We start from the raw sequence: 115,343 nt of genomic DNA, 5'->3' as shown, positions 1-115,343 counted from the left end.
CGCCGTATGTGTCGGTCAACGTCTCGGTTCGCCAGCTGGACGATCCGGCGCTGGCCGAGGTGTTCGCGGACATCCTGCGCGACACCGGCGCCGATCCGGACCGCCTGCTGCTGGAAATCACCGAGAGCATGCTGATGGTCGACATCGACGCCAAGCTTCGCGTGCTGGACCGGCTGGCCGGCATGGGCCTGCGCATGGCGATGGACGATTTCGGCACCGGCTATTCGTCGCTGGCGCAGCTGGCGCGGCTGCCGGTGGACGTGCTGAAGATCGACCGTTCCTTCATCCAGGACATCGCCGAAAGCGGCGAGAGCCGCGCGGTGGTGGAGGCCGTGGTCGGCCTCGGCCGCGCGCTGGGCCTGAAGCTGGTGGCGGAAGGCGTTGAAACCGCTGCTCAGCAGCTGGAACTGTGCGGCTACGGCTGCGACCTGATCCAGGGCTATTATTTTTACCGCCCGATGCCGGCCGACCAGATGGTCGAGGCGGTGGAGCGGCAAACCGCGCTGGTGGAGCCGTCCAAGGCTACCGGCCTGTATTTCCTGCTGTACGTCAGCGAGGCGGTGGCGCCGCTGTCGCCGCAACAGCTGGACCAGCTGCTGCACCGCACTCGCGTCAACAACGCGAAGGCCGGCATCACCGGCTGCCTGCTGCACGAAAACGGCCGCTTCATGCAGATGCTGGAAGGCGAACGCAACGCGGTGCTGGAAACTTTCGAGCGCATTCGCAGCAACCACATGCACACCGGCGTACGCGTGGTGATGAAGGCGCCGGCCCGGCGTCGCATCTTCACCCACTGGAGCATGCTGCTGCCCGACGACACGGCCGCCCGCCGCGATGGCCCGGACTTCCAGGGCTGGCAGGCGCAGCCGATGGAATTCGATGTGCTGGCGGAAGACGCACGCGTCTGCTACGCCTTCATCACCGCCTGCGTGCCGGACGTGAAGCACTAGGCGGGGCAGCGTACATACCTGAGCACGCCGATCGGGCATGCTGCTACCATTGCCCTTTTTATGGATCGCTTCCCATGGCTGCTGACTTCGACGGCTACGTCCGCGTGCGCGGCGCGCGCGAACACAATCTGAAAAACGTGGATGTTGACATCCCGCGCAATGCGCTAGTGGTGTTCACCGGCGTGTCCGGCTCGGGCAAGTCGTCGCTGGCGTTCGGCACGCTGTATGCGGAGGCGCAGCGGCGTTACCTGGAATCGGTGTCGCCGTATGCGCGGCGGTTGTTTCACCAGATGCCGGTGCCGGAGGTCGATGCGGTGGATGGCCTGCCGCCGGCGGTGGCCTTGCAGCAGCAGCGCGGCACGCCGACCACCCGCTCGTCGGTCGGCAGCGTCAGCACCTTGTCGAATTCGCTGCGGATGCTGTATTCACGGGCCGGCGATTATCCGGCCGGGCAGGAGCTGTTGTATGCGGAATCGTTTTCACCCAACACGCCGCAGGGCGCCTGTCCGCAATGCCATGGCCTGGGCCGCGTCTACGAAGCCACCGAACGCTCGATGGTGCCGGACGACAGCCTGACCATCCGCGAACGCGCTGTCGCCGCCTGGCCGACCGCCTGGCACGGCCAGAACCTGCGCGATATCCTGGTCACGTTGGGCTACGATGTCGATACGCCGTGGCGCGACTTGCCGAAGAAAACCCGCGACTGGATCCTGTTCACCGACGAGCAGCCGACGGTGCCGGTCTACGCCGGCCTGACGCCGGCCGAAACCAAGCGCGCGCTCAAGCGCAAGGAGACGCCGAGCTATCACGGCACCTTCACCGGCGCCCGCAAGTACGTGCTGCAAACCTTCGCCGGCACCGAGAGCGCGCTGATGAAAAAGCGGGTGGCGCAATATCTGGTCAGCATGGCGTGTCCGCTGTGCGAGGGCAAGCGGCTGCGCAAGGAGGCGCTGTCCATCACTTTTGCCGGCCACGATATTACGGAGATCAGCCGGCTGTCGCTGCGCCAGTTGGCGCAGTTGCTGCAGCCGTATGCGATCCTCAAGGCGAGCAAGCGTCATCCCGAGAAAGCCGTGGTCACCCAGCGCATCGCCGCCGATCTGCTGGCGCGGCTGGAGGTGATGCTGGATCTGGGACTGGGCTATCTGAACCTGGAGCGCGGCACGCCGACCTTGTCGCCGGGGGAGTTGCAGCGTTTGCGGCTGGCGACGCAGGTGCGCTCCAGTCTGTTCGGCGTGGTGTATGTGCTGGACGAACCGTCGGCAGGCCTGCATCCGGCCGATACCGAAGCCTTGCTGCGCGCGCTGGACCGGCTGAAGGCGGCCGGCAATTCGCTGTTCGTGGTCGAGCATGCGCTGGACGTGATACGGCATGCCGACTGGATTGTCGATGTCGGCCCCAAGGCGGGCCAGCATGGCGGGCAGGTGCTGTACAGCGGCAAGCCGGCAGGCCTCAAGGCGGTGAAGGAGTCGCGCACCGCGCACTATCTGTTTGGCGAGGCGCAGGCGGCGGCCCGCGCGCCGCGCGCGCCGTCGGCTTGGCTCAAGCTGCGCGGCGTGGTGCGCAATAATCTGCAAGGGCTGGACGCCGATATTCCGCTGGGCGTGCTGGCCGGCGTCAGCGGCGTGTCCGGCTCGGGCAAGTCCAGCCTGGTCAGCCAGGCCTTGATTCAGCTGGTGCAGGCACAACTGGGCCAGCCGGTCGCCGCCGAGCCGGCCGAATCCACCGAGGATTTGCTGGATTCCGCCGACGCCGGCGAACTGCAAGGCCAGATCGTGGCCGGCATGGAATCGCTGCGGCGGCTGGTGCAGGTGGACCAGAAGCCGATCGGCCGCACGCCGCGTTCCAACCTGGCGACCTACACCGGTTTGTTCGACCACGTGCGCAAACTGTTTGCCGCGACCAGGGCGGCGCGCGCCAAGCATTTCGATGCGGGGCGCTTTTCGTTCAACGTCGCCAAGGGGCGCTGTCCGCACTGTTCCGGCGAAGGCTTTGTCATGGTCGAGTTGCTGTTCCTGCCGAGCGTGTACACGCCGTGCCCGGAATGTGAAGGCGCGCGCTACAACCCGCAAACGCTGGCGGTGCGCTACCGCGATCACAACATCGCCGAAGTGCTGGCCATGACGGTGGACGCGGCCTGGGAGTTTTTCGAAGATGTGCCGCCGTTGCGCCACGCGCTCGATGTGTTGCGTGCCGTCGGCCTCGGCTATCTGCGGCTGGGGCAGCCGGCCACCGAACTGTCCGGCGGCGAGGCGCAGCGCATCAAGCTGGCGACCGAATTGCAGCGCGCCAGCCGCGGCGACACCCTGTACGTGCTGGACGAACCGACCACCGGCCTGCATCCGTCCGACATCGACCTGCTGCTGCAACAGCTGCACGGCCTGGTCGACGCCGGCAACAGCGTGGTGGTGGTCGAGCATAACGTGCAGGTGCTGGCAGATTGCGACTGGCTGCTCGATGTCGGTCCCGGCGCCGGCGAGGAGGGCGGCCAGATCGTCGCCAGCGGCACGCCATCGGCCGTGGCGAAGAACAAGGCCAGCCGCACCGCGCCTTATTTGCGCCGGGCCTTGGGTTGAACGGCCTCGGGAAACAGATGCGTGTGCAGGAAATCGATAAACACGCGGAACTTGGGCGCCAGGTGTTTGCCTGAAGGCCACATGATGTGGAATGGTCCCGGCGTTTCGGCACACTGCGGCAGGATGCGGATCAGCCGCCCTTCGCGCAGGTGCGCGGCGATGGCGAAATCAGGCAGGTAGGCGATACCCACGCCGGCGAGCGCAAAGTGGATGCGGGCTTCCAGGTTGTTGCACACCACCGACGGGCGCAACTGGAAGTCCGGCGCGATTTCCCCGGCACGTAGCGGCCACATCTGCATCTTGCCGGTGTTCGGGTAACGGAACTGGATGCAGTCGTGCTGCGCCAGATCGGCGCTGGTCTGTGGCACGCCACGCCGCTCGAAATAGTCCGGTGCACCCACCAGCAGCATGTGGTAAGCGCCCAGGTAACGGGCGGTCAGGCGCGAGTCCGGCGCCTCGCCGCTGCGGATGACGGCGTCGAATCCTTCCTCGATGACGTCAACCTGGCGGTCATTGAAATCCAGATCCAGATCGACTTCGGGATAAGCCAGCTTGAACTTTGCCAGCGCCGACAGAAACGGTTCGGCGATCAGCGGCAGGCTGACCCGCAGGCGCCCGCGCGGGCTTTGGTGCGCTTGCGACAGTTCGTTCTGCGCCGCTTCGATTTCCGCCAGGATGCGCCGGCTGCGTTCAAGGAAGAGCGCGCCTTCGGAGGTCAAGGTAATGCTGCGCGTGCTGCGGTGGAACAGGCGCGCGCCCAGTTCCGCTTCCAGCGCGCCGATCCGCTTGCCGATGGCGGAGGCCGACACGCCGAGCAGGCGGCCGGCGGCAACCAGGCTGCGGGTTTCCGCCACCTGCACAAAGACGTTGATCGCGCTGATGCTTTCCATTTGTTTATCCCATTGCGGAGAATTGGCTCCGTAAATAATGGAACTATAACCCACTTACTCCGGATTGCGCGGAGCCATACGATGGCGCTTCCTATCAAGAATCGCATAAGGACGCATCGTGAACACATATCAACGTTGGGAAATTCCTGCGCTGGGCCTCGATCAGCTGGTGCTGCGCGGGCAGCCGCTGCTGACGCCGCAGTCTGGCGAAATCCTGGTCCAAACCGAGGCCGTCTCGCTCAACTATCGCGACGCCGAGATCGCCGATCGCGGCATGGGCTACGCGCTGACGTTCCCTCACGTGCCAGGTTCGGATCTGGCCGGCAAGGTGGTGGCGGTAGGCTCCGGCGTCAGCCGCTTTGCGGTGGGCGACCGGGTATTGTCCGCCTTCATGCCCGGCTGGGTCGACGGCACGCCCTTGTCCTGGGCCCAGGCGCCGAGCCGTGGTGCGCCGCTGCCCGGCATGCTGACGCAGTACGTGGCGGGGGATGCGGAAGGCTTTGTCCACGCGCCGGCCTCGTTGAGCGCGGCGGAAGCCAGCACGCTGCCGGTGGCGGCGCTGACCGCCTGGATGGCGCTGGTCGAGCAGGGCCAGCTGCATGCCGGGCAGACGGTGGTGGTGCAGGGCACCGGCGGCGTGTCGTTGTTCGCGATCCAGCTGGCGGTGGCGCATGGCGCGCGCGTGATCGTCATCAGCGGCGACGATGACAAGCTGGCGCGTGTCGCCGCCCTGGGTGCGCGCGATGGTATCAACCGTCATCGCACACCGGCATGGCACGAGCAGGTGCTGGCGCTGACCGGCGGGCGCGGCGCCGAGCACATTCTGGAAATGGCCGGAGGCGACAACGTCGCGCGTTCGCTCAAGGCCGTGGCGCAGGGCGGCCGCATTTCCTTCATCGGCTTGCTGGAGGCGGACAGTTTTACCCTGCCGGTCATGCCGCTGCTCGGCAGCCGCGCCGTCATCGCCGGCATTGCCGTCGGCCCGCGCCGGGCATTGGAGGATCTGGTACGTGCCGTGGACCTGCTGGGCTTGCGCCCGGTGATCGACGCCGTCTATCCGTTTTCCGAGGCGCCGGCCGCCTTCAGCCATGTGCAGCGCGGCGCGTTCGGCAAGGTGGTGATTGAGGCCGGCAAGTAGGCGCTGTCAGCGTTCCGCGTAATACCGGGCCAGTTCGGTGATTTCAGCGTCGGTCAGCTGGCGCGCCATGTTGCGCATCTGCTGATTGAGGTCGTTGTGCCGGCTGCCGTCGCGGAAGGCGTGCAGCTGGTTGCGGATATACAGCTCCGGCTCGCCTTCCAGCACCGGCGCCGCGCTTTGCTGCGCCAGCCCGCCGTGACAGCTGGCGCAGGCGCCGATATTGCGCATCGGCGCGCCGTTGGTCACCAGTTGCGGCGCGATGCGCGGATTATCCTGCGGCGCCCGTTCATGCGGCAGATAGGCATAGTAGGCCGCCAGATCGCGCATGTCCTGGTCGTTCAGGTTGACCGTCATCGGCTGCATGATGGCGCTCAGCCGGTGGCCCGACTGGTAATCGCGCAGCTGCTTGTAAATGGCGGCCTCGATCTGTCCCGCCAGGTTCGGCGAGTTGGCCTCGCTGACGCCGCGTATGCCGTGGCACATGGTGCAGCGCATGGCCAGCGTGGCGCCACGACCGATCGATTCGGCGTTCGCCGGCCGCATCATGCTGGCGCTGACGATCACATCGCTGGGCCGCGCGGCGGCATCTTCGCTCAATGAGCGCGAGCGGCTGGCGCCCGGCACGCCGGCGGCGCTGCAGATCGCATCCCACAGCGAGCCGGCCGCCGCGCCGTTGTTGGCGATCGGCACCCACAGGAAGCCGACCGCCGCCGCCAGCACGGCCATCAGCAGCACGGCGCCGACGCTGTAGCGCGTCCAGCGGTTTTTCAGGGAAAGGACGGAAGGTTCTTGCATGGCATCACCTGATCGGAACGGCCGGCACGGCGGTATTCGGAGTGTTGATCAGCTGCGCGATGGGGAAGCCGTAGTTGATGACGCTCAGGCCGATCATCAACGCCAGCCACAACCCAAAGCCGTTCAGCGCCGCCGGGATGCGCGCGCCCGCATGCACCGGCGCGCTGAAGCGGAACGCCGGCAGCGGCACCGTCGCGCCGCGATGGCCGGAAGCCAGTATCCACAGGAACAGCGCGCCGGACGCCAGCAACAGCAGACCGCCGCTGAAGGTGATGATGACCGACAGCGACATCGGCGCCAGGTCGGTGGCTGTGTAGTCGTAGTAGGCCATGCGGCGCGGCATGCCAAGGATGCCGACCCAGTGCCACGGCATGGTCAGCACCATCATGCCGACAAACCACAGCCACAGCTGTACGCGCATCAGCTTCCAGGCGTTGAGTGCGCGGCCGGTCAGGTGCGGCCACAAATCGTAGGCCAGCGCAAAGTACATGATGACGATGGCGCCGCCGAAGATCAGGTGGAAGTGACCGGTAATCCATTGCGTGTTGTGGATGGCGAAATCCAGCTGGTAGCTCATGTTGATCAGGCCACCGGCGCCGCCGAAGCCCAGCATGATGAAGGACAGCGCCAGGGCCAGCATCATCGGATTCTTCCACGGCAGCCTGGCGATCCAGGCAAAGCTGCCGGCGCCGCCGCGCAGCCGGCCGGCAATCTCGACCGAGGCGCAGATGGTGAAGATGGTCAGCAGCGTCGGCACGGACACCATGGCGGTGAACACCGCATGCAGGAACTTGACGCCGGTGCCAACCTGCGGATCCTGGAACAGGTGGTGTATCCCGATCGGCATCGAAAACACCAGGAACAGGATGAAGGAGATGCGCGCCATGGCGTCGCTGTACAGCCGGCCGCCAATCGCGCGCGGCACCAGCGTGTAGAAGGCGATATAGGCCGGCATCAGCCAGAAGTAGACGATGGCGTGCAGCGTCCACGAGAAGAACACGCGCGCCAGGCCGGCGTCGATGGTGGTCTTGAAGCCCAGCGCCACCGGCAGGATCAGGAACAGGATTTCGATGGCGGCGCCGACCGAGGTCCAGGCCCACAGGTAGGCGCCGGCGTTGTTGGCGAACATTGCCAGCGGCACCGTGGCGCCTGGATTGGCGCGGCGCCAGGCGCGCAGGTTGACCGCCATCAGCGCCACCCAAATCCACGAGCCGACTACCACCAGCACCACGCCGATGTAATAAAACGGATTGCCGATCAGCGGCGGGTAAAAGGTGTACAGCACCGACGCCTTGCCCAGCGCCACCGGCACCATGGCCACCACGGTGCCGACCACCACCAGGCCGAAGCCGGCCCAGGCCCAGCGCAGGCCGACCAGCGCCTGCTTCAACGCCAGTTCCACGATTGCGTAGCCGAAACCCATCGCCACCAAGGTCGGGAACACATAGCCCATGGCCGAGCCGTGCGCGGTGACGGAGCGGTAATACAGTTCGGGATTGCCCAGCCAGGTATGCAGCGGGCTGCGGATGTACATCTGCCACTCGCCGAGGATCAGCGCCAGGAAGAAAGCCAGGAACGCCAGCCAGAAGTGCGCCAGCACCAGCCGCCGGTTAGGAATGTTCAGCACAGCTCAGCCTCCCTTGCTTTTGCGCCAGCCGCGCGTAGGTGTCCTTGTCCACCACCTTGACGTGGGCCCACATGGCGGCATGGCCGATGCCGCAGAATTCATGGCAGGGCATGGTGTGGTCGCCGGTCTTCTGGAAGTGGGCGTGGAAGGTGGAGACGTAGCCCGGCACCAGGTTGACGTTGACGTTGGTGCCGGTAACGCTGAAACCGTGCACCACGTCGGCGCTGGTGGCGCGGATGACGATCGGCGTGTCGGCCGGCACCACCACGCACTGCGGCGTGAACGAGTACTGGCTGCCGACCAGCCGCACGGTGATGCTGCCGTCGGCCTCGGTGGCGCTGCCCAGGTTGGCCTCGACAAATTCGCCGGCCAGGTGCAAGGTGCCGGGATTGACGGTTTCCATGCGTTGCGGCGGCATGGTGATCCAGTGCAGGCTCATGTACGCCATCATGCCGAGCAGCAGGGCGATGATGGCGGCGACGATCCATACCCAGCGCGTTTCGGCCTGTTCGGCGGCGTGGGCGGCGCTATGCTGGTCGCTCATCTAGGCACCTCCGCGCGCGACGAAGACCAAAAAGTAAAACGCGAACCAGATGAGCACCACCACGGCGGTCGCCACGCCGGCCAGCGCGAAGGCGCCGCCGGGACCGCGCGCGACGATGTCGTCCACGCGCTGCTGGTTGGCGGCTTCGGATTCCGTGGGCGTATCGTTTTCCACGATCATGGCGTTCCTCCTATTCAAGCAGCGCGCTGCGCAGCTGGTTGACCTGCTGCGGCGTGACCGGCGTGGCGGCGTTGCCCCAGGCGTTGCGGATGTAGGTCGCCACGGCGGCGACTTCGGCGTCGTTCAGCTCCTGCGCGAACGGCGGCATGCCGTACGGTGTCGGATTCTTGCGGGTGCCGGGCGGGTAGCCGCCGTTGAGGATCATGCGCACCGGATTGACGGAGGAACTCATCAGGATCGACTGGTTGGCGGCCAGCGGCGGGAAGTGCGGCGGCATGCCGCGTCCGTCCACCGCATGGCAGGTGGCGCAGCGGGCGTCGTAGATGCGCTGGCCTTCGGCGAACATCTGCGACACTTCGTTGGTCAGCGGTGCGGCCGGTGCGGCCGGCGGATCGTCGCCCGGCAGTCCTTTCAGGTAGACCGCCATGGCGCGTACGTCGGCGTCGTTCAGGTATTGCAGGCTGTTGAAGGTGACTTCGGCCATCGGCCCGTAGACGGTGCCGCGATGCGAAACGCCGGTTTGTAGCAGGTCCATGATGTCCTGCAGCGCCCAGTTGCCCAGGCCGGCCTCGCGGTTGGAGGTCAGCGACGGCGCGTACCAGTTCTGCATCGGGATCAGGCCGCCCTGGAAGGCTTTCGCTTCGGCCGAGCCGCCCAGCGCGTTGATCGGCGAGTGGCACATGGCGCAGTGGCCCAGGCCCTGCACCAGGTAGGCGCCGCGGTTCCATTCCACCGACTGTTGCGGATCGGGCTTGTATTCGCCTTCCTGAAAGTACAGCGTGCGCCAGCCGATCAGCAGGCTGCGGTTGTTGTAGGGGAAGCGCAGCTCGTGCTCGCGGTTGGCGTGCTTTACCGGCGGCACCGACATCAGGTAGGCGAAGATGGCGTCCGAGTCGTCGCGCGTGACCTTGGTGTAGGAGGCGAACGGCATGGCCGGGTACAGCAGCTTGCCGTCCGGCGAGCGGCCGGTGTGCAGCATGTTGTAGAAGTCGGCCGGCGTCCACTTGCCGATGCCGGTTTCCTTGTCCGGCGTGATGTTGGGTGCGTACAGGTTGCCGAACGGCGTGGGCATGGCGCGGTTGCCGGAGAAGATGGCCTGGCCGGGGATCGTGTGGCAGGCGATACAGTCGCCGGCCTGCGCCAGGTATTTGCCGCGTTCGATCTGTGCGCTGCTGACGGTGGTGGCGGGCGCGGACGAGCCGCGGTTCATCAGCCACCAGGCGCCGCCGGCCAGCAGGATCAGGATCAGCAGGAGGATGAGCAGGAAGCGCTTCATGGCTTGGCCTCCGCCGCGTGCGGGTTCTGGCTGCCGCAGGCCATCGGCAGTTGCGTGGTGTCGGCGGCGACCGGTTTGTCCTGCTGCGGCACCGGCAGCGTGGCGAGGTAGGCGGAGACGGCGGCCACTTCAGGTTCGGACAGCGTCGAGGCGACGATCTGCATGCAGTCCGGCGCCAGCGCGGTGCGGGTGCCGTAGCGCTAGGCGCCGAGCTGCGCGCTGACGTAATCGGTGCGCAGGCCGAGCAAGCCGGGGATGCCGGGCTCGCGGCCGGTCAGCGCCGTGCCGTGGCAGGCGGTGCAGGCCGGGATTTTCTTGTCCGGCAGGCCCTTGCTGACGATCTGCTGGCCTTGGGCGATGGTGGCTGGCGGTGCGGCTGGCGCGGTGACTGCCAGCGGGTCCGGGCTTTGGGCTGCGAAGTAGTCGGCCATCTGCTTCAGGTAGGCCGGCGGCAGATAGGCCAGCAGATAGTTCATCGGCGCGTAGCGGCGGCGGCCCTCCTGGAAGGCAATCAGCTGGTTGTACAGGTAGCCGGCCGGTTTGCCGGCCAGGCGCGGGAAGTAGAAATTGGCGACGCCACGGCCCTTGTCGCCGTGGCAGCCGACACAGGCAAGCGTGCGCGCCTCCATGGTATCGGGCGCGCGCTGCGGAGGCACGGTTTGTTCCGGCTGGGCATACGCGTAACCGGCGATTGTGCTGAGAACCAGAAAAGCTGATAAACACCGGGATGGGACCATGCCGTCTCCTCAGGGCTGCAACTAGTGGCTTTCTAACCAATATTTATTCTACAACTGCTTCCCCGCTTGTTATAAACCTTTCAAATAATTTGTTGCGTATTGGTCACATTTACTCGCTTTGCCAGCCGCCGCCCAGGGCCTGGAACAGGGCGACGGTGTCGGTGTAGCGGGCGGCTTGGGCCTGGATCAGCGTGATGGTGGCTTGGCGCCAGGCCTGGCCGGCTTGCAGGACTGGCGGGTAGCCGGTCTGGCCCAGCTGCCATTGGCGTTGGGCGATGGTCCAGCTTTTGTGGGCGGCTTGTTCGGCGTTGGCGGCGGCACGCAGGGATTGCGCATCGGCGTCAATGGCGTGCAGGGCGTCGGCGACGTTCTGGAAGGCGGTCAGCACGGTGCTGCGGTATTGGGCTGCGGCCTGATCGTAGTTGGCTTCGGCGGCGCGTTGCTGGTGCAGCAGGCCGCCGCCGCGGAACAGCGGTTGCGCCAGGTCGGCGCCGATGCTCCAGAAGCCGGCCCCGGATTTGAACAGGGTGCCGGCGTCCAGCGCCGAGCTGCCCAGCGCGGCGGTCAGCGCGATGTTGGGCAGGCGCGCGGCTTTGGCGATGCCGATCTGCGCGGAGGCGGCTTGCAGTTGCGCTTCGGCGGCGCGGATGTCGGGACGCTGTTCGACCAGTTGTGCCGGCAGGCTGAGTGGCAGTTCGGTGGCCAGCGTCAGGTGGCTGAAGTCGAGGCGCTGGGCGACGCCTTCGCTGGGATAACGGCCGGCCAGCACCGCCAGCAGGTCGTGCTGCTGGGCGAGTTGTTTTTGTAGTGGCGGCAGGTTGGCTTCCGCTTGCGCCAGTGCGGCTTCCTGCGCGGCGACGTCGGCCGCACCGAGTTGGCCGGCTTGCTGCTGCTTGCGCACGGCGTCCAGTTGCTGGCGGGCCATGGCGGTCAGTTGCTGCATGGCGTCCAGCTGGGCGCGCAGGGCGGCTTCGTTGATGGCGGCGTTGACGATGTTGCTGATCAATGTCAGGCGCGCGGCTTCGCGCTGGAAGCGGGCGACGTCGGTCTGGGCGTCGATGGCTTCGACCTGGCGGCGGGTGGCGCCGAAGACGTCCGGCGTGTAGCCGATGTTTAGCTGGGCGGTGTGCAGGCTGTACAGGTTGGTGCCGGAGGCGGTGGGGCTGGACAGGGTGTCGGCCACACGCTGGCGGGTCGGTTGCAGGTGCAGGTCGACGGTCGGCAAGTAAGCGCCGCGCTGGGCGGCGGCGGTTTCGCGGGCGGCGCGCAGCGCGGCGTCGGCGGCTTGCAGGTCGGGATTGGCTTGCAGGGCGGCGGCGATCAGCTGATTCAGGTCGTCGGAGCCGAAGACGGTCCACCATTGCGCGGAGACGTCCTTGCCTTCGGCGAAATGCTGCGAGGCGCCATCGGCAAGCGGCGATGCTGCGGTGTTGGCGGCCAGTGGCTCGGCGGTGTAGCGCGTGGCGGTTGGCGCGGCCGGGCGCACGTAGTCGGGACCGGCGGCGCAGCCGGTGGCCAGCAATGCGACCAGCAGGGACAGGGTTTTCATCATGCTTGTTCTCCTTCGGGCGCCGGCGCCGGGTGGCGGGCGAAGCGCTCTTCGATCAGGTAATACAGGGCGGGCAGCAGCACCAGCGTCAGCACGGTGGCCGTGACCAGGCCGCCGACTACCACGGTGGCGAGCGGACGCTGGACGTCGCTGCCCAGGCCGTGCGCCAGCGCCGCCGGCACCAGGCCCAGCGCGGCGACGGTGGCGGTGGTGAGCACCGGCCGCACGCGCTCGCGGGCGCCGTTGATGACTGCCGTGCGCAGATCGTCCGGCAGCAGCGCGCGCCAGCGGTTCAGGTTGGCCAGCATCACCACCGCGTTCAGCACCGACACGCCAAACAGCGCGATGAAGCCCACCGCCGACGACACGTTGAGCGTCATGCCGCGCATCTGCAAGGCCACCAGTCCGCCCAGCAGCGACAGCGGCACCGCCAGCAGTATCAGTCCCGGCTGACGCAGATTGCCGAACTCCGAGAACAGCATCACAAACATCAGCGCCAGCACCGCCGGCACGATCACCGCCAGACGCGCCTGCGCGCGCTGCTGGTTCTCGAACTGGCCGCCCCAGGTGATCTGGTAGCGCGCATGGTCATACGGAATCTCGCGCTGGATGCGGCCCTGCGCCTCGGCCAGGAAGGACGACAGATCGCGGCCGCGCAGATTGGTGCGCACCGTCAGGTGACGCCGGTTCATCTCGCGCGTGATGGTGGTTTCGCCCTCCGCCAGGCGGATGTGCGCCACCTGCGCCAGCGCCACGTGGGCGCCGTTGGCGGCGTTCAGCACCAGATCGCCGATCGCCTGCGGATCGTTGCGCGTCGGGCCGCTGAAGCGCGCCGCCACGTCGTAGCTGCGGTCATCCACGTAGACTTGCGCGACCGGGCTGCCGCCGATGCCGGTCTGGATCAGCGCCATCACGTCGGAGACATTGATGCCGAGGCGGGCCGCCGCGGCGCGGTCAACGTCGATGCGCACCTGCGGCAGCGGCGGTTCCTGGTCGATGATCACATCTTCCGCGCCAGGCACGCTGCGCAGCAGTTTTTCGACTGAACTGGCCAGCTTGCGGGTGGCGTGGAAATCGTCGCCATACACTTTGACCACCAGATCGCTGTGCGCGCCGGCCAGCTTGTCCAGTACGCCGTCGATCATCGGCTGCGAGAAGCCGACGTCGGTGCGCGGCAACTGCTTGTAGCGCGCCGCCAGCTTGTCGATCAAGTCCTGCTTGCTCATGCCGGACGGCCATTTGTCGTAGGGCTGCAAAGTCACCGCGCATTCGATGTGCGACGGCGTGAACGGATCGGTGCCTTCGTCATTGCGGCCCAACTGCGTGACCACGTGAGCCACCTGCGGTTCCTGCAAGGTGGCGTCGCGCAGCGCGTCCGCCATCTGCGTTGCCTTGGTCAGCGAAATGCCGGGTGGGAGCGTGACCTGCAACCAGATCGAGCCTTCGTCCAGCGTCGGCAAAAAGTCGCGGCCGATGGCGCCGCCGACCACGATCACCGCCACCAGCGTGGCGCCAGCCACGGCCAGCACCAGCTTCGACTTGCCGACCAGCCGTTGCAGCAGCGCTTCGTAGCGCGGCATCAGCCATCCCAGCACCGGATTGTGGAAGATCTTGCGCGGCTTGCGGAAGGCCCAGTAGGCCAAGCCGGGGATCAGCATCATGGTCATCAGCAGCGCACCGAGCAGCGCGAAGCCGACCGCAAACGCCATCGGCGAGAACAGCTTGTATTCGATGCGCTGGAAGGCAAACAACGGCAGGTAGGCGATCATGATGACCAGCATGCCGAAGCAGGTCGGGCGCATCACTTGCAGCGTGGCCTTCATGGCGTCTTTGGCCGACAGCAGGCCGTCCGGCTGTTTCTCGCGCTGAAGCAGAATGGCTTCCAGCACGAAGATGGCGCCATCGACGATGATGCCGAAGTCAATCGCTCCCAGCGACAGCAGGTTGGCCGGAATTTTAAAGTGGTGCATCAGGATGAAGGCCGCCATCAGCGACACGGGAATCGCCGACGCCGCGATCAGCGCCGCGCGCGGGCTGCCGAGGAACAGCACCATCACCAGCGTCACCAGCACCACGCCTTCGATCAGCGTCTTGCCGACCGTGTGCACGGTGGCGTCCACCAGTGTGCTGCGGTCCATATAGGGCACGACCTTGACGTCTTTCGGCAGCAGGTGGTCGTTGAGGTCCTGCACTGCCTCGTGCACGCCGGCGATCACGCGCGACGGATTCTCGTTCTTCAGCAGCAGCACGATGCCGGAAACGGTGTCCGACACCTTGTCCTTGCCCAGAACCCCATGGCGTTCCTGGTTGCCGAGCGTGACGTTGCCGAGGTCTTTGACCAGCACCGGCACGCCGTTCTTCTGCGTGACCACCACGTTGCCCAGATCATCCAGGCTGTGAATCAGGCCGACGCCGCGCACCACCAGCCCTTGCTGGCCGCGCGTCAGGATGCTGCCGCCGGCGTTGGCGTTATTGGCCGCAATCGCCTGCGTGATCTGCGCCAGCGACAGGTTGTACTTGGACAGCTTGGCCGGATCGAACTCCAGCAGGAACTGCGTGGTCAGGCCGCCGAAATTGCCGACATCGACCACGCCGCTGGCCTGCTTCAGGCGCGGGATCACGACCCAGCGCTGCAATTCGGATAGCGCGCGCAGATCCTGGCTCTTCGATTCCAGCGTGTAGCGGTAGATTTCGCCGATGGGCGAGGTCAGCGCGTCAAGCGACGGTTGCGCGCCATACGGCAGCGACACGCCGGCAATGCGCTCCTGCAGGCGCTGGCGCGACCAGTAGTCTTCCGCGCCGTCCTGGAACACCACGGTGATCAGCGACAGGCCGAAGGTGGACTTCGAACGCATTACATGCATGCCAGGCGTGCCCATGATCTCGCGTTCCAGCGGAATGGTGATCTGCTGTTCGACTTCCTCGGCGGCCAGGCCGTTGACCTGCGTGACCACTTGCGAGGTGACGTCGGCGATATCGGGATAGGCTTCCAGCGGCAGCTGGCTCCAGCAGTAGCCGCCATACAGCGCCACCAGCAGGAAAATCAGCGAGACGATGCCGCGCCGGTTAAAGCACAGGGTAACCAGACGTTCAATCATTGAGCAGCACTCCATCCTTGGTGACGATGCGCTCGCCGGCTTTCAGGCCGGACAGCACTTCCACTTGTTCGCCGATCTGCGCCCCCAGCTTCAGTTCGCGCGGTTCGAATTGCCATGGCTTGACTTCGACAAAGGCGCGGCTGGCGAAGCCGTTCTGGATCACGGCTGTCATCGGCACCAGCATGCCGTTGTGCGGACGCGCCAGTAGCGTGGCTTCGGCGAACATGCCGGGTTTCAGATGGCCGTCATGGTTGTCGAAGGGCAGGCGGACCTTGATGGTGCGGGTGTCGGCGTCCAGCATTTCGCCGATGTAGCGCACCTGGCCGGTCACCGGCGCCGGCCAGGCGTCCAGCTTGACGCTGGCCTGCTGGCCGACGTACAGCTGCGCCAGGTCTTTCTCCTGCGCGTTGGCGCTGATGAAGACCTTGGACAGGTCGGCGATGGTCATCAGGGAAGCGGTGGCGTCGTTCCAGTAGGCGCCGGCGGCGGCCGACAGTTCGACCACGCGGCCGGCAATCGGCGAGCGCACGGCGATGCGGCCGGCGCCGGCATTGCCGCCGCCGTGCGCGCCCAGTTGCGCCAGCCGGGCGGCTGCGCGGGCGGCTTCAGCGGCTGCGCTGTCGAAATCGCCCTGGGCCTGCTCGACGTCGCGCTTGGCGGCGATATCGCCTTGTGCCAGCTCGTGCTGGCGCGCCAGATTGCGCTGCGCCAGCGACAGCGCCGATTGTGCCTTGGCGTTGTCGGCGCCAGCCTGCGCCATGTCCGGCGCATCGATGGTGAACAGCACTTCGCCAGCCTTGACCTCGTCGCCCAGCTGCTTGTTCAGGCTGACGATGCGGCCGGCCAGCGGCGGCGTGACTTTCACCAGGCGAGCCGGATCCGCTTCCACCAGCGCCGGTAGCGTGATAGGCGCGGCGATGCTTTGCTCGGCGATGGCGGCGATCACCAGCGAGCGTCTCAACGGTGATTTTTCCGGAATGCGCAGCAGGTCGCCTTCATGCACCAGCGATGGCACATCCTCGGCGGCCGGCGCCTGCTTGGCGTTCGAGCCGTAGAGGCGCAGCGCGGCCAGGCCCAGCAGGCCGAGCAAAATCAGTTTGGTCAGGGTGGCTAGTTTCATGATGATTCTCCGGAACGCCGGGCAAAGCGCGGCCTGCCTCCCTCGGTGGGGATGCGGTCATGGTTGGAAAGGCTGGAAAGTGACGCCATGGTACGGAAATTTGCTGCACTGCATCCTGAATTCTTCTTCAGGAAAGGCGGGCCGTGCCGCTGCTATACTCTGGCCGTCTAGGCGAGGGCATACATGCAGATATTGTTGGTGGAAGACGATCACAAGGCAGCGCGGCTGCTCGCGCGCGGCCTGGAGGAAGAGGGCTACACGGTCACGGTCGCCCATGCGGCGCAGGACGTGGAGGCCGCCGACCTGGCGCGCGCCGATCTGGCCATCCTCGACTGGATGTTGCCGGGCAAGGATGGCGTCACGCTGTGCGGCGAATGGCGCCGTCGCGGCCTGCAGACGCCGGTGCTGATGCTGACCGCGCGCGACGCCGTCGCCGACCGCATCACCGGCCTGAACACCGGCGCCGACGATTACCTGACCAAACCGTTTGAATTCGATGAATTGCTGGCGCGCGTGCGGGCGCTGCTGCGACGCTCGGTGCGCACGCAGCCGGTGCTGCTGCAAGTGGCCGACCTGAGCATCGATCCGCAGACGCATGCGGTGCATCGCGGCGGCGCCAGCCTGGACCTGACGCCGAAGGAGTACGCGATTCTCGATTTCCTCGTGCAGCACGTGGGCGAGGTGGTCAGCCGCTTGCAACTGGCGGAACACGTCTGGCATGCTGACCTGATCGCCATCGACAACCTGATCGACGTCCACATGAAAAACCTGCGCCGCAAGGTTGATGCGCCGGGCAACGAACCGTTGATCGCCACAGTGCGCGGACGCGGCTTCCGCCTGGCGGCTCCGGGAGAGTCGGATGCTTAGCCTGCGCCGCCGGCTGGTACTGATTCACTTGATGGCCACCGTGGCCACCGTCGGCGCGATAGCGGCGGCAGGCTGGTGGCAGTTGTCGCGCTCGGTACGCGGGCAGCTCGACTCGGCGCTGCTGGCGCTGGCCGACACGGAAGTCGGCATGCTGACCGACACGCGCGCCACGGCCATCCGCGTGCACGAAGCGCCGGCCGGCAGCGCGCCGCTGTCGCTGACGCGGCTGGACCGGCTGGTGCAGATCATCGACGGCCAGGGCAGGGTGCTGGCACGCAGCGCCAATCTCGGCAACGATGTGCTGCCGTTCCCGCCGCGTCTGCTGGAACAACTGGCGGCCGGCGAAACCGCCTTCGCCACCTTGCCCGATGCGCGCGAAGAACCGCTGCGCATGGTATCGGTGCCGGCGCTGGTCGACGGCCAGCGCTACGCGGTGCAGGTGGCCGGTTCGCTGGACGATGCGGACCAGATCCTGCAATCGGCGGCGATCCTGTTCACGGTGATGGCGACCGCCTTGCTGGCGCTGGTCGGCTGGGCCGGCGACCGCTTGTCGCGCAAAACCTTTGTGGCGATGGAGAACATCGTCGACCAGGCGCGCAAGATCGGCGACAGCAGCCTGGACCGGCGTCTGCCGCATCCCGGCGGCGATGACGAGATCGGCCATCTTGCCGATACGCTGAACGCCATGCTGGACCGCATCGAACAAGCATTCGAAGCGCAGCGTCGGTTTACAGCGGATGCTTCGCACGAACTGCGTTCGCCGTTGTCGCGGCTGCGCACGGAAATTGAAATCACGTTGCGCCGGCCGCGTTCGAACGAAGAATATGTCGTCGCGCTGCGCTCCTGCCTGGCCGAAGTCGGTGGGCTGACCATGCTGGTGGAAGAGCTGCTGATGCTGGCGCGGCTGGACGCCGGCCAGCAGCTGGCGCAGGTGGAATTGGCGTCGCTGTCAGCGCTGGCGAAGGAAACCATCCAGCGCCTGAACGCGCCGGCCGCTGAACGCCGCATCGACATCATCCTGCAGGACGCGCTGGCGGAAGCGGCGCAGGTCGACCGTGCGCCGGTCAGCCTGGTGCTGCGCAACCTGCTGGAAAATGCGCTGAAATTCTCGCCGGCCGACGGCCACGTCACCGTCCGCATCCAGCGCGGCGCGCAAGGCGTGACCTTGTCGGTGGAAGACCAGGGCTTGGGCATTGCGGAAAGCGAGCTGCCGTTCCTGTTCGAACGCTTCTTCCGCGGCAGCGGCGCCCGCGCCGGCGAAGTAGACGGCGTCGGCCTCGGACTGGCCCTCTCGCAAGCCATCATGCAAGCTTACGGCGGCCGCATCGAAGCTGAAAACGTCGCCACAGGCGGAGCTAGATTCACGCTTTTTCTGCCGAGGACTGCTTAATGAGGCGTGGATCAAAAGAAAATGGGCTCACAAAGTGCTGACCTTGGGATTGTAGATAGCCGCTTTTCAGAAAGAATGACGGATATCAGTATCAGGGGTAATAATGGTGGTTGCAACTACCCATTCTCATAAGTCACAGCACTGATTTCCATAATTTACCGTCACTATCTCAACCACTCTGACACGTGGGGGCAGAGTTATTAGTAGGTTTGGGTGTCGGTTAAGTGAACTACGGTAGCGCAAATATCTACTTTCGTCCGAAGCAGGATAAGTCATCATTACTGCTAGGATGGCTGTCCATTTTCTGCTGGAGTATCAGTTAGCTCTTGCAAATGGTCGTAAGCGGAAACTCTCTAGCCTAATTCCGGGCAAGAATTTGGCTAGTTACTATCCTTAGCATTCGCTGCGAGGGGCGGTAGGAAAATTAATATTATCGACGTAAACGATACAATTTGTGCCATTCTCAAGGAAAATAAACGTGAGCCAAGCTAAAGCGAATATGCAGCAACAACCTTTTATTGCCTCACGGTGGGAACGTAACTCAGCCGATGACTTTATGATTTGGGTCAAGAACAGCGGTGTTGGGCGAGTTCGCACATCCACTCTGGGGCAGGCCGTTAGCCAGTTATGGCTCGATTATGCAGAGAGCGCCTCCAAGTCCGAACTCGCTGAAAAGCTGCCGGACGTACTTCGCAGTTGCGATAGCTTAAGTTTTCAGCAACCAAGTGAGGCAATCGCGTACGCAGGACTTCACCTCGTTGATCGATATGGCCGCATCATGCAGGTACTTGAATATCTTTTGCGAGTGGGCCGACTTCCAATCAGGAAAACGCGCGTAAGTATTTTAGAGGTGGGTTCGGGACCTGCGCCTGCTTTGTATGCAACGCGCGACTTTTATGCAATGTTGCATGAGTGGCCGGCCCGAGGTGAAGTTGAAGTCGCGAATGTCAAAGTTGCCGATTCGCTTGAGCGTGGAGATGCATGGGACCGAACACTTCACTACCTTTCTGAGTACTTAATGTTGGCGCGGCAAGAAACCAATCCAATGGCTTTGCCATTTCAGCGTGCAATTCACGATCTTTCAGGCTTCAAGGTAAAAACCCGCCATAATGAAGCGGTCGCAGAGCGGGCACACTGGATCAGACATGAGTTTGATTCGGCCGATGAGTACATCAGCAGCGCCGCTGCATTTAAAATAGCGTATGAAGAAGGTGTTCACGCTCCATCCGCCTACGACATGATCTTCATGTGCAATTTTTTAACACAGACAGAGATGGCTGAGCGGTTTGAGACAGAGCTTCTGGACTTAGCTAACTCGCTCACTCCCGGTGGCGTGCTCGTAGTGATGGGCGGTGTAGGTGCAAGCTACCCTGAAATCTACGAAAAGGTTCGGAATATTGCTAGGAGTGCCAAGTTGACGGACGTCAGCCCCACTGAGGTATTCGATCCGAATAAGTCGCCGCAACTAGATATCGTACGCGACCATGTTTTGGCGAATGTGGCCGCTGCCCTTGGTGATTGCGACAGGAATACGAGAGACTACATCCAGAAAAAATTGCCGAAAGACATAGTTGAGCCGGCTGTGGAGTTCATATTGCCAAAATATCGAGCTCTCCTTTTTGTAAACCAGAAACAGCGCAAATAGAATTGTGGAACAAAATTGAGAGCCTTTTGCAAGGAGAGGCTAAATTTGCTACGAAAATTTTTTGATGGGTAATGACTGTTTCTGGCTGTACTTAAGCTTTTGACAGGATCTCTGGTGACGATCGGTACTTACATCCCGATGAAGAATTGATTGGAATTTTTGACTTATACATCTAGGGAATTTTGAAGTCTGTTTGGACGAAAGTGGGAGCTCGCGCAGCTTCCTTTATTTGCACCCAAGCTAAATGCCATTCTGAGCCGCCTACCAGCGCTGTTGAGATAATGGTGTTGAATTATTAGAATGGGTGATTGACGCGATGTGAATAGGTTAGAGTACTCAAATATTGCATAATGTCGGCGAATAACCTATCAATTGCATGTCTATGCTTGACGATGCTATATTCTCATGCTAGTCCACCTGTAGCGATGGTGTTTAGCACCTGGCGGACCTGTGTCAGTCCGTTTGTGGTTTGCAGATATTCAATTGGCGCTACGCCGAGGAATGCATAATTCGGGCTGTTTAACCAGACTTTGGCAGCATCCTCATTTCCAAAAATCTTCAACGCCATCGCGCTGACTTCTGCGAATCCAGCTAACGCGGCTTTCTCGGATTTCATATGACCTCCTTGCGAATTTACAGAATATACCCAAGAGAGGTTGTTTGCTGATTGCGCAAGCGCAGAATGACTGGAAAAAAAAGCCCGCGCAAGGCGGGCATTGTGTTGGTGCGGCGGGCTGCTCAGCCTGCTTTTTCGTCCGGGAAGGCGTTGGTGGTTTTCGATCCCCAGACGGCGTAGAACAGTACGTACAGTTCGCACGCGGCGGTCAGCAGGAAGGAGTGTTGCAGGCCGACGGTGTCGGCCAGCCAGCCTTGCACCACCACCAGCGCGCCGCCGGCGATCGCCATGATCAGCAGGCCGGCGCCTTCTTCGGTCATTGGGCCCAGGCCTTTGATGCCCAGCGTGAAGATGGTTGGGAACATCACCGAATGGAATAGGCCGACCGAAATCAGCGCCCACATGGCGAAGCTGCCGGTGCCCAGCGCGGCGATCATCATGACGATGAAGGCGCCAATTGCGCAGAAGGCCAGCACGCGCTCGGCAGTGGTCTTGTTCATCGCCCAGGCGCCGATGAAGCGGCCGACCAGCATGCCGCCCCACAGCAGGAACAGGTAATGCGCGCCTTGCTCGTGGTTCAGGCCGCCGATTTCCGGCTGGCCGGTGAAGTTGATGAACAGGTTGGCCACGCCGATTTCAGCAATCAGGTAAATGAAGATGGCCGGAATGCCGAACACCAGGTTGCGGTGCTTCCACAGCGACAGTTTTTCGCGCTCCGAGTCCGACACACGGCTGGTGGCGCCGTGGTGCATCTTCGGCATCGGGAAGCGGGAGATGATCAGCGCCAGAATCACCAGCACGCCAGCCACGATCAGATAAGGTAGCTGCACGGCCTGCGCGTCGGCCAGTTTTTCAGCCTGGGTCAGCACGTGGCCGGCTTCGGCGGTGCCGGAAGCGGAACGGCCCAGGATCAGGTAGGCGCCGAACAGCGGCGCCAGCGTCGCACCCAGCGAGTTGAACGCCTGGACCAGATTCAGGCGCGAAGACGCGGTTTCCGGCGAACCCAGCACGGCAACGTAGGGATTGGCCGACACTTGCAGCAAGGTGATGCCGCAGGCGATCACGAACAGCGCGCACAGGGTGACGCCGTAGGATGGCAGGCGCGCGGCAGGGATCATCAGCAGGGCGCCGGCCGCCATCATGCCCAGGCCGATCACCATCGATTTCTGGTAGCCCACCCGCTCAATCAGCCGCGCCGACGGAATCGAGGCGAAGAAATAGGCGATGAACCAGACCGACTCGATCAGCGTGGTTTCGGTGTAGTTCAGGTCGAACACACTGCGCAGGTGCGGCAGCAGCGTGTTGTTGATCACGGTGATGAAACCCCAAGTGAAGAACAGGCTGGTCAACAGTGACAGAACGGCGCGGGAACTGGCCGAATTCGGCTGCGTCGCAACGGAACCGGTGGCGGTGGAAAGTGGAGCGGGCATGAGTGTCTCTAGAAGTTTTCTTAACCTTCTATGCTATAGCAGCGCACGTATGATCTCCAATGCCAAAAAAACCAAGATCAATAACTTTTGCATATAGCTGGCAACACGATAGTGATTTCTGTGACCTTCCGAAATCAAGTGGACAACCGCGCTATGGCAACGGTATGTAAGCTAGCTACGCGACGAACCCGCTGGACAGGTGCCCAACGGGGAAGATTTATGGCTCATCTGCATTAAGGGGAAGCACTGGCGCCTGGCGACGTATTGGTTGACGTTTTTGGCTTCTTCGGTTTGACGATTTTTTTAATGGCGATTTCAAAGATAGCCTTTCTATCCAAAGAATCCGCGTACACAGTTTCCCGTTGATCGCCGTACTTACATGTCACTGCATCAGTCATAAAATCATTAAAATCTATTTTCTTGCCATTAGTATAGTCATCCAGTACGTATATTTTTTTTGTGGTAATAATAAGAGGATAGGAGTAGTCCGTGATTGCCCTCATCATGGTAAATTGCTCTTTTAAACGAGCAAGATCATCTGGCTTGGTGTTTCCCTTTACGTCTTTTTTTGCCTGAAACCATAAGGTTTTAATGGCAGTTCGACCAGATGCATCGGTGGCATGCAATAGCACAGCTATATCTGCGCCACATGAGTCTTCTTTTGCGACTGAGGAAAATTCGACATTGCTAAATTTTATCTCCCAAGAACCGACTTTCTTGATTTTTGGTACGGCAAAGATAGTGCCACAGAGTTTTCCTTCACTCGACGTTGTCGCTTGGTCTTGCGCAATTTCGCAGGTTTCTTTTAGTTTTAGCCCAATTTCTGCGGCAACTTGAGGTGGCAGATCGTGCCATACATTGGGATCTATTTTTTGTTGGTTGATTCCAAAATGTTCCAATATTGCAGCGGTTAATTCACTTTTGCTGATTAGAGTGCCTTTTTTCTGTTTTAGTTCCAGATTTCCATTTTTATCTCTTGTTAGATAGGCGATCGCATCGGATGAAAATACGTTAAGTTTCTTTAAGCCATCCCAAAGCCATGATCCTTTTTTCTTGATTTCTTTCTTATGTGTTACGCCAGTTGATGTTTTTAAAAAAATCGTGCGAACATCAAAATTGTTGTCATCGTGTTCTGTTTGCATCATTGGCGTATCCTCAAGAGAAAGATTGCAGGAAGAGTAGCACAATGCTTTTCGGAAAAATGCGCTTATTGTCACAATCTCACTGTGTATTGGATTCGGGCAGGCGGCGTTGCCGCCAATACGCCAACCGGCCGGCAGCGCCAGCCGGTGCGGATAGTTAAGCGAGGGCGCGGGCCAGCAGCTTGTGCATCTCGGCGGCGATTTCGTCGACGTGGGTTTCGACGGCGAAGTGGCCGGTGTCGAGCATTTTCACGACGGCGTTCGGATTGTCGCGTTTGAAGGCTTCAGCGCCGGCCGGAATGAAGAAGACGTCGTTCTTGCCCCAGATGACCAGGGTTGGCAGCCTGGTGTCGCGGAAGAATTGCTGGAAGGCTGGATATTGCGTCAGGTTGTTGGCGTAGTCCAGGATCAGGTCCAGCTGGATATCTTTGTTGCCTGGACGCTCCAGCAGGGCGGCATCCAGCTGATATGACTCGGGCGCCACGCTGTCCGGATTTGCCACGCCGTTCAGGTATTGCCATTTGGTTGCCTCCAGGCTCAGGAAATCGCGCATGGCGTTGCGGTTTTCCTGCGTCGGCTCGGCCCAGTATTTGCGGGTTTGCGCCCAGGCGTCGCCCAGACCTTCCAGATAGGCATTGCCGTTTTGCGAGATCAGCGCCGTTACGCGTTCGGGATGGGCAGCCGCCAGGCGCAGGCCGGTCGGCGCGCCGTAGTCGAAGATGTACAGCGCATATTTGCTCAGCTTGAGCTTTTGCACGAAGGCTTCCAGCGTCGCGGTCAGGTTGTCGAAGGTGTAGACGTAGTTGCGTTCGGCCGGCACGGTGGTGAAGCCGAAGCCTGGCAGGTCCGGCGCGATCACGCGGTATTTGGTGGCCAGCAGCGGAATCAGGTTGCGGTACATATGCGAGGAAGAGGGGAAGCCGTGCAGCAGCAGGAGAACCGGCGCGTCGGCTGGGCCGGCTTCGCGGTAGAACACGTTGACGCCGTCGGCTTCAACGGTGTGGAAAGAAGCGCGGATGAGGTTGGTTGGCTGCGACATGGTTTTCTCCTTGGGAATTGTTGTAACCGTTAAAAACATGATTAAGTGGTTTCATCGTAGGCGTGCCAATGTAACTTGTCAAGCGTATTTTTAGTGGTTACAATGAAAATCATGAACACTCCAACCTTCTACGGCGATCATCCCGCCCTCGATCTGATGAACTCGGTGATGGTGCAGGATGGCGCCGTCACCGACACCTGGCAGTCCGATGCCGATGTGTTGCGCTGGTTGCAAGCCCAGCAACTGGCGTCGGCCAAGGCGCACGCGCCGTCCGGGCTGCTGGAAGCCGGCCGCGCGCTGCGCGAGGTGGTGCGCACGCTGGTGCTGGACAAGAAGGCGGGCAAGCCGCTACAGGTAAAAGCGCTGAACGCGGCAATGGCGCACGCGCAGCGCCATATGGTGCTGGCGGAGGAAGATGGTTTGCAGCTGCGTCCGCACTATGCGACCGCAACGCCGCAGGCGCTGCTGGCGCCGTTGGCCGAAGCCGCCGCCAGCCTGCTGGTGACGGTGGACTTCACGCTGGTGCGCAAGTGCGAAGACAGCGAATGCGTGCTGTGGTTCCATGACCAGACCAAGTCGCATCGCCGCCGCTGGTGCAGCATGGCGCAGTGCGGGAACCGCAACAAGGTTGCGTCGTTCCGGCAGCGCCAACAGAAAGAAGCTTAGGAAGAAGACTTGGCCGCAGCCGCCTCGGCCGCGCGCTTGCGCAGCGTGGTGACGGCGGTGCCGCCGACGCCCCAGTTGTCGGTTTCCACTTCGTCGATGATGACGAAGGTTGTGGCCGGATTCTTGTTCAGCACCTTTTGCAGCAGGTCGGTCACGCCCTGAATCAGTTCCTGCTTTTGCTCGGCGGTCGCGCCTTCATTGGTAATGCGGATATTTACGAATGGCATAGCTTTTCTCCTTGGTTAAAACTGGTGGACCGGGCCAGCAGCGCACCGCCCAGCAGCAGGGCGGTCGAGACGGCCATCGCGGCCTGGATACCCGCTAGGATAGCAGCCGTGGCCGGCGCTGCCACCAATGCGCCATACACCGCCACGCCCATGGCGCCGCCGACCTGGCGCGCCGTGTTCAATACCGCCGACGCGGTGCCGGCCTGGTGGCGCTCGACCGAGGCCAGAATCGCGGTGGTCATGGCCGGCACCGCCAGCCCCATGCCGGCCGGAATCATCGCCAGGCCCGGCAGCATGGCCCAGAAACTGGCCGTCTCCGAAATCCCGAACAGACCCAGCAGCGCATAGCCCGTGCCGCCGATCAGCCCACCAATAATCATCGGCAGCCGCGAGCCGACGCGTGCCTGCAGCCAGCCGCTGGTGATGTTTGCAAACAGGAAGGTGCCGGTCAGCGGCAGGAAGATCAGCCCCGCATGCAGCACCGAAAAGCCGCGCACCTGTTGCAGGTAGAAACTCAGCACGAAGATCACGCCGTAGTAGGCGAAGTTGACGAACACGCCGAACAGCGCGGCCGGCGTAAAGCCCGTCAGCTTGAACAATTGCAGCGGCAGCATGGGCGCGGCGCTGCGGCGTTCGACGCGCAGAAACAGCGCGGCGGCAATCACCGCCACGGCAAAGGCGCCCAGCACGGCGGCATGGGTCCACCCCAGCGCATGGACTTCGATCACCGCGCCAATGAAGGCCGTCAAAGCGATGACGGCAAGCAGCTGGCCGGGAATGTCGAAATGGCGCGCCGGGCCGTTGTGGCGCAACACCGGCACCACGCGCAAGGTCAGCCAGAAGCCGATCACGCAGATGGGAATGTTCACCCAGAAGATGCTGCGCCAGCCGAACGCCGCCATCAGCACCCCGCCCAGTACCGGCCCGGCCGCGATCGACACGCCGCCGGCCGCCGTCCACCAGGCGATGGCCTTGGCCAGCATCTTGCGGTCGTGAGCGTAGACGGCGTTGAGGATGGCCAGCGAGCTCGGCACCAGCAGCGCGGCGCCGATGCCTTGCACGGCGCGGGCGATGTTGAGCGTTAATGCCTCCGGCGCCATGGCGCAGGCCAGCGAGGCAACGGTGAACAGCGCAAAGCCGGCCAGGAACACGCTGCGCGAACCGAAACGGTCGCCCATGGCGCCGGCCGACAGCAGGAACACGGCAAAGCCCAAGGTGTATGCGTCCACCACCCATTGCAGCTGACTGACGCCGGCTGCCAATTCGCGGCCGATTTCCGGCAGGGCGACATTGACGATGGTGACGTCCAGCTGGACGATGATGAAGGCGAAACTGCAAGCCAGCAGGATCGCCAGTGACGGCGCGGATTCGGTTTTCATGGCAGTGCTCCAGAGGTCGATGCTGCCAATATAGTCCTGATTGTGCATCATTAAAAATGAATTATACTGAATACATAATTCTTTGATCGAGAACGACATGGAACTTTCGTCCCTGCGCATCTTTAAAACCGTGGCCGAGGAGGGCGGCGTCACGCAGGCCGCCGCGCGGCTCAACCGCGTGCAATCCAACGTTTCCGCGCGCCTGACCCAGCTGGAGGAATCGCTGGGCGTCAGCCTGTTCCACCGCTCCGGCCGGCGCATGCTGATTACCGAGGAGGGCGCCCGGCTGCTGGCCTACACCGAACGCCTGCTGCAACTGGCGGATGAAGCGCAGGAAGCCATGCGCGGCGACCGCCAGCCGTCCGGCCAGTTGCGCATCGGTTCGATGGAAACCACGGCGGCCGCGCGCCTGCCGCTGGTGCTGGGGCAGTTTCACCGGCAGTATCCGCAGGTGGACCTGGTGCTCGACACCGGCCCCACCGATTACCTGATGCAGGCGGTGCTGAACCATCGCGTGGATGTGGCGCTGGTGGCCGCGCCCATCGAGCGGCCGGAACTGATGCAGCTGCCGGTGTTTGACGAGGAACTGGTGTTGCTGACCGACAGCCTGCACGGCCCGGTCAAGTCGCCGGCCGACGTGGCGCGGCGCACGCTGCTGGGCTTCAGAAGCGGCTGTTCCTACCGGCGCCGGCTGGAGCGCTGGTTTGCCGAAGGCGGCGTGTCGCCGGCGCGGATTGCGGAATTCGGGACGTTCGAGGCGATTATCGGCTGCGTGGCGGCCGGCATGGGCGTGGCGATGATGCCAAGGGAAGTATTGAAGCAGCGCGAACTGGCCAAATCCGTGCGCGTGCACGCACTGCCGGACGAGGTCGCACGCGTCCAGACCATGCTGATCTGGCGGCGCGACATCGTCCAGCACGCCGCGCGCGATGCGTTCGCGGCGGCGTTTGGCCCGGAAACCGCTTAGCGGTTAGCTGGCGGTGCTGGCGGCGGTTCGGTGGTGGCCGGCGGCGTGGTGGCTGCCGGTGGCGCGTTCGGATCTGGCTGGGCGGCCGGCGTGGTTTCAGTTGCCGGTGGGGTAGCTGGCGCCGGCGTGGCTGCCGGCGCCGGCGTTGCTTCAGGCACTGGTGGCGGCACGTCCGCGTCTTTTTTCTTGCAGCCGCCGATGAAGGCGGCGGTAACGATCAATGCACAAGCAAGCTTGCCGGTCAGATGAAGCTGTTTCATGGTAGTTCCTCCTGTTGGATGGCTTGATTTGCCATCTTAGCCACTCCTGAGACCGCGCCCTATAAGCGTGCTTGCATCAGCTTTGTAGGACAACTGCCCGTCTATGGCAAATGGCGGATTTTCAGCCGTTGCGCCAGCCGCTCCGGTAAAATCCCGGCACAGACCAAACCGGGGAGATTCCATGCGTCGTTACATCGCAGTCGCACTGCTGGCCTTTTTCGCGCTGGAAGCCAGCGCCAGTGAGTCGGCCAGCGGCAGTTTTACCGCCACCAAAAGCTGCGAGGCTTTTTCCTCCTTCGCCAAGCGCGCCAATCCCGGCGACGTCAAGGTCAGCGCCGGCGTTTCCTACACCGTCCGCGAAATCAACAAGGTCGATTACGACTGGGTGCGTGTCGACGTGCCCGGCGCGCAGCCGTCGCTGCGCTGGGTGCAGCGCGAATGCGGCAAGCCGGAGCTGCAGGACCAGCAGGCCAGCCGCCTGCCGGAAGGCGCCAGCGGCGCGGTGTGCTCGGCGCCGAACCAGCAGGACAGCTATGTGCTGGCCATCACCTGGCAGCCAGGCTTCTGCGAACACACCAAGTACAACGGCAAGAAGCCGGAATGCGACGCCATGAACAGCGGCGCGCTGGAAGCCAAGACCCTGAGCCTGCACGGCCTGTGGCCGAACAAGAAGGAATGCGGCACGCAGTACGGCAGCTGCAGCGGCCAGCCGTTCGCGCTGAGCAAGGACACCATCGAGAAAATCTCGCCGTGGATGCCCAACTTCTTCTACGAGCGCACCTTCGGCGCCTACGAGTGGAACAAGCATGGCAAATGCCAGTCGCTGCCTCCGGATGAATACTTCATCAAGGCTGTGTCGGCGGTGCGGGTGGTGAATGAATCGGAAGTGGGCAAGATCGTGCTGGGGAATACCGGCAAGAGCATCCGCGTGAGCGACTTCTTCGACAAGATCAAGGCGCGCTACGGCGACAAGGTGGCCAACACCATCACGCTGGTGTGCACCCAGCATAAATACCTGCAGGAGATCCGGGTGTCGCTGGCGCTGGACTTCGCCACCGACCGCGAACTGCCACAGCTGGTGGCGAACGCCAAGCCGGCGGGCAGCCGCGCTGTCGGCTGCGCCGACGAAATCTACGTCGAAGCAGCCGGCAAGGACTAGACTCAAGTTACGACATTACGCTGCGAAGCCGCCGTCGATCAGCAGGTCGGCGCCGGTGACGAAACCAGCTTCCGGACCGGCCAGGTAAGACACCATGGCCGCCACTTCTTCCGCTTTGCCGTGGCGTTTCAGGGCCATCAGGCCATGAAGGCCGGTGGCGAAATCGCTTTCGGCCGGATTCATGTCGGTGTCGATCGGGCCCGGCGCGACGTTGTTGACGGTGATGTTGCGGCTGCCGAAGTCGCGCGCCATGCCTTTGACCAGGCCGACCAGCGCCGATTTGCTCATCGCGTAAGCCGCGCCGCCTTCGAACGGCATGCGCTGTGCGTTGGTGCTGCCGATGTTGATGATGCGGCCACCGTCGGTCATGTGCTTGGCGGCGGCTTGCGAGGCCACGAACACGGCGCGCACGTTGACGGCGATGGTGCGGTCGAAGTCTTCCAGCGAGAACTGGTCGGTTGGGCCCAGCAGCAGCACGCCGGCGCTGTTGACCAGGATGTCCAGGCGGCCGAAGCGTTCCGCCACGCTGTCGATGGCTTTGGTCAGTGCGACGGCATCGGAGGCATCGGCCTTGATGGCAATCGCTTCGCCGCCGGCGGCCTTGATTTCTTCCACCAGTGCTTCGGCGGCGATGGCCGAAGCAGCGTAACCGACGGCGACTTTAGCGCCTTCGCTGGCCAGGCGGCGTGCCGTAGCAGCGCCGATGCCGCGCGAACCGCCGTTGATGAAAGCGACTTTACCGTTGAGTTTGGTGTTGGTATTCGTGTTCATGATTTGTTTCCTTTCGGTTGGTTGATGAACACAGTATGGTCTTGGTCACCTGATCGCGGTAGTCATGAAATTATCTTTACAGTTTCAACCATTGGTATAAGATGGGCGCATGTTTACGGAACTCAGCAGCTATCTCGACGCCTTTATCGCCTCCGCCGACGAGGGCAGTTTCTCCGCCGCCGCGCGCCGCCTGGGGCTGACGCCGGCCGCCGTCAGCAAGAGCGTCAACCGGCTGGAACTGCGGCTGGGCGTGCGCCTGTTCCAGCGCAGCACCCGCAGCCTGGCGCTGACCACCGACGGCGAGCGCCTGTACGCGCAGGTGCGGCTGCCGTGGAGCGAGATCGGCGACGCGCTCACCGATTTGAGCCAGGGCGCGGGCAAGCCGGCCGGCACGCTGAAGGTGTCGCTGGCGCATACGGTCGGCCGCAATTACTTCGTGCCGCTGCTGGGCGAGTTTTCGCGCCGTTATCCGGACGTGGTGCCCGACCTGCATTTCGATAACCGCCAGGTGGACCTGATCGCCGAGGGCTTCGACGTCGCCATCGGCGGCGGTCTTGAACTGACCGATGCGCTGATCGCGCGCGAACTGGCGCAGGTGCATATCGTGCTGGCGGCGTCGCCGGCCTATCTGAAAGCGCATCCGGCGCCGACGCAGCCGCAGGAGCTGGCGCGTCATCGCGGCCTGCTGCGCCGCTCGCTGGCCACGGGCCGCCTGGTGGCGTGGACCTTGAAGACCGCCGCAGGGCAGGAGGTGGTGGCCAACGTGCGGCCGGTGGCGGTGATGGACGATCCGGAAGCCTTGGCCCGCGCCACCGCCGATGGCATGGGCATTGCCATGCTGCCGATGCCGCACGCCTGTCCGCTGCTGGCCAGCGGAGAACTGGTGCGGGTGCTGCCGGAGTGGTACGCGGAGACGCGGCCGCTGTCGATATACTATTCAAGCCGCAAGCTGGTGCCGGCCAAGGTGCGGGTGTTTGTCGATTTCATGATCGAGGAATTCCGCGCCGCCGGCCATGCGCAGCGGTTCCGCCAACAATAAATGGAGACGTAGCGATGAAGTTGAAGTCAGTATTCCTGGTGCTGCTGCTGGCGGCCGGGCAGGCGTTTGCCGGCGTGGCCGTCCAGCCGGACAACGCGCAGCTGCAATACACCGGCCGTATCGACTTCGCCGACCGCCTGCGGCCCATGCTGTCCTGGCCCGGCACCAGCATCGAAGGGAACTTCACCGGCGCCAGCCTGGCCGTCAAGCTGGACGACCAGCAGGGCAAGAACTTCTTCAACGTGTTCATCGACGGCGACCTGGCGAAACCGGTGGTGATCGAGGCGGCGCAGGGCCGCAAGACCTACCCGGTGGCCAGCGGCCTGGCGTCCGGCGCGCACCGCTTCCTCATCACCAAGCGCACCGAGGGCGAGGAGGGCGGCACCTTCTTCCAGGGCCTGGAACTGGCGGATGGCGGCGCATTGCTGCCGCCGCCGCCGCGCAAGCCGCGGCATATTGAATTCTTCGGCGACTCCATCACCAGCGGCATGGGCAACGAGTCGCCGGACGACGGCCCGGATCATCTGCTGAAGGACAAGAACAACTTCATGTCCTATGCGTCGATCACGGCGCGCGCATTGAATGCGGAAGCGCACATCACGTCGCAGAGCGGCATCGGCGTGATGATCAGCTGGTTCCCGTTCACCATGCCGGACTTTTACGACCAGCTCAGCGCCGTCGGCAACAACGACACGAAGTGGGACTTCAGTTCGTGGACGCCGGAGGTGGTGGTCATCAACCTGTTCCAGAACGACCGCTGGCTGATCGACCGCGAAAAGCGCCTGAAGCCGATGCCGGACGACGCCCAGCGCATCCAGGCCTACCGCACCTTCGTGCAGAAGATCCGCGCGCTGTATCCGAAGGCGTACATCGTCTGCGCCTTGGGCAGCATGGACGCGGTGCAGGAAGGTTCGAAATGGCCGGGCTATGTGCGTACGGCGGTGGACCAGATGCGGCAGCTGGGCGACCAGCGCATCGACACCATCGTCTTCCCGTGGACCGGCTTTGGCGGCCATCCGCGCGTCAGGCAGCATCAGGCCAATGCGGCGCTGCTGACGGCGTTCATCCGCCAGAAGGTGGGCTGGTAAGGCGTGTCAGCGGTTCTGGCTGACGCCTGCCAGTTGCCGGCGCAGCGTGGCGGCTTGCGGTGCGCCGATGCCGGCTTCGAATTCGGCCTGCGCGGCGCTCCAGTAGACATGCGCTTCCTGATATTTGGCCTGGCCGGCGGCGGTCAGCGACAGCACCAGCTTGCGCGGCGACGCGGGATCGGATTGCTGTTGCAGATAGCCGTCGCGCGTCAGCGGCTGGATCGCGCGTACCAGGCTGGTACGGTCCATCACCATCTGCTGGGCCAGGGTCACCATGTCGACGCCGGGCTGGTGGTGGACGGCGGTGAGAATGCTGAACTGCGAGTTGGTCAGGCCGCTCGGCGTCAGGTGGCGGTCGTACATGGACGACACCGCGCGCGCCGCCTGGCGCAGCGCCAGGCTATTACAGAATGGTACGGTGAGATGGTCGCTCATGGTGTCCTCAGGCGGCGATGGCGTTGCCGTCGTGGCGGCGGATGTCGGCGATCAGGTCGGCCAGCGTGCGGCCGGCCAGGCGCGCTTCAAAGCCGGATTGGGCGTCGTCCAGCACCGCGTGCATCGTGTCCTTGATCTGGCGGCTGATGACGCAGGCCGGCTGCACAGGATAGCCGTGAATAGCGAAGGCGGCCGGCGCTTCGCTGGCGCGGTAGATGTCGAGCAGGGTGATCTCGGCCGGCGGGCGCGCCAGCGTGCAGGCGCCGTGCTTGCCGCGGGTGGCGATGACAATGCCGGCCTTGGCCAGCTTGGCGATCGAGCGGCGCACGAAGGTCGCTTCCGCATGCACGCTGCCGGCCAGGATGGCCGAGGTGACGTATTCGCCGTAGCGGTCGCCGAGGACGGCGGCCACGTGGGCGGCGACGGTGAATTGTACGTTTTTCAATGACATGGCAAAGCTTCCAACATGATGCGTGCGCAGCCTCCAGTGTACCGCAGGCACACGGCAGGCGTGCGCTGATCCGCCGCAACGCTGCAACGCTGCGGCGGTCCGGTGGCGTCAGCGGCTGGCCAGCGTGGTGGGCTGGCTGGTGGCCGGCGCGTCCCAGCCGCCGCCCAGCGCGCGCACCAGCGCGACGGTGGTGATGGCGCGGTTGCCGCGCAACTGTACGGCGCTGCGTTCCACCGCCGCCAGGTTGCGCTGCGCGTCCAGCAGTTCCAGGTAACTGGTGCGGCCGGCGTCGTACAGTTTGCGCGCCAGGTCGGCCGAGCGGCGCGCCGACACCACGGCGTCGTCGATCTGCGCGGTCTGGCCGGCCAGGATGCGCAGGCCGGCGAGGTTATCTTCCACCTCCGAGAACGCCACCAGCACGCTCTGGCGATAAGTCGCCACCGATTCTTCCAGCGCCGCTTCGCTGCGGGTGACGTTGGCGCGATTGCGGCCACCGTCGATCAATGGCGCCGACAGCAGGGCGCCGAGCAGCCATGAACGGCCGGTCATCTTGAACACGTCGGGGAAGGCGCCGGCCACGCCGCCGCCGGCCGCGCTCAGGTTCAGCGCCGGGAACATCGCCGCGCGCGCCACGCCGATGCGGGCGTTGGACGCTTCCATGGTGCGCTGGGCGGCGGCGATGTCGGGACGGCGCTCCAGCAGCGTGGAGGGCAGGCCGGCCGGAATCGTCGGCATCAGCGCGCTGTCGAGCAGGGGACTGGCGCCGGCCGTGAAACTGGCTGCCGGCTTGCCCAGCAGGACCGCCAGCGCATGCTCGGTGGTGGCGCGCTGGCGCTGCAGGCCGATGGCCTCGGCGCGCGTGGTCGACAACTCGGTGCGTGCGCGCGACAGGTCGAATTCGCCGATGTCGCCCAGGTCGAAGCGGCGCTGGTTGATCTGGACGTTTTCCTCGCGCGTTTGCACGGTGCGCGCCAGCGTTTCCAGTTCGGCGTCGGTGGCGCGCAGGCGGAAATAGGTCTGCGCCACGTCGGCCTGCAGGGCCAGCAGCACCGAGCGGTAGTTGGCTTCCACCGTGGCAGCGTCGCCGCGCGCGGCGGCCAGGTTGGACGACACGCGGCCGAACAGATCGACTTCGTAGCTGGCCGTCAGGTGCGCCGCGTAGGTGGTCTGCGGCGCCACCGGCGTGCCGGCCGGCAGGCCCAGTTCCGTCGGCGACGAGCGGCCGCGCTGCGTGCCGACCGCTACGCCGACTTGCGGCATGCGATCGGCTTCGGCGATGCCGGCAATGGCGCGCGCCTGCTTGACGCGGGCCGCCGCCACCGCCAGGTTGGCGTTGTTGCGGGTGGCTTCATCGATCAGCGCATTGAGCGCGCTGTCGTTGAAGGCCAGCCACCAGGCGCCGCGCGGCTGCGCTTCGGCGGCCTGCGCCTGCTTCCACTGGCTGCCGTCGGCGGCGGTCTGCACCGCCGCTTCCTTGTAGGCCGACGGAATGTCGATGACCGGCTGTTTGAATTCCGGCGCGGCGCAGGCGCTCAGCAGCAGTGCCGCCAGCAATGCGCTGACTGTGATGGTGTTCTTCATATCAGTGTCCTTCCAGTTGTGGGACGGCGTCAGGGGCCGTCGCTTTGTGCTTGTCCAGGTACTGCGCCAGTTTGCGCACCAGCACGTAGAACACTGGCGTCAGGAACAGGCCGAAGAAGGTCACGCCCAGCATGCCGCCGAACACCGCCACGCCCATCGCATGGCGCATTTCCGAACCGGCGCCGTGCGAGAACACCAGCGGCAGCACGCCCATGATGAAAGCGATCGACGTCATCAGGATAGGACGCAGGCGCAGGTGGCAGGCTTCCAGCGCGGCTTCCACCACGCTGCGGCCGTGGTGTTCCAGTTCGCGGGCAAACTCCACGATCAGGATGGCGTTCTTCGAGGCCAGGCCCACCAGCACGAACAGCGCGATCTGGGTGAAGATGTTGTTGTCGCCGGCGGTCAGCTTGACGCCCAGCAGCGCGCTCATGATGGACATCGGTACGATCAGGATCACGGCCAGCGGCAGCGTCCAGCTTTCGTACTGCGCTGCCAGCACCAGGAACACCAGCAGCACGCACAGCGGGAACACATAGATCATGGTGTTGCCGGCGATGGTGTCCTGGTAGGTCAGCTCGGTCCATTCATAGCTCACGCCTTTCGGCAGCACTTCCCTGGCCAGTTTTTCCAGCGCGGCCTGGGCCTGGCCGGACGAGTAGCCCGGCGCCGGACCGGCATTCAGATCGGCCGCCACGTAGGCGTTGTAGCGCTGTACGCGGTCCGGGCCATAGCTGTCGGTGATGCGCATCAGCGACGACAGCGGAATCATCTCGCCCTTGTCGCTGCGGACCTTCATCTGGCCGACGTCTTCCACGCGCGAGCGGAACTGGGCGTCCGCCTGCACCCGCACCTGGTAGGTGCGGCCGAACTGGTTGAAGTCATTCACGTACAGCGAACCGAGATTGATCTGCAAGGTCTGGTAGATGGTTTCCAGCGGCACGCCCAGCTGCTTGGCGCGGTCACGGTCGATGTCGGCGTACAGCTGCGGCACGTTGATCTGGTAGCCGGAGAAGACGCCGGCCAGTTCCGGTGCAGCGCGGGCTTTTTCCACCAGCGCCTGGGTGGCCTTGTACAGCTCATCGTAACCCAGGTTGCCGCGGTCCTCGACCATCATCTTGAAGCCGCCGATGGTGCCCAGGCCGTTGACCGGCGGTGGCGGGAACACCATCACGAAAGCATCCTGGATGGCGCCGGCGCGCTTGTTGATTTCTGCGGCGATGCCGGGCGCACTGACTTCCTTGGTGTTGCGCGTTTCGGGCGCCAGTTCGCCGACAAACACGATGCCGGAGTTCGGCGCGTTGGTCAGGTCGTTGACCGACAGGCCAGGGAAGGCCACGGTGTTGCGCGCGCCCGGCACGCCGAGGGCGATGTCGGCGGTGCGGCGGATCACCGATTCGGTGCGGTTCAGCGAAGCGGCATCCGGCAACTGGGCGAAGCCGACCAGGTAGCCCTTGTCCTGCGACGGGATGAAGCCGCCGGGCACGAGACGGAACAGCAGCGCGGCCAGCGCCACCAGCACCAGATAGAAACCGACCGACAGCGATTTGCGGCTCAACACGGCCTTGACGCCGCCTTCGTAGTTCTTCGAGCTGCGGCCGAAGAAGTTGTTAAACCATTGGAAGAAGCGGCCGAACAGCTTGTCCATCACGCGGGTCAGCGCATCCTTTGGCGCGTCGTGTGGACGCAGCAGGGCGGCGGCCAGTGCCGGCGCCAGCGTCAGCGAGCTGAATGCCGAGATCACGGTGGAGATGGCGATGGTCAGCGCGAACTGGCGATAGAACTGGCCGGTCAGGCCGGAGACGAAGGCGATCGGCACGAACACGGCGCACAGCACCAGCGCGATGGCGATGATCGGACCGCTGACTTCCTTCATTGCCTGTACCGTGGCGGCGCGCGGCGACAGGCCGGCGGCGATATTGCGCTCGACGTTTTCCACCACCACGATGGCGTCATCGACCACGATGCCGATCGCCAGCACCAGGCCGAACAAAGTCAGCGTGTTGATCGAGAAGCCGAAGCCCAGCATCACCGCGAACGTGCCCACCACCGACACCGGCACCGCCAGCAGCGGGATGATGGAAGCGCGCCAGGTTTGCAGAAACACGATCACCACCAGCACCACCAGCGCAATGGCTTCCAGCAGCGTGTGAATCACGGCCTTGATCGAATCGCGCACGAACATGGTCGGGTCATAGGCGACGCTGTATTCCACGCCTTTCGGGAAGTCCTTGCTCAGTTCCGCCATGCGGGCGCGGACGTCGGCCGACAGTTGCAGGTCGTTGGAGCCGGGCGAGGCGAAGATGGCCAGCGCGGCGGCCGGCTTGTTGTCCAGCAGCGCGCGCAGCGCATACGAGCCGGACCCCATCTCGATGCGGGCGACGTCGCGCAGGCGGGTCAGGGCGCCGTCGGCATTGGTGCGGACGATGATGTTGCCGAAGTCTTCCTCGGTTTTCAGGCGGCCCTTGGTGTTGAGCGTCAGCTGGAAGTCGGCGTTCTTGGTCGGCGAACCACCGACTACGCCGGCGGCCACCTGCACGTTCTGCTCGCGGATGGCGCTGGCGACGTCACCGGCCGTCATGTTGCGGGCGGCCAGTTTCTGCGGATCGATCCAGATGCGCATGGCGTAATCGCCCGAGCCGAGAATCTGCACATCGCCCATGCCGGGAATGCGCGCCAGCTGGTCCTTGACGTTGAGTACCGCGTAGTTGCGCAGGTACAGTTCATCGTACGAGGAATCCGGTGATACCAGGTGCACCACCATGGTCAGGTTGGGCGAGGTCTTGACGGTGGTGACGCCGATCTGGCGGACTTCCTCCGGCAGGCGTGGCAGCGCGCGCTGCACGCGGTTCTGCACTTCGGTCTCGGCCTGCTGCACATTGGTGCCGATGGCGAAGGTGACGGTCAGCTTGAGCGCGCCATCCGAGGTGCTTTGCGAGGACATGTAGATCATATGCTCGACGCCGTTGATCTGTTCCTCCAGCGGCGCGGCCACGGTTTCAGCGATGACCTTGGGATTGGCGCCAGGGTACTGGGCGCTGACCACCACCGACGGCGGCACCACGTTGGGATACTCGGAAATCGGCAGGCGGAAGATGGCGATCAAGCCGCCGACGAAGATGATGATGGACAGTACCGCCGCAAAAATCGGCTTGTCCACGAAGAAGCGCGAGAAGTTCATGATCAATGTCCTTTGCTGTCGGCTGCGGCGACCTTGGCGTCGGCCGGCTTGTCATCCATGGCCACTATTTGTGGCGCCAGCGGCGCGCCCGGATGCACGCGCTGCAGGCCGTTGACGACGATTTTCTCGCCGGCTTTCAGACCGGAGCGGACGATGCGCAGGCCGTCGGCGGTCTGGCCCAGCGCGACCTGGCGGTACTCGGCCTTGTTGTCCTTGTCGACCACGTAGACGAATTTGCGGCTCTGGTCCGTGCTCACCGCCTGGTCGTTGATCAGCACCGCGCTGTGCTGGCCGGCGCCGCCGGTTTCCACCTGCACGCGGGCGAACAGGCCGGGCGCCAACAGGTTGTCGCCGTTGGCAAAGACGGCGCGCATGCGCACCGCGCCGCTGCGCGAATCCAGCTGGTTGTCGACGAATTCCAGCTGGCCTTCGTGCGGGAAGCCGGTTTCGTTGGCCAGGCCGATGCGCACCTTGACCGGATGGCCGCTGTGGGCGTGGGCGCCGACGTTCAGGTAAGTCGATTCGTCGCCGTCGAAGCTGGCGTAGATTTTGTCGTCGGAGACCATGGAGGTCAGCACGGCGGTCTGGTCGACCAGGTTGCCGATGGTGATTTCCGCCTTGCCGACGCGGCCGTCGATGGGCGCCGTAACCTGGGTGTAGGACAGGTTCAGTTTCGCGGTTTCGTACTGGGCGGCGGCGGCGCGGGCGTTGGCGTCCAGCTCTTTCAGGCCGGAGGCGCGTTCGTCGTATTCGCGCTGGGCGATGGCTTTATCGGCCAGCAGCTTTTCGGCGCGGGCCAGTTCCAGGTGCGCCAGTTCGGCCTTGGCGCGGGCGGAGAGGGCGGCCGCTTCGGCGCGGTTGGCTTCGGCCTGGAAGGGACGTGGATCGATCACGAACAGCACCTGTCCTTTTTTGACCTTGCCGCCGGGCTGAATGTTGACCGCCGTGATGAAGCCGCCGACGCGGGCGCGGATGTCGACGCGCTCGATGGATTCCAGCCGGCCGGAGAATTCCTGGGTTGGCGTCACGCTGCGTTCAACCACCACGGCGGCGGTGATCGGCGCGCCTGCGGCGGCGGGCGCCGCCTTGCTGTTGGCATCACCGCAGCCGCTGAGAAGGGCGGCGGCCAGGCCGCCTGCCGCCAATGCCGCCACCAAGGGGCGCAGCTTGTAGTCTGTGAAGAGCATAAGAGATCCTTTTATTGAATGTGTATATGCACACTTTGAGGTAAAATTAAACCCCTCAACAAGGAAGGGGCTGGCAAGTTAATTGTGATTGTAATCGTCTCAATTAAAAAGTCAACCAGAATTTTCCCGAAGGTATCGAACCAACCGAACGGGAGAGCCTGTTCCCGTGCCGACGCGGTAGACTGCATGTTTTGAACAACGGGAGGCGCGATGAGCCAGCAATGCCAGCACTTCAACCAGATCCACACGCACCACGCCAACACCAACGGCTGCGAAGAGTGCCTGAAAACCGGCGACACCTGGGTCCATCTGCGCAAATGCCTGAGCTGCGGCCACGTCGGCTGCTGCGACCAGTCGAAGAACCGCCACGCCACCAAGCACTTCGAGCAGACCGGCCACGCCATGATGCAGTCGGCCCAGCCGGACGAGGAGTGGGGCTGGTGCTATATCGACCGCAAGATGTTCGACACCATCTGAGTCAGGCGTCGATCCAGCGCCAGGCGCAGGCCGCGCTGGCCAGGGCGGTGACGGCGCAGGCCAGCGCCGCCACGTGGAAGGCGTCCAGCAGCGCCGCGCCTTGCGCGCTCAATACCGACGCCAGTAGCGCGGTGGTGAACAAACCGCCGGCGCGCGCCACCGCGCTGTTGAAGCCGGAGGCGACGCCGCTATGGCCGGCGTCCACCGACGACAGCACGGCCGTGGTCAGCGGCGCCACTGCCACCGCCATGCCGATGGCGATCACCAGCATGGCCGGCAGCGTGGTGGTCCAGTAGCTGCCGCCGCCAATGCGCATCGACAGCATGAAGCCGGCGGCGACGATGACCGGGCCGGCCGTCAGCGGCAGCCGTGGCCCCAGCTTGCCGGCCAGCCGGCCCATGGTGGACGAGGCGAGCGCGATCACCACCGGCAGCGGCAGCAGGGCGGCGCCGGCCGCGCTGGCCGAGTAGTGGTCGTATTCGATCAGCACGAACGGCAGCACCAGCAGCAGCGCACCCAGCGCGCCATACAATAAAAAGGTCATCAGATTCAGGCCGCTGAAGCTGTGCGAACGGAACAGCGACAGTGGCAGCATGGCGTTGTCGCCGGCGCGTTGTTCGATGCGCAGGAACAGCAGCATCAGCACGATGCCGGCGGCGATCGCCAGGCCGGATTCCCAGTGCAGGCCGGCGCCGCTGGTGGCCACCGTCAGCCCCCAGGTGAGCGCGCCCAGGCCGATGCTGGCCGTGGCGGCGCCTGAAATATCGAGCGTGGCGCCGGCCGCCTGCTGCTCGTCGCGCAGGTAGCGCAGGGCGAGGAAGATGGCCGCTGCCGCCAGCGGCAGGTTGATGAAGAAGATCGAGCGCCAGCCCGTGACGTCGACCAGCCAGCCGCCCAGCAAGGGGCCGATGGCGCCGGCCGCCGCGCCCACCGCGGCCCAGATGCCGATGGCGCGTCCGCGCGCTTCGCCTTCAAAGTGTGTGCCGAGGATGGCCAGGCTGTTGGGCATCAGCAGCGCCGCCCCCACGCCCTGCGCGATGCGTCCGGCGACCAGCAGGCCGGCCGACGGCGCCAGCGCGCACAAGGCGGACGCCAGCGCGAACAGGCTCACGCCCAGCACCAGTATGCGTCGGCGGCCGAAACGGTCGCCGGCCGCGCCACCCAGTAGCAACAGGGCGCTGAGTGGCAGCAGGTAGCCGTTGATGATCCACGACAGCACGCCGCCGTCGGCGTTCAGACTGCGGCCGATGGCCGGCAGGCCCACGTTCACCACCGAGCCGTCAATGAAGGCCAGGCTGGAGGCCAGGATGGTGGTGGCCAGCACAATGCGCGGATGGTCGGTGCCTGCCGGCGTGCTTGCGGTTGCGCCGGCAGGCACGTTGGCGGCTGCGGCTGCGGCGATGGCGCGGTCGCAGCCCTGGTGTGGCGCGGCGCTCATGGTGCTCCGTGGACTGTGGCCGGGGCGCTGCAGTGTTGTGCAGAATTCGTCATTTTTCGTGCTCCTGTCATGCAAGACGTGCGACGGTGGACGGGGTACATTATCGGGATACTAATCCAATTCAGGAAATCCATGCGCGCCTTGTCCTCGTTCCATCATCGCCGACTGGTGCTGCGCGGAGCCGCCGGCCTGGGATTGATCTCCGGCTGGAACGCCCGCGCCACCGCTGCTTCGGCCGGCAGCAGCATTCCCGCCGCCGCCAACGCCGTGCCACTGTCGGCGGTGCGTCTGCTGCCTTCCGTCTACCTGGATGCGGTGCAGGCTAATCAAGCTTATTTGCTGCGCCTGAGCGCCGACCGCTTCCTGCACAACTACCACCGCTTCGCCGGCCTGCCGGTCAAGGGCGCCATCTACGGCGGCTGGGAATCCGACACCATCGCCGGCGAAGGACTGGGCCACTACCTGTCCGCGCTGTCGCTGATGTATGCGCAAACCGGCACGCCGGCGCTGAAGCCGCGCATCGACTACATCGTGGCGGAACTGGCGCGCGTGCAGCAGGCGCAGGGCGACGGTTACGCGGCCGGCTTCATGCGCAAGCGCAAGGATGGCACGGTGGTGGACGGCAAGGAGATCTTCCCTGAGATCATGCGCGGCGAGATCCGCTCGGCAGGCTTCGACCTGAATGGCTGCTGGGTGCCGTTGTATAACTGGCACAAGGTGTTCGCCGGCCTGTTCGACGCGCAGACCTATGCCGGCAACGACCAGGCGCTGCAAGTGGCGCTGGGCCTGGCCGGCTACATCGACAAGGTGTTCGCCGCGCTGAACGACGAGCAGGTGCAGCTGGTGCTGGCCTGCGAACATGGCGGTATCAACGAAAGCTTCGCCGAACTGTATGCGCGCACGCAGGACAAGCGCTGGCTGGCATTGGCGCAGCGCCTGTACCACACCAAGGTGCTGCTGCCGCTGACGCAGGGCCGCGACGAACTGGCCAACCTGCACTCCAACACGCAGATCCCCAAGCTGATCGGTCTGGCGCGCCTGCACGAGCTGACCGGCCGCCAGAGCGACGCCAACGCGGTGGACTTCTTCTGGAAGCGCGTGACGCAACACCACAGCTACGTCATTGGCGGCAACGGCGACCGCGAATACTTCTCGGCGCCGGACAGCATCGCCGCCCACATCACCGAGCAGACCTGCGAAGCCTGCTGCAGCTACAACATGCTGAAGATGACGCGCCACCTTTACAGCTGGGCGCCGGATGCCGCGTACTTCGACTACTACGAGCGCACGCACCTGAACCACATCCTGGCGCACCAGAATCCGAGCACCGGCATGTTCACGTACATGACGCCGTTGATGTCCGGCGTGGCGCGCGAATACTCCAGCGAGGAGAACGACTTCTGGTGCTGCGTGTTGTCCGGCATGGAGAGCCACGCCAAGCATGGCGATTCGATCTACTGGGAGAATGGCGACACGCTGTTCGTCAACCTGTACATCCCGTCGACGGTGGAATGGCAGGCCGCAGCCGCCAGACTGGAACTGAACACGCGCTACCCGTTCGAAGGCGACATCGACCTCAAGGTGCGGCGGCTGGCGGGACAGCGGTACTTCACCGTGGCGCTGCGCATTCCGGCCTGGGCGTCGCGGCACACGGTGCTGGTCAATGGCAAGCCGCACGTGGCGGCCAAGAACAAGGGCTATGTGCTGATACGCCGCCGCTGGAAGGCCGGCGACAGCGTGCGCCTGGCGCTGCCGCTGGACCTGCGCCTGGAAGCCGCCGCCGGCAACGACCACGTGGTGGCGCTGCTGCGCGGTCCGATGGTGCTGGCCGCCGACCTGGGCGCGGCCGACAAGCCGTTCAGCGGACTGGCGCCGGCGCTGGTGGGCGCCAATATCCTTGGCGCCTTTGCGGAAGCGGACAAGCGCCAGGCCGTGTATCGCAGCGTGGGCAGCGGCCGGCCGGGCGACATGAAGTTCACGCCGTTCTTCTCGCAGTACGAACGGCGCGCGGCGGTCTACTTCAACGCCTACACGGAAGAGGAATGGGCGGCCTCGGAAGTGGCTTTCCGCAAGGAGGAGGCGCGGCTCAAGGATTTGTCGGACCGCTCGGTGGACGTGATGCATCTGGGCGAAATGCAGCCGGAGCGCGACCACGACCTGCAATCGGATATTTCATACCCGGTGTCCTACCGTGGCCGCAACGGCCGCGATGCCCGTACCGGCGGTTATTTCAGCTTCCGCATGAAGTGCGCCAACGGGCCGCTGGTGCTGCAGGCGAGCTACTGGGGCGAGGAGCGCAACCGCGATTTCTATATCAGCATCGATGGCGAGCGCATCGCCCACGTCAAGCTGGATGGCAGCAATCCCGGCGTGTTCATCGACCAGGAATATGCGGTGCCGGAGCGTCTCACCACCGGCAAGGCCGGCGTGGTGGTGCGCTTCGATCCGGAACCGGGCCACACAGCCGGCCCGGTGTTCGGCGTGCGGCTGTTCACGCAGCGCGCCGTTACTTCTTCTTGATCGGCTGCGTTTTGGCGTCGTTGCGGGTCTTGTTGGCTTGCGCCAGCAGGGCGCCGCAATCGATCGAGTCGACCTTGCCGGGATTGATCAGCGGAATCACGGCCGCCAGCGGATTGACGATGCTGGCCAGCGCCACGGCGGCGCCGGCCTTCAGCGCCAACGGGCCTTTTTGCGGACCGACGTCCGGATTGGTAAAGGTGCCGCGCGCGTACAGCGGCGTGCGCAGCGAGATGATGCGCACGCCCTTGGTTTGAGGGCGCACGTCCAGGTCCAGCGTTTCCTTGGCCAGGTCCACATTGCCGCTGACGTTGATGACGGCTTCCTGCGTGTCGACCACGAAGCGGCGCGCGTCCGCCTTGCCGTGTTCCACCACAAAGTCGCCGGCCAGGCAGTTCAGCTGCACCTGACGGTCGCCAAACAGTTTGACGAACACCAGGTTGGCGACGTTCAGGCCCGCCGCTTCCAGAATGAATTTGCTGACCGAGCCTTCGCTGACGGTGGCGCCCAGTTCGCCGCTGGACGTCGCCAGCATGGTGGAGACGGAATTGCCTTTGCCGGCCAGTGCTGCATCGGCGCTGACTTCACCGACGCTGGCCTGCATCGATTCCAGTTTCGGGAACAGCTGGTTGATCTTCAGGTGGCGTGCCGCCATGCGGATATCGGCGTCGATCACCTTCTGGCGGCCATCGAGCTTGATGTTGGAGGTGATGTCGCCGCCGGCCATGCCGAAGTTCAGCGGCGTCAGCGTCAGCACCTTGTTGTTCATCTTGATGTGGGCCTGGATATCGTTCAGCGGGATGTCGTGGGTGCGTATCAGCTTTTTGCCGGTGAAGGTGACGTCGGCGTCCAGCGCATCCCACTTGGCGGTGTTGAACTGGTCGACCGGCAGGGCTTTGTCGGCCGGCTGGTTCTGCGGCTTGCCGCGCGTGGCCTTGCTGCTGTTGCTTTCGGCGCCGATGGTCGGGCCCAGGTCTTCCAGCCGCAACTGGCGCGAGGTGAGGGCGCCGGTCAGCAGGGGACGCGGGCTGCGCGGACTGTAGGCGAGCGTGCCTTCCAGGTCGCTGCCGCCAACGGTGCCGGTGAAGTTCTTGTAGGTCCAGTTCCAGATGGCGCCGGACTTTTTGCCGATCAAGCGGCCGGTGGTGGCGTAAGGCGGCGTTTCAGGCAGCAGCACGCCGGTCAGCGGATACAGGTCGGCCATGCTGGCGCCGGCCAGCGACAGCTTCAGGTCCAGCCCCGCCGGCGCGCGCGGATCGGTCAGCATGCCTTCGACGGCGATTTTGTTCTTGCCCAGGTTGGCGTTGGCCTGCACCGGGAAGTTGGCGTGGACGTCGGTCAGCGCGAGCACCTTGCCGACCTTGCCGCCGCCGGTGACCGGGGCGTCGCGGTAGCTGCCGCTGAGATCAAACTTGATGCCGTACTTCTGCGCATCGGCGCCTTCGTTGATGCCGCTGGCCTTGGCGCGCAGGTCAAGCTTGATGCCGTCGTCCAGGTAGCGCAGGTCGCCGTCGCCCAGCGTCAGGCGCTGGATGTCGACTTCCCAGGTGGACGGGCCGTTGTCCTTGAAGGTCCAGGTGTTGCTGCCGTCGGCGCGGCGTTGCGCGGCCACGGTGATCTTGTCGACTTCGAGGTCGGTGATGACCACTTCCTTGTGCAGCAGCGGCAGCGGGTGGATGGCGACCACGATGCTGCCGGCGCTGGCCAGTTGCGGGCCGGTGCTGGTCCATGCCGGATTGGCGATGTGGACGTCGTTGGCGCTGATGCGCGGGCGCGGCACGTAGCGGCGCCAGCCAGATTCGGCGTCATCGCCTTGCTCCCATTTGACGCGCAGGTCGCCGTTGATGGCGAACTCTCGGCCGATGCTGTCGGAGACGCGGTGGTTGATCCAGGGGCGTGCGCGGTTCCAGTCGAAGGTCATGATGAAGATGACGATTGCCACCAGCACCAGCAACAACGTGGCGAGCAGGCCTGCAAATATTTTGAGTGGGCGCGATTTTTTCATGGAGACCATGCTACGCCCGGTGCGGCCGGTGTTATGTGCGGTAAGCCACGTTGAGCTTACACCGGCGGCCGGCCGACCAGGTATGCGTGCAGTGTTTCACGGTCTTCTTCACCCAGGGCGTAGTGGAATTTGCCGGCGACCTGGGTGGCGACCGGGGCGCCGTCGCGGAACAGCAGGCGGTTGCCGGCCAGCGCCGCTACCTTGTCGCCGGCGAGCAGGGTGCCGCACAGGTTGAGCGGATCGACGGCCGAGATGCAGACGTAGCTGCCGTCGTGCGACCGGCGGCGCATGTCGCGCAGCAGGGGAATGGCTTCCGGCAGGGCGAACTGTTCGCCTGACAAACCGGCGACGAAGCGTCCGCCGCGGATTTCGCCGCGCGCTTCCAGGCGGTGGTAGACGGGCAGCAGTTCGCGCCAGCTGGGCATCCAGCTAGCCTCGCGCTCCAGCAGCCGCCAGAACATCACGCCGTAGCGGCGCAACAGCGTCATGGCGATGTGCTCCAGCGTTTCCGGATCGGTGCGCGGCTTGCGGGCTGGCGGCGCGGGGCGGATGGCAGGCGGCGCATCGGCGGCAGCGGCGGCCGCGCCGGCATCTGCTGCGGCTGGCGCAGCGGTTTCGATCGGGCGGACCGTGATGGTGACGCCGTCGCCGCGCCGGACCAGTGCCCAGCGGCCGGCTTCCTCCATCGTCGGGCCGGCGCCACGGCGGCGGCGCTTGTCGTTGCTGGCGCGCTTGTTGGCCGGCACCAGCATGGCGCGCAGCCCGGCGTAGCTGTCGGCGTTGACCAGGCCCGTGGCCACCAGCTCGCCCAGCGTATTCTCCAGCTCCACCGGCAGCAGGCGCGCGTCGTGCGACAGCTCATCGAAGAACATCGCGCCATCGCGCCGCAGCGCCTCCAGCACGCGCGCCGCGCGCGGCGACACTTCCACTTCGCCGGCCACCGCAGGCAGCGCATGCCACAGCGCCAGCTGGCGGCGCGGCAGCAGCACCAGCGGCGTAGTGCGCACCGGGCCGCCGGCGGCGCTGGCCGGCGCACCGACGCGTGTCCAGACGATCTTGCCGGCCCGGCACAAGTCGTCCAGCCACAGCGACGAGTAATCCTGCACGCGCGCGGCCAGCAGTTCGCTTTCCCAGGCGCCGGCGCCGGCTTCGTAGCCTTCCAGCTGCGCCAGCACTTCGGGCAGCGTGTCCATTCCCTGCAGCTGCGCGTCCGGCGCCAGATGCTGCCACTCGAACAGGAAGCGCATGAAGTCCTGCCGTTCCACCGGCTCGATCTCGCGCCGCAGGCGCTTGATGGTGTAGCGGTGGATGCGCGCCAGCAGATGGCGTTCGCACCATTCCTCCGCCGTGACGCCAGGCGTGAAACGGCCGCGCATGACGTAGCCTTCGCTTTCCAGTTGCGTCAGCGCGATGGTGACGGTGGAGGCGGGCAGCGCCAGAGGGCCGGCAATCGCCGCCACCGTCTGTGGCCCGAAGCCGCTCATACGCGCGCGCAGGATCTCCACCAGCGCCGCGTCGCGCGTCCAGTCCTCCGCCGACGCGTCGCCATCCGCCGAATCCTGGCCGCGCGCATGCGGCCTGGCCAGCGACGGCGTGGCGATGGCCGCCGGGTAGGCCGCCTGCACGCAGGCCAGGCGCTCCAGTGCTACCCACAGGTCGGCGCCGCTGGCCGCGTCCTGCAAGCGCGTGGCGCGGCCGCCGGCGGCCAGGGCGTCCAGCCATGCCTGCCAGCCTTCCTCGCCCGCCGCCTCGTCAGGCGTGATGCAGGCCACCGACATCAGCGCCTCATGCATCTCATCGCCATTGCGCACCGACGGCCAGGCTTCCTCGGCAACCGCGGCAATCGCTCCCACGTCCAGCGCGCCCAGATCATCGGTGGAAGCCGGATCGGTCCAGCGGCGATTGATGACCGCCTGCGCGCGCCGCTCCTCCAGCGGCGCATCGTCGAGAAACGCATACGGCCGCGCGTTCAGAATCTCCATCGCCAGCGGCGATGGCGCCGGCAGGTCGCGCGACAGCAGGCGCACTTCGCCCGACTCCATGCGCCGCAACAGCGCCAGCCAGCCCTCGCTGTCCATCGCCTCATGCAGACAATCGTCCAGCGTCTGCTCCACCAGCGGATGGCTCGGCAGCTCGCGCTCGCCGACGATATTCTCCAGGCACGCCGCCTGATCCGGGAACACCGCCGCCAGCAGATCGTCGCTCTTCATCCGCTGCAACTGCGGCGCCACCTTGCGCCCGCCGCTAAAGCGCGGCAAGGCCAGCGAAGTGGTGGCGTTCCAGCGCCACCGCACATTGAACAGCGGCGCATCCAGCAAAGCCTGAATCAGGATATGCTCAGCCGTGTTGGACCGCAGATAGCGCCACACCTCGTCCAGCGGAAAACTGTGGCTGTCCGACAGCGACAGTACAATCGCATCCTCGGTGGCCGCCGCCTGCAACTCAAAGTTGAACGTGCGGCAGAAGCGCTTGCGCAACGCCAGCCCCCAGGCGCGGTTGATGCGGCTGCCGAACGGCGTGTGCACCACCAGCTGCATGCCGCCGGATTCGTCGAAGAAGCGCTCCATCACCAGCGTGTCGCGGGTCGGCAAGGCGCCCAGCGTCGCGCGCGAGCGCGCCATGTACTCGGCAATCTGGCGCGCGGCGTCGTCGCGCAGGCCCAGGTGTTCGGCCAGCCAGTCCACCACGGCTTCAATCGCCGCCTCGCCGCTGGCCGCCGTCGCCAGCAGGTGATCGATCTCGCCGCGCAGCCGCGCCACGCCGATCGACAATTCGTCGGTGCGGCCCGGCGCCTCACCGAGCCAGAACGGAATATTCGGCGCCGCGCCGTGCGCATCCTCCACCCGCACCTTGCCGGCCTCGATGCGCTGGATGCGGTACGAGGTATTCCCAAGCTGGAAAACGTCGCCGGCCAGGCTCTCGACCGCGAAGTCCTCGTGCACGGTGCCGATGTTCTGGCCCTGCGGCTCCAGCAGCACCGTGTAATCGGCGTTGTCCGGTATCGTCCCGCCGGACATCACCGCCGTCATCTTGCCGCCGCGCCGTCCGCGCAAGGTGCCGCTGACGGTGTCGCGATGCAGGTAGGAGCCGCGCACGCCCTGGCGGCTGGTATAGCCGTCGGTGAGCATGTGCAGCACTTCGTCGTAGCGCCGGTGCTCCAGCTGCGCATACGGAGAGGCGCGCCGGATCAGCGCAAACAGCTCATCCTCGCGCCACTCGCGGCAGGCCACTTCCGCCACGATCTGCTGCGCCAGCACATCCAGCGGGGCCGGCGGAATGCGCAGCGCATCGAGCTCGTTGCGGCGCACGCAGTCGAGCAGCGCCGCGCATTCGATCAGGTCATCGCGGGAAGTGGGGAACAGCCGGCCCTTGGGCAGTCCGCCCACGTGGTGGCCGGAGCGTCCGACGCGCTGCAGGAAGGCGGCGATGCTGCGCGGCGAGCCAATCTGGCACACCAGGTCGACGTCGCCGATGTCGATGCCCAGCTCCAGCGAGGCGGTGGCGATCAGCACCCGCAGCTCGCCGCGCTTGAGGCGCTGTTCCGCGTCCAGCCGGTATTCCTTGGCCAGGCTGCCGTGGTGTGCCGCCACGTGCTCGGGGCCGAGGCGGTCCGCCAGGTGGCGCGCCATGCGCTCGGCCATGCGCCGCGTGTTCACGAACACCAGCGTGGTGCGGTGCATGACGGTCAGCTCGGCCAGGCGGTCGTAGACGCGCTCCCACACATCGTTGGGCATCACCGCCTCCAGCGGCACCGGCGGCAGTTCCAGGTTCAGGTCACGCGCCCGCACGTGGCCGACATCGACCACCGCGCAGGGACGCCCGGCGCCCGCCAGGAACTGCGCCACCACCGAGATCGGCTTCTGCGTGGCCGACAGGCCGACCCGCACCGGCGGCTGGCCGCACAGCGCATCGAGCCGTTCCAGGCTCAAAGACAGGTGGCTGCCACGCTTGCTGCCCGCCACGGCGTGGATTTCATCGACGATCACCGTGCGCACGCCGGCCAGCATGGCGCGGCCGCTGTCCGATCCCAGCAGCACGTACAGCGATTCCGGCGTCGACACGAGGATGTGCGGCGCACGGCGGCGCATGGCGTTGCGTTCGGCCTGGGTGGTGTCGCCGGTGCGCACGGCGGTGCGGATGCCGTGCTGCGGCAGGCCCATGGCCTCCAGCTCGCGGGCGATGCCTTCCAGCGGCGCGAGCAGGTTGACGCGGATGTCGTTGGACAGCGCCTTCAGCGGCGACACATACAGCACCCGCGTCTCGTCCGGCAGCGGCGCGTGGCGGCTCTCGCGCACCAGCGCGTCGATGGCGGCGAGGAAGGCGGTCAGCGTCTTGCCGGAGCCGGTCGGCGCGGCGATCAGCGTGGCGCGGCCGGACTGGATCAGCGGCCAGGCCTGGCGCTGCGCCTCGGTCGCGCCCGGGAAGGCCGCACCGAACCACGCCGCGACGGCGGGATGAAACTGGTACAAGGCGGCTTGCAGGGCTTCGGTCATGTTGATCATGGTGGGGGCGGGCGCGCCAAAGTCAACCAGACACAAAAACGGCACAGGTGCATGGTAAGCTTGAAATATTGTAAATCATGAATGACAAAGTGCCCATGTCGACACGGTCCCCGGAAGCCATCCCCCTGTTCCTGAGCGCTCCCGGCGAGCTGGGAGCGCGCATCTGGGCCCACGATTGGGAGCGCACGCCGCTCGGCCCCATCGCCGGCTGGCCGCACAGCCTGAAGACCGTGATCAACCTGATGCTCAATTCGCCGCAGCCGATGTGGATCGGTTGGGGCGAGCAGGTGACGTTTTTATACAACGACGCCTACATCGATGTGCTCAGCATGGCCAAGCATCCGTGGGCGCTGGGCCGTCCGGCAGCCGAGGTATGGGCCGAGATCTGGGATATCTGCGGCCCGCTGTCCGACCGCGTGTTCGCGCAGGGGGAGGCGACCATGGCCGACAACGTGCGCCTGTTCATGCGGCGCGGCGATTATCTGGAAGAGACCTTCTACGCATTTTCATACAGCCCGGTGCGCGACGAGTCGGGCCGCGTGGCCGGCCTGTTCTGCGCCAATCTTGACGTCACCAGCCGCTATCTGACGGCGCGCCGCATGCACACGCTGTCGGACCTGAACACCCGCACATTGCAGGAGAAAACCCTGCACGGCGCCTGCGCCATCGCACTGACCACCATCGCCGACAATCCGGACGACGTGCCGTTCGCGCAGCTGTACCTGGCCGGCGACGCCGGACCGTCGCAGCTGCTGCACGCCACCCATGCCGGCATCGCCGATGCGCGCGCGCTGTTCGACATCGATGCGGTGAGCGCCGACGCCGTGCCGCGCCTGATGGCGCTCGACGTCCATGCGCCGCCGGCCGGGATGCCGGTCGGGCTGGCGCAGCAGCCGCTGCGCGAGGCACTGGTGCTGCCGCTGGCCGGCAGCGAGCCGGGACAGTCGATCGGTGTGCTGGTGCTGGGCGTGAGTTCGGCGCGCAAGCTGGATGCGGACTACCGCAGCTTCCTGGAACTGATCGCCACCCAGGCCGGTAACGCCATCCGCCAGGCGCGCGCGGCGGAGGACGAACGCTTGCGCGCCGACATGCTGGCCGAGCTGGATCGCGCCAAGACCCAGTTCTTCAGCAATGTCAGCCACGAGTTCCGCACGCCGCTGACCTTGCTGCTGGGGCCTGCCAGCGACGCGCTGGAGGATGACGCGGCGCCCTTGCCGCCGGTCCAGCGCGAACGGCTGCTGCTCATGCAGCGCAATGCGCAGCGCCTGCAAAAGCTGGTCAACACGCTGCTGGAATTCTCGCGCGTGCAGGCCGGCCGCGCGCACGCCAGCTTTGCCGCCGTCGACCTGGCGGCCCTGACGGGCGACCTGGCCAGCAGCTTCCGCTCGGCCATCGAGGGCGCGGGCATGCGCCTGGCGGTCGAGTGCGAGCCGCTCACCATGAAGGTGTACGTGGACCCGGCGATGTGGGAGAAGATCGTCCTGAACCTGATGTCCAACGCCTTCAAATTCACCTTCGACGGCGAGATCCGCGTGCGCCAGCGCATCGTCAACGGCCAGCTGCGGCTGGAGGTGGCCGATACCGGCGCCGGCATCCCGCAGGAGCAGTTGCCGCATTTGTTCGAGCGCTTCCACCGCGTGGAAGGCGCGCGCTCGCGTACCCACGAAGGTTCCGGCATCGGCCTGGCGCTGGTGCACGACCTGGTGGCGCTGCACGGCGGCCGGATCGACGTCGACAGCGTGCCGGGACAGGGCAGCGTGTTCACGGTCGCCATTCCGCTTGGCTGCGCGCACCTGCCTGCGGCGCAGGTGGATGTGGCGGCTCCCGCGCCGGCGTCGACGGCGGTGGAGGCGTATGTAAAGGAGGCGGAGGGCTGGGTGCAGCAGCAGGCGGCGCCCGTCGCGGCCAGCGCCGCTCATGGCCGGCTGCTGGTGGTCGACGACAACGCCGACATGCGCGACTACCTGCAACGGCTGCTGCAGTCGCAGTGGCGGGTGGAGGTCTGCAACAACGGCGTGGAAGCGCTGGCGGCCATCGAACGAGAAGCGCCGGACCTGATCCTGTCGGACGTGATGATGCCGCAGCTGGACGGCTTCGGCCTGCTGGCGGCGCTGCGCGCGCATCCAGGCACGCGCGACATTCCCTTCATGCTGCTGTCGGCGCGCGCCGGCGAGGATGCGCGGCTGGAAGGCTTGCAGGCTGGCGCCGACGATTACCTGGTCAAGCCGTTCTCCGCACGGGAGCTGGCGGCGCGCATCGAGGTGCTGCATCTGCGCCAGCGCATGCGCGTGGTGGAGGGCGTGGCGGCGCGCCGGCTGCAAAGCGTGTTCGGACAGGCGCCGGTGGCGATCAGCATCATGAGCGGGCCGCGCCACGTGTTCGAGCAGGCCAACGATTATTATCAGCGGCTGGTCGGACCGCGTCCGCTGCTGGGCTTGACCATACGCGAGGCCTTCCCCGAACTGGAATCGCAGGGCATCTACGAATTGCTGGACGGCGTGCTGGCCACCGGCCAGCCCTATGTCGGCCGCTCGGTGCAGCTGCGCATGCGGCGCGCGCCGGACCAGGAGCCGACCGAATGCTGGTTCGACTTTGTCTACCAGCCGTTGATGGATGACGGCGGCCAGCCATACGGTGTGGCGGTGGTGGCGTTTGAAGTGACCGAACTGGCCACCGCCAAGCGCGCCGCCGAAGCGGCCAACCGCGCCAAGGACGAATTCCTCGCCATGCTGGGGCATGAGCTGCGCAATCCGCTGGCGCCCATCGTCACCGCCTTGCAGCTGATGCGCATGCGCGGCGGCGATTACGCCGTCAAGGAGCGCGCCGTCATCGAACGGCAGACCAACCACCTGGTGGCGCTGGTGGACGACCTGCTCGACGTGTCGCGCGTGGCCGAGGGCAAGATCCAGTTGAACCGCCAGGTGCTGGAGATGGCGGACGCGGTGGCGCGCGCGATTGAAACCGCCAGCCCGCTGATCGAGCAAAAGCGCCATGTGCTGACGCTCGACGTGCCTTCATCCGGATTGACGGTGCTGGCCGATCCGGTGCGCTGCGCCCAGGTGCTGGCCAATCTGCTGACCAACGCGGCCAAGTACACAGAACCGGGCGGCCGACTGTCCATCGCCGCGCGGCGCGAGGGCGGCCAGGTGGTGGTGGACGTGCGCGACAACGGCATCGGCATCGCGCCGGAAATGCTTGGCCCCGTGTTCGAGCGCTTTACGCAGGCGCGCCAGGCCCTGAGCCGGTCGCAAGGCGGCCTGGGACTGGGGCTGGCGATCGCGCGCAGCATGATGGCGCTGCACGGCGGCACGGTGGAGGCGCATAGCGCGGGCCTGGGCTGCGGCAGCACCTTCACGGTGCGCATGCCGCTGTGGCAGGGGCAGGGCGAGTATCGGCCAGGCACGCCGCAGCCGGCGCCGTCGGCGACGACTGAGGGCGGCCTGTCGATCCTGGTGGTGGACGATAACGAAGACGCCGCCCGCGCACTGGGCGAGGGGCTGGAACTGCTGGGCCACACGGTGACGGTGGTGTTCAGCGCGCCCGCCGCGCTGGCCACGGCGCTGCAGCTGCGGCCGCAGGTCGGTCTGCTGGATATCGGCCTGCCGGGCATGGACGGCTACGAACTGGCGATGCGCCTGCGCGAACAGTCTGGCGCCGAGGGCCTGCGCCTGTTTGCCGTCACCGGCTATGGCCAGGAAGCGGATCGCCGCCAGGCGCGCGAAGCCGGTTTCGAACAGCATCTGACCAAGCCGGTGAGCCTGAACCAGCTGGATGCGCTGCTGCAGGGCCGCAGCGTGGCCTAGTCTATGCGCCGATGCGGAAGCTGTCGCGGTACTGGTTGGGCGTGATGCCGAAGCGCTGGGCAAACACCAGCCGCATGCGCGCGGGGCTGCCGAAGCCGCAGCGGTAGGCGATGGTCTTCAGGGCCAGCTCGCCGCCTTCCAGCAGGTTGCGCGCCGCATCGACGCGGGCGCGCTGGACGAATTCGGCCGGCGTCACCCCCATCTCCTTGACGAACTGGCGCGCGAAGCTGCGCATGCTCATGCTGGCCACCTCGGCCAGCTGCTCCACCGACAGCGGCTGCGCGAGGTTGTCCATCACGTGGCGCTGGATGATGGTGGACAGCGCATCCGGCGTGGTGGCCTCCGACAGATAAGGGCTGAACTGCGACTGGCCGCCCTGGCGCTGCGCCAGCACCAGCAGGCGCTTGGCGGCGGCCAGCGCCACCGCCTGGCCGTGGTCTTCCGCCACCAGCGCCAGGGCCAGATCGATGCCGGCCGTGACGCCGGCCGAGGTCACCAGGCGGCCGTCGCGCACGTGGATGCGGTCATGTTCCACCTGCGCCAGGGGGAATTCGGCCGCCAGCTGGGCGGCGTCGCTCCAGTGGGTGGTGGCGCGCTTGCCGTCCAGCAGACCGGCGCGGCCCAGCAGGTAGGCGCCGGTGCAGATGGAGCCGTAGCGCGGCACTGTCTGCGCCACGTCGCGCAGCCAGGCCGACAGCTGCGGGTTGTCCTGTTCGTGCGCCAGCTGCGGGCCGCCGGCCACCAGCACGATGTCGTAGTCGGTGCCGGCTTGGTCGAGGGGCAGGTCGGCGCCCAGCTGCTGGCCGTTGGAGGCGCGGATGGGCGAGGCCGTGGTGCCGATGGTGACCAGGCGATACTGCCGCGCCGGCGGCAGGAAGGCGTTGGCTTCGGCGAAAACGTCCATCGGCCCGGAGACGTCCAGCGACTGCACGCCGGGGAAGAGCACGAGCGCCAGGGTTTTCACGATGGACGCCCCATGGCTGGCGCCGGTGCAGGAGCTGTGGGGAAGTAGCTGCCTTTTGCCAGCAGGCGCAGCGAACCCCAGGCCACGTACAGCACCAGCATCAGCGTGGCGGCGAAGACCGCGCCGGCGATGGCTTCCACCACAGGGCTGTGCTGGTGTTCCGCCATCAGCATCAGGCCCTGGCCCAGCGTGGCGAGGCCGAAGGTGTAAGCCCAGTAGCCGGGAGCAAAGGCCTGCTGTGCGAGCCACGGCATGGACAGCGCCAGTCCGGCGAACACGAACAGCGCATAGCCGGCCAGGGCGCAGGTGATGGCGGCATTGGCTTCGGCGCCGGCCAGGATCTGGTAGGCCACCAGTGCCACCACCGGCGGCGCGCTGTAGATGCCCATGAAGTTGCGGGTCTTGTCGGCCAGGCCGCCGGTCATCAGTTGGTGGGTGATGGCGGAGTCGAGGATCAGCCACGAGATGCCGCCGGCGCCGAACAGCATCCAGCCGTAGTCGGTGTAGCCGAAGATGCCGGCGGCCAGGGCGTTCACCAGCACGCTGGCGGTATAGGGCAGGTACAGCGGCGGCACGATCTGCGCGGCGTCGCGCTGGCTGCTCCAGTGTGCGGCCAGCCGCCATGCGCCGTAGGCCACGTTGGCGGCGGAGCCGATCCAGAACAGCGGCGTGGCGGCCGACAGGGTGTAGGGCTGCAAGGCCAGCGCCACCAGGATCAGCGATTCCGGGATCAGCGCCAGGAAGGCCGACTGCACCGGATCGCGCGTTTCGGCGACGGCGGCTGCGCGGTGCGCCAGCCATTTGTGCACGTACAGCGCGCCGAACGCCAGGAAGGACAGCACGGCCAGCGCCTGCAGCACTTCGCCGCCCAGCGGCGGCAGCGCCCACAGGTGATGGGCAAAGCGCCAGGCGTTGCCGGTTTCGGCCAGCCCCAAGGTCAGCGCGAAGAATGAAGCGGGAAGCAGTTTGGTTTTCATGATAGTTGGCAGTAAGTGATCGATGAGTCGATTTTAGGCGCTTGTTCTTGCGGCATAAATCGAACAAATGGATCGAATCCTGCCAATGTAGCACCGATTTCCGCCCCGGCGAGTTTTGCGTATGGCGCAAAGGTGTTGCTGAGTGGCGCCGTCTTATCGCCGCGTTGCGGCGGCGGTACAGTGGCTCATCTTTTACTCACCCGGAGTCACTACCATGAACCAGCTGCTGCAAACCCTCCAGATCGGCGATCTGAGCTTCAACAACCGCATCGCCATGGCGCCCATCACCCGCGCCCGCGCCGGCGCGGATGGCGTGCCGGTCGCGCTCAACGCCGAATACTATGCGCAGCGCGCCACGGCGGGCCTGATCATCACCGAGGCCACCAACGTGTCGCCGAATTCCGCCGCCTTCGAACTGGCGCCGGCCATCTACAACGACGCGCAGGTGGCGGGCTGGAAGCGCGTGACGGAGCAGGTGCAGGCGGCCGGCGGCAAGATGTTCATGCAGCTGTGGCACAGTGGCCGCGTCAGCTCCTATGCGCTGCTGAACGGCCGCGAGCCGCTGTCGCCATCGGGCTACAACGACGACCTGGGCCTGCTGCAGGTCTACGGCGCGCTGCGCAACGGCTACTACACCCGCATCTACGCCTCGCCGTCGCGCGCCATGACCAATGAAGAGGTCTACGCCGCCGTCGCCGAATTCCGCACCGGCGCCGAGAACGCCAAGCGCGCCGGCCTGGATGGCGTGGAGATCCACGCGGCCAACGGCTATCTGCCGCAGCAGTTCCTGTCGCCGCTGGTCAACCGCCGCACCGACGAATTTGGCGGCAGCGTGGAAAACCGTGCGCGCTTCCTGCGCCTGGTGATCGAGGCGGTGCTGGAAGTGTTCCCGAAAGAGCGCATCGGCGTGCGCATCTCGCCTTATGCCGCCTATAACAACGCCACCGATCCGAACGTGGCCGAGACCTACGGCTACGTGGCGCGCATGCTGAACGAGTACGGCATAGGCTATATCCACGGCGCCGACACCAACGCCTGGGGCGGCGTGCCGGACATGCCGAAGATTCTGGACATCATCCGCTCCAACTACCAGGGCGTATTGATCGCCAACGCCGGCCTGACGCCGGCAGCGGCGCAGTCGCTGGTGGCGGACGGCAAGGCCGACATGGTCGCTTTCGGCCGCCAGTACGTGTCGAATCCGGACCTGGTGGCGCGGATCGCCGCCGGCGGCCCGTACACCGAGCCCGATCCGTTCTCGTTCTATGGCGGCACGGAGCGCGGCTACACCGACTATCCAGCGCTGGGCTAAGGCGATGGACCGCTGGCAGGCGATGGAAACGCTGGTCCACGTGGTCGAGGCGGGATCGTTTTCCGGAGCGGCCCGCCGCCTGAACGTGGGCCAGCCCAGCGTTTCCAAGGTGGTGGCGCAGCTGGAGTCCGATCTCGGCGTCCAGCTGCTGCTGCGTTCCAATCGCGGGCTGGCGCCGACCGAATCCGGCCTGGCGTACTACCAGGGAGCGCGCCGCGCGCTGGATGCCGCCGCCGAGGCGGACAGCAGCGCGCGCGGCGCCAGCGCCGGCATGGGCGGGCGGCTGGTGGTGTATGCGCCGGTGACGTTCGCGCGCCTGCACGTGATGCCGCACGTGCAGCGCTTTCTCGACCAGCATCCGCAACTGACGCTGGATGTGGTGCTGGATGACCGCAATATCGATCTGCTGGAAGGCGGCGCGGATATCGCGCTGCGCCTCGGCGCCTTGAGCGATTCGGCCATGACGGCGCGCCGCATCGGCCGCAGTCCGCGCGCCGTGATGGCGACGCCGGCTTACCTGGCGCGCCATGGCGAGCCGCGCCATCCTGCGGACCTCTCGCAACATCAATCCATCATCTACAACCGCGCCGGCAGCGGCGCCGCCTGCATGTTCCAGTGCGGCGAAATGCAGGAGCCGGTCACGCTCGACGGCCGGCTGCGGGTGTCGGCGGCGGAAGGCGTGCGCAGCGCCGTGCTGGCGCACATGGGCATCGCCCTGGCGTCGGAATGGATGTTCGCGCCGGAACTGGCCAGCGGCCAGGTGCAGCGCGTGCTGCGCGACTGGACCCTGCCGGCGATGGATCTGTGGGCGGTGTTCCCTTCCGGCCGCAAGGCCAGCGCCAAGGCGCGGGCGTTTGCGGCCTTCGTCGAAGACCTGTTCATTCCCTCTTCAGCTCATTAGGTGAGGACCTGCCAGTGGCAGGTCGCACCAGCGCTTGCCGGTGGCGTCGGCCAGGGCGTTGCCCAGGGCGCCGGCCATCGGTCCCTGCGCCGCTTCGGCCACACCGAGCAGCGGCGCGCCGGGACGGTCGATCAGGATCACGTCCACTTTTTCAGGCACATTCGAGTAGCGCATGATGGGATAGCTGGCCCAGTCCACGCTGGAGATGCCGTCCGGCGTGAACTTCAGCTGTTCGTACAGCGTCCAGCTGGAGGACTGCAGGATGCCGCCTTCCAGCTGGTTGCGGATGCCGTCCGGGTTGACGCCCTGGCCGCAGTCCGCCACCGCCGTCACGCGCACGATGTGTACCGCGCCGGTGCTGCGCTCCACGCGCACCTCCACCGCCAGCGCCACGTAGGCCATGATGTTCTTGTACTGGCCGAAGGCGAAGCCGAAACCGTGGTCGCGGCGGCGCTTGCGCTGGTTCCAGCCGAATTCCTTGGCGGCGCGCTCGACGACTTCGCGTCCGCGCGGATCGTCCAGGTGGCGCAGGCGGAATTCCACCGGGTCGGCGTGCGCGGCGATCGCCAGTTCGTCCATCATGCCTTCGATGGCGAACAGGTTGATGTGCGCGCCCAGCGAGCGCATGGCCGAGGTGCGCAGCGGCGTCACCGGCAGGAAGTGATTCACCACCTTGGATTGCGGCAGCGTGTACAACGGAATCGCGTTGCGGTCGCCGCCGCCTTCGGGCATCGGCATCGGCTGCGAAGGGCTGGGCACGAAGGCCCTGGCCAGCAGTTGCGCCGGTATCAGCTTGCCGGCGTTGCCAGGACGTTCGTTGTGCGAGCCGCTCCACAATTCATACTGCCAGTCGCAGATCCTGCCGCTGGCGTCCAGCGACGCCGCCAGCTGAGTGCTCATGGCCGGCGCGTAAGGCTCCCACTGGTTTTCCTGGTCGCGCATCAGTTGCACGCGCACCGGCCGTCCCGGCATGGCGCGCGCCAGCAGGGCGGCATCGGCCGCCACGTCGTCGGCGCCGTTCTGGCCGTAGCAGCCGGCGCTTTCGGTGTGGATGCAGCGCACTTCGTCCATTTTCATCGACAGCATTTCGGCCAGCGCCGCGCGCAGCGGGTAGACGCCCTGGGTGTGCGTCCACACGGTCATGCTGCCTTGCTCCAGCAGCGCCACCGAGCAGGAAGGGCCGATCGAGCCATGCAGCACGTACTGCTTGGTGTAGCGCCGCTTGAGCGAGAACACCGCCTTGCCGGCCGGCTCGTGCCTGTCCTGGATGACGATGTCCTGCGAAGGCAGCGCGCGCAGCGTGGCGTGGATGTTGGCTGGCGAGGGCAGCGCCGGTCCGCGTTGCCATGTCGCGCTGGCCGACAGTGCGCGCATCGCCTGCACCGCCTGCCATTCGTCGCCGGCGATGACGGCCAGGTAATTGCCGTCCAGGTGGACTTTCAGCACGCCGGGCATGCGCGCCACGCCGGCGGCGTCGGCCGACAGTAGGCGCGCGCCGTAGGCCGGCGGACGCACCACGCGCGCGTGCACCATGCCGGGCAGGCGCATGTCCTGCACGTAGGCGGCGCCGCCGGTCAGCTTGGCGGGAATGTCCACGCGCGGCAGCGAATGGCCGATCAGCGTGTAGTCGTGCACATTCTTCAGCGGCGATTTGACTTGCGCGGCGCGGTGCAGGTCGATGCCGCGTATCGCTACGCCGTAGTGCATTTTGCGGCCGTCCGGTGCGATCACCGTGCCGTTGCTGGTTTTCAGCGCGTTGGCGTCCACTTTGAACTGGGCCGCCGCGCCTTGCACCACCAGCGCGCGTACCTGCGCCGCCGCGTTCAGCAGCGCGGTGCCGCTGTCGGCCATGGTGTGGCTGCCGGCGGTGAAGCCTTCGTTCGGCGTCAGCGCGGTGTCGCCGGTGATGAAGTGAACGGCGGCTGGCGCCACGTCCAGTTGTTCGGCGGCGACCTGCAGCAGCGCGGTGCGCACGCCGGTGCCCAGTTCCACCTTGCCGGTGAAGACGGTGACCTTGCCGTCCGGCGCGATCCTGATCCACGCGTCCAGCATCGGCGTGCGTTGCAGGCTGCCCGGCAGATCCTTGTTGGCGATGGGCGGCACGCCCATGCCGTTGAATTCAGCCAGGGCGCGGCGCGGCAGCAACGTAAAGCCAAGTACGAGGGCGCCGGCGCTCAGCATGGCGCGGCGGCGCAGGTCGATGGTGTCGGCGCTCATGCCTGGCTCCCTTCGGCGACTTCCTTGATGGCGGCGATGATGCGCATATGGGTGCCGCAACGGCAAAGATTAGGCTCCATGTGACTGCGGATCTGCGCTTCGCTCGGATGCGGATGCTGTTCCAGCAGCGCCTGCGCGCGCATCACCATGCCGGCGATGCAGTAGCCGCATTGCGCCGCCTGGTGCTTGATGAAGGAGGCTTGCAGCTTGCCCGGCTTCTCGGCGCTGCCCAGGCCCTCGATGGTGCGGACCTTGCGGCCTTCGCAGGCGGCCACCGGCGTCAGGCAGCTGAAGACCGGCTGGCCATCCAGCATCACGGTGCAGGCGCCGCACTGGCCCATGCCGCAGCCGAATTTGGCGCCGTTCAGTTCCAGCTGGTTGCGCAGCGCGTACAGCAGCGGCGTGGAGGGATCGATGTCCAGCGTGTGGCGGACGCCGTTGACGGTCAGGGTGCTCATTGTTGGTTCTCCTTGCGGATCTTGGCGGTGCGTTGTTCGACGTCGTTCCAGGCGGGGCGCCTGCCGATGTCGGCGCGGACGTAGGCGGCGATGCTGGCGATCTGCGCGTCGGTCAGCGACGCGGCAAACGGCGGCATGAAGGCGTGCTGGCCGGGATGGCTCCAGGGCACGCCGTTCAGCACGATCTGGATCAGGTTATCGGGACGGTCGCTGTTGACGGCGGTGCTCAAGGCCAGCGAAGGACGGCCGCCGTTTTCCATCATCGGTGCGGCGGTGCCGTGGCAGCTGGCGCAGGCGCCGGCAAACAGCGTGGCGCCTTGCACCACGGCCGCCTTGTCGGTGGCGGCGGCCGTCGCGGCGGGCGCTGGCTTGGCCGGTGTTTGCAGCGACATGATGTAGGTGGCGATGGCGTTGCTGTCCGCCTCCGGCGCCAGCGACAGGCTGTGCGCCACGGGACCCATCGGGCCGGCGGCGGCGCCGTGTTCCGGCGACCAGCCATGGCGCAGATACAGTGCCAGTTGTTCGCGGGTCCATGGTTTGGGCGCCTGCAGCAGCGCGGTCAGCGCCGGGGCGTCCCAGCCGTCGATATTGCCGCCGCTGAAAGCCGGGCTGCGTTCGCCGCCGATGGGACCCAGCGTGCTGTGACAGGAGGCGCAGTGGCCGGCGCCGTCCACCAGGTAGCGGCCGCGGTTCCAGTCCGCCGTCTGGGCCGGATTGTCGGCCACCGGACCTGGGCGCAGGTAGAGCAGGTTCCAGCCGGCCAGCATCGGGCGGAAGCGCAGCGGCAGCAGCAGGTCGTTGTCCGGCGCCGTGGCCGTCACCGGCGTGCGCGTCATCAGGTAGGCGTAGGCGTCCTCGATGTCGATATTGGACATGCGGGTGTAGTGAATGTAGGGGAAGGCCGGGTACAGCAGGTGGCCGTCGCGCGACACGCCGTGCCGCAGCGCGCGCGTGAAGGCGCTCAGCGACCAGTTGCCGATGCCGGTGGCCGGATCGGGCGTGATGTTGGTGGTGTAGATGGTGCCGAACGGCGTGCGCAGCGGCAGCCCGCCAGCGTAGGGCGCGCCGCCAGCGGCGGTGTGGCACACCATGCAGTCGCCCTGGGCGACCACGCGGGCGCCGCGCGCGATGGCGGCGCTGTCGAAGTCATTCGCGGCCGGCGGCTGGATGGGGGCGATGGCCGGCTGTATGACCCAGGCGGCTGCCGCGGCGGCGCCGGCCGCCAGCACGCCGCCGATCCAGATCCAGTATTTCGTCTTCATGCGGGCTCCCGATAAGTTAAGTGTGCACTTTGCCATCGCTCCCGTGGTTTTGTAACCGGCCAGAAGGCATGGCGGCTATTCCTGCAAGGCATGGCTAAACGCATTATAATTAATCGTTCGATAAATTAAAAGCCGGCTGTTATTCCGCTTGTTATTGATTGACAAGCGCAACCTAAACCTTGGTATAAGTTTGCATACGAAGGTGCAATTTCAGTAATGCCGTCCTGATTTTATAGTGAGTTCATGCTCAATCAGGGAGGCGTTATGTTTGTCCGACAGTATAAGAAGCTGCCCGCTTTTCGCACGGTGGCCGTCGAGTGGCTGATGCTGGGATTTGTACTGGTGCTCAGCGGCTTGTTGATTGCCTATTTCGTCTGGAATGAGCGCGGCTTGCTGATGGCGTCCAACGTCGAACGCATGCGCCTGCAGACGCTGATCATCGACGAAAACCTCAGCCACCAGCTGGAAGGCGTGCGCAGCGCCCTGGACAGCGTGCGCGACACGCTGCGCGCCGGCGGCAGCTGCGCGGTCGAATGCCGCCGCACCCTGCTGCAATCGCTCAAGCGCGCCATGCCCGGCGTGCGCGCCTTGCTGGTGGTGGACCGCAAGGGCGACATCGTCATGTCCGACGACGACCTGCGCGACAGCCGCCTGGACGACCATGACTACACCAGCCGCGTGGAGCACATGCGCGATCCGGACACGATGTATCTGTCCCAGCCTTACGAGAACACGCCCGGCATCTTCAATATCAAGCTTTCGTTGGGCCTGACCGGGCCGGGCGGCCGCAACGACGGCGCCGTCAGCGCCATCCTCAATCCCGAATACTTCGACGCCGTCATGCGTTCCGCCCTGTACGCGCCGGACATGAACAGCGCCATCACCGAAGACAGCGGCCGCCGCATCCTGTTCGTGCCGGCCGATCCCGCCGCCATGCGCAATACCAGCGCCGCGCCGGACCCGTTCTTCCTGCGGCACCAGGCCAGCCGCCACGCCGAGACGGTGCTGAACGGCGCCACCGCCAGCGGCGAACAGCGGCTGGTGGTCCAGCGCACCATGCTGCTGCGCGGCCTGGGCCTGGACAAGACGCTGGTGGTCAGCCTGGGGCGCAACCAGGCGCTGATCGCGGCCGGCTGGCACAGCATGGCATGGACCAGCGGCGTGGCATGGCTGGTGTTCGGCATCACCTCCAGCGGCGCGCTGCTGCTGGTGCAGCGCCGCCGCCAGGTGCTGGACGACCTGGCCGCCGCGCGCGAGGATGAGCAGGCCGCCGCCGCGGAAAAAGTGGAACTGGCGCTGAACGGCGCCAATCTCGGCCTGTGGGAATGGAATATGGGCGCCGACCATACCACCGTGGACGGCCGCGCCGCCGCCATGCTGGGCTACACGCTGGAAGAACTGAACGCCGGCGCGCTGAACTGGCGCGACATGGTCAAGCAGGACGACATGCCGGGCATCGAAGCGGCGCTGGCCGCGCACCTGGCGGACAGTTCGCGCTCCTTCGAGGCGGAGTACCGCCTGCGCCACCGCTCCGGCCACTGGATCTGGGTGCAGAGCCGGGGCAGGGTGGTGGAGCGCGACGCCGACGGCAAGCCCCTGCGCATGCTGGGCACGCGCATGGACATCAGCGCGCGCAAGCTGGCGGAGGCGGAAATCGCCCACCTGGCCTTCTACGACGGCCTGACCAACCTGCCCAACCGCCGCCTGCTGCTGGACCGCCTGCACCACGCCATCGCCAAGACGGCGCGCAACAACATCCACGGCGCGGTGCTGTTCGTCGACCTGGACAACTTCAAGTCGCTGAACGACACCATGGGCCACGACATGGGCGACCGCCTGCTGGAGATGGTGGCGTTCCGCCTGACCGAGGTGACGCGCGAAACCGACACCGTGGCGCGCCTGGGCGGCGACGAATTCGTGATCCTGCTGGAAGACCTGGGCGCCGACCAGCAGCAGGCCATGGGCAACGCCGCCGCCGTCGCCGGCAAGGTGCTCGATTCGCTGAGCCGCAGCTACACGCTGGATGCGCATGAGCTGCGCAGCACGCCGAGCATCGGCGTGGTGCTGTTCGGCGCCGAGCACCACACCATCAACGACCTGCTGCGCCAGGCCGACATGGCGATGTACGAGGCCAAGGCGGCCGGCCGCGCCACCTTCCGCTTCTTCGACCCGCACATGCAGGTGGCGCTGGACGCCTCGGCCACGCTGGAGGCCGACCTGCGCTTCGCGCTGCTGCGCGACGAACTGCGGCTGTACTACCAGCCGGTGGTGGACGGCAGCGGCCGCGTCACCGGCGTCGAGGCGCTGCTGCGCTGGCAGCATCCACAGCGCGGCCTGATCGGGCCGGGCGAATTCATTCCGCAGGCCGAGAAGTCCGGCCTGATCGTCGAACTGGGCGACTGGGTGCTGGCGGCGGCCTGCCGCCAGCTGGTGGGCTGGAGCACGATGGCCGACAGCGCGCACCTGACCATGGCCGTCAACGTCAGCGCGCGCCAGTTCCGCCAGCCGGCTTTTGTCGACCAGGTGCTGGCGGTGCTGGAACGCACCGGCGCCGATCCGCGCCTGCTCAAGCTGGAGCTGACCGAGAGCATGCTGCTGACCGACATGGACGACGTTATCGCAAAAATGACCACCTTGAAGGCCCACGGCGTCGGCTTTGCGCTGGACGATTTCGGCACCGGCTATTCGTCGCTGAGCTACCTGAAGCTGCTGCCGATCGACCAATTGAAAATAGACCGCTCGTTCGTGCACGACATGCTGCACACGCGCCACGCATCGAGCATCGTGCGCGCCATCATCACGCTGGCCTACAGCATGGACCTGGCGGTGGTGGCGGAAGGCGTGGAGACGCGCGAGCAGTGGTCGGCGCTGGAGGCGTTCGGCTGCAACGCCTTCCAGGGCTATCTGTTCGGGCGCGCCGTTCCCCTCGATGAACTGGCTGTGCTCCCCGATGCGGATGCGTACTGTACTCCTTGCGAGTTGCAGTCAGCCGCTATGCTGGATCTGTCGATATAAGGAGTATCAGTATGGCCGAAAATAAAAAACAGGAAGGACGCATCGAACCCTATCATCACGCCGCCGCAGGCTGGGGCGCGCTGAAATATGTGGCGATCAATCTGTTCAAGGAGCGTGTCAGTGGTGTAAATTACAAGTCGCTGTTCGCGCAGAACCAGCCGGACGGTTTCGATTGCCCCGGCTGCGCATGGCCGGACCGGGAGCACGCCTCCACCTTCGAATTCTGCGAGAACGGCGTCAAGGCGGTGGCGGCCGAATCGACCAGCAAGCGCGTGACGCCGGACTTCTTCGCCGCGCATACGGTCACCGAACTGCTGCAGCAGTCGGACTATGAACTGGAACAGCATGGCCGCCTGACGCATCCCATGGTCTACGATCCGGCCAGCGACAAGTACGCGCCGATCGCCTGGGATGACGCCTTCAAGCTGATCGCCGAGGAATTGAATGCGCTCGACGATCCGAACCAGGCGGCGTTCTACACCTCCGGCCGCGCCAGCAACGAGGCGGCCTTCCTGTACCAGCTGTTCGTGCGCGCCTACGGCACCAACAACTTCCCGGACTGTTCGAACATGTGCCACGAGGCGACCAGCCGCGGCCTGCCTGGCACTGTCGGCATCGGCAAGGGCACGGTGACGCTGGACGATTTCGAGCACGCCGACACGCTGCTGATCTTCGGCCAGAACCCGGCCACCAACCACCCGCGCATGCTGGGCGAATTGCGCGACTGCGCCAAGCGCGGCGCCACCATCGTTTCCATCAACCCGTTGCGCGAGCGCGGCCTGGAACGCTTCACCAGCCCGCAGCATCCGATGGAAATGCTGACCATGGCCAGCACGCCGATCAGCTCCATGTTCGTGCAGCCGAAGCTGAGCGGCGACCTGGCGCTGATCAAGGCCATGGCCAAGCGCCTGCTGGAGCTGGACGACCGCGCGGTGCTGATCGGCATGAAGCGCCTGCTCGACATCGATTTCATCACCGAGCACACCACCGGCTTCCAGGAATTCGCACGCGACCTGCGCGCCGAAAAATGGTCGGTGCTGCTGGAGGAATCGGGCGTGCCGCGCGCGCAGATCGACGAACTGGTGGACATCTATGTTCGTGGCGAGCGTGTCATCGCCACCTGGGGCATGGGCCTGACGCAGCACAAGAATTCGGTGGCGACGATCCAGATGCTGTCCAACCTGATGCTCATGCGCGGCAATATCGGCCGCCAGGGCGCCGGCCTGTGCCCGGTGCGCGGCCACTCCAATGTGCAGGGCGACCGCACCATGGGCATCGAGGAGCAGCCGACGCCGGCCTTCCTCGACCGCATGCAGCAGGTGTTCGGCTTCGAGCCGCCGCGCCATCACGGTTACGACGTGGTGGCCACCATCGCCGCCATGCAGGAAGGGCGGGTCAAGGTGTTCGTCGGCCTGGGCGGCAACTTCGCCATGGCCACGCCGGACACGCCGCTGACCTTCAAGGCGCTGGAATCGTGCGCGCTGACGGTGCAGATCGCGACCAAGCTGAATCGCAGTCACCTGATCCACGGCCGCAAGGCGCTGATCCTGCCGACGCTGGGCCGCACCGAGATCGATGCGCAGAACGGCGTGCCGCAGGGCGTGACGGTGGAGGACTCGATGAGCATGGTGCACATCTCGTATGGCCTGAACAAGCCGGCTTCGCCGGAGCTGCTGTCGGAAATCGCCATCGTCTCGCGCATGGCGGAGGCCACGCTGGGCGGCGCCAGCCAGCTGAAATGGCAGGCCTACCGCGACGACTACGCCGTCATCCGCGACGATATCGAGAAGGTGTTCGACGACTTCTACGACTACAACGAACGCGTCGCCAAGCCGGGCGGCTTCCATCTCAAGGTGGCGTCGCGCGAGCGCGAATGGGCGACCACCAGCGGCAAGGCGCAGTTCGTGCCGCACCAGATCGAGCTGGATACGCCGATCCGCCGCGCCCGCGCCAAGTACGGCAAGCAGCTGATGGTGATGATGACCACCCGCTCGCACGACCAGTACAACACCACCATCTACGCGCTGGACGACCGCTATCGCGGCGTGTTCGGCATGCGGCGGGTGATCTTCATCAACCAGGCCGACATCGACATGCTGGGCATGAAGGCCGGCGACTGGGTCGACGTCGAAAGCGTGTGGGAAGACGGCGTGGCGCGCCGCGCCGATGGCTTCATGCTGGTGGCCTACGATATCCCGCGCGGCTGCATCGGCGCCTACTACCCGGAGACCAATCCGCTGGTGCCGCTGGGCAGCGTGGCCGATGGCGCCGGCACGCCAACCTCCAAATCGATTCCGGTCCTGTTGACCCCCGCGGCGGCATCATGATCATCCGTCCGCCAACCAACTGGTTGCGGATGCTGTTCATCTGGGATGGCTCCGTACTCAAGACCATAGTCCCGCAACTGCTGCTGATCCTGGCGATCAGCGTGCTGGCGGTTGCCACCGGCGGCCATATCCTGGGCGCCAAGATCCCGCTGGACACGGTGCCGTTCCCGCTGGTCGGCGTCAGCCTGGCGATCTTCCTGGCGTTCCGTAACAACGCCGCCTATGCGCGCTACGTGGAGGCGCGCCAGATCTGGGGTCGCATCCTGATCGCGGCGCGCGCCCTGACTTCGCAGGTGGTCAACTACCTGCCGCAGGACGGCGACGGCTTCGAACGCAAGCTGTTCGTGCAGCGCCTGATCGCCTTCGTCTACGCGCTGACGCACCAGCTGCGCCATACCGATCCCGCCGCCGACCTGGCGCGCTACCTGTCGCCGCAGGAGCACAAGGAACTCAGCGACATGCACTACATCCCGGTGGCGCTGCTGGACCGCATCCGCCTGATGCTGGCGCGCGCCGGCCGCAAACGCGGCGAAGGCGAACCGCTGCTGTGGCTGCTGGACAACCAGGTCAGCGAGCTGGCCGCCGCCGTCGGCGGCTGCGAGCGGATCTCGAATACGCCGATTCCCTTCGCCTACGGCGTGCTGGTGCACCGCACCGTCTACCTGTACTGCTTCATGCTGCCGTTTGGACTGGTGGCGGACCTGGGCATGGCCACGCCGCTGGTGTGCGTGTTTGTGGCCTACACGCTGTTTGCGCTGGAAGCCATCGCGCAGGAGATCTCGGAGCCGTTCGGCACCGATCCCAACTGCCTGGCGCTCAACGCCATGACGCGCAATATCGAACGCTCGCTGCTGGAGCAGTGCGGCGAAGAAGTGCCAGAACAACTCGAACCCTGCGAGCGCTATAACATCTCATAAAAGGAAACCACATCATGCTTACTTGTGCTGTGATCACAGTCAGTAACACCCGCACCTCCGCCGACGATGACGCCGGCGATTTGTTGGCCGCCAATCTGGAACAGGGCGGCCATCGTGTTTTGCGGCGCGAGATTGTGTTCGACGATATCTACCAGCTGCGCCGCGCCTTCAGCGAATGCATCGCCGATCCGCAGATCGATGTGGTGGTCAGCAGCGGCGGCACCGGCTTTGCGCGCCATAATTCGGTGCCGGAGGCGGTGGAGGTATTGTTCGACCAGCCGATTCCCGGCTTTGGCGAGCTGTTTCGCCAGCTGTCGTTTAACGAGATTGGTTCGGCGGCGATGCAGTCGCGCTGCGTGGCGGGCATCGCCAACGAGACGCTGATCTTTTGCCTGCCAGGGTCGCCAGGCGCTTGCGCGCTGGCCTGGAATAACATCTTAAGGGCGCAGCTGGATCACCGCACCCGTCCTTGCAACTTTGCCTGCCGTACCTGATTTCTCGCGCCACAGCGGCAGCGCCGCTGCCGGCATCGGCCTGGCGATCAGGTAGCCCTGCGCCAGGTCGCAGCCCAGTTTCCTCAACAGCTCGCGATCCTGCGGCGTTTCGATTCCCTCCGCCACCGTGGTCACGCCCATTTCCGCCGCGGCGGCGATGGCGTGGCGCAGCATCGGCTGCATGTGCGGGCGTTTGCTGGAGCCATGCACCAGGCGGCGGTCAAGCTTCAGTTCCGTGAACGGAAAGCGCGACAGCTGCAGCATGGAAGCGTAGCCGGCACCGTAGTCGTCCAGCGCCAGGCCGAAACCGTGCATGCGCAGCTTGATGAGGATGCGCAGCGCCGTCGCCAGGTCGGCGATTTCTTCATGCTCGATGATTTCGAAGGTGATGGCGCGCGGCGGCACGCCGGCCTCGTTGACGGCCTGGATCAGCTGTTCCGCCAGGTGCGGGTCGGCCAGCGACAGCGGCGACAGGTTGATCGAAATCGGCAGCACCAGTCCGCCGCTGTGCCAGCGGCGCCAGTCGACCAGCGCCAGGCGGACTACTTCCACGGTCAGCACGTCGACCAGGTTGGCCGCTTCCGCCTGCGGCAGGAAGCAGGCCGGCGACAGCAGGCCCTGTTGCGGATGGCGCCAGCGTATCAGCGCCTCGGCGCCGCGCAGGGAGCCGTCGTGCAGCGAGGTCTTGGGCTGGTAATACAGTTCGAACTGGCGGTTCTGCAGCGCGTTCAGCACGTCGCCGGCCTGCGGCCGCAGTGTGGTGAGGCTGCAGCGCGGCCGCATGGCGGCGGCGGCCGCGGCGCGCGCGATCGCCGGTTCGCAGGCGTGGGCGGCGTCTTGCAGGGCGTGGGCGTTCAGGGGCTTGGGCAGGGCGGCCAGCGCTTCCAGGCCCAGTGCGGCGGCCAGCGTCAGCGCGGCGTCGTGCAGGCGCTGGCTGTGGCGGCCGGTGATGATGACGGGCAGGCCGGGTTCCAGCATCGACAGGGCTTGCAGCAGGTCGGCGCCGTCCATGTCGGGCAGGTCGAGTTCCATGATGACCAGGTCCGGCGGGGCCGGCAGCGATTCGATCAGTTCCAGCGCGCCGGCGCCGCTGTCGGACCAGCCGTTGACGATGATGCCGGCCTCACGGCACAGGGCGATGGTGGTGTCCATTTCGGCGCCGTTGCCGTCGATGACGACGGCGCGCAGGCCGGGAGCGGGGGCGTGGCCGGCGTTCATGCTGGCACCACTTGGTCGGCGATTTTGAAGCGCGACACGGCGTCCTCCAGCTGGCCGGACTGTTCCCGCAACGCGTGCGCGGCGGCGGCCACCTGTTCCACCAGCGCGGCGTTCTGCTGCGTGCCGTGGTCCATCTGTACGATCGCCTGGCTGCAGGCCAGGATGCCGGCGTGCTGCTCGGCGCTGGCGTGCTTGATCTGCGCCATGATCTGTTCGACGCTGGCGACGCTTTCAACAATGTCCTGCATGGCTTCCGCCGCCGCGCGCACCTGCTGGTCGCCGGCGCCGGCCTGCTCCACCGCGGTCTTGATCAGGGCGCCGATGTCGCGCGCGGCGTCGGCGGAGCGGTGCGCTAGCTGGCGTACTTCGCCCGCCACCACGGCAAAGCCGCGTCCCGCGTCGCCGGCGCGCGCCGCTTCCACGGCGGCGTTCAGCGCCAGGATGTTGGTCTGGAAGGCGATGCCGTCGATCAGGCCGATGATGTCGGCCATCTGGCTGGCGGAGGTGCGGATCGATTCCATGCGCTCGGTGACGGCAGCCACGGCGTGGCCGCCCTTGCCGGCCACCGACGACGCGCGTTGCGCCAGACCGTTGGCGCGCGCGGCGTGGTCGGCGTTCTGCTGCACGGTGGTGGTCAGTTCCTCCATGGCGGCGGCGGTCTCCTGCAGGCTGGAGGCCTGCTGCTCGGTGCGCGCCGACAGATCCAGGTTGCCGCTGGCGATCTGGGTCGAGGCGGCGGCGATCATCTCGGTGTCGGAGCGCACCTGCGCCACCAGCTTGCCGAGGTTGTCGCGCATGTGTTCCATCTCGTACAGCATGCTGGTGCGGTCGCCGTCGCGCAGCGCGATGGCGCGCGTCAGGTCGCCGTCGGCGATGCTGGCGGCGGTGCGCGCCGCCTGGTCAGGCTCGCCGCCCAGGTCGCGGCGCAGGCGGCGGATGATGACGGCGGCCACGGTCAGCGACACCAGCATCGCCGCCGCGCCCAGCGCCAGCATCTTGATGCGGGTGGCGACGTAGGCGTGCGCCGCCTGTTCGCGCGCATCGCGCATCAGCGCCACTTCGTTGCCGATCTGCGCCGCCAGCGTTTCGCGGCAGGCCTGCAGCATCGGCTTGACGTGGGCGTTCAGGTAGTCGCGCGCTTCGGCGTCGCGGCCGGCCTGCACCAGCGCGATCAGCTTCTGCTGGCCAACCGTATAGTCCTGGTAGGCGGTGCGCACCTTGTCCAGCGCGGCGCGGCCATTGGGCGTGACCACGCGCCGATCCAGCTCGGCGATCTTGGCCTCGGCGTCGCGGCGGTAGCCTTCGATGCTGTCGATCTGGTGGGCGCGCACCGCGGGGTCCGACGTCAGCATCAGGTTGCGCAGCGAGACCGCGATGTCGGTCACGCGCAGGCGCAGGTCGGTGGCCAGCTCGATCTTCGGCCAGCGGTCGTCGGCGATGGTGGCGGTGGCGGCGTTCAGCTTGGCCTGTTCCGACAGGCCCATGGCAATGACGGCGGCGAGGAACAGACAGATCAGGCCAAAGCCCGTGATCAGCAGGTTGGCGACTTTGATGCGAGCGGTTTTCATGACAGTGTGACCCCGTGAAGTGGCAGACTGTCAGAATAAGCGCGGCCGCGCTGACGAAATGGCTACAGATTGGCTTCTTTGCGAGGGGTACAGTTGTACTGCACCACCAGCTCGCCGGCCAGCAGGCCGAGGGTGCGCACGGCCGCTTCCACCTCGGCGTTCCACGGGTAGCTGTAGTTCAGGCGGATGCAGTGCTGGAAGGCGTCGCCGGTGGCGAAGATGTTGCCGGCGCCGACGCTGATGCCGCGTTCCTGCGCCCGCGCATACAGCTCCAGCGCGCGCACGCCGTGCGGCAGGTTCACCCACAGCACATAGCCGCCCACCGGCGTGGTCACGCCGGTCCCCGCCGGGAAGAAGCGGCGCACCGCCGCCGCCATGATGCTGGCGTTCTGCGCGTAAGCCTTGCGCAGCTTGCGCAGGTGGTAGTCGTAGCCGTCGTTCTTCAGGTATTCGGCGATGGCCAGCTGCGGCAGCGCCGGCGTGTTGAGCGTGTTCAGGAACTTCAGCTTTTCCACCTGCGTCTTGTAGCGGCCGGGCAGGGCCCAGCCGATGCGGTTGGCGGGACTGAGCGTCTTGGAGAACGAATTGCAGTGCAGGACCAGTCCGTGCGTGTCGTAGTTCTTCAGCGAGCTGGGATGGACGTCGCCGTAATACAGTTCGTGATAGACGTCGTTCTCGATCACCGGCACCTGGTGCCGCGCCAGCATCTCGACCATGGCGCGCTTGCGCTCATCGCTCATCTGGAAGCCCAGCGGATTCTGGAAATTGGGCATGACCATGCAGGCCACCACGCCTTGTTCGACGATGGCGCGTTCCAGCGCCTCCAGGTTGATGCCGGTGACCGGATCGGTCTCGATCTCCACCGCGTGCATGCGCATCCGTTCGATCGCCTGCAGCAGCGCGTAATAGGTCGGCGATTCCACCGCGATGGCGCTGCCGGGCGGCGCCACCGCCTGCAGGCACAGGTTGAGCGCCTCGGTGGCGCCGGTGGTGACGATGATTTCGCCGGCGTCCACCGCCAGGCCGTTTTCCAGGTGGCGGCGGGCGATCTGGCGGATCAGTTCCGGATTCCCCGGCGGCAGGTCGGCGGTCATGCCCATCTGGCCGGCGCGGCGCGCCAGGCCGTTGGCGTACTGGTTGAGCCGCGCCCACGGGAAGGTGGCGGGATCGGGATAGGGAGAGCCCAGCGGCACGCTGCCCTGGTTGATCGAGCGCAGGGTGGTGAGCACGAAGGCGCTGGTATCCAGCGTTTCGCCGCGCGCCATGTCGGCCGGCGCCATCGGGCCGTCGTCGCTGCCGCCGCTGGTGGCCTGCACCGCCGGCTTGCGGCGCACGAAGTAGCCGGACTGCGGCCGGCTTTCGATCACGCCCTGGCTTTCCAGCAGCAGGAAGGCGCGGATCACGGTCGAAACGCTCAGATTGTGGTGCTGGCTGGTCTGCCGCACGGACGGAATCTTCTCGCCCTCGCGGATCACGCCCTGGGCGATCTGGCTGGCGATATCGGCGGCCAGGGTTTCGTACAATTTCACGGTCTCTCTCCCGCAGATGAATGCCCTCAGCGTAGCGGAATTGCAGCGCGGGCGACACTATACCTCGGAATAGGAAGGGCCGGGCCCCCCATATACAGGTGTATAGGATGCAAGTCGTCAAAACCCTACTATAATCGAAAGGATTGCCAATATAACCAAAAAGGATAGGCATGTTACGGGTTCCCCGCACTCCCTGTATGTCCGCACTACTGATTTCCCTGATGCTGTTGATCTTCGCGATCGACACCTTTTCACCGCTGGACATGGCGATCGCCGTCATGTACGTGATCGTGGTGCTGGTCTCGGCCGGCATCTGGGCCCGGCGCGGCGTGCTGCTGGCCACCGCCAGTTGCCTGGTGCTGACCGTGCTGTCCTACGCGCTGACGCACACCACGGTGTTTTCGGCCGCCGCCTCCGGCCGTCTGCTGGTCGGCCTGCTGGCCATCGTGGTCACCTGCGTGCTGGTGCTGCGCGGCCAGGCCGCCACCGACGAGCTGCTGGCGCGCGAGGATGCGCTGCGCCGCAGCGAGGCCTTCCTGGCCGGCACCCAGCGCCTCAGCAAGACCGGCAGCTTCAGTTTCAAGGCGCCCGGCGGCGGCATGTACTGGTCGGACGAAGCGGCCCGCATCTACGGCTATCCGCTGGAGGTGGAGCCGACCATGGAGCGCATCCTGGCCCACACGGCGCCGGAGGACCGGCATATCGTGCAGGCGGCGCTCGACCAGTCGCTGCGCTGCGAGGACGAAATCGACCTGCGCCACCGGCTGCTGATGCCCGACGGTGAACTCAAATATGTGCACGTGCTGTCGCGCCCGCGCCACACCAAGGACGGCGGATGCGAGTACCTGGGCGCGCTGACCGACGTCACGGCGGCGGTGCTGGCGGAACAGGCGCTGCACCGCTCGCAGGTGCAGCTGGCGCACGCCACCCGCGTCACCATGCTGGGCGAGCTGGCCGCCTCGATCGCGCACGAAGTCAACCAGCCGCTGGCCGCGATTTCCACCAACGGCGAGGCCTGTCTGCGCTGGATGAACCGCCCGCAGCCGGAGATGGACGAGGCCAGGGCCACTGTCACCAGCATCCTGGAGGCCAGCGCCCGCGCGCGCGACGTGATCAAGCGCATCCGCGCGCTGGCGCGCCGCAGCGATCCCACCTACGCCGAGCTGGATCTGAAGTCGGTGGTGGAGGAGAGCGTGGACATGGTGCGGCGCGAGCTGAATAATCACCACGTGGCGCTGATGCTCGGGCTGGCGCCGGACCTGCCGCCGGTGAACGGCGACCGGGTGCAGCTGCAGCAGGTGCTGATCAATCTTCTGATGAACGCGATCCAGGCCATGGCCGCCTGCCGTCCCGGCCAGGCGGTGCTGACGGTGCAAACCCAGCGCGACGCCGCCGGCGCGCTGCAGCTCAGCGTCAGCGATTCCGGCCCCGGCATCCCGTCCAGCGCCGTGCCGCGCCTGTTCGAAGCCTTCTACAGCACCAAGGAGGACGGCATGGGCATGGGGCTGCCGATCTGCCGCTCCATCATCGAGAACCACGGCGGCCGTATCTGGGTCAAACAGCCGGCCCCGGACAGTCCCGTGGCCGGCGCCACCATTCTTTTCACCTTGCCCGCCCATGAACCAGATTGATTATTCGGACGCCCTGATCTACATCGTCGACGACGAGGCGCCGCTGCGCGACGCCATTTCCAGCCTGCTGCGCTCCATCGGCATGCAGGTCGCCAGCTTTCCCTCGGTGGCGGCGTTCCTGGCCGAGCCGCGGCGCGAACTGACCAGCTGCCTGCTGCTCGACGTGCGCCTGCAGGGCGTCAGCGGGCTGGATTTCCAGGCCGAGCTGAATCGCGACGGCGTGGCGCTGCCCATCATCTTCATGACCGGCCATGGCGACATTCCGATGTCGGTGCGGGCCATGAAGGCCGGCGCCGTTGATTTTTTGGCAAAGCCGTTCCGCGACCAGGACCTGCTGGACGCCATTCACCTGGCGCTGGCGGCCGACCAGGAGCGGCGCCAGCGCGACCAGGCCAGCAACGGGGTCAGGGCCTGCTACGCGACCCTGACCCCGCGCGAACGCGAGATCATGGCGCTGGCCGCCCGTGGCCTGATGAACAAGCAGATCGCCGGCGAGGTGGGCACCAGCGAGATCACGGTCAAGATCCATCGCGGCAACGCCATGCGCAAAATGCAGGCCAAGACCTTCGCCGATCTGGTACGCATGGCCGAGACGCTTGGTTTGGCCTGACCTGTGCCTGACCCTATACGCTTGTATAATTTTCTCAACCCTCTCTAAACTGTATTGTTCTCCCATGCGCTGGACGGCCGCGAGCCGCCGTCCGTACAAGGGAGTCACCAGTGTCAGATCCGGATCCACAATTTTGTAATATTGCCATCGTCGACGACGACGAAGACGTGCGTGTCGGCTTGCGGAGCCTGTTGCGCTCCTACGGCTACGCCGCCAACGCCTACGATTCCGCGCTGGCGCTGCTGGCTTCCGGTGCGCTGGGCGACTACCACTGCATCATCACCGACCTGCAAATGCCGGGCATGAGCGGCATCGAGCTGCTGGAACAGCTGCGCCGCGACGGCAATCCGCTGCCGCTGATCCTGATGACCGCCTTCCCGGAAGCCGCGTTGCGCAAGCGCGCACTGCTCGGCGGCGCCTCCTGCTTTTTGAGCAAACCCTTTGAAGCGAACGAACTGCTGCGCTGCCTGAACCAGGCCAGCGGCAGCTTCCCGACCCACGCCGAGGAGTAATTCCATGAAAAACATCATCAGCAGTTCGCGCCGTCTCATTTATATTTTGCTGCTGCTGGTGATCGCCGCCAGTATCACGCTGTCGGTGTTCATGGAGCGCACCGCGCACAACATCCGCCGCAACGAGACGCCGCTGCTGAACAGCACCATCCCGCAGATGCGCTACCTGGGCGACTTCGAAAGCGCCTTGCTGCGCTACCAGCTGGCGATGGACAAGCGCTTCACGGACTCGATCACGCCCGGCCGCTTCCAGTTTTTGGAAAGCATGGGCCGCGGTGAGCTGGACGCCACGCTGGCGCAGCTGCATTCCAGCCTGGGCGAAGGTCCGGAGCTGGATGCGCTGCGCGACGGCTACCAGCGCATCGTCAAGCTGACGCCGGAATTCGAACGCAATGTCGGCACCGATCCGGCCGCCGCCCGCGCCGTGTTGATCGAGATGAACGACGACGTCAAGCAGCTGCGCCTGCGCATCGACGGCCTGCAGCAGAACGTCGAGGACGCGATCTACGACAACGGCACCATGGCCAACCGCGCCATCGGCTGGATCACCGGCCTGGTACACGTGTTCGACGTGCTGGCGCTGGTGACCTGCGTCTTCATGCTGTACCACGTCCGGGCCCGGGTGCGGGTGGAGGACGAACTGAGTCACCAGGCGCGCCACGATCCGCTGACCGGCCTGGCGCACCGCCGCAGCTTCGAGGCGCGCCTGGCGTCGCTGCCGGCGGTGCCGCACGTGGTGGTGCTGGGGACCATCGACCGCTTCTCGCGCATCATCGGCGGCTTTGGTCACGCCTTCGGCGACCGCGTCATGATCGGTCTGGCGGAGCGCATCCGCAGCGCGGCGGAACGTAGCGGCGGCGAGGTGTTTCGCCTGGACGGCGCCAACTTCGCCATCCTGTTCCGCATGGAGTGCAGCGATCTGGCGCTGGCCGAGGCGCTGTCCACCCTGCGCGACGAAGTACGCAATCCCTACGACTGCGAAGGCCATGAAATCTACACCACCCTGAGCCTGGGCGCGGTCAGCTATCCCCAGCACGGCGCCAATCCGGACGTCCTGCTGCGCAATGCCGACGCCGCGCTGCAAGCGGCGCGCAAGGCCGGCGGCGACCGGCTGGAGGTCTACTCGCAACAGCTGAACGCCGAAGCGGGCGAACGGCTGGACCTGGAATCGCTGCTGCGCCATGCGGTGGAGCGCGAGGAACTGGAACTGCATTATCAACCGCAGCAGGCCTTGAGCGACGGCAGCCTGATCGGTTTCGAGGCGCTGGTGCGCTGGCGCCGCCAGGGCAAGCTGATTTCGCCGGCCGACTTCATTCCGCTGGCCGAGGAATCGGGCCTGATCGTCGGCATCGGCAACTGGGTGCTGGAAGAGGCCTGCCGCCAGATCAGCGTGTGGCAGGCCGAAACCGGCCAGCGCGTGGTGGTGGCGGTGAACATCTCGCCGCGCCAGTTTGCGGCGCCGGGCTTCCTGGCGCATCTGGAAGACCTGCTGGCCACCACCCACATCGATCCATCGTGCCTGGAGCTGGAAATTACCGAGAGCGTGATGGTGGAAGACGCGGAAAGCGCCATCGCCTTGCTGCACCGCCTGCGTTCTCTGGGCCTGAAGCTGGCCATCGACGATTTCGGCACCGGTTATTCCAGCCTGGCCTATCTGTCGCGCTTCCCGATCCACAAACTGAAAATCGACCAGTCCTTCGTCCGCAATATGCACTCGGTGAAAGAGCAGAGCGCCATCGTGCAGGCCACCATCAGCCTTGGCCACAGCCTGGGCCTGACCGTGATCGCCGAAGGCGTCGAGACCGAAACCCAGCGCGCCATGCTGTCCAACTGGCGCTGCGACGAGATCCAGGGTTACTACTACAGCCGTCCGTTACCGGCGGCATCCGCACTGAACTTCCTCGAAGGCAGCCTGCAGCTGCAGGCCGCATAACTTAGGAGATTGCCATGAACTGGTTCCGCAACCTGAAAATCGCCAAGAAGCTGAATGTGGTCGTCGCCGCCGTGCTGGCGATGATGATGGGGCTGGGCGTGTTCTCCGTGTTCCAGCTGTATGAGCTGGACCGGGTGACCAATGAAATCGACCACCGCTGGGCGCCGGGCGTGCGCAATGCGCTGGACATCAAGTACGGCCTGACGCGCTTCCGCACCTTTGAGCTGTTCCACGTGGTGTCGACCGAGCCGGACATCCTGCGCAAGTACGAGCAGGACATGGAAAGCCAGATGCAGCAGGTGCAGAATTCGCTGGGCGCCTATGCGGCGCAGCCGCGCAGCGGCGCCGAGATGGACATCATCGCCCAGTTGCAGGCGTCGCTGAACGCCTACCGTGGCGCGGTGCGCCAGGTGGTGGCCCTGTCGCGCCACGGCGACGACGTCGGCGCGCTGGCGGTGGTGCGCGGCGAATCGCGCAAGTACGACTTCGAGGCGATGGCGCTGATCGACAAGCTGGTCGCCATCAACGAAGCGGGCAGCGCGCAGGCCGCGCAGTCGGCCGACCAGACCTACCTGCATGCGCGGCATCTGATCTTCGCCTTCATGGCCGGCGCGCTGGTACTGGGCCTGCTGCTGGCGGGCCGCGTGGCGCGCATGATCTCGGTGCCGCTGGGCCGCGCCGTGGAGGTGGCGCGCCGCGTGGCGGAAGGCGACCTGCGGGTGGACGCGGACACCGGCGGCAAGGACGAAACGGCCGAACTGCTGCGCGCCATGAACCAGATGAGCGCCAACCTGCAACGCATGGTGACCCAGGTGCGCGGCGGCACCTACACCATCGCTACCGCCTCGGCGCAGATTTCGGCCGGCACCGGCGACCTGTCGCAGCGCACCGAAGGGCAGGCGGCCACGCTGGAAGAAACCGCGGCCACGGTGGAGGAACTGACCACCACCGTCGCCAACAACGCCGACAAGGCGGAACAGGCGCACAAGCTGATGGACCAGACCGCGCTGGTGGCGCGCGAAGCGGAAGTGGCGGTATCGGCGGTGACGGCGACCATGGAGCGCATCAGCACCTCGTCGCGCCGGATCGGCGACATCGTCGGGCTGATGGACGGCATCGCCTTCCAGACCAATCTGCTGGCGCTGAACGCGGCGGTGGAGGCGGCGCGCGCCGGCGAGCATGGACGCGGCTTCGCCGTGGTGGCGGCCGAGGTGCGGGCGCTGGCGCAGCGCAGCGCGCAGTCGGCCAGGGAAATCAAGGAGCTGATCGTGCAGTCGCTGGCCGAAGTGAACGGCGGCGGCCAGGCGGTGAAGGACGCCAGTGCCACCATCGACGACGTGGTGCGCGGCGTGCTGCGCGGCGCGACGCTGATGGGTGACATCAGCAACGGCACCCGCGAGCAAAGCCTGGGGCTGCAACTGGTGAACCGCACGCTGGCCTCGATGGACAGCGTGACGCAGCAAAACGCCACGCTGGTGGAGGAATCGCTGGCCGCCATCGTGTCCTTGCAGGAGCAGGCGGAGCGCCTGGCGCGCAGCGTCAGCCTGTTCAAGATGGCCGGCGGCGGCAAGGAAGAGCTGAACGTGATCGAAATGCCGGCGCCGCAGCGTCCGCGCAACCGGCCGGCGCCGGACTACAGCGCCGGCATGGCGTCGTCGGGCTATATGGCGGGACTGGTCTGAACCCGGCGGCCCCCGGCGTTCGATAGTTCGATGTTGTCGATCAGCCGGTGCATCGTCAGCGCATCGGCGAAGGTGGGCGCCAGGCGGGTGCCGTCACGCAGGTCGCTGGCGTAGGCGGCGTACAGGTTGGCCAGTTCCAGCTGGCTGCCGCCCAGCTGATTCGGCGGCAGCCAGTTGTACTGGTCCGGCACCGGCAGCACCTTGAGCGGCTGGCTGTCGCCCTGCGCGCCTTCGATGACGTTGAAGGCCTGGCCGAAGCTGGTGCTGTTGGAGATTTTCAGGTCGCCGCTGGAACCGGTCAGATCCAGCTGCCAGCCGTAGTTGTTACGCTTGCCCGCTTCCAGATGCGCGGTCAGCACGGCGCCGTTGGCGAAACTGCCGTTCACCACCACCTGGTCGGCCAGCGTGTGCGGCAGCTTTTCACCGGTTTCGATCAGCGTCACTTCCTTGAACTGATTGACGGCCAGCGCGCTGATGCTGGTCGGGTGGCCCAGCATGCTGAAGACGGCGTCGAAGAAATGGCCGCCGTAGATGTGCAGCAGGCCGGAATAGTTCTCCTGCGGGACGGTGAAGTACAGCGCCTGGACCCGCGCCGACTGGAAGTATTCGACGCTGACGTGCAGGCGCGCCGAACGCAGTTCACCGATGTAGCCATCGCGTACCAGGTCGCGCACATAGCGGTAGTCGGCGCCGAGACGGCGCTGCAAGCCGGCCAGGTGGCGCACGCCGGCCTGGTCGGCCAGCGCGATCAATTCCTGCGTCAATGCGGTGCGCGGCGTCAGCGGCCATTCGCTGTAGACGTCCTTGCCGGCTGCGATGGCGGCGCGGATCGCTTCTTCATGGCTCGGTGCGGGATTCAGCACCAGTACCAGATCCACCTCGGGATGATGGACCAGCGCCTGCAAGGAACTCAGTGCGTGCGGGATGCCGTGGCGCGCGGCGACTGCGTCGGCCTTTTCCTGGCTGCGGCTGTGGATCGCGGTCATCGCATACTGCGGCAGCAGCTTGAGGGCTGGGATGTGGCCATACTCGGCCCAATTGCCGGCGCCGACGATGCCGACACGGATTTTTTTGTTCATGCTAATTCCTTTCGTTGAGAGCCATTCATGCCGGACAGCAGGCCGGCGCTCATGGCGCTTACTCCGGTGGTGTGAGGGACGTAGTGTGCGGTCCACCGGTTTCGGAATAAAGAGGCTCCAGTTCCGATCATATCGGAGCTGGATGTCTTGAATGTCTCAGATGCGCATATTGGCGACCACGTAGTCGATCAGCGCGCGCAGTTTGGGAGAGGCGTAGCGGCTGCTGGGCCACAGCATCGAGAAGGTCACCGTCTGGTCCATATAGTCCTCCAGGATGATGCGCAGGCGGCCTGTTTTGAGTTCGTCGTCGAGGATGAAGGTGGGCAGGAAGGCGATGCCTTCGCCCTCCAGCAGCGCATAGGTGATCGCCTCGATGGTGGTGCAGGTCATGCGTTCTCTCAGCACCGGATCGGCAGCGCCGTCTTCCAGCTTGAAAGGCCAGCGCTCGATGCGGCCGGTGGCGGGGAATTTATGCAGCAGGCAGGCATGCTACGCCAGTTCCGACGGATGCGACGGCACGCCGTGCTGCTTCAGGTAACTGGCCGACGCCACCACCACCTGCCTGCACGAACCGATGCGGCGCGACGCCAGCCGGGAATCGTTTTGCGCACCGGTGCGGATCACGGCGTCGAAGCCTTCTTCGATCACGTCGACCATGCGGTCGGACAGGTCGATATCCAGCGCGATGTCTGGATAGCGGCGCATGAAACCGGTCAGCGTCGGCATGATCAATCCGGTCAGTTGGGGCGCGCTGACGCGCAGGCGGCCGCTGGGCGTGCCGGACAGCTCGGACAATTCGGCTTCCGCCGCTTCCACCTCGCTGAGGATGCGGCGGCAGCGTTCCAGGAACAGCAAGCCTTCGGCCGTCAGCGTGATGCTGCGGGTACTGCGGTGGAACAGGCGCACGTTCAGCCGTTCCTCCATGCGGGCGATGCTTTTGCCGACGGCGGAGGAGGACACGCCGAAATGCGTGGCGGCCTTGGTAAAGCTGCGCATCTCGGCCACGGTGACGAACATCGAAATTCCGCTCAGGCTGTCCATCCGGTTTTCCTCACGCTGATGTAATTGCGGAAGTATCTGTCCGATATCTTGCGAATGCAAGCCTATTTATCTTCAGTTGGCCGGTCCGTATATTCCCTCCATCGCAATCTCACTGGAGCAAATCATGAACAAGCTGATGTCCGCAGTTACCGTAGGCCCTTACACTTTCACTCACCGCGTGGTGCTGGCGCCGCTGACCCGCATGCGCGCCGAAGCCGGCGCCCGCCCCGGCGCGCTGATGGCGGAATACTATGCCCAGCGTACTTCGCCGGGTGGTTTGCTGATCGGCGAGGCGACCATCGCCGCTGAAAACGGCAACGGCTACCTCGGTGCGCCTGGCCTGTATGACGACAGCCAGATCGCCGGCTGGAAGCAGGTCACCGACGCCGTGCACGCCAAGGGCGGCAAGATCTTCCTGCAGCTGTACCACGCCGGCCGCCAGTCCAACAAGGACGTGCAGCCCGCCGGCAGCATTCCCGTCGGTCCGTCGGAAGTGCCGCACGGCGGCGTAGCCTACACCACGGAAGGCTGGGTGGCCAACACGCCCAACCGCGCACTGACCATTGCTGAAATCGAGGGGCTGGTCGAAAGCTTCCGCCAGGCCGCGATGCGCGGCAAGGAGGCCGGTTTCGACGGCGTCGAACTGCACGCGGCCAACGGCTATCTGTTCGACCAGTTCCTGCAGGACGGCAGCAACAAGCGCACCGACATCTATGGCGGCTCCTTCGAGAACCGCGCGCGCTTCCTGCTGGACGCCACCCGCGCCGTCATTTCGGTCTGGGGCAGCGACAAGGTGGCGGTGCGCATCGGCCCAAGCGGCAACTGGGGCGATATGTCGGACCGCGATCCGGAAGGCCTGTTCGCCTATGTGGCGCAGCAGCTGGCGGGCTTGAAGCTGGCCTACCTGCACCTGATCGAGCCGCGCATCGCCGGTAATATCGAGGACGTGAGCAAGAACCAGGCGCCGGTGGCTGCGCAATTGATCCGCAAGCATTACGCCGGCACCATCATCGCCGCTGGCGGCTTTGACGGCGCGGCGGCCGAAGCGATCCTGCAAGCGGGCGACGCCGACCTGGTGGCATTCGGCCGCCACTTCATCGCCAACCCGGACCTGCCGGAACGCCTGCGCAACGGCTGGCCGCTGAACGACTACGATCGTCCGAGCTTCTTCGGCGGCACGCATGTGGGCTACACCGATTATCCTTTCCACGAGCCTGCATCCGTGGTATAAAACCGCCTGTTCATATTTTGTACGGGTGTCGCATGCGGATATTGGTGGCTTTGCTGCTGTGGGTCGCTGCTACCTGCGCCATGGCGGCGCAGGTGGCGGGCGTGGTGGTGCAGGTGAGCGGCGCGATGAGCGCGCGCTCGCCGTCCGGGATGGTGAAAGCCCTGCAGGCGAAGTCGGAAGTGGAGAGCGGCGATACGCTGGTCACCGCCGCCGGCGCCTATGCGCTGGTGCGCTTCATCGACAACAGCGAATTGACGCTGAAGCCGGAAACCACGGTGGTGGTCGACCAGTTTTCCTTCAACAGCGCCAGACCGGAAAGCGACCGCGCCGCCTTCACGCTGGTGAAGGGCGGGCTGCGTTCGGTGACCGGCTTGCTGGGCAAGCGCAGCAAGGAGCGGTTTGCGCTGAAGACGCCCAGCGCCACCATCGGCATCCGTGGCACCACCTTCTTCCTGGAGTACCTGACCGCGCCGTCGTCCGGCCTGGAGCCCGGCCTGCACGTGCATGTCAGCGCGGGCGGCATCTCCATCGTCAACAGCGCCGGCGAGTTCCGTTACGATCCGGGCCAGTTCGGCTTCATCAAGGACGACAAGTCCAGGCCGGTGAAGATGTTCGCCAATCCGGGCATGCTGTTCGCGCCGCCGGCTTCGTTCGGCGAGGCGGATACGCTTATTCCATAAGCTCGACCACCACCTTGCCGCTGGCCGTGCGCTCCGTCAGCGCGCGGTGGGCGGCGCTGACGCTGCCGGCGGACAGCGTGTAGCGCGCCGGGTCCAGCAGCACCGTCAGTTTGCCGGCCGCCACCAGCGCGCTGGCTTCGCGCATGATGTCGCCGTGGTGGGCGCGGCCTTCGCCGCTCAACAGCGGCAGCAGCGTGAACACGCCGGAATAGGTGGCGGCGCGGAACGACAGCGGCGCCAGCGCATGCGTGCCCCAGCCAAGGCAGCTCACCACATGGCCGTGATAGCGGCGCGCGGCGCGAAACGAGGCGTCCAGCACCGCGCCGCCGACTGTGTCGTAGACGATGTCGAAGCCTGCGCCGGCATAATCTTCCACCGGCATATCGCGGTCGATGAAGGTGGCGCCCATGCCTTCGATGGCGGTGCGCTGTCCGGCGCTGCCGGTGGCCGAGACCTGCCCCCCCAGCGCCACCGCCAGCTGCACCGCCATGTGGCCGACGCCGCCGGCGCCGCCTTGCACCAGCACCGTCTTGCCGGCGCCGACGTGGGCGCGGTCGACCAGTCCCTCCCATGCGGTGATGAAGATCAGCGGCAGCGCGGCGGCTTCGCGCATCGACAAGTTGGCCGGCATGTGCGCCAGCAGGCGCGCGTCCACCGCCACGTATTCGGCCAGCGAGCCAGCCACGCCGCCAACGCCGCCGGTCATGCCGTAGACCCGGTCGCCCGGCGCGAAGCCCGCAACGTCCGCACCCACGCTGACCACCACGCCGGCCATGTCGATGCCCAGCACCGCAGGCAGCACTGCCTGCGCGTGGCCGGCCTGGCCGGCGGCGATCTTGGTGTCGAGCGGATTGACGCCGCTGGCGTGCACCCGCACCAGCACCTGGCCGGGACCGGCGCCTGGACGTGCGATATCCTGTTGGGTAAGCGGTGCGCCAAAGGCGCTCAGTACGATGGCTTGCATGGTGACGGCTCCTGAAGTAAGTTGATGGCGCCATTCTGCGGCAGCGACGCCTGGAGAAAAACCGGGCAAGCCGGGACGCAGTATCCCGAAATCGTGAATAATCGGGCTAAAGGAGAACGCAATGGACAGGTTGGATGCGCTGAAGGTGTTTTGCGCGGTGGTCGATACGGGAGGCTTTAGCCGCGCGGCGGCCCGGCTGGGGATTTCCACCTCTTCGGTCACGCATCAAATCGGTGTGCTGGAAGCGCACTTCGGCGTCAAGCTGCTGAACCGCACCACGCGCAGCATGTCGCTGACCGACGACGGCCGCCGCTGCATCGAACAGGCGCGCCGCCTGCTGGTCGACATGGACGAGCTGGAGGCGGGCATGAGCGATTCGCTGCACGCGCCGCGCGGCAGCCTGCGGGTTGACATGCCCGGCATCCTGCTGCGGCTTTACGTGGCGCCGGCGCTGCCGCGCTTCCTGGCCGCCCATCCGGAACTCAGCGTGCGGCTGACGGCCAGCGACCGCCTGATCGACATGGTCGACGAAGGCGTGGACGTGATGCTGCGCATCGGCGAACTGTCGGATTCCGCGCTGATCGGCCGCAGCATCTTCCACAACCGCTACATCTGCTGTGCCTCGCCGGACTTCATCGCCCGCCATGGCCGGCCGCAGCATCCGGATGACCTGGACCGGCTGCCGTGCCTGAACTTCGTCTATCCCAAGGCGCGCCAGCTGCGGCCATGGGCCTTCCAGCAGGACGGCCAGCCGTTCACCGCCACGCCGCGCGGCGCGGTGGCGATGGACCACGTGGAATCGCTGATCGAGATGGCGCTGCAAGGCGGCGGCATCATCCAGCATCTGTCAGTGTCGCTGGCGGCGCCGCTGCGCAGCGGCGCTCTGCTGCCGTTGCTGGAGCCGTGGCAGGCGGCGGGGCCGGATGTGTCTGTGCTGTATCCGCAGCGGCACCAGCGCGCCGCCAGGATCAAGGTCTTCGTCGACTTTATCGAAGACCTGTTCAGGAACGCCGCAGCTTCTTGCCGCCCATCGGCTTGATGCTGGCGGCGCAGTCGCCGCAAAAACCGTACAGCGACAGCGAGTGCTCGTGCAGCACGAAGTTGCGTTCGGCCGCCACGGCTTCCTGGCGCTGTTCGATTTCGGCGTCGAGGAATTCCTCCATGCGGCCGCAGTTGGTGCAGATCAGGTGATCGTGGTGGCTGCCTTCATTCAGCTCGAACACCGACGCCACCGACTCGAAATGGCGGCGGATCAGGATGCCGGCGTCGGCAAACTGCATCAGCACGCGGTAGACCGTGGCCAGGCCCATGTCGATATTCTCGTCGTGCAGCAGGCGGTAGACGTCATCTGCGCTCAGGTGCTTGCTCTTCGATTCCTGGAACAGCTGCAGGATGCGTAGCCGGGGCAGGGTGGCTTTCAGGCCGAGTTTGCGCAACTCTTGAGGGATATCCATGTGTCTCTATATGATAATGATTCCTATTCTCACCATGGTAGCGGAAATTTATGCCCGAAGCAATGCACGTTTGCTGTGGTGTGCGGAATTTGTGTAGAGGACGACGCTATAATTCATCAACCCTATCATCCTTCATTGCCCGTGAACTATCCATTCCTGCAAGGCGGCGGCCAACTCGCACACATCATCGCTGCCTTCGACTGGAGTAAGACCGCGCTGGGGCCGATGTCGGGCTGGCCGCAATCGCTGCATACCACGGTGGCGCTGGTGCTGCGTTCACCGGTGCCGATCGTCACGCTGTGGGGCGAGCCGGGGGTGATGATCTATAACGACGCCTATTCCGTGTTCGCCGGCGGCCGCCATCCGACGCTGCTCGGCTCCAATGTGCGCGAGGGCTGGCCGGAGGTGGCGGACTTCAACGACAACGTGCTGAAAGTCGGCCTGGCCGGCGGCACGCTGGCCTATGTGGACCAGGAGCTGACGCTGCACCGCACCGGCAAGCCGGAACAGGTGTGGATGAACCTCGACTATTCGCCTATCCTCAATGAAGATGGCACGCCGGTGGGCGTGATGGCGATCGTCATCGAGACCTCGGGCAAGGTCAAGGCCGAACGAGCGCTGCGCGACGAGAGCGACCGGCTGCGCGCCAGCGAAAACACCTTCCGCACGCTGGCACAGGCCATGCCCAGCCAGGTGTGGACCTCGGGCGCCGACGGCATCGTCGACTGGTTCAACGAGCAGGTCTACCGCTACACCGGCACGCCGGCCGGAGAGCTGGACCGCGACCGCTGGCGACAGCTGGTGCACGAGGACGACCGCGAGGCCTCTTCGCCGCTGTGGTTCGCCGCCGTCGCCGCCGGCCAGACCTACGAAACCGAATTCCGTATCCGCCGCGCGGACGGCGCCTGGCGCTGGCACCTGGTGCGCGCGCTGCCCATCTTCGATGAACACGGCGTGGTGCAGCGCTGGGTCGGCACCAACACCGATATCCAGGACCAGAAGTCGACCGCCGCCATGCTGCAGCAGCAGGTCAACGCGCGCACCGCGGAGCGCGACCGCATGTGGCAGTACTCCACCGACGTGATGCTGGTGGCGGAGCTGGAAGGCTGGATCACCGCCATCAATCCGGCCTTTACGCGGCTGCTGGGCTGGGAGGCGTCCGAGGTGGTGGGTACCTCGCTGTACACGCTGATCCATCCGGACGATATGGAGGCGTCGCAGCTGGAGATGGCGGCGCTGGCCGGTGGCGCCACCACCTTCAAGTTCGAGAACCGCACGCGGCGCAAGGGCGGCGGCTACGCCATCCTGTCGTGGACGGCGGCGCCGGATTCGCGCTACGTCCACGCGGTGGGCCGCGACATCACCGCCGAACGGGCGGCGGCGGAAGAGATGCGGCGCACGGCGGCAGCCTTGCAGCAATCGCAGAAGATGGAGGCGATCGGCAAGCTGACCGGCGGCGTGGCGCATGACTTCAACAATCTGCTGCAGGTCATCTCCGGCAACCTGCAACTGCTGGCCGGCGACATCAGCGGCAATGCGCGCGCCGAGCGGCGGCTGGACAATGCGCTGGCCGGCGTCACGCGCGGCGCCAAGCTGGCCAGCTACCTGCTGGCCTTCGGCCGCCGCCAGGCGCTCGATCCGCGCGTGGTCAAGATCGGCCGCTTCATCACCGGCATGGAAGACATGCTGCGCCGCAGCCTGGGCGAGGAGATCGAAGTGGAGATGGTGATTTCCGGCGGCTTGTGGAATACCCTGATCGACACCGCGCAGGTGGAAAACGCGGTGCTCAACCTGTGCATCAACGCGCGCGATGCGATGAACGGCGCCGGCCAGCTGACCATCGAGGTGGGCAACGCCTACCTGGACGACGCCTACGTCAATGCGCATCCCGAGCTGCAGGCCGGCCAGTACGTGATGATCGCCGTCAGCGACACCGGCAGCGGCATGACGCCGGAAGTGATGGCGCAGGCCTTCGACCCGTTCTTCTCCACCAAGCCGGAAGGCAAGGGCAGCGGCCTGGGACTGTCGATGGTGTACGGCTTCGCGCGGCAGTCCGGCGGCCACGTCAAGATCTACAGCGAGCCGGGCAACGGCACCTGCGTCAAACTGTACCTGCCGCGCTCCACCGAGGCGGAAGACGCGGCGCCGCAGCCGGAAGCGCGCGCCGTGGTCGGCGGCAAGGAAACCATCCTGGTGGCGGAAGACGACGAGGGCGTGCGCGCCACCGTGGTCGAGCTGCTCACCGAGCTGGGTTACCAGGTGCTGAAGGCGAACGACGCCGCCAGCGCCCTCAGCATCATCGACAGCGGCATGCAGATCGACCTGCTGTTCACCGACGTGGTGATGCCGGGCCCGCTGCGCAGCCCGGACCTGGCGCGCAAGGCGCGCGAGCGCCAGCCCGGCATGGCGGTGCTGTTCACCTCCGGCTACACCGAAAACGCCATCGTCCACGGCGGGCGGCTGGATGCGGGCGTCGACCTGCTGGGCAAGCCGTACACGCGCGAGGCGCTGGCGCGCAAGGTGCGCCATGTGCTGGGCAACCGCCAGCAGCAGGCGCAGACCGCCGGCGATGCGCAGGCCATGCAGGCCGCCGCGTCGGAGGCGCAGCCGGGTGCGGCGCGCATCCTGCTGGTGGAGGACGAGCCGGAACTGTGCGAAACCACCGCCGAGCTGCTGGAACTGCTGGGCCATACGGTGTTCGCCGCCAACGACGCCGCCACCGCGCTGGCGCTGCTGCAACAGCACGCGGTGGACATCATGCTGACCGATATCTCGCTACCCGACATGTCCGGCGAGGTGCTGGCGGCGCAGGCGCGCGCCGCGCAGCCGGCGCTGCGCATCATCTACGCCAGCGGCCAGCATCCGAGCGCGGCGCTGGAACGCGCGCAGTTCCTGCTGAAACCGTACAGCCTGGACAAGCTGGTCAGCGCATTGGCGCAACCATAAGATGGCGGAAACGGCAACAGGAATGTGGCTGTTTCGACATTGAAGTTATCAATCGCCTATCTTAAAATGTGATTTTTGGAGAGAATCTTTCGGTATATTGCTTTAAGGTATCGACAGTTGCTTTAATGCAGTATAAAGTTCATGTATCCGAATAAGTTCTTTCGTACGGCACCCCAGCCTTGTGCCTTCGCGCAGCAGTAGCGGCCTCCATGAGCCGGCCTGACGCCGAACCCCTTCCCACTCAGTGAAAATCAGACGCTGCCCGCATGCGGTGAGCGTCTGCGCGTACGCGCGCTGACAGTGGGGTGCCGATGACGATAACAGGAGTTGTATGACCGTAAACCTCTCGCCCAAGCGCGCCGCCGTGGCCGCCGTGACGATGCTGAGCTGCTGTGCAGCCCTGGCAGGCGAACCTGCGGGCGGCGCGGACGAGGGCGCGTCGCGCTGGAACTTCGGCGGCTTCGGCACGCTGGGCGCGGCGCGCAGCAACGGCGACCAGGCCGACTTCACGGCCAACGTCCTCAGTCCGGGCGCGGCCGGCTACAGCCATCAGTGGAGCGCGACGGTGGACAGCCGCGTGGGCGTGCGCGCCGGCGTGACGCTGGACAGCCACTGGTCGGCGGTGGTGCAGCTGCTGTCCGAACGCACGCTGACCAACGGCTATGCGCCGACCGTGCAATGGGCGTATCTGCAGTACCAGGCCACGCCGGATCTGACCATGCGCGCCGGCCGCATCACGCTGCCGCTGTTTTTGGCCGGCGACTACCGCAAGGTCGGTTACGCCTTGCCGTGGGTGCGGCCGCCGGTGGAGCTGTACGGCGCGATTCCGCTGTCCAGCAGCGACGGCGCGGACCTCAGCTACCGCTGGCAGTCCGGCGACGCCAGCAACCTGACCCAGTTGTTCTACGGCCGTGCCGACGTGCCGGCCACGCCGGGCGCGCGGGCGCAGGCGCATGGCCTGGCCGGCCTGTCCAACACCACCACCGCCGGCGCCTTGACGCTGCGTGCCAGCATGCTGCGCGCGGACCTCAGCGTCGACATCGCGCGCGCGCTGTTCGACGGCCTGCGCCAGTATGGCGACCAGGGCGGCGAACTGGCGGACCGCTACGAGCTGCGCGCCAAGCATGCGTATGTCGCCACGCTCGGCTTCACCTATGATCCGGGGCGCTGGTTCGCCATGGGCGAGATCGGCCGCTTCAACGCGCGCTCCTATTTGGGCGACAAGACCGTCGCCTATCTCAGCGCCGGCTACCGCCATCGCGACCTGACGCCTTACCTGCTGTACTCGGTGTCGCGGCCGAACATGCAGACCAGCGTCGCCGGGCTGGATGTCGGCCAGCTGCCGGCGCGGCAGGCGCTGGTGGGCCGGCAGCTCAACAGCGGCTTGAACCAGTTGCTGGCGGCGATCCCGCGCCAGGACACCGCCGGCGCCGGCGTGCGCTGGGACCTGCATCCCAACTACGCGCTGAAGCTGCAATACGACCGCATCATGCCGCAGCAGGGCTCGACCGGCACCTTCATCAACGTCCAGCCGGGCTTCCGCTCGGGCCATCCGGTGGCCGTGGTCAGTGTCGTCCTGGATTGCGTGTTCTGACCATGTTCAAGCTCCTGTCCCGTCTACGCTGGTGTCTTGCGGTGTGCCTGCTGTGCAGCGGCATGGCCAGCGGCGCCGAATTCGTGGTAATCGTCTCGGCCAGGAATCCCGTCAGCACGCTGCGCACGGAGCAGGTGGCGGCCATCTTCCTCGGCCAGAGCGGCCGCTTCCCCGGCGGCGCCGAGGCGGTCGCGCTTGACCTGCCGCTGGGCAGCGCGCTGCGCAACGACTTCTACAACACGGTGGCGGCGCGCACGCCGGCGCTGATGAAAGCTTACTGGTCCAAAATGGTGTTCACGGGACGCGGCCAGCCGCCGCGCGAATTGTCCGGCAGCGTCGCGGTGCGCAAGCTGGTGGCGGACAATCCGGCCATGATCGCCTACATCGACAAGTCGGCGCTGGATGCCAGCGTCAAAGCCATACAGGTGACGCCATGAACGCCAACAAGGAATCGCTGCGCGCGCGCTGGTCGCGCCGCGGCCTGGACACGCACGTTTCGCTGCCGCTGTTTGCGCTGCTGCTGCTGGTGGCGATCTGGGTGGTGACTTTCCACGAGATCGACGCCGAGCGCGAACATGCGCAGGAATCGGCCAGCGACTCGCTGCACGAAATGCTGGGCACCTACGAGGCGCAGGTGGCGCGCAGCATCGACGGCATCGACCAGACGCTGCGCATGGTGAAGTATGCGGTGGAGCGCAAGGGCGCGCTGGGCGCCTTGCCGGAGCTGGGCCGCGAAGGCCTGCTGCCGCCGGGCGTGGTGTTCGTGGTCAGCATCGTCGACCGCAACGGCATGACGGTGGCCAGCCATCCGCGCGCGCTGTCGATTTCGGTGGCCGACCAGGGTTACTTCAAGTTCCACCAGGAGCGCGACAGCGGCGCCACCTTTGTCAGCCAGGTACTGCGCGACGCCGCCAACAGTGAATGGCATTTGCACTTCACGCGCCGGCTGGACGACGCCGACGGCAACTTCGCCGGCATCGTCATCGTCGAAACCGATCCGGCGTATTTCACCAGCAGCTATGAGCGCAGCCGTCTCGGCGAGCGCGGCATGCTGGGCCTGGTGGGCACGGACGGCGTGGTGCGCGCGCTGCGCACCGGCGACAAAATGTCGTTCGGCCAGCGTCTCGGCAGCGCCGACGGCGAAATCGAAAACCAGATCGGCGGCAAGTACAGCGGCATGCGCGAACTGCACGGCATCGCGCTGAATGTGCTGGTGGGGCTGGACGAGACGGAGCTGATGGCCGGCTTCGAGCGCCAGCGCCGCGAAAAATTGTGGGAAGGCGTGATTCTCAGCGGCGGCCTGGTGCTGCTCACCGGGCTGCTCTGGCTGTGGTCCTGGCAGGGCGCGCGCAACCGCGCCAGGATGCGGCGCGCGCAGGAAACCTATGCGGCGGCGTCGGCGGCCAGCCTGGACGCCTTCTTCCTGATGCGCGAGCTGCATGACGAATACGACGTGATCGTCGACTTCAAGATCGTCGACGCCAACCAGCGCGCCGCGCAGATGATGGGCCGCAGCCGGGAAGAACTGTGCAGCACCACCATGTGCGAACTGATACCGGACGCGCGCCACAACGGCATGCTGAAGCACCTGATCCAGGTGATGCGCGTCGGCGGCATGCATGAACAGGAGTGGCAAAGCACGGTGCCGCAACTGGGCGGGCGCTGGCTGCACCAGCAGGTGGTGGCGGTGGAGGGCGGCATCGTCGCCATCGTGCGCGACATCTCGGAGCGCAAGCTGGCCGAGGAGCGCATGCTGCACCTGGCGCACCACGACACGCTGACCGGCCTGCCCAACCGCATCCTGATCGCCGACCGCCTGGAGCACACCATCGCGCAGGCGCGGCGCGGCGGCGGCTCGGTGCTGGTGGCCTTCATCGACCTCGATGGCTTCAAGCTGGTGAACGATGGCCTGGGCCACAACGCCGGCGACGAACTGCTGAAAGTGGTGGCCGAGCGCATGGCCGGCTGCCTGCGCGCCAGCGACACCGTGGGCCGCTTCGGCGGCGACGAATTCGTGCTGCTGCTGAACGAGCCGGGATCGGCGGTCGACGCGGCGCCGGTGCTGGAGCGCGTGCGCGAGGCGGTGCTGCAGTCGGTCAGCGTCAGCGGGCAGGATGTGCAGGTCAGCTGCAGCATCGGTGTGGCGGTGTATCCGAACGACGGCGGCGACCCGGAAACGCTGCTGATGAACGCCGACGCGGCGATGTACCGCGCCAAGGAGCTGGGCAAGAACAACTGCCAGTTCTACACCCGCGAAATGAACAGCAGCATCGAGGAAAAGCTGGTGCTGCTGGAAGGCCTGCGCAGCGCGCTGGACGACGGCCAGTTCCGCCTGGTGTACCAGCCCAAGGTGGACCTGCACACGGGCCGCGTGTTCGGCGTCGAGGCGCTGGTGCGCTGGGACCATCCCGAACATGGCGTGATCGGGCCGGACCGCTTCATCCCGCTGGCCGAGGAGAGCGGCATGATCGTGGCGCTGGGCGACTGGGTGCTGCGCAGCGCCTGCGCGCAGAACCGCGCCTGGCAGCAGGCCGGCATTGCGCCGTTGCGCATTTCGGTCAACGTGTCGCCGCGCCAGTTCGAAGATCCGCAGCTGGTGCAGCGCGTGCAGCGGGCGCTGGACGACAGCGGCCTGACGCCGGACTGGCTGGAACTGGAGGTGACCGAAGGCGTGATCATGCGCGACCTGCAGCAGGCCGTGGCCAAGATGGCCGAGGTGCGGGCGATGGGCGTATCGCTGTCGATCGACGATTTCGGCACGGGCTATTCCAGCCTGTCGGCGCTGAAGTCGTTCCCGATCTCGACACTGAAGATCGACAAGTCCTTCGTGCGCGACCTGGGACGCAGCAGCGGCGACGAGGCGATCGCCAGTTCCATCATCGGCCTGGCGCACCGCCTCAAGCTGCGGGTGATTGCGGAAGGCGTGGAAACCGAGCAGCAGCGCAGCTTCCTGCGCGAGAACGGCTGCGACGAGATGCAGGGCTATCTGTTCAGCCGTCCGCTGCCGCCGCAGCAACTGGCGGCGCTGCTTACAACTGGTTCAGCGCCTCGGTCGCTGCCTGCGGCAGCATGATGTTGTTGGCCTTGGCGTAGGCCACGGCCGCGCGCAGCGTTTCGCCTAGGTCCTTGACGGAACCCGGCAGCGCCTTGCTCAGGTAGATCGCCGATGCTGCCGCGCCGCCGCCCGGTTTCAGCGTCTTGCGGACTTCGGCCAGGTCGCGCGCCATGCTGGCTTCGGCGGTCAGGCCGCGCGCCAGGTCGCCGACGGCTGAGCTGAAGGCCAGCTTGGCGGTGTCGCTCAACTCGGCCTTGGCGGCCAGTTTCTGTTCCAGCGCGTGGCCGCTGTCGGACTGCACTTTCAACGCTTCTTCGATCTGGGCGCGGGTAGCGTCGGCGCTCAGCGTGCCGGCGGCGGCGGTGGCTTGCGCCGCCGCGTCGTTCAGGCCGACGGCGCCGAGCAGTTTGGCGTCAGCGTTGAGCACCAGTTGGGCGTTGTCCATGTGGCTGGCGACGATGGCCGGCGGATTCAGATTAACCTTGTCGACGCCGGCATAAGTGCCGCCGCCGTTGCCCAGCTGGGCAACGGCGGCGCCACAGGCCAGCAGCAGCGCTGCGCCGGCCATGGTGGTGAAAGATTTTGCCAAGTTGATTCTCCTGTTGGTTCTTGATAGTGGTGGTGCCCGGTGCCGCAGCCGGTATTGTGCAGCTTGCAACGCGCGGCAACATATCAAAATGTAACAGTTATCAAAATATTTCACCATGCCTTATATCTGCTTGATGAGGTAGACGCAGCGCCGCGCGCCGGCCAGCATGTGTTCCACGCGGCCGACCGAGCAATCCGGCCCCAGCACGCGCTGGAACAGGTCCAGCTCGGAACGGCAGAACTGCTGGCACTGCTTGGCGGCGGCGCAGATCGGACAGTGGTTTTCCACCAGCAGCAGGCTGCCGTCGTCCTGCGATTCGACTTCGGCCATATAGCCTTCGGCGGTGCGGGCCTGGACCAGCGCCTGCACGCGCTCGGGCAGGTCGCGGGCGCCGGCCAGATGGAGGCGGTAGTCGCGCTCGCTGCTGGCTTCGCGCGACTGGATCAGCTTGTCCAGGCCGGCGTCGCCGAACAGGCTGCGCACCTGGTCGATCAGTTGCACCGTCAGTTCGGCGTGGCGGTCGGGGAAGCGGGCGTGGCCGGCTTCGGTCAGCAGCCAGCGGCGTGACGGCCGGCCCGGCTTGTCGGCCACATCCTCGTAGGTGACCATGCCTTTGTCCTGCCACGATTCGAGCTGCTTGCGCGCGCCCATCGAGGTCAGGTCCAGCAGCGCGGCCAGCTGCTGCGCGGTTTGCGGGCCGCGCGTCTTGATCAGGAACAGCGTCTGGTCGGCGGTGTTCATGCCAGCGCCTCCGTCTGCATGCTGCGGTGCCAGCTTTGCATGCGCCAGGCCGACCAGGCGGTGAGGGCCGCGCCGAGCAGCAGGATCAGGCGCGTGTCGATCAAGGTCAGCACCGCGCCGGCCAGCGCCATGATGATGTTGGCCAGGCAGAAGGTGGTGGAAATCAGTCCCATCACCGCGCCCTGGCCATGGGCGGCGCCGAAGCGTTCGGCGCAGTAGTTGGGCACGATGGCGTTGTAGAACGAATGCGGTATGCCGTACAGGACGATGCACAGGATGCCGAGCGTGGCGTTGCTGGCGGCCAGCGCGGCGATGATGGCCGCCACGGCAAAGGCGTAGAGACGGGCGCGCAGCAGCGGCTCGCCCTGGAACGGCCGGCCGGCGACGATGGTGGTGGCGGTCATCACGGCGCACATGGCGGCGGTGGTCCAGGCGATGCCCTGGGCGCCGTAGCCGGGCACTTCGACCAGCCACAGCGGGTAGAACTCGTAGAAGCCGGTGACGCCGCAGGTGTAGGCCAGCGTGATGATGAACAGGCCGCGCAGGTCCGGTTCGCGCAGCAGGTTGAGCGCGTGGCGGTCGCGCGCCACCTGCCACCAGGAGGTGGTGGCGTTGGACGGCGCCTCGCGCGGCAGCGTGACGGCAACCAGTGCGGCGACGATCAGCAGCGCTGTGACGGCGACCCAGAACGGCGTGGTGATGCCGAATTGCAGCGTGGCGCCGGCCAGCAGCGGGCCGGCCAGCCAGCCCATGTAGAAGGCGCCGTTCAGCCAGGACAGCGCTTTGCGGCGCAGGTCGCCTTCGAGGCGGTCGGCCAGCAGCGCGCGGGCGACCGAGCCGCTGCCTTCCAGCAGGCCGGTGGCGAAGCGGGCGACGATGAACAGCGGGTAGGATTCGATCAGCAGCGCGCCGGCGGTGACGGCGTGGCCAATGGCGGCGCCGACGGCGGTAACCAGCAGCACCGGCCGGCGGCCGTAGCGGTCCGACATCGGTCCGAGCAGGGCGGAGCCGATCAGCAGGCCGATGGGGTTAATGGTCAGCGCCAGGCCGAACAGCAGCTTGGGCGGCAGGTTGAGGAAGGTATTCAGGCCGTTGGTGGCGCCGGCCGCGAACAGCGGCGGCAGGATGGGATAGGGCAGCGCGGCGCCGATGGTGGACAGCAGGGCCAGCAGGCAGGCGGAGAAGATGAGTAGGGGTGTTTTCATGCCCTCCACTGTAGTGCCGGTCCGATAATAAGTAAACAAAAAAGTTTATTTATTTGCCGATGTCAGCGGCAAGGCATGTATTTGACATATATCAATCCTGCTCAGCTTGCCAGAGGCGACCGTTAAGGCGCACGATGGATCACATGGAAACCGAGACCACACAGCCGAACGAAGAATTGTCAGCACTGAACAGGCGCCTGACGGCGGTCGAACGCGATCTGGGCGTGCTGACCAAAACGGTTGCCACAAAAGAGGATGTCGTAGAATTAAAGAGCCATATCTCGCGTGTCGAGATCACGCTGGCGGGTGCGCAGGCGACTCTACTGAACATGGAAAAGCATTTCGCCACCAAGGCCGACCTGTCGGCGCTGGAAACACGCATCATGAAGTGGATGATCACCACGCTGGTTGGCGTGGCGGCGCTGAATTCTTCCATGGTGCTTATCGTGGTCAAGCTGGTCCATGTATGATGCTGGCATTTCCATCAACGCCATTTCGACATGAAAGACTGGTTTGCCGGCGAGCGCGGGGCGTATTTCTTCCTGTGGCTCGGCATCGGCCTGATCGCGCTGTTCGGCGTGCTGGAATACCGCTTTCCACAGGCGCCGCAGCTGGAGACGGCGCGCGGCCGCGTGACGTGGCAGCAGGAGACGCGCGGCGCGCTGTACTTCACGCTGTCGGACCAGCAGCAACTGGTGTTGTACGCCAAGGGCGACGGCGATGGCCGCCAGCGCCAGACCATCCGCGACGCCGCGCTGTATCCCGTCACCGTGAAATTCTTCCGCCAGCAGAAAACCGGCATCGGCTTCGCGCCAGGCGTGTTTTATACCGCCTACGGCGTGTCGGTGGGCGGCAAGGAAGTGGCCAGCCTGGAGCAGGTGCGCCGCGATTACCGGCGCGATAACCTGATCGCGCTGGTGATGGGCATCGCCGCCGCCGCGGCCGGCGCCTGGCGGGTGCGGACGCTCGGTCCTAGCTCACGTCGCGCTGGCGGCGGAAGGCCAGCCAGCCGGCGATCACGGTAAAGCTGGCGACAATTACCACCACCACCAGGAAGCCATGCTCGGACTGGGCCAGCGGAATGCCGCCCACGTTCATACCCAGCAAGCCGGCGATGATGTTGATCGGCAGGGCCAGCACGGTCACCACGGTCAGCACGAACAGGCTGTGGTTATTCGCCTCGCTGGCCAGCGCCGCGATTTCCTCTTGTATCAGCTTGATGCGTTCCTGCAGCGACGCCATGTCGGCCAGCACCATGGAGAATTCCTCGGTCGACTGGCGCAGCTCCTGCGCATCGATTTCCGCCACCCAGGCCGGCGGCTTCTGCAGAAGGCGGAACAGCGCCGCCGGTTCCGGCGCCAGCAGGCGCTGCAAGCGCACCAGCACCCGGCGCAAGGCGCCCAGGCTGGCGCGCTTGGTGGTCAGCTTGCCGGCCAGCAGATTGTCTTCGATGCCGTCGACGGTGGTGATGGCGTCGCGCACGATCTTGATCAGGGCGTCGGCCTGGTCGCGCAGCAGGTGGATCAGCAGCTCCACCGACGAGCGTATCGGTTCGCCGTTGCGCACCGCGTTGCGCAGGCTGTCGACCGCGCGCAGCGGCTTGCGGCGCGCGCTGATGACGATCTGCCTGTCGACGCTGAGCCACAGCGTGGAGATGTCGGACGGCTCGAAGGTAAAGTCGTGCACGACGTCGTTGACCACCGCGATCAGCGTGTTGTCGGCCAGTTCGATGCGGGTCGAGCGCGGCCCTTCATGCAGGCTGTCGTAGAACTCCTCGGGCAGCACGGTGTGCTCGTGCAGCCATTTCTCGCTGGCGGTGTTGGCCAGGTTGTAGTGCAGCCAGACGAATTCCTGTGGATGCTGTTCGCGCTCCTTGAGCCACTTGCAGGCGGCGTCGGTGTCCAGCGGCAGGGCCTTGCCTGCGGCGTCGCGGCCAAACAGATAGCCGCATACCAGGCCGGATTGATCGGAGCCGTAGGACAGGGGCGCAGTCTGCATGCATTTCTCCACAAAGAGCAACGGACCGCCCTGCGCCGGACGGCCCGCGTAAAAAGTTAGACCAGCAGGGCGGCGCTCATTTCGTCGGCGTCGCGGCGTGCTTCTTCCAGCATGGCGGCGAGCTTCTGTTCGTCGATGAACAGATCGATGGCCGAGTCGGAATGCGGCGGCAGGTCGCGCTGCGGCTCCTGCAGCGGCGATTTCACCGGCGTCAGGTGGTTGGCCAGCAGCAGGGTGTCGAGCAGGGTGTCCGGCGGAATCGACATGAAGCTGTCGCGCAGGCCTTCGATGGCGTCGGCCACCGGCTCCGGAATGCACAGCTTGCGCATCACTTCGCGGGTGATGATCTCCTCGCTGGCGGAGTGCCAGTTTTCCGGATCCTCGTCCAGCAGGCCGGGGAATTCGTCGGCGCGCGACAGCAGGTAGAAGCCGCCCACTTCGTGCACGATGCCGGCGAACAGCGCGGTGTCTTCATTGACGCCGGTGACGTGGCGCGCGATCAGGCGTCCCAGCGCGGCGACGGCGATGGTGTGGTCCCACAGCTTTTCGGCCATGTTGCGCACCTGCGGGTCGGTGATCTTGCTGCCGAACTGGCGCACCACCATGGCGGCGGCCAGCGCAAACAGGTTCTGGTAGCCGATGCGCATGATGGCGCCGCGCACATTGGTCACCACCGGTGCGCCGGCACGGTTGAACATCGCCGAATTCGAGATGGCCACGGTTTTCGCGGCCAGCAAGGGTTCCGCCAGCACCAGGCTGATGGCGGTGTCGATCGGGCAGTCGGGATCATCCAACGCCAGTTGTACCCGCAGCGCGGCGTTCACGCTGGTCGGGAAAACGAGTTCGCCACGGATGGCCAGGGCCGCAATGTGGCCAAATGCTTCAAGTTTATTCATGGTCAAAATTATACGCAGGCTTGGGCCCAATCTCAACGCTCAACACAGCGTTGTTGCAGGTTCTTCGACGAAGAGCGACGGCAATGAGACAGATCGTGACGCGGCGGCGTCAAATGCGCGGGAATGGGGCGCGGCGGGAGACGTTCGCGGCGCCGGAGTCGGGTGCCGCGAACGGGGAGGCGGAAAGGTCAGGCGTTGGCGAATTGCGGCTGGCGGGCGCCGGCGGCAGGGCTGTAGCGGCTGACCGACAGGTCGTCGGCGCGGATCGCCGGACGGCGCGCGGAGATGATGTCCGACAGCAGTTGCGCCGAACCGCAGGACATGGTCCAGCCCAGAGTGCCGTGACCGGTGTTGATGTACAGATTGCGCAGGCCGGTGCGGCCGACGATCGGCGTGCCGTCCGGCGTCATCGGACGCAGGCCGGTCCAGAAGCTGGCGGCGGCGGTGTCGCCGGCGCCGGGGAACAGGTCGTTGACCACCATTTCCAGGGTTTCGCGGCGGCGTGGGTTGAGCTCGGTGTTGAAACCGGCGATCTCGGCCATGCCGCCGACGCGGATGCGGTCGTCGAAGCGGGTGACGGCGATCTTGTAGGTTTCGTCCAGAATGGTCGAGACCGGCGCAGCGGCGGCGTTGACGATCGGCACGGTGATCGAGTAGCCCTTCAGCGGATACACGGGGATCTGCACCAGGTCTTTCAGCAGCGCGGTCGAGTACGAACCCATGGCGACCACGTAGGACTCGGCGGTGACCAGTTCGTCGCCGCACTTGACGCCCTTGATGGCGTCGCCTTCGGTGGCCAGGCCGGTGATGTCCATGCCGTAGCGGAATTTGACGCCCAGCTCTTCGGCCATGGCGGTCAGGCGGGTGGTGAACAGCTGGCAGTCGCCGGTTTCATCGTTGGGCAAGCGCAGGCCGCCGACCAGCTTGTTGCGCGCCAGGCCGGGCTCGGCGCCGACCAGCTGTTCGCGGCTCAGCAGTTCATACGGTACGCCGGTTTCTTCCAGCACGCTGATGTCCTTGGCGGCGGCGTCCATCTGCTCCTGGCTGCGGAACAGCTGGGTCGTGCCTTGCTGGCGGCCTTCGTAGGCGATGCCGGTGGAGGCGCGCAGGGCCTTGAAGCAGTCGCGGCTGTACTCGGCCAGGCGCACCATGCGTTCCTTGTTGATGGCGTAGCGCTCGGCATTGCAGTTCTGCAGCATCTGCCACATCCATTGCAGCTGGAACAGCGTGCCGTCGGGCGTGATCGACAGCGGGGCGTGGCGCTGCAGCATCCATTTCATCGCTTTCAGCGGAATGCCGGGCGCGGCCCAGGGAGAGGCGTAGCCGGGCGAGATCTGGCCGGCGTTGGCGAAGCTGGTTTCGAGGGCGGGACCGGATTGACGGTCGAGAACGGTGACGTCATGGCCGGCTTTGGCCAGATAGTAGGCGCTGGTGACGCCGATGACGCCGCTACCCAGGATTACGACACGCATAAAGTCCCCCGATTATTTAACTGCCAGATATTCCGCTATGGTATTCTCGTTTGTATGGTGTTTGTTACTATATATCTTCGTAAAAATAGTGGATTTTTATGCGAATTCAGAAAGAATCGGTCAGAAGTCTCGACAAACTGGACAGAAAGATATTGCAGATCCTGCAGGAGGACGGGCGGATCTCGATGAAGGATCTGGGCGAGCAGGTCGGCTTGTCGACCACGCCGACCATCGAGCGGGTCAAGCGCATGGAGCGCGATGGCGTGATCACCGGCTATCACGCGCGCATCGATCCGCCGTCGCTGGGCGCCAAGCTGCTGGTGTTTGTCGAGATTACGCTGAACCAGAAGTCCGGGCCGGCGTTCGAGCAGTTCCGGCGCGAGGTGTTGCGGATTCCGGAGGTGCAGGAGTGCCATCTGGTGTCGGGGGATTTCGATTACTTGATCAAGGCGCGCATTCACGAAATGGCGGAGTACCGCAATCTGCTGGGCGACATGCTGCTCAGTTTGCCTGGAGCGGCACAGTCGAAAAGCTATGTCGTCATGGAGGAAATCAAGGAGACGCTGATTTTGTCGACCGAGGTGGTGCGGGGCTGATCTGCATCAAGGTGCGTTGCTTGAATTCGGCGGCGAGTGGCGCATACTGTGTCCATGAACTCCGTCGAATCAGCCAAATACCGCAAGCACCTGGAAGAGGGCGGCGTGCCGCCCCAACAGGCAACAGCGCACGCCGATGCGTTGGGGGAAGTCCTGGAAAATCTTACCCAAACCTTGGCGACAAAGGACTGGGTGCATATGCAACTGCAGGACCTTAAGTTTGATATGGTGAAATGGATGCTTGGACTGTTCGTCACGCTGTTCCTCGCCCAGACTGGCGTGACGATCGGCGCTGTTGTCACCATCCTCCGCTATCTGCCCCGCTGAGCGCGCTTCAGTTACAATGCAATAATGGCATCACAACCAACTGGAGCAGGCGTGAATAGTCCGTCGTCGCAGCTCGTCGTCCGTTCGCTGGACGAACATTTATCGTCCGATCAGAGCTTCAGCTCCGCCTACGCGCGCGCGGTCGGCGCCATCGCCGGCAACGAGGGCAGCCTGACGCTGGCCCAATTCGCCGCCGTCACCGATATCGCCGGCGACGGCCAATCCTCCGCCGTCTTCACCGCCCTGGTGCTGAACGCCATCGAATCCGGCGTCGAAGTCGACTGGGCGCTGAATGCCCTCAGCCGCAGCTGTGCCGGCATTGAACAGGGCGCGCGCGAACACGCGCTGCACATGGTGATCCCGCTGCTGGCGCTGCACGGCGCCGACGCCCGTGCCTTGGCGCAGCGGCTGGCCAAGGCCTTGGCGGTGCGGGTGTCGGCCGAGGATCTGCAACGCCTGCCGCCGGCCGAAGAGCGCGGCATCCTGGCCAACCTCGGCGAGCAGGCGCGGCGCCTGGTGCGCGGTCGTTCGCTGGCTGACGCCGTGGCGGACTTCGGTCGCACGGCCGGCCAGCCGACGCTGATCGATCATGCGCGCCATTTCCAGTCCGGCGAGATCGATCAGCTGCAATTGCGGGAGCTGGTCGGCAGCACCACGGCCGCCATCACGCACGATATCGACGCCTATCTGGAGCAGGCGCGCCTGCTGGCGGTGGGCGAGGCGGCGGCGGGCTCGCTGGTCAGCGCGGCGCATGACCTGAAAAGCCAGGTCACGCAGCGGCTGCAACTGGTCGAACAGCGCATGGTCTATGAGCGGCGCCTGATGTCCGAGGAAATCGACGACGCCGTGCACGATGCCGGCAACGCCATCGAACTGGCGATGAGCGACCGCCTCAATACCGATAAATGGAAAGATGAGGATGTCTGGGCCAGCATCAGCCGCAACCAGTTCGGGCAGGAGATGGAGCGGCGGCTGGACCGCGTCGTGCGCCGCAAGGAGCAGGCCTTGCAGCTGCTGCAGGAAGATTTGCGGCTATTCCAGTCGGGGATGAAGCTGGGGCAGGCGACCGTGTTCCAGCGTCAGCACCATGCGGCGCTGGCCAAGCTGATGCCGCGCCTGCGGGTGGGGACGCGCATCGTCAACAAGCTGGATACGGCGGCCAATGTGACCCTGGTCAGCGGTGCGGCGGTGGCAGCCAGTACCGGTACGGCGGCGTATCTGATTGGCGCGGCGGTGGTGTTTCCGGTGGTGGCGCCGGTGGCGCCGTTTGTCGGCGGCGCGGTGCTGCTGGCGGGCGCGTTCAAGTGGTTCACCGACGGCGGCAAGCGCAAACGCACCGAGATTCGCGACAAGCGCGCAGCCTTCGAGGAGGAACTGCGCAAGCAGCTGCTGGCGGCGGAGCAGTCGTTCAATGCGCAGCTGGACCTGGTGGCGGAGGGCTTCCGCGATTCGGCCTTGCAGATGCTGACGCCGATTTTGCTGGAAGCCGAAGCGGCGGGGCGAGTGCCCGGCATGCGCCAGCGGATCGCCGACCGCGTTATCACCCAGGCGCAGACGGCAATCCGCCAACTGGACACTGAGCTGCTCAAGGGGTAGCGGCTGGCGTGACGCCGCACCCCGCAAGGCATTCCGCTTTGGGGTCTGACCCCGTACGGGGTCAGACCCCGCCTTACCGGGTTAAAGGTTGTGCGCGATGATCGCGTCAGCCGCACCCCCGGCCTGCTGCAGCGGCTGGGTCAGCGCCTGCGTGGTGTACACCGGCGTCTGCGGCATGGCCGCGCCCAGCACCGGACCGTCGGTCTTGCTGACATCCACCGATACCGTGGTCGACAGGCCGATGCGCAGCGGATGCTCCTTCAACTCCTTCGCATCCAGCGCAATCCGCACCGGCAGGCGCTGCACCACCTTGATCCAGTTGCCGCTGGCGTTCTGCGCCGGCAGCAGCGAGAAGGCGCTGCCGGTGCCGGCCGACAGGCCCACCACGCGACCGTGGAATTCCACCTTGCTGCCATACATATCCGCTTCCACCTTGGCCGGCTGGCCGACGCGGATGTTCTTCAGTTCCGATTCCTTGAAGTTGGCGTCCACCCACAGCTGATCCAGCGGCACGATGGCCATCAGCGAAGTGCCCGGCGTCGCCCGCGCGCCGATCTGCACGCTGCGCTTGGCCACATAGCCCGACACCGGCGCCAGGATGGTGTTGCGGCGCGCCGCCAGCCATGCCTGCACGTAGTCCGCCTTGGCCGCCTGCACCGACGGATGCTGCGCCACGTTGACGCCGCTGACGCCGGCCTTGGCCGCTTCTTCCTGCTTGACGGCGACCGCGATCGCCGCGCGCGCATCGTCCACCGCCTGGCGCGCGTGCTCCACTTCCTCGCCGGAGACCGTGTGGTCGGCGGCGAGCGGCTTGCGGCGCGCCAGATCGTCCTCGGCATTTTTCAGTTGCAGCTTGCGCAGGGCGACGTTGGCGTCGTACTGCGCCACGTCGGCGTAACGCTGGCGTTGCTGGCGCACGGCGGCGCCCAGCCTGGCGTCGGCCTGCTGCAGGGCGATGTCGGCGTCGGCGGCGTCGAGCTGGATCAGCGGCGCGCCGGCCTGCACCATCTGCGTTTCATCGGCGCGGATTTCGGTGACGTTGCCGGTCACCTGCGACGAGATGTTGACCAGGTTGCCGCCGACGTAGGCGTTGTCGGTCTCCTGTATCTTCGACAGCACGATTTCGTAGTACGCCGCGTAGGCGATACCCGCGGCGATGAAGGCCAGCGTGATCGCGGCCAGCATGAACTTGCGCTTTTTCTCGGTAGGTTGGGTGGTGTCAGTGCTCATGATGTGGTCCGTTGATTTATTTGGAGGCAGTCGCCAGCGGCGCTTCTTCGTGATAGCCGCCGCCCAGCGCGTTGGTCAGCGCGACTTCGGCCAGCAGTTGTACTTGTTGCAGATACAGGTCGGCGTCCTGCTGCTTGAGCAGCGCCAGGCGCGCGTTCAGCACGCTGCTGTTGTTGGCCAGGCCATGGTCCAGGCGCGCCTGCGCCGACGCCAGCTGCGCGCGCGCCGAGCCGGTGGCTTCGGTCTGCTGCACGATCTGCTGTTCGATGCCTTGCAGCTGCGCGCCGCTCTGCGCCACGTCGCGCACCGCTTCGACGATGGTCTGGTTGTATTCGGCGATGCGTTCGTTGCGGCTGGTGCGCGCGCCATCCAGCTGTGCGTCCAGGCGCTTGCTGTCGAACAGCGGCAGCGACACGGTCGGGCCGAGATACACGGTGCGGCTGGCCGCCTGCAGCAGGTTTTCCACCTTGACGGTGTCGAGGCCGATGGAGCCGGTCAGGTTCACGTCCGGGTAGAACGCGGCCTTGGCGGCGTCGATCTTGCTCAGCGAAGCTTCGACCTTCCAGCGCGCGGCCTGCAGGTCGGGACGGCGCGCCAGCAGTTCGATGCCCAGCCGTGCCGGCAGCGTGTGCGGGGCGGACGACAGCGCCACCGGCTTCAGGTCGGCCAGTGCCTTGTTGTCGGCGCCGGCCAGCGCGCGCAGCGCTTCGCGTTCGTGGTCGATGTCCGACTTGAGCTGCGCCTGCTGCTTGCGGATCAGGCTCAGGTCCGCTTCGGCGGCGCGTTGTTCGTCGGCGTTGGCCAGGCCGCGCGCGATGCGCTTGGCCCTGTCCTGCACCAGCGCCGTTTGCGTGGCCGCCAGCTGTTCGGTATTGGCCAGCCGCGCCCACGCCCCTTGCAGGCGGAAGTAGCTCTGGGCGATGGAGGCGGCCAGCGCCTGTTCGGCTTCCGCATAGGCGGCGCGGCCGGCATTCAGTTCGCCGACGGCGGCCGCCACTTGCGCGCGGTTCTTGCCCCACCAGTCGAAGTTGTAGTGCAGGTCCAGGCGCAGCGTCTCTTCGGTGTAGTAGGCGCCGCCGATCGGCGCCGGGAACAGGCCGGTGCCGGAATAGCGCTGGCGGTTGGCGTTGGCGAACAGCGAGGTCTCCAGGCCGAGGTCGGCCAGGCTGCGCGACAGCGACGAGCGCGCGCTGCCGATGTGCGCGGCCGCCACTTCCAGCGACGGGCCGCCGGCCAGCGCCTGCTTGATGATGGCGTTCAGCTGTTCGTCGTGGTAGGCGGTCCACCACTGGGCTTGCGGCCAGCCTTCGTTGGCCAGCTTGATGCCGGCCGACAGTTCGGCGCTGGCCAGGTCGCGTCGTTCCAGCGGATGGGTGTCGGGGGCGACCGTTGCGCAGCCGGGCAGCGCCATGGCCATGACCAGCAGGGTAGGTCGTAATAGTGTTTTCATTTGCTTCTCCTCAATCCATGGCGGCGTGGTCGACCGCCACCGGCGCGCTCTTGGCCGGCGGCCGTATCAACAGCAGCAGCGGTATCACGCACAAAGTCATAATAAACATCAGCCAGAAGTCATCCACGTAGGCGATCATCGATGCCTGGCGCGTGATCTCGTTGTTCAGCGTGGCCGCCGCTTCCGGCGTGGCCAGATTGTTGAGCAGCGCCGGGTTGGTGGTGGTGACGTGTTCGGTCAGCGACGCATGCACGGTCTGCGTGTTCCGCACCAGCAGCGTCTGCACCAGCGCGATGCCGATCGAGCTGCCGATATTGCGGATCAGGCTATAGATGGCCGTGCCTTCGGCGCGCATTTCCGGCGACAGCGTGGCAAACGTCGCCGCGCTCAGCGGCACGAACACCAGGCCCAGTCCCAGGCCCTGGATCACGCCCGGCCAGACGATATCGCTCTGCGACAGCACCAGCGTGTAACGCGTCATCTGCCACAGCGAGAAGGCGGTGATGGCAAAGCCGATGCCGAGCAGCAGGCGCAGGTCGACCTTGCCCACCAGTCGGCCCACCATCATCATCGCGATCATGGTGCCGATGCCGCTGGGCGCCGTCACCAGGCCGGCGATCTTGGCCGGATAGCCCATCAGGCTTTGCAGCATCGACGGCGTCAGCGCGCGCGTGGCGAACAGCACCAGGCCGACGATGAAGATGAACAACAGGCCGCTGACGTAGTTGGCATTGCGCAGCAGCCGGTAATCGAAGAAGGACTTGCCGGCCGGCCGCGTGGCGGTATGGGCGACAAAATACGCAAAGCTCATTGCCAGGATGATGGCTTCGACCCAGGTTTCGGTGGCGCTGAACCAGTCGTTCTGTTCGCCGCGGTCGAGCAGCATCTGCAGCGCGCCGATGGACAGGCTCAGGGTGGCGAAGCCGAAGGCGTCGAACTTCATCTTGCGCGGCGCGTCGGTTTTGCGGATGTAGCGCCAGATGCCGTAGAACGCCATGGCGCCGATCGGGATGTTGATGAAGAACACCCAGCGCCAGTCGTAGCTGTCGGTCAGCCAGCCGCCCAGCGTGGGGCCGAGAATCGGGCCGATCATCACGCCCATGCCCCACACGGCCATGGCCGAACCGTGTTTTTCGCGCGGATTGATGTCGAGCAGCGTGGCCTGCGACAGCGGCACCAGCGCCGCGCCGAACACGCCTTGCAGCAGGCGGGCGATGACGATTTCGCTCAGGGTGCCGGACAGCCCGCACAGCACCGAGGCGATGGTGAAGCCGGCCACCGAGGTCAGGAAGATGTTTTTCTGGCCGAAGCGGTCGCACAGCCAGCCGGTCAGCGGCGTGGCGATGGCGGCGGCCACGATGAACGAGGTCAGCACCCAGGTGATCTGGTCCTGCGAAGCCGACAGGCTGCCCTGCATGTGCGGCAGGGCGACGTTGGCGATGGTGCCGTCCAGCGCCTGGATGATCGTGGCCAGCATGATCGAGATCGTGATCATGCGGCGGTTCAGGCCGTCGTCGGGGGCGGCGGCGCTTGCTGCTGTGCTCATCGCCGTGCTCACGAAAAGGACTCGATGTCGCTATGGACGGATTCCAGGAATTCGGTCACCAGCAGCAGCACGGCCGGATCGGCCTTGCTCAGCATTTCCTGGCGCACGACCTGGGCTTCCTTCCACACGGTGGCGTAGATTGCCTGCCCGGCCGGCGTCAGGCTCAGCAGCTTGACGCGGCGGTCGGTCTCGGACGGCGTGCGCAGCATGTAGCCGGCTTTGACCAGCTTGTCGACGGTGGACACCATGGTCGGGTCTTCGACGCCGGCCCGAGCGGCCAGCCGGGTCTGCGACGGCGCTTCCTTTTCCTTGGCCGTCAGGGCGATCGCCATCCAGCTGGCCTGGCTCAGTCCCAGGTGTTTGAGGCGGCGGTCCACCGCCAGCCGCCAGGCGCGGGCGGTGCCGTGCAGGGCGGCGGAAAAGCGTTCTTCGATAGAAGACATATGATTCACCAGCTAATCGTTAGGTATCGAACGATTAGTTTAGCACAAGTAACTTATGTACGTCAGCGCACAGAGATTTTCCGCAGGCTTTATTATGCTAAGAGGTGAGCAAGTTCGCTCGGATCAAGAATCGAGACTCATCATGAAAGCCACGTTACTCGCCGCCAGCCTGCTGGCCCTGTCCGCTTCCGCCTTTGCCGCCGATGTCGGCCTGTCCCTCAGCGTTGGCCAGCCCGGCTTTTACGGCCGCATCGATGTCGGCGACTATCCGCCGCCGCAGGTGCTGTACCGCCAGCCGGTGATCATCGAGCGGCCGGTGCGCTATGTCGAGACGGCGCCGATCTACCTGCGCGTGCCGCCGGGCCATGCGAGGAACTGGGGGAAACATTGCCATGCTTATCACGCCTGCAATCAGAGAGTGTTTTTTGTGCAGGATCGGTGGTACAACAATGAATATGTGCCGCGTTACCACGAGCGTCACGGCCATGGCGGTCCGCGCCGCGAGGAGCATTACCGCGATCACCGCGATGATCGCCGCGGCGACCACGGTCACGATCATGGCCACGGTCATGACCGCGGCCACGACCGGCACGACCGATAACCCGGCGGCAGTTGCCGCCACAGGAGAATAGTTTGCAAAGTAAATTCGTGATTGTTGGCGGCGGGGCAGGCGGGCTGGAACTCGCCTGCAAACTGGGGCGCAAGCTGGGACCGCAGGCCGTCATGCTGGTCGACAGCCGCCTGTTCCACATCTGGAAACCCTCGCTGCACGAGGTGGCCGCCGGCACGCTGGACGTGCACCAGGAAGGCCTGTCCTACCAGATGCTGGCGCACGACAACCATTTCACCTTTGTCTACGGACCGATGCTGGCGCTGGACGCCCAGCAGCGCGTGCTGACCGTCGGCGCCATCGTCAACAACGGCGAAGAAACCCTGCCCGAGCGCCAGATCGGCTTCGAGAAGCTGGTGATGGCGGTCGGCAGCACCTCGAATTATTTCGGCGTGCCCGGCGCGGCCGAGCACACGATCTCGCTGAACGCCACCGAAGACGCCGAGCGCTTCCGCCTGACGCTGCTCAAGCTGCTGACCCTGGCCGAGCTGAAAAAGAGCGTCAGCGCCGACGCCGGCGTGGATGTGGTGATCATCGGCGGCGGCGCCACCGGCGTCGAGCTGGCCGCCGAGCTGCGCGAGGCCAGCGACGTCTACGCCACCTACGGCTTCCGCCAGCTGAAGGCCGAGCGCGACGTGCGCATCACCTTGCTGGAAGGCGCGCCGCGCATCCTGGCGCCGCTGCCGGAAAAAGTGTCCAGCGCCGCGCTCGATCTGCTGCACCAGCGCGCCGTCAAAGTGGTGACCGACACCCGCGTGACGGCCATCGACGGCGCCGGCGTAACCGCCGGCGACACCGTCTATCCGGCGCAGATCGTGGTCTGGGCCGCCGGCATCAAGGCGCCGGACTTCCTCAAGACGCTGGGGCTGCCGACCACCAAATCCGGCCAGCTGGATGTGGACGGCACGCTGGCGGTCAAAGGCTTCGACTATATTTACGCGCTGGGCGATTGCGCCGCCTGCGTCGGCCCGGACGGCAAGCTGGTGCCGCCGCGCGCGCAAGCCGCGCACCAGATGGCCGATTATCTGCTGGAGACCTTCCTGCGCCAGCACAGGAACCAGCCGCCGCAAGGCAAGCCGTATGTGTACCGCGATTACGGTTCGCTGGTGTCGTTTGGCCAGACCACCTCGGTCGGCAGCCTGATGGGATCGCTGAAGGGATTAAGCTGGTTTGTCGACGGCTTCGTGGCGCGCCTGATGTATGTCAGCCTGCACCTGATGCACCACAAGGCGGTGCTGGGCACGGTGCGCACGGCGGTGCTGGCGGTGGCGCGCTTCCTGATCAAGCGCACCACGCCGCTGGTCAAGCTGCATTAAACGGCGGCGGCCGGCTTGGGCAGGATCATCGTCAAGGTGACGCCGCGCTCGGCGCCGGCCGACAGCGTCAGCGTGCCGCCCAGGTAGGCGGCGCGCTCGCGCGCCATGCGCAGGCCGAACTTGCCGGCGGCCGGATGGTAGTCGGCCGCCACCGGGCCGCTCAGGCCGATGCCGTTGTCCTTCACCGTCATCATCACTTCGTCTTCGTTGTCGTCGACGATGACGTCGATTTCGGTGGCCTGCGCGTGGCTGTCGATATTGCGCAGCGCTTCTTCCAGCGTATGCAGCAGCACGATGCCGTGGCTGCGCGGGCAATCCAGTTCGTCTTCCGGCAGGCTGCAGCGCGCGGTGATGCCGCGCTGCTCGCCGAATTGCGTCACCAGTTCATCCAGCGCCACGCGCACGCCGAGGAATTCCAGCTTGTCGTTCCACAGCTTGAGCTGCATCTGGCGGTTGGTTTCGACAATCTGGTTCAGCAGTTTTTTCATGTGGCCGGCGCGGTCCTGCAAGGCCTGGTCGGGCGGCAGCTTCTGCATCAGCAGGCCGAGGTGCATGGTCAGCGCCGTCAGCGACGAACCGAGGCTGTCGTGCAGCTGGCGCGACAGCGAGCGGCGCTCGTTGTCCCAGCAGGTGTGGACGTGGCCGAGCAGCTCGCTCAGGTCGGCGCTGCGCAGGGCGTCCTGCTGCGGAGTGTGTGGTTCTTGCGATGCCGGTACGGACATGGGTTTTCTCGTGAAAGTCGAACGGACTATGCTCTGACCCGATCATACCCGAGCTTTGCAACTTGTGGCGCACTGGCCGCAAGCGTGCGCGGCCTATTCCCGCACCGGCACCCTGGCGCAGGTGTCGATCACTTCCATCAACTGGTCGATGTCGACCGGCTTGACCAGGTGGCGGTCGAAACCGGCCTCCATCACGCGCCGCAGGTCCTCCGCCAGGCCGTAGCCGGTGAGGGCGATCAGCTTGATGTCGCGCGTGGCCGGATCGGCGCGCAGGCGGCGCGCCACCTCGTAGCCGTCGATGCCGGGCAGGCCGATATCGACCAGCGCCAGGTCGGGCTGGTAGCGCAGCGCGGCGCTCAGGCCGAGCAGGCCGTCGGCCGCCGCCTCGACGTCGTAGCCGTAGCCGTTCAACATCATGCTCATCATTTCGCGGCCGTCGTCGTTGTCCTCGATCAGCAGCACGCGCGGCTTGCCGTGCTCGCCGTGACTGGCCGGTGCGGATGGCGCCACCACCTGGTGCTCGATGCGCGGCAGGCGCAGCGTGAACGTGCTGCCGCGGTTGTCGCCCTGGCTGTCGGCGGCAATGCTGCCGCCGTGCAGTTCCGCCAGGCGGCGCACCAGCGACAGGCCGATGCCGAGGCCGCCCTGCGAGCGGTCCAGCGTGCTGCTGCCCTGCACGAACACGTCGAACACATGCGGCAGCAGTTCGGCGGCGATGCCGACGCCGGTGTCGCGCACGCTCAGGACCACGTCGTCGTTCTCGGTCCAGGTGCGTACCTCGATGCGGCCGCCGGCCGGCGTGTACTTCAGCGCGTTGTCGATCAGGTTGCTGGTGATCTGTTCCAGCCGGGTGCTGTCGCCGTCGATCCAGCCGGCGTCCAGGTCCTGCACCAGTTCGTAGTCGGTGCTGCGGCCGGTGGCGCGGTAGGTTTCCAGCGTGGCGCCGACCAGCTTGGACAGGTCCAGCGGCAGGCGGTTCAGCAGGATCTTGCCCGACATGGCGCGCGACAGGTCGAGCAGGTCGTCGACGATGCGGCCCAGGTGCTGGCTCTGGCGCTGGATGATTTTCTTGGCGCGCTGCACGCCGTCGGCCGACACGCCCGGCAGGCCGATCAGCGAGGCCGCGCTGCTGATGGCGCTCAGCGGATTGCGCAGCTCGTGGCCCAGCATGGCGAGGAATTCATCCTTGGCGTGGTTCTGTCGCTCCATCGACTTGCGTTCCTCGATTTCGCGGGTCAGGCGCTGGTTGGTGGCGGTCAGTTCGGTGGTGCGCTGGCTCAGCTGGCGCGCCTGCTTTTTCAGTTCCTCGTTCTTCATCGCCAGCGCCACGAACACGGCGACCTTGGCGTACAGCACCTGCGGGATCACCGGTGTGAACAGGAAGTCGACGGCGCCGTGCTGGTAGGCCTTCAGGCGGTCCAGTTCGTCGGCGAGGAAGGCGGTGATGAAGATGATCGGGATGTCGGCCGAGCGGGCGCGGGCGTGGATCGCTTCGGCGGTTTCGAAGCCGTCCATGCCGGGCATGTTGACGTCCAGCAGAATCACGGCGAAGTCGTGCATCAGCACCTGGCGCAGGGCGTCCTGGCCGGAGCGCGCCGCCAGCACCTCATAGCATTCCTGCTCGGCCCATTGGGCGAGCAGGCTGGTCAGCGCGAACAGGCTGTTGGCATCGTCATTGACGACCAAAATCTTGGGTTTGTCTATTTTAGGCACGGGGTCTCTGCGCTGAGCGAGATGCATGAACGATCATAGCAAGGGGGTAATTTAAAGTCAAAACCACATAGTCAATCGAGCGCGGCAGAGGGGGATGGGAGCAGTGTTCGGTCCCGCACAGACCCGCCGCGGCGCGCCTGTCACAGTGAACGGGAACGTCAACTGAAAGGAATCCATCATGAATATCGATACTGTCGTGGACAAAGAATATGTCGGCCACACCTTCCGCGCGCTGGCCGATGCCCCCACCAGCGCCTTGCGCGGCCTGAGCGCCAAGGACGCCAAATCGCTGGCCCAGGCTTTCAACGTGGTCACCGTGCGCGACCTGGCCAACCTGGAGTTCGTCAAATGGGCGGTGGCGATCACCACGCTGGCCGAACTGGAGCAGGAAACCCCGGCCGAGCAGGCCAAGGAAACCCTGTTGGACAATGGCGTGGAAATGACTTTCCCCGCCAGCGATCCGGTCTCGGTGGACGCCGGGGTGACCCGCATCGAAGTGCCTCCTGAAATGGTGAGTGCGCATGAGGACCACCAGCACGCGGCCAAGGTTGATCAGAGTACCAAGGATGGACTAAAGGAAGAGGCTGCCACGCACTAAACGGCGGCAACCGGACACACGGGCGGACTGCGGTCCGCCCGTTGTTGTTTCAGGCCAGGGTGGTGGACATGGTGTGGTGCTGGACCGGCTCGCCGCTCATCGGCTGCACGGTGCGGTAGCGGTTCTTGCCGGCGCGCTTGGCTTCGTACAGCGCGCCATCGGCGGCGGCGATCACGGAAGCCACTTCGGTGGCGTCATCGGGGAACAGGGCGACGCCGATGCTGGTCGACAAGCGCAGCGTCAGGCCGTTGACTTCGTACGGTTGCGAGACCGCTTCGATCAGCTTGTTGGCCGGCTCCTGGGTGTCGCCGACATGGGCGATGTCGCCCATGACAATGACGAACTCGTCGCCGCCGACGCGCGCTACCGTGTCTTCCTTGCGCGAGCAGCCGACCAGCCGCTGCGCCACCTGCTTGAGGATTTCGTCGCCGTAGGCGTGGCCGTGGGTGTCGTTGATGACCTTGAAGCCGTCCAGGTCGAGGTACATGACGGCGGCCTTGTTCTGTTGGCGCGTGGCATGCTGCAGCACGGTGGCGATGCGGTCCTCCAGCAGCCGGCGGTTGGGCAGGGCGGTCAGCGGATCATGCAGCGCCAGTTCCTGCTGCTGGCGGCTGTACTGCGCCAGCTCCTTGTACAACAGGCGCACTTCCAGCATGTTGTGGATGCGCTTGTGGACTTCCAGCAGGTCGAACGGCTTGCTGATGAAGTCGCGCGCGCCCGCTTCCAGCGCGGCGATCTTGAAGCTCGGCTGGGCGGTCAGCGCCAGCACCGGCAGGTAGCCGCCCTGTTCGATCTCCTTCAGGCCCTTCATCACCTGGAAGCCGTTCAGGCCGGGCATCTGCAGGTCCAGCAGGATCAGGTCGTAGCAATGCTGGCGATGCATAGGACAAACCTGCTCCGGCAGCATGGTCGAGGACACATCGTTATAGCCGGCCTCGCGCAGGATCTCCAACATCAGTTCGACGTTGTCTGCGCTGTCATCCACCACCAGGATTTTGGCGTTCAGGATTTCGTCTCGGCTTGGCATGATGGTCTCGGTCTCTTTATCGCTTAAATAGTATTTAGATAATAACGCATTGTGCCGGTGGTGCGCCGCACACCAGCGCGTTTAATTTCCACATGGAAATAATTCTACGCTGTTTTTATCAGTTTTGTAGTGTATCAAGAGTTTTTCTGATTGCTTGTAGGACATTGCCGCGTCGTGAAGTAGGAGTGAGAAAATTGCCACATGGCAATTAATTCACAGCTGTGAACAGGCTGATATCGTTCTCAGGCGTGGCGGTGGGCGGCTCCCATGGCCGCCACTTTGGCGATCAGTTCGTTCGGCTCGACGGGCTTGGCGATGTGCGCCAGGAAACCGCTGGAAAGCGCTTTAATCCGGTCTTCCGAGCGGGCAAAGGCGGTCAGCGCGATGGCCGGCAGGTTGCCGCCGCGCGCCGGCCCGAGCGCGCGGATGCGGTCCAGCAGGCCATAGCCGTCGACCTCCGGCATGCCCAGATCGCTGACCATCAGGTCGGGGCGTTCGTGTTGCAATAAATTCAAGGCTTCGGTGGCGGTGGCGGCGGTCAGTACGTCGGCGTTGCAGTCGTTGAGAATGCGCTTGATCAGTTCGCGCGCATCGTCCTCGTCGTCCACCACCAGCACTTGCAGGCCGGATAAATCATGCGCCGCAGCATGCACCGGTTCCGGTGCGGCGATCGCGTCGGCCGGCAGCAGATTGTCGAGCCGGGGCAGGCGCAGCGTGAAGCAGGCGCCGCGGCCTTCGCCTTCGCTCTCGACGCCGATGGTGCCGCCATGCTGCTCGACCAGGTGCTTGACGATGGCCAGGCCCAGCCCCAGGCCGCCATGCTCGCGGGTGGTGGTGGCGTCGGCCTGGCGGAAGCGTTCGAACACGTGGTGGACGAAGCTGGGGGCGATGCCGATGCCGCTGTCGCGCACGCTGATCAGGATATGCTCGCCGTCGCGCCGCACGCCGACCTGGACCACGCCGCCGCGCGGCGTGAACTTCAGCGCGTTGCTCAGCAGGTTCCACAGGATCTGCTGCAGGCGGTTGGCGTCGCCCGCCACCATGCCGGGCACGGCGGCGAAATCCTTGTCGATGCGGATCTGCTTGGCCTCGGCGGCGGCGCGCACCGATTCGATGGCGGCGGCGGCGACCACGGCCGGCGCCAGCGGCTGCATCTCCAGCCGCACGCGGCCGGAGGCGATGCTGCTCATGTCGAGCAGGTCCTCGATCAGCTGCGCCTGGGCGCGGGCGTTGCGTTCGATGGTCTGCAGGCCGCGGTGCAGGTCGGCCTGGTCGCGGCTGCCGCGCCGCAGGACTTGCGCCCAGCCGAGGATGGCGGTCAGCGGCGTGCGCAGTTCGTGCGACAGCGTGGCCAGGAATTCATCCTTGAGCTGGCTGGTGCGTTCGGCCTCGGCGCGCGCCTGGCGTTCCGAGTCGAGCAGGATCTTGCGTTCCTCGGCGGCGCGCTGCGACGCTTCGTACAGCCGGGCGTTGTCGATGGCGACGGCGGCCTGGGCGGCGATGCCGCCGATGATGCGCTCGGTGCGCTCGTTGAAGATGCCCGGTTCCGGGTGGCCGAACATCAGGCAGCCGATCACCGCGCCGGTGCGCAGCGCCACCGGCACCGCCAGGTAGCTGCGCACCGCCGGATGGCCGGACGGCACGCCGGCGTGCGGCGCGTTGCGGCCGTAGCGCGGGTCTTGCAGCACATCGTCGCAGCGCACCGTGCCTTCGCCGCGCATGCCGGGGCCGAACAGGGCGGTGGCGCGCGGCTGGCCGAACCGGGAGAAGGCGTCCGGCGCGCCGGACGACAGCGTGTGCAGCACCAGCGCCTCGCCGGCGCTGTTGGTGGTGTGATAGAAGAGGGCGCCAAAGCGGGCGCCGCTGATGCTGGTGGCGGCGTCGGTCACTTCCTGCAGCAGCAGGCCCAGGTCGCGCTGCGAGGCCAGCGCGGCGCCGGTGCGGTTGAGCAGTTCCAG

The 115,343-nt window shown here is 65.7% G+C and carries 90 protein-coding genes and 2 pseudogenes (2 of these 92 running past the window's edge); 40 read left to right on the top strand and 52 right to left on the bottom strand.

What is annotated here, in order from left to right; all coding sequences use genetic code 11:
• Both GJ698_RS12420 and uvrA read left to right on the top strand, forming a co-directional pair.
• A protein-coding gene (locus GJ698_RS12420) for an EAL domain-containing protein (protein WP_154357935.1) crosses the window boundary here: on the top strand, nt 1-950 show its 3' portion. The gene continues 790 nt to the left of window position 1, outside the view; only the last 950 of its 1,740 coding nucleotides appear in the window; the start codon falls outside the window, past its left edge; the stop codon is at nt 948-950.
• Nucleotides 951-1,024: 74 nt separating this feature from the next.
• Nucleotides 1,025-3,526: an excinuclease ABC subunit UvrA gene (gene uvrA / locus GJ698_RS12415; RefSeq protein WP_154357934.1), complete on the top strand. Its 2,502-nt coding sequence runs from the start codon at nt 1,025-1,027 to the stop codon at nt 3,524-3,526.
• Here the strand turns inward: uvrA and GJ698_RS12410 are convergent.
• Nucleotides 3,502-4,416 (bottom strand): LysR family transcriptional regulator, encoded by a 915-nt coding sequence (locus tag GJ698_RS12410; protein ID WP_154357933.1) that lies wholly within the window; start codon nt 4,414-4,416, stop codon nt 3,502-3,504. The two genes, uvrA and GJ698_RS12410, sit on opposite strands and share 25 nt — an antisense overlap.
• A 115-nt stretch (nt 4,417-4,531) precedes the next feature.
• Here GJ698_RS12410 and GJ698_RS12405 point away from each other — a divergent pair, with 115 nt between their 5' ends.
• Nucleotides 4,532-5,554 (top strand): zinc-dependent alcohol dehydrogenase family protein, encoded by a 1,023-nt coding sequence (locus GJ698_RS12405; protein ID WP_371865280.1) that lies wholly within the window; start codon nt 4,532-4,534, stop codon nt 5,552-5,554.
• Between the two features lie 6 nt (nt 5,555-5,560).
• Here GJ698_RS12405 and GJ698_RS12400 read toward each other — a convergent pair whose 3' ends face one another.
• From GJ698_RS12400 to GJ698_RS12360, 9 genes and pseudogenes are all read right to left on the bottom strand, one after another.
• Nucleotides 5,561-6,349 carry a c-type cytochrome gene (locus tag GJ698_RS12400; RefSeq protein WP_154357932.1) on the bottom strand — a complete coding sequence of 263 codons (789 nt, stop codon included), beginning with the start codon at nt 6,347-6,349 and terminating at the stop codon, nt 5,561-5,563.
• A 4-nt stretch (nt 6,350-6,353) separates the two neighbouring features.
• Complete coding sequence (locus GJ698_RS12395; RefSeq protein WP_371865274.1) at nt 6,354-7,976, bottom strand: cbb3-type cytochrome c oxidase subunit I; 1,623 nt, start codon at nt 7,974-7,976, stop codon at nt 6,354-6,356.
• Nucleotides 7,960-8,520, bottom strand: coding sequence for a cupredoxin domain-containing protein (locus GJ698_RS12390; protein ID WP_154357931.1), 561 nt, complete (start codon nt 8,518-8,520; stop codon nt 7,960-7,962). Before GJ698_RS12390 ends, GJ698_RS12395 begins: the two co-directional genes overlap by 17 nt.
• Complete coding sequence (locus GJ698_RS12385; RefSeq protein ID WP_154357930.1) at nt 8,521-8,700, bottom strand: hypothetical protein; 180 nt, start codon at nt 8,698-8,700, stop codon at nt 8,521-8,523. It abuts the gene before it with no gap.
• A gap of 10 nt (nt 8,701-8,710) precedes the next feature.
• The gene (locus GJ698_RS12380; RefSeq protein WP_154357929.1) at nt 8,711-9,976 is read right to left on the bottom strand and encodes a c-type cytochrome; all 1,266 of its coding nucleotides are present in this window, start codon (nt 9,974-9,976) and stop codon (nt 8,711-8,713) included.
• Nucleotides 9,973-10,713 (bottom strand): annotated as a pseudogene (locus GJ698_RS12375) (c-type cytochrome). Before GJ698_RS12375 ends, GJ698_RS12380 begins: the two are co-directional and overlap by 4 nt.
• Nucleotides 10,714-10,822: 109 nt before the next feature.
• The gene (locus GJ698_RS12370; protein WP_371865273.1) at nt 10,823-12,265 is read right to left on the bottom strand and encodes an efflux transporter outer membrane subunit; all 1,443 of its coding nucleotides are present in this window, start codon (nt 12,263-12,265) and stop codon (nt 10,823-10,825) included.
• Complete coding sequence (locus tag GJ698_RS12365; RefSeq protein ID WP_154357928.1) at nt 12,262-15,360, bottom strand: efflux RND transporter permease subunit; 3,099 nt, start codon at nt 15,358-15,360, stop codon at nt 12,262-12,264. The genes GJ698_RS12370 and GJ698_RS12365 overlap by 4 nt, the downstream gene beginning before the upstream one ends.
• Nucleotides 15,353-16,480, bottom strand: coding sequence for an efflux RND transporter periplasmic adaptor subunit (locus GJ698_RS12360; RefSeq protein ID WP_154357927.1), 1,128 nt, complete (start codon nt 16,478-16,480; stop codon nt 15,353-15,355). The genes GJ698_RS12365 and GJ698_RS12360 overlap by 8 nt, the downstream gene beginning before the upstream one ends.
• Before the next feature lie 183 nt (nt 16,481-16,663).
• On the opposite strand from GJ698_RS12360, the gene GJ698_RS12355 reads away from it, so the two are divergent.
• From GJ698_RS12355 to GJ698_RS12345, 3 genes are all read left to right on the top strand, one after another.
• Complete coding sequence (locus GJ698_RS12355; RefSeq protein WP_154357926.1) at nt 16,664-17,347, top strand: response regulator transcription factor; 684 nt, start codon at nt 16,664-16,666, stop codon at nt 17,345-17,347.
• Nucleotides 17,340-18,737: a sensor histidine kinase gene (locus GJ698_RS12350; RefSeq protein ID WP_154357925.1), complete on the top strand. Its 1,398-nt coding sequence runs from the start codon at nt 17,340-17,342 to the stop codon at nt 18,735-18,737. The genes GJ698_RS12355 and GJ698_RS12350 overlap by 8 nt, the downstream gene beginning before the upstream one ends.
• A gap of 478 nt (nt 18,738-19,215) precedes the next feature.
• Nucleotides 19,216-20,382 carry a hypothetical protein gene (locus GJ698_RS12345; RefSeq protein WP_154357924.1) on the top strand — a complete coding sequence of 389 codons (1,167 nt, stop codon included), beginning with the start codon at nt 19,216-19,218 and terminating at the stop codon, nt 20,380-20,382.
• Nucleotides 20,383-20,785: 403 nt separating this feature from the next.
• Here the strand turns inward: GJ698_RS12345 and GJ698_RS12340 are convergent, their stop codons facing one another.
• The 4 genes from GJ698_RS12340 to GJ698_RS12325 form a co-directional block, all read right to left on the bottom strand.
• Nucleotides 20,786-20,998 carry an MbcA/ParS/Xre antitoxin family protein gene (locus GJ698_RS12340; protein ID WP_154357923.1) on the bottom strand — a complete coding sequence of 71 codons (213 nt, stop codon included), beginning with the start codon at nt 20,996-20,998 and terminating at the stop codon, nt 20,786-20,788.
• Between the two features lie 122 nt (nt 20,999-21,120).
• Entirely contained in the window at nt 21,121-22,428 is a 1,308-nt protein-coding gene (locus tag GJ698_RS12335) for a sugar MFS transporter (protein ID WP_154357922.1), read from the bottom strand.
• A 233-nt stretch (nt 22,429-22,661) separates the two neighbouring features.
• The gene (locus tag GJ698_RS12330; protein ID WP_154357921.1) at nt 22,662-23,573 is read right to left on the bottom strand and encodes a hypothetical protein; all 912 of its coding nucleotides are present in this window, start codon (nt 23,571-23,573) and stop codon (nt 22,662-22,664) included.
• 154 nt (nt 23,574-23,727) lie between these two features.
• Nucleotides 23,728-24,609, bottom strand: a complete 882-nt coding sequence (locus tag GJ698_RS12325) for an alpha/beta fold hydrolase (RefSeq protein ID WP_154357920.1) — start codon at nt 24,607-24,609, stop codon at nt 23,728-23,730.
• 111 nt (nt 24,610-24,720) lie between these two features.
• On the opposite strand from GJ698_RS12325, the gene GJ698_RS12320 reads away from it, so the two are divergent.
• Nucleotides 24,721-25,275 (top strand): CGNR zinc finger domain-containing protein, encoded by a 555-nt coding sequence (locus GJ698_RS12320; protein ID WP_154357919.1) that lies wholly within the window; start codon nt 24,721-24,723, stop codon nt 25,273-25,275.
• Here GJ698_RS12320 and GJ698_RS12315 read toward each other — a convergent pair.
• Together GJ698_RS12315 and GJ698_RS12310 are read right to left on the bottom strand one after the other, a co-directional pair.
• Entirely contained in the window at nt 25,272-25,502 is a 231-nt protein-coding gene (locus GJ698_RS12315; protein ID WP_154357918.1) for a tautomerase family protein, read from the bottom strand. The two genes, GJ698_RS12320 and GJ698_RS12315, sit on opposite strands and share 4 nt — an antisense overlap.
• Nucleotides 25,490-26,881 (bottom strand): MFS transporter, encoded by a 1,392-nt coding sequence (locus GJ698_RS12310; protein WP_154357917.1) that lies wholly within the window; start codon nt 26,879-26,881, stop codon nt 25,490-25,492. The genes GJ698_RS12315 and GJ698_RS12310 overlap by 13 nt, the downstream gene beginning before the upstream one ends.
• A gap of 97 nt (nt 26,882-26,978) precedes the next feature.
• Here GJ698_RS12310 and GJ698_RS12305 point away from each other — a divergent pair, with 97 nt between their 5' ends.
• Nucleotides 26,979-27,848, top strand: a complete 870-nt coding sequence (locus tag GJ698_RS12305) for a LysR family transcriptional regulator (protein ID WP_154357916.1) — start codon at nt 26,979-26,981, stop codon at nt 27,846-27,848.
• Here GJ698_RS12305 and GJ698_RS12300 read toward each other — a convergent pair.
• Complete coding sequence (locus tag GJ698_RS12300; RefSeq protein WP_154357915.1) at nt 27,845-28,108, bottom strand: hypothetical protein; 264 nt, start codon at nt 28,106-28,108, stop codon at nt 27,845-27,847. The two genes, GJ698_RS12305 and GJ698_RS12300, sit on opposite strands and share 4 nt — an antisense overlap.
• 181 nt (nt 28,109-28,289) lie before the next feature.
• On the opposite strand from GJ698_RS12300, the gene GJ698_RS12295 reads away from it, so the two are divergent.
• Nucleotides 28,290-29,267, top strand: coding sequence for a ribonuclease T2 family protein (locus tag GJ698_RS12295; RefSeq protein ID WP_154357914.1), 978 nt, complete (start codon nt 28,290-28,292; stop codon nt 29,265-29,267).
• Nucleotides 29,268-29,282: 15 nt separating this feature from the next.
• Here the strand turns inward: GJ698_RS12295 and GJ698_RS12290 are convergent, their stop codons facing one another.
• A complete protein-coding gene (locus GJ698_RS12290) occupies nt 29,283-30,038 on the bottom strand; it encodes an SDR family oxidoreductase (protein WP_154357913.1) in 756 nt (251 codons plus the stop codon).
• A 109-nt stretch (nt 30,039-30,147) separates the two neighbouring features.
• On the opposite strand from GJ698_RS12290, the gene GJ698_RS12285 reads away from it, so the two are divergent.
• Together GJ698_RS12285 and GJ698_RS12280 are read left to right on the top strand one after the other, a co-directional pair.
• Nucleotides 30,148-31,077: a LysR family transcriptional regulator gene (locus tag GJ698_RS12285; RefSeq protein WP_154357912.1), complete on the top strand. Its 930-nt coding sequence runs from the start codon at nt 30,148-30,150 to the stop codon at nt 31,075-31,077.
• Nucleotides 31,078-31,091: 14 nt separating this feature from the next.
• Nucleotides 31,092-32,165, top strand: coding sequence for an SGNH/GDSL hydrolase family protein (locus GJ698_RS12280; protein WP_154357911.1), 1,074 nt, complete (start codon nt 31,092-31,094; stop codon nt 32,163-32,165).
• Between the two features lie 6 nt (nt 32,166-32,171).
• Here GJ698_RS12280 and GJ698_RS12275 read toward each other — a convergent pair whose 3' ends face one another.
• The 5 genes from GJ698_RS12275 to GJ698_RS12255 form a co-directional block, all read right to left on the bottom strand.
• Nucleotides 32,172-32,600, bottom strand: a complete 429-nt coding sequence (locus GJ698_RS12275; protein ID WP_154357910.1) for a MarR family winged helix-turn-helix transcriptional regulator — start codon at nt 32,598-32,600, stop codon at nt 32,172-32,174.
• 7 nt (nt 32,601-32,607) lie between these two features.
• Nucleotides 32,608-33,051 carry an Rrf2 family transcriptional regulator gene (locus tag GJ698_RS12270; RefSeq protein WP_154357909.1) on the bottom strand — a complete coding sequence of 148 codons (444 nt, stop codon included), beginning with the start codon at nt 33,049-33,051 and terminating at the stop codon, nt 32,608-32,610.
• Between the two features lie 108 nt (nt 33,052-33,159).
• A complete protein-coding gene (locus tag GJ698_RS12265; RefSeq protein WP_154357908.1) occupies nt 33,160-34,632 on the bottom strand; it encodes an efflux transporter outer membrane subunit in 1,473 nt (490 codons plus the stop codon).
• Between the two features lies 1 nt (nt 34,633).
• Nucleotides 34,634-37,813: an efflux RND transporter permease subunit gene (locus GJ698_RS12260; RefSeq protein ID WP_154357907.1), complete on the bottom strand. Its 3,180-nt coding sequence runs from the start codon at nt 37,811-37,813 to the stop codon at nt 34,634-34,636.
• Between the two features lie 2 nt (nt 37,814-37,815).
• The gene (locus GJ698_RS12255; protein ID WP_154357906.1) at nt 37,816-39,000 is read right to left on the bottom strand and encodes an efflux RND transporter periplasmic adaptor subunit; all 1,185 of its coding nucleotides are present in this window, start codon (nt 38,998-39,000) and stop codon (nt 37,816-37,818) included.
• Between the two features lie 210 nt (nt 39,001-39,210).
• On the opposite strand from GJ698_RS12255, the gene GJ698_RS12250 reads away from it, so the two are divergent.
• Nucleotides 39,211-39,477, top strand: a complete 267-nt coding sequence (locus GJ698_RS12250; protein ID WP_154357905.1) for a UBP-type zinc finger domain-containing protein — start codon at nt 39,211-39,213, stop codon at nt 39,475-39,477.
• Between the two features lies 1 nt (nt 39,478).
• On the opposite strand, the gene GJ698_RS12245 is transcribed toward GJ698_RS12250, so the two are convergent.
• On the bottom strand, nt 39,479-40,915 hold the full coding sequence (locus tag GJ698_RS12245) for an MFS transporter (protein ID WP_154357904.1): 1,437 nt from the start codon (nt 40,913-40,915) through the stop codon (nt 39,479-39,481).
• A 132-nt stretch (nt 40,916-41,047) separates the two neighbouring features.
• Here GJ698_RS12245 and GJ698_RS12240 point away from each other — a divergent pair, with 132 nt between their 5' ends.
• Nucleotides 41,048-43,435 (top strand): glycoside hydrolase family 127 protein, encoded by a 2,388-nt coding sequence (locus GJ698_RS12240; RefSeq protein WP_154357903.1) that lies wholly within the window; start codon nt 41,048-41,050, stop codon nt 43,433-43,435.
• Here the strand turns inward: GJ698_RS12240 and GJ698_RS12235 are convergent.
• Together GJ698_RS12235 and GJ698_RS12230 are read right to left on the bottom strand one after the other, a co-directional pair.
• Nucleotides 43,422-45,437: an AsmA family protein gene (locus tag GJ698_RS12235; RefSeq protein ID WP_154357902.1), complete on the bottom strand. Its 2,016-nt coding sequence runs from the start codon at nt 45,435-45,437 to the stop codon at nt 43,422-43,424. The two genes, GJ698_RS12240 and GJ698_RS12235, sit on opposite strands and share 14 nt — an antisense overlap.
• Before the next feature lie 56 nt (nt 45,438-45,493).
• Entirely contained in the window at nt 45,494-49,939 is a 4,446-nt protein-coding gene (locus GJ698_RS12230) for a DEAD/DEAH box helicase (protein ID WP_154357901.1), read from the bottom strand.
• A gap of 95 nt (nt 49,940-50,034) precedes the next feature.
• Here GJ698_RS12230 and GJ698_RS12225 point away from each other — a divergent pair, with 95 nt between their 5' ends.
• Nucleotides 50,035-53,742 (top strand): ATP-binding protein, encoded by a 3,708-nt coding sequence (locus GJ698_RS12225; protein ID WP_154357900.1) that lies wholly within the window; start codon nt 50,035-50,037, stop codon nt 53,740-53,742.
• A 1-nt stretch (nt 53,743) separates the two neighbouring features.
• On the opposite strand, the gene GJ698_RS12220 is transcribed toward GJ698_RS12225, so the two are convergent.
• On the bottom strand, nt 53,744-54,706 hold the full coding sequence (locus tag GJ698_RS12220; RefSeq protein ID WP_371865271.1) for a GlxA family transcriptional regulator: 963 nt from the start codon (nt 54,704-54,706) through the stop codon (nt 53,744-53,746).
• The gene (locus tag GJ698_RS12215) at nt 54,703-55,683 is read right to left on the bottom strand and encodes an SLAC1 family transporter (protein ID WP_154357899.1); all 981 of its coding nucleotides are present in this window, start codon (nt 55,681-55,683) and stop codon (nt 54,703-54,705) included. Before GJ698_RS12215 ends, GJ698_RS12220 begins: the two co-directional genes overlap by 4 nt.
• 214 nt (nt 55,684-55,897) lie before the next feature.
• On the opposite strand from GJ698_RS12215, the gene GJ698_RS12210 reads away from it, so the two are divergent.
• Together GJ698_RS12210 and GJ698_RS12205 are read left to right on the top strand one after the other, a co-directional pair.
• A complete protein-coding gene (locus GJ698_RS12210) occupies nt 55,898-56,992 on the top strand; it encodes an alkene reductase (protein WP_154357898.1) in 1,095 nt (364 codons plus the stop codon).
• 4 nt (nt 56,993-56,996) lie between these two features.
• Nucleotides 56,997-57,893: a LysR family transcriptional regulator gene (locus GJ698_RS12205; RefSeq protein ID WP_154357897.1), complete on the top strand. Its 897-nt coding sequence runs from the start codon at nt 56,997-56,999 to the stop codon at nt 57,891-57,893.
• Here the strand turns inward: GJ698_RS12205 and GJ698_RS12200 are convergent.
• From GJ698_RS12200 to GJ698_RS12190, 3 genes are read right to left on the bottom strand one after another with little or no spacing between them, the layout of a single operon-like run.
• Nucleotides 57,882-60,110: a xanthine dehydrogenase family protein molybdopterin-binding subunit gene (locus GJ698_RS12200; RefSeq protein ID WP_154357896.1), complete on the bottom strand. Its 2,229-nt coding sequence runs from the start codon at nt 60,108-60,110 to the stop codon at nt 57,882-57,884. The two genes, GJ698_RS12205 and GJ698_RS12200, sit on opposite strands and share 12 nt — an antisense overlap.
• Complete coding sequence (locus tag GJ698_RS12195; RefSeq protein ID WP_154357895.1) at nt 60,107-60,568, bottom strand: (2Fe-2S)-binding protein; 462 nt, start codon at nt 60,566-60,568, stop codon at nt 60,107-60,109. The genes GJ698_RS12200 and GJ698_RS12195 overlap by 4 nt, the downstream gene beginning before the upstream one ends.
• A complete protein-coding gene (locus tag GJ698_RS12190) occupies nt 60,565-61,830 on the bottom strand; it encodes a c-type cytochrome (protein ID WP_154357894.1) in 1,266 nt (421 codons plus the stop codon). The genes GJ698_RS12195 and GJ698_RS12190 overlap by 4 nt, the downstream gene beginning before the upstream one ends.
• A 264-nt stretch (nt 61,831-62,094) precedes the next feature.
• Here GJ698_RS12190 and GJ698_RS12185 point away from each other — a divergent pair, with 264 nt between their 5' ends.
• The 4 genes from GJ698_RS12185 to GJ698_RS12170 are packed head-to-tail and all read left to right on the top strand — an operon-like array spanning nt 62,095 to nt 68,583.
• Nucleotides 62,095-64,845: a bifunctional diguanylate cyclase/phosphodiesterase gene (locus GJ698_RS12185; protein WP_229259954.1), complete on the top strand. Its 2,751-nt coding sequence runs from the start codon at nt 62,095-62,097 to the stop codon at nt 64,843-64,845.
• Nucleotides 64,846-64,856: 11 nt separating this feature from the next.
• Nucleotides 64,857-67,172 carry an FdhF/YdeP family oxidoreductase gene (locus tag GJ698_RS12180; RefSeq protein WP_154357893.1) on the top strand — a complete coding sequence of 772 codons (2,316 nt, stop codon included), beginning with the start codon at nt 64,857-64,859 and terminating at the stop codon, nt 67,170-67,172.
• On the top strand, nt 67,169-68,089 hold the full coding sequence (locus tag GJ698_RS12175; protein WP_154357892.1) for a bestrophin family protein: 921 nt from the start codon (nt 67,169-67,171) through the stop codon (nt 68,087-68,089). The genes GJ698_RS12180 and GJ698_RS12175 overlap by 4 nt, the downstream gene beginning before the upstream one ends.
• Before the next feature lie 14 nt (nt 68,090-68,103).
• Entirely contained in the window at nt 68,104-68,583 is a 480-nt protein-coding gene (locus GJ698_RS12170) for a molybdenum cofactor synthesis domain-containing protein (RefSeq protein WP_154357891.1), read from the top strand.
• On the opposite strand, the gene GJ698_RS12165 is transcribed toward GJ698_RS12170, so the two are convergent.
• From GJ698_RS12165 to GJ698_RS12155, 3 genes are all read right to left on the bottom strand, one after another.
• Nucleotides 68,527-69,801 (bottom strand): EAL domain-containing response regulator, encoded by a 1,275-nt coding sequence (locus GJ698_RS12165; protein WP_154357890.1) that lies wholly within the window; start codon nt 69,799-69,801, stop codon nt 68,527-68,529. The genes GJ698_RS12170 and GJ698_RS12165 overlap by 57 nt on opposite strands.
• Nucleotides 69,798-71,369, bottom strand: a complete 1,572-nt coding sequence (locus tag GJ698_RS12160; RefSeq protein WP_154357889.1) for a methyl-accepting chemotaxis protein — start codon at nt 71,367-71,369, stop codon at nt 69,798-69,800. Before GJ698_RS12160 ends, GJ698_RS12165 begins: the two co-directional genes overlap by 4 nt.
• 62 nt (nt 71,370-71,431) lie before the next feature.
• Nucleotides 71,432-72,898: an aminotransferase-like domain-containing protein gene (locus tag GJ698_RS12155; protein WP_371865267.1), complete on the bottom strand. Its 1,467-nt coding sequence runs from the start codon at nt 72,896-72,898 to the stop codon at nt 71,432-71,434.
• 197 nt (nt 72,899-73,095) lie between these two features.
• On the opposite strand from GJ698_RS12155, the gene GJ698_RS12150 reads away from it, so the two are divergent.
• The 5 genes from GJ698_RS12150 to GJ698_RS12130 all read left to right on the top strand — a co-directional run bounded on the left by GJ698_RS12150 (nt 73,096) and on the right by GJ698_RS12130 (nt 79,266).
• Nucleotides 73,096-74,529 (top strand): sensor histidine kinase, encoded by a 1,434-nt coding sequence (locus tag GJ698_RS12150; protein ID WP_229259953.1) that lies wholly within the window; start codon nt 73,096-73,098, stop codon nt 74,527-74,529.
• Nucleotides 74,516-75,139 (top strand): response regulator transcription factor, encoded by a 624-nt coding sequence (locus GJ698_RS12145; RefSeq protein ID WP_154357886.1) that lies wholly within the window; start codon nt 74,516-74,518, stop codon nt 75,137-75,139. Before GJ698_RS12150 ends, GJ698_RS12145 begins: the two co-directional genes overlap by 14 nt.
• Nucleotides 75,140-75,249: 110 nt before the next feature.
• Nucleotides 75,250-75,651: a response regulator transcription factor gene (locus GJ698_RS12140; protein WP_371865266.1), complete on the top strand. Its 402-nt coding sequence runs from the start codon at nt 75,250-75,252 to the stop codon at nt 75,649-75,651.
• A gap of 4 nt (nt 75,652-75,655) precedes the next feature.
• On the top strand, nt 75,656-77,584 hold the full coding sequence (locus GJ698_RS12135; protein ID WP_154357885.1) for a putative bifunctional diguanylate cyclase/phosphodiesterase: 1,929 nt from the start codon (nt 75,656-75,658) through the stop codon (nt 77,582-77,584).
• A 14-nt stretch (nt 77,585-77,598) separates the two neighbouring features.
• Nucleotides 77,599-79,266: a methyl-accepting chemotaxis protein gene (locus GJ698_RS12130; protein WP_154357884.1), complete on the top strand. Its 1,668-nt coding sequence runs from the start codon at nt 77,599-77,601 to the stop codon at nt 79,264-79,266.
• On the opposite strand, the gene GJ698_RS12125 is transcribed toward GJ698_RS12130, so the two are convergent.
• Nucleotides 79,245-80,345, bottom strand: a complete 1,101-nt coding sequence (locus GJ698_RS12125; protein WP_154357883.1) for a Gfo/Idh/MocA family protein — start codon at nt 80,343-80,345, stop codon at nt 79,245-79,247. The two genes, GJ698_RS12130 and GJ698_RS12125, sit on opposite strands and share 22 nt — an antisense overlap.
• 156 nt (nt 80,346-80,501) lie before the next feature.
• Nucleotides 80,502-81,386: pseudogene (locus GJ698_RS12120) on the bottom strand (LysR family transcriptional regulator).
• Between the two features lie 124 nt (nt 81,387-81,510).
• Here GJ698_RS12120 and GJ698_RS12115 point away from each other — a divergent pair.
• Nucleotides 81,511-82,617, top strand: a complete 1,107-nt coding sequence (locus tag GJ698_RS12115) for an alkene reductase (protein ID WP_154357882.1) — start codon at nt 81,511-81,513, stop codon at nt 82,615-82,617.
• A 44-nt stretch (nt 82,618-82,661) separates the two neighbouring features.
• Nucleotides 82,662-83,297 (top strand): FecR family protein, encoded by a 636-nt coding sequence (locus tag GJ698_RS12110; RefSeq protein ID WP_371865265.1) that lies wholly within the window; start codon nt 82,662-82,664, stop codon nt 83,295-83,297.
• Here the strand turns inward: GJ698_RS12110 and GJ698_RS12105 are convergent.
• Nucleotides 83,287-84,261, bottom strand: a complete 975-nt coding sequence (locus GJ698_RS12105; RefSeq protein WP_154357881.1) for a zinc-dependent alcohol dehydrogenase family protein — start codon at nt 84,259-84,261, stop codon at nt 83,287-83,289. The two genes, GJ698_RS12110 and GJ698_RS12105, sit on opposite strands and share 11 nt — an antisense overlap.
• 121 nt (nt 84,262-84,382) lie before the next feature.
• On the opposite strand from GJ698_RS12105, the gene GJ698_RS12100 reads away from it, so the two are divergent.
• Complete coding sequence (locus tag GJ698_RS12100; RefSeq protein ID WP_154357880.1) at nt 84,383-85,300, top strand: LysR family transcriptional regulator; 918 nt, start codon at nt 84,383-84,385, stop codon at nt 85,298-85,300.
• Here the strand turns inward: GJ698_RS12100 and fur are convergent.
• Nucleotides 85,263-85,715: a ferric iron uptake transcriptional regulator gene (fur, locus tag GJ698_RS12095; protein ID WP_154357879.1), complete on the bottom strand. Its 453-nt coding sequence runs from the start codon at nt 85,713-85,715 to the stop codon at nt 85,263-85,265. The genes GJ698_RS12100 and fur overlap by 38 nt on opposite strands.
• Before the next feature lie 141 nt (nt 85,716-85,856).
• On the opposite strand from fur, the gene GJ698_RS12090 reads away from it, so the two are divergent.
• From GJ698_RS12090 to GJ698_RS12075, 4 genes are all read left to right on the top strand, one after another.
• Nucleotides 85,857-88,661, top strand: coding sequence for a hybrid sensor histidine kinase/response regulator (locus GJ698_RS12090; protein ID WP_371865264.1), 2,805 nt, complete (start codon nt 85,857-85,859; stop codon nt 88,659-88,661).
• 331 nt (nt 88,662-88,992) lie between these two features.
• Nucleotides 88,993-90,255: a hypothetical protein gene (locus tag GJ698_RS12085; RefSeq protein ID WP_154357878.1), complete on the top strand. Its 1,263-nt coding sequence runs from the start codon at nt 88,993-88,995 to the stop codon at nt 90,253-90,255.
• Nucleotides 90,256-90,257: 2 nt separating this feature from the next.
• Nucleotides 90,258-90,692 (top strand): type 2 periplasmic-binding domain-containing protein, encoded by a 435-nt coding sequence (locus tag GJ698_RS12080; protein ID WP_154357877.1) that lies wholly within the window; start codon nt 90,258-90,260, stop codon nt 90,690-90,692.
• Nucleotides 90,689-93,328, top strand: coding sequence for a bifunctional diguanylate cyclase/phosphodiesterase (locus GJ698_RS12075; protein ID WP_154357876.1), 2,640 nt, complete (start codon nt 90,689-90,691; stop codon nt 93,326-93,328). The genes GJ698_RS12080 and GJ698_RS12075 overlap by 4 nt, the downstream gene beginning before the upstream one ends.
• Here the strand turns inward: GJ698_RS12075 and GJ698_RS12070 are convergent.
• From GJ698_RS12070 to GJ698_RS12060, 3 genes are all read right to left on the bottom strand, one after another.
• Nucleotides 93,285-93,899, bottom strand: a complete 615-nt coding sequence (locus GJ698_RS12070) for a hypothetical protein (RefSeq protein WP_154357875.1) — start codon at nt 93,897-93,899, stop codon at nt 93,285-93,287. The genes GJ698_RS12075 and GJ698_RS12070 overlap by 44 nt on opposite strands.
• Nucleotides 93,900-94,019: 120 nt before the next feature.
• On the bottom strand, nt 94,020-94,640 hold the full coding sequence (locus tag GJ698_RS12065; RefSeq protein WP_154357874.1) for a helix-turn-helix transcriptional regulator: 621 nt from the start codon (nt 94,638-94,640) through the stop codon (nt 94,020-94,022).
• The gene (locus GJ698_RS12060) at nt 94,637-95,845 is read right to left on the bottom strand and encodes an MFS transporter (RefSeq protein ID WP_154357873.1); all 1,209 of its coding nucleotides are present in this window, start codon (nt 95,843-95,845) and stop codon (nt 94,637-94,639) included. The genes GJ698_RS12065 and GJ698_RS12060 overlap by 4 nt, the downstream gene beginning before the upstream one ends.
• 143 nt (nt 95,846-95,988) lie before the next feature.
• On the opposite strand from GJ698_RS12060, the gene GJ698_RS12055 reads away from it, so the two are divergent.
• Nucleotides 95,989-96,315, top strand: a complete 327-nt coding sequence (locus GJ698_RS12055; RefSeq protein ID WP_154357872.1) for a hypothetical protein — start codon at nt 95,989-95,991, stop codon at nt 96,313-96,315.
• 30 nt (nt 96,316-96,345) lie between these two features.
• Complete coding sequence (locus tag GJ698_RS12050) at nt 96,346-96,870, top strand: hypothetical protein (RefSeq protein WP_154357871.1); 525 nt, start codon at nt 96,346-96,348, stop codon at nt 96,868-96,870.
• Here GJ698_RS12050 and GJ698_RS12045 read toward each other — a convergent pair.
• From GJ698_RS12045 to GJ698_RS12035, 3 genes are all read right to left on the bottom strand, one after another.
• A complete protein-coding gene (locus GJ698_RS12045) occupies nt 96,818-97,843 on the bottom strand; it encodes a transporter (RefSeq protein ID WP_154357870.1) in 1,026 nt (341 codons plus the stop codon). The two genes, GJ698_RS12050 and GJ698_RS12045, sit on opposite strands and share 53 nt — an antisense overlap.
• A 56-nt stretch (nt 97,844-97,899) precedes the next feature.
• Nucleotides 97,900-98,739, bottom strand: coding sequence for an HDOD domain-containing protein (locus tag GJ698_RS12040; protein ID WP_154357869.1), 840 nt, complete (start codon nt 98,737-98,739; stop codon nt 97,900-97,902).
• Between the two features lie 188 nt (nt 98,740-98,927).
• Nucleotides 98,928-100,211, bottom strand: a complete 1,284-nt coding sequence (locus GJ698_RS12035) for a D-amino acid dehydrogenase (RefSeq protein ID WP_154357868.1) — start codon at nt 100,209-100,211, stop codon at nt 98,928-98,930.
• Between the two features lie 98 nt (nt 100,212-100,309).
• On the opposite strand from GJ698_RS12035, the gene GJ698_RS12030 reads away from it, so the two are divergent.
• The 3 genes from GJ698_RS12030 to GJ698_RS12020 are packed head-to-tail and all read left to right on the top strand — an operon-like array spanning nt 100,310 to nt 102,730.
• Entirely contained in the window at nt 100,310-100,807 is a 498-nt protein-coding gene (locus GJ698_RS12030; protein ID WP_154357867.1) for an Lrp/AsnC ligand binding domain-containing protein, read from the top strand.
• A gap of 54 nt (nt 100,808-100,861) precedes the next feature.
• Nucleotides 100,862-101,134, top strand: coding sequence for a CCDC90 family protein (locus GJ698_RS12025; protein WP_154357866.1), 273 nt, complete (start codon nt 100,862-100,864; stop codon nt 101,132-101,134).
• Between the two features lie 51 nt (nt 101,135-101,185).
• Nucleotides 101,186-102,730, top strand: a complete 1,545-nt coding sequence (locus GJ698_RS12020) for a hypothetical protein (RefSeq protein ID WP_371865262.1) — start codon at nt 101,186-101,188, stop codon at nt 102,728-102,730.
• Between the two features lie 81 nt (nt 102,731-102,811).
• Here the strand turns inward: GJ698_RS12020 and GJ698_RS12015 are convergent, their stop codons facing one another.
• From GJ698_RS12015 to GJ698_RS12000, 4 genes are read right to left on the bottom strand one after another with little or no spacing between them, the layout of a single operon-like run.
• Entirely contained in the window at nt 102,812-103,960 is a 1,149-nt protein-coding gene (locus GJ698_RS12015) for an HlyD family secretion protein (RefSeq protein ID WP_154357864.1), read from the bottom strand.
• 16 nt (nt 103,961-103,976) lie between these two features.
• On the bottom strand, nt 103,977-105,410 hold the full coding sequence (locus GJ698_RS12010) for an efflux transporter outer membrane subunit (RefSeq protein ID WP_154357863.1): 1,434 nt from the start codon (nt 105,408-105,410) through the stop codon (nt 103,977-103,979).
• 10 nt (nt 105,411-105,420) lie between these two features.
• A complete protein-coding gene (locus GJ698_RS12005) occupies nt 105,421-106,956 on the bottom strand; it encodes an MDR family MFS transporter (RefSeq protein WP_154357862.1) in 1,536 nt (511 codons plus the stop codon).
• Between the two features lie 8 nt (nt 106,957-106,964).
• The gene (locus tag GJ698_RS12000) at nt 106,965-107,399 is read right to left on the bottom strand and encodes a MarR family winged helix-turn-helix transcriptional regulator (RefSeq protein WP_154357861.1); all 435 of its coding nucleotides are present in this window, start codon (nt 107,397-107,399) and stop codon (nt 106,965-106,967) included.
• Nucleotides 107,400-107,541: 142 nt separating this feature from the next.
• Here GJ698_RS12000 and GJ698_RS11995 point away from each other — a divergent pair, with 142 nt between their 5' ends.
• Together GJ698_RS11995 and GJ698_RS11990 are read left to right on the top strand one after the other, a co-directional pair.
• Nucleotides 107,542-108,000 carry a hypothetical protein gene (locus tag GJ698_RS11995; protein WP_154357860.1) on the top strand — a complete coding sequence of 153 codons (459 nt, stop codon included), beginning with the start codon at nt 107,542-107,544 and terminating at the stop codon, nt 107,998-108,000.
• A 32-nt stretch (nt 108,001-108,032) separates the two neighbouring features.
• Complete coding sequence (locus GJ698_RS11990) at nt 108,033-109,325, top strand: NAD(P)/FAD-dependent oxidoreductase (RefSeq protein WP_154357859.1); 1,293 nt, start codon at nt 108,033-108,035, stop codon at nt 109,323-109,325.
• Here GJ698_RS11990 and GJ698_RS11985 read toward each other — a convergent pair.
• Together GJ698_RS11985 and GJ698_RS11980 are read right to left on the bottom strand one after the other, a co-directional pair.
• The gene (locus GJ698_RS11985; protein ID WP_154357858.1) at nt 109,322-110,047 is read right to left on the bottom strand and encodes a sensor histidine kinase; all 726 of its coding nucleotides are present in this window, start codon (nt 110,045-110,047) and stop codon (nt 109,322-109,324) included. The genes GJ698_RS11990 and GJ698_RS11985 overlap by 4 nt on opposite strands.
• 93 nt (nt 110,048-110,140) lie before the next feature.
• The gene (locus GJ698_RS11980) at nt 110,141-111,760 is read right to left on the bottom strand and encodes a response regulator (protein WP_371865260.1); all 1,620 of its coding nucleotides are present in this window, start codon (nt 111,758-111,760) and stop codon (nt 110,141-110,143) included.
• A gap of 178 nt (nt 111,761-111,938) precedes the next feature.
• Here GJ698_RS11980 and GJ698_RS11975 point away from each other — a divergent pair, with 178 nt between their 5' ends.
• Nucleotides 111,939-112,358, top strand: coding sequence for a hypothetical protein (locus GJ698_RS11975; RefSeq protein WP_154357856.1), 420 nt, complete (start codon nt 111,939-111,941; stop codon nt 112,356-112,358).
• A gap of 49 nt (nt 112,359-112,407) precedes the next feature.
• Here GJ698_RS11975 and GJ698_RS11970 read toward each other — a convergent pair whose 3' ends face one another.
• Both GJ698_RS11970 and GJ698_RS11965 read right to left on the bottom strand, forming a co-directional pair.
• A complete protein-coding gene (locus tag GJ698_RS11970; protein ID WP_229259951.1) occupies nt 112,408-113,385 on the bottom strand; it encodes a diguanylate cyclase domain-containing protein in 978 nt (325 codons plus the stop codon).
• 242 nt (nt 113,386-113,627) lie between these two features.
• Nucleotides 113,628-115,343, bottom strand: partial view of a hybrid sensor histidine kinase/response regulator gene (locus GJ698_RS11965; protein WP_154357855.1) — the 3' portion only. The gene runs 480 nt beyond the window's last position; only the last 1,716 of its 2,196 coding nucleotides appear in the window; its start codon lies off the right edge, out of view; it ends in the stop codon at nt 113,628-113,630.

The organism is Duganella aquatilis, assembly GCF_009674565.1.
Lineage (GTDB): Bacteria > Pseudomonadota > Gammaproteobacteria > Burkholderiales > Burkholderiaceae_D > Rugamonas > Rugamonas aquatilis.
Note: the sequence above shows the minus strand (reverse complement) of the source record. Positions and strands in the feature narration are given on the sequence as shown.

What these genes read in the sequence shown, in the direction of transcription:
- uvrA (WP_154357934.1), top strand. Translation starts at nt 1,025, where the DNA reads ATGGCTGCTGACTTCGACGGCTACGTCCGCGTGCGCGGCGCGCGCGAA.
- GJ698_RS12410 (WP_154357933.1), bottom strand. Translation starts at nt 4,416, where the DNA reads ATGGAAAGCATCAGCGCGATCAACGTCTTTGTGCAGGTGGCGGAAACC.
- GJ698_RS12400 (WP_154357932.1), bottom strand. Translation starts at nt 6,349, where the DNA reads ATGCAAGAACCTTCCGTCCTTTCCCTGAAAAACCGCTGGACGCGCTAC.
- GJ698_RS12390 (WP_154357931.1), bottom strand. Translation starts at nt 8,520, where the DNA reads ATGAGCGACCAGCATAGCGCCGCCCACGCCGCCGAACAGGCCGAAACG.
- GJ698_RS12385 (WP_154357930.1), bottom strand. Translation starts at nt 8,700, where the DNA reads ATGATCGTGGAAAACGATACGCCCACGGAATCCGAAGCCGCCAACCAG.
- GJ698_RS12380 (WP_154357929.1), bottom strand. Translation starts at nt 9,976, where the DNA reads ATGAAGCGCTTCCTGCTCATCCTCCTGCTGATCCTGATCCTGCTGGCC.
- GJ698_RS12370 (WP_371865273.1), bottom strand. Translation starts at nt 12,265, where the DNA reads ATGATGAAAACCCTGTCCCTGCTGGTCGCATTGCTGGCCACCGGCTGC.
- GJ698_RS12365 (WP_154357928.1), bottom strand. Translation starts at nt 15,360, where the DNA reads ATGATTGAACGTCTGGTTACCCTGTGCTTTAACCGGCGCGGCATCGTC.
- GJ698_RS12360 (WP_154357927.1), bottom strand. Translation starts at nt 16,480, where the DNA reads ATGAAACTAGCCACCCTGACCAAACTGATTTTGCTCGGCCTGCTGGGC.
- GJ698_RS12355 (WP_154357926.1), top strand. Translation starts at nt 16,664, where the DNA reads ATGCAGATATTGTTGGTGGAAGACGATCACAAGGCAGCGCGGCTGCTC.
- GJ698_RS12350 (WP_154357925.1), top strand. Translation starts at nt 17,340, where the DNA reads ATGCTTAGCCTGCGCCGCCGGCTGGTACTGATTCACTTGATGGCCACC.
- GJ698_RS12340 (WP_154357923.1), bottom strand. Translation starts at nt 20,998, where the DNA reads ATGAAATCCGAGAAAGCCGCGTTAGCTGGATTCGCAGAAGTCAGCGCG.
- GJ698_RS12335 (WP_154357922.1), bottom strand. Translation starts at nt 22,428, where the DNA reads ATGCCCGCTCCACTTTCCACCGCCACCGGTTCCGTTGCGACGCAGCCG.
- GJ698_RS12330 (WP_154357921.1), bottom strand. Translation starts at nt 23,573, where the DNA reads ATGATGCAAACAGAACACGATGACAACAATTTTGATGTTCGCACGATT.
- GJ698_RS12325 (WP_154357920.1), bottom strand. Translation starts at nt 24,609, where the DNA reads ATGTCGCAGCCAACCAACCTCATCCGCGCTTCTTTCCACACCGTTGAA.
- GJ698_RS12320 (WP_154357919.1), top strand. Translation starts at nt 24,721, where the DNA reads ATGAACACTCCAACCTTCTACGGCGATCATCCCGCCCTCGATCTGATG.
- GJ698_RS12315 (WP_154357918.1), bottom strand. Translation starts at nt 25,502, where the DNA reads ATGCCATTCGTAAATATCCGCATTACCAATGAAGGCGCGACCGCCGAG.
- GJ698_RS12310 (WP_154357917.1), bottom strand. Translation starts at nt 26,881, where the DNA reads ATGAAAACCGAATCCGCGCCGTCACTGGCGATCCTGCTGGCTTGCAGT.
- GJ698_RS12305 (WP_154357916.1), top strand. Translation starts at nt 26,979, where the DNA reads ATGGAACTTTCGTCCCTGCGCATCTTTAAAACCGTGGCCGAGGAGGGC.
- GJ698_RS12300 (WP_154357915.1), bottom strand. Translation starts at nt 28,108, where the DNA reads ATGAAACAGCTTCATCTGACCGGCAAGCTTGCTTGTGCATTGATCGTT.
- GJ698_RS12295 (WP_154357914.1), top strand. Translation starts at nt 28,290, where the DNA reads ATGCGTCGTTACATCGCAGTCGCACTGCTGGCCTTTTTCGCGCTGGAA.
- GJ698_RS12290 (WP_154357913.1), bottom strand. Translation starts at nt 30,038, where the DNA reads ATGAACACGAATACCAACACCAAACTCAACGGTAAAGTCGCTTTCATC.
- GJ698_RS12285 (WP_154357912.1), top strand. Translation starts at nt 30,148, where the DNA reads ATGTTTACGGAACTCAGCAGCTATCTCGACGCCTTTATCGCCTCCGCC.
- GJ698_RS12280 (WP_154357911.1), top strand. Translation starts at nt 31,092, where the DNA reads ATGAAGTTGAAGTCAGTATTCCTGGTGCTGCTGCTGGCGGCCGGGCAG.
- GJ698_RS12275 (WP_154357910.1), bottom strand. Translation starts at nt 32,600, where the DNA reads ATGAGCGACCATCTCACCGTACCATTCTGTAATAGCCTGGCGCTGCGC.
- GJ698_RS12270 (WP_154357909.1), bottom strand. Translation starts at nt 33,051, where the DNA reads ATGTCATTGAAAAACGTACAATTCACCGTCGCCGCCCACGTGGCCGCC.
- GJ698_RS12265 (WP_154357908.1), bottom strand. Translation starts at nt 34,632, where the DNA reads ATGAAGAACACCATCACAGTCAGCGCATTGCTGGCGGCACTGCTGCTG.
- GJ698_RS12260 (WP_154357907.1), bottom strand. Translation starts at nt 37,813, where the DNA reads ATGAACTTCTCGCGCTTCTTCGTGGACAAGCCGATTTTTGCGGCGGTA.
- GJ698_RS12255 (WP_154357906.1), bottom strand. Translation starts at nt 39,000, where the DNA reads ATGCTCTTCACAGACTACAAGCTGCGCCCCTTGGTGGCGGCATTGGCG.
- GJ698_RS12250 (WP_154357905.1), top strand. Translation starts at nt 39,211, where the DNA reads ATGAGCCAGCAATGCCAGCACTTCAACCAGATCCACACGCACCACGCC.
- GJ698_RS12245 (WP_154357904.1), bottom strand. Translation starts at nt 40,915, where the DNA reads ATGAGCGCCGCGCCACACCAGGGCTGCGACCGCGCCATCGCCGCAGCC.
- GJ698_RS12240 (WP_154357903.1), top strand. Translation starts at nt 41,048, where the DNA reads ATGCGCGCCTTGTCCTCGTTCCATCATCGCCGACTGGTGCTGCGCGGA.
- GJ698_RS12235 (WP_154357902.1), bottom strand. Translation starts at nt 45,437, where the DNA reads ATGAAAAAATCGCGCCCACTCAAAATATTTGCAGGCCTGCTCGCCACG.
- GJ698_RS12230 (WP_154357901.1), bottom strand. Translation starts at nt 49,939, where the DNA reads ATGATCAACATGACCGAAGCCCTGCAAGCCGCCTTGTACCAGTTTCAT.
- GJ698_RS12225 (WP_154357900.1), top strand. Translation starts at nt 50,035, where the DNA reads ATGTCGACACGGTCCCCGGAAGCCATCCCCCTGTTCCTGAGCGCTCCC.
- GJ698_RS12215 (WP_154357899.1), bottom strand. Translation starts at nt 55,683, where the DNA reads ATGAAAACCAAACTGCTTCCCGCTTCATTCTTCGCGCTGACCTTGGGG.
- GJ698_RS12210 (WP_154357898.1), top strand. Translation starts at nt 55,898, where the DNA reads ATGAACCAGCTGCTGCAAACCCTCCAGATCGGCGATCTGAGCTTCAAC.
- GJ698_RS12205 (WP_154357897.1), top strand. Translation starts at nt 56,997, where the DNA reads ATGGACCGCTGGCAGGCGATGGAAACGCTGGTCCACGTGGTCGAGGCG.
- GJ698_RS12200 (WP_154357896.1), bottom strand. Translation starts at nt 60,110, where the DNA reads ATGAGCGCCGACACCATCGACCTGCGCCGCCGCGCCATGCTGAGCGCC.
- GJ698_RS12195 (WP_154357895.1), bottom strand. Translation starts at nt 60,568, where the DNA reads ATGAGCACCCTGACCGTCAACGGCGTCCGCCACACGCTGGACATCGAT.
- GJ698_RS12190 (WP_154357894.1), bottom strand. Translation starts at nt 61,830, where the DNA reads ATGAAGACGAAATACTGGATCTGGATCGGCGGCGTGCTGGCGGCCGGC.
- GJ698_RS12185 (WP_229259954.1), top strand. Translation starts at nt 62,095, where the DNA reads ATGTTTGTCCGACAGTATAAGAAGCTGCCCGCTTTTCGCACGGTGGCC.
- GJ698_RS12180 (WP_154357893.1), top strand. Translation starts at nt 64,857, where the DNA reads ATGGCCGAAAATAAAAAACAGGAAGGACGCATCGAACCCTATCATCAC.
- GJ698_RS12175 (WP_154357892.1), top strand. Translation starts at nt 67,169, where the DNA reads ATGATCATCCGTCCGCCAACCAACTGGTTGCGGATGCTGTTCATCTGG.
- GJ698_RS12170 (WP_154357891.1), top strand. Translation starts at nt 68,104, where the DNA reads ATGCTTACTTGTGCTGTGATCACAGTCAGTAACACCCGCACCTCCGCC.
- GJ698_RS12165 (WP_154357890.1), bottom strand. Translation starts at nt 69,801, where the DNA reads ATGAACGCCGGCCACGCCCCCGCTCCCGGCCTGCGCGCCGTCGTCATC.
- GJ698_RS12160 (WP_154357889.1), bottom strand. Translation starts at nt 71,369, where the DNA reads ATGAAAACCGCTCGCATCAAAGTCGCCAACCTGCTGATCACGGGCTTT.
- GJ698_RS12150 (WP_229259953.1), top strand. Translation starts at nt 73,096, where the DNA reads ATGTCCGCACTACTGATTTCCCTGATGCTGTTGATCTTCGCGATCGAC.
- GJ698_RS12145 (WP_154357886.1), top strand. Translation starts at nt 74,516, where the DNA reads ATGAACCAGATTGATTATTCGGACGCCCTGATCTACATCGTCGACGAC.
- GJ698_RS12135 (WP_154357885.1), top strand. Translation starts at nt 75,656, where the DNA reads ATGAAAAACATCATCAGCAGTTCGCGCCGTCTCATTTATATTTTGCTG.
- GJ698_RS12130 (WP_154357884.1), top strand. Translation starts at nt 77,599, where the DNA reads ATGAACTGGTTCCGCAACCTGAAAATCGCCAAGAAGCTGAATGTGGTC.
- GJ698_RS12125 (WP_154357883.1), bottom strand. Translation starts at nt 80,345, where the DNA reads ATGAACAAAAAAATCCGTGTCGGCATCGTCGGCGCCGGCAATTGGGCC.
- GJ698_RS12115 (WP_154357882.1), top strand. Translation starts at nt 81,511, where the DNA reads ATGAACAAGCTGATGTCCGCAGTTACCGTAGGCCCTTACACTTTCACT.
- GJ698_RS12105 (WP_154357881.1), bottom strand. Translation starts at nt 84,261, where the DNA reads ATGCAAGCCATCGTACTGAGCGCCTTTGGCGCACCGCTTACCCAACAG.
- GJ698_RS12100 (WP_154357880.1), top strand. Translation starts at nt 84,383, where the DNA reads ATGGACAGGTTGGATGCGCTGAAGGTGTTTTGCGCGGTGGTCGATACG.
- fur (WP_154357879.1), bottom strand. Translation starts at nt 85,715, where the DNA reads ATGGATATCCCTCAAGAGTTGCGCAAACTCGGCCTGAAAGCCACCCTG.
- GJ698_RS12085 (WP_154357878.1), top strand. Translation starts at nt 88,993, where the DNA reads ATGACCGTAAACCTCTCGCCCAAGCGCGCCGCCGTGGCCGCCGTGACG.
- GJ698_RS12080 (WP_154357877.1), top strand. Translation starts at nt 90,258, where the DNA reads ATGTTCAAGCTCCTGTCCCGTCTACGCTGGTGTCTTGCGGTGTGCCTG.
- GJ698_RS12075 (WP_154357876.1), top strand. Translation starts at nt 90,689, where the DNA reads ATGAACGCCAACAAGGAATCGCTGCGCGCGCGCTGGTCGCGCCGCGGC.
- GJ698_RS12065 (WP_154357874.1), bottom strand. Translation starts at nt 94,640, where the DNA reads ATGAACACCGCCGACCAGACGCTGTTCCTGATCAAGACGCGCGGCCCG.
- GJ698_RS12060 (WP_154357873.1), bottom strand. Translation starts at nt 95,845, where the DNA reads ATGAAAACACCCCTACTCATCTTCTCCGCCTGCCTGCTGGCCCTGCTG.
- GJ698_RS12055 (WP_154357872.1), top strand. Translation starts at nt 95,989, where the DNA reads ATGGAAACCGAGACCACACAGCCGAACGAAGAATTGTCAGCACTGAAC.
- GJ698_RS12050 (WP_154357871.1), top strand. Translation starts at nt 96,346, where the DNA reads ATGAAAGACTGGTTTGCCGGCGAGCGCGGGGCGTATTTCTTCCTGTGG.
- GJ698_RS12045 (WP_154357870.1), bottom strand. Translation starts at nt 97,843, where the DNA reads ATGCAGACTGCGCCCCTGTCCTACGGCTCCGATCAATCCGGCCTGGTA.
- GJ698_RS12040 (WP_154357869.1), bottom strand. Translation starts at nt 98,739, where the DNA reads ATGAATAAACTTGAAGCATTTGGCCACATTGCGGCCCTGGCCATCCGT.
- GJ698_RS12035 (WP_154357868.1), bottom strand. Translation starts at nt 100,211, where the DNA reads ATGCGTGTCGTAATCCTGGGTAGCGGCGTCATCGGCGTCACCAGCGCC.
- GJ698_RS12030 (WP_154357867.1), top strand. Translation starts at nt 100,310, where the DNA reads ATGCGAATTCAGAAAGAATCGGTCAGAAGTCTCGACAAACTGGACAGA.
- GJ698_RS12025 (WP_154357866.1), top strand. Translation starts at nt 100,862, where the DNA reads ATGAACTCCGTCGAATCAGCCAAATACCGCAAGCACCTGGAAGAGGGC.
- GJ698_RS12015 (WP_154357864.1), bottom strand. Translation starts at nt 103,960, where the DNA reads ATGAGCACTGACACCACCCAACCTACCGAGAAAAAGCGCAAGTTCATG.
- GJ698_RS12010 (WP_154357863.1), bottom strand. Translation starts at nt 105,410, where the DNA reads ATGAAAACACTATTACGACCTACCCTGCTGGTCATGGCCATGGCGCTG.
- GJ698_RS12005 (WP_154357862.1), bottom strand. Translation starts at nt 106,956, where the DNA reads ATGAGCACAGCAGCAAGCGCCGCCGCCCCCGACGACGGCCTGAACCGC.
- GJ698_RS12000 (WP_154357861.1), bottom strand. Translation starts at nt 107,399, where the DNA reads ATGTCTTCTATCGAAGAACGCTTTTCCGCCGCCCTGCACGGCACCGCC.
- GJ698_RS11995 (WP_154357860.1), top strand. Translation starts at nt 107,542, where the DNA reads ATGAAAGCCACGTTACTCGCCGCCAGCCTGCTGGCCCTGTCCGCTTCC.
- GJ698_RS11985 (WP_154357858.1), bottom strand. Translation starts at nt 110,047, where the DNA reads ATGTCCGTACCGGCATCGCAAGAACCACACACTCCGCAGCAGGACGCC.
- GJ698_RS11975 (WP_154357856.1), top strand. Translation starts at nt 111,939, where the DNA reads ATGAATATCGATACTGTCGTGGACAAAGAATATGTCGGCCACACCTTC.
- GJ698_RS11970 (WP_229259951.1), bottom strand. Translation starts at nt 113,385, where the DNA reads ATGCCAAGCCGAGACGAAATCCTGAACGCCAAAATCCTGGTGGTGGAT.